Annotated in this window: 112 protein-coding genes and 1 pseudogene (1 of these 113 running past the window's edge); 53 read left to right on the plus strand and 60 right to left on the minus strand. The window is 62.4% G+C overall.

Annotation, left to right across the window (positions count from 1 at the left end; translation table 11 throughout):
* Positions 1-173: 173 nt before the first annotated feature.
* From CKO25_RS21810 to CKO25_RS12650, 5 genes are all read right to left on the minus strand, one after another.
* A complete protein-coding gene (locus CKO25_RS21810; RefSeq protein WP_338115125.1) occupies positions 174-329 on the minus strand; it encodes a hypothetical protein in 156 nt (51 codons plus the stop codon).
* A 97-nt stretch (positions 330-426) separates the two neighbouring features.
* On the minus strand, positions 427-3,573 hold the full coding sequence (locus CKO25_RS12640; RefSeq protein ID WP_200388301.1) for an efflux RND transporter permease subunit: 3,147 nt from the start codon (positions 3,571-3,573) through the stop codon (positions 427-429).
* 4 nt (positions 3,574-3,577) lie between these two features.
* Positions 3,578-4,690: an efflux RND transporter periplasmic adaptor subunit gene (locus CKO25_RS12645; RefSeq protein WP_200388302.1), complete on the minus strand. Its 1,113-nt coding sequence runs from the start codon at positions 4,688-4,690 to the stop codon at positions 3,578-3,580.
* 163 nt (positions 4,691-4,853) lie between these two features.
* Positions 4,854-4,976: a hypothetical protein gene (locus tag CKO25_RS21615; protein ID WP_276569029.1), complete on the minus strand. Its 123-nt coding sequence runs from the start codon at positions 4,974-4,976 to the stop codon at positions 4,854-4,856.
* A complete protein-coding gene (locus tag CKO25_RS12650) occupies positions 4,973-5,878 on the minus strand; it encodes a YihY/virulence factor BrkB family protein (RefSeq protein WP_200388303.1) in 906 nt (301 codons plus the stop codon). Before CKO25_RS12650 ends, CKO25_RS21615 begins: the two co-directional genes overlap by 4 nt.
* A gap of 524 nt (positions 5,879-6,402) precedes the next feature.
* On the opposite strand from CKO25_RS12650, the gene CKO25_RS12655 reads away from it, so the two are divergent.
* Positions 6,403-8,046 (plus strand): choice-of-anchor I family protein, encoded by a 1,644-nt coding sequence (locus tag CKO25_RS12655; RefSeq protein WP_200388304.1) that lies wholly within the window; start codon positions 6,403-6,405, stop codon positions 8,044-8,046.
* Positions 8,047-8,156: 110 nt separating this feature from the next.
* Here CKO25_RS12655 and CKO25_RS12660 read toward each other — a convergent pair whose 3' ends face one another.
* The 9 genes from CKO25_RS12660 to CKO25_RS12700 form a co-directional block, all read right to left on the minus strand.
* Positions 8,157-9,146: a DUF481 domain-containing protein gene (locus CKO25_RS12660; RefSeq protein WP_200388305.1), complete on the minus strand. Its 990-nt coding sequence runs from the start codon at positions 9,144-9,146 to the stop codon at positions 8,157-8,159.
* A gap of 80 nt (positions 9,147-9,226) precedes the next feature.
* Entirely contained in the window at positions 9,227-9,730 is a 504-nt protein-coding gene (locus CKO25_RS12665) for a hypothetical protein (RefSeq protein ID WP_200388306.1), read from the minus strand.
* Positions 9,714-11,570 (minus strand): V-type ATP synthase subunit A, encoded by a 1,857-nt coding sequence (locus tag CKO25_RS12670; protein ID WP_200388307.1) that lies wholly within the window; start codon positions 11,568-11,570, stop codon positions 9,714-9,716. Before CKO25_RS12670 ends, CKO25_RS12665 begins: the two co-directional genes overlap by 17 nt.
* Before the next feature lie 234 nt (positions 11,571-11,804).
* Complete coding sequence (locus CKO25_RS12675; protein ID WP_200388308.1) at positions 11,805-12,509, minus strand: DUF2764 family protein; 705 nt, start codon at positions 12,507-12,509, stop codon at positions 11,805-11,807.
* A 12-nt stretch (positions 12,510-12,521) separates the two neighbouring features.
* Positions 12,522-13,226, minus strand: coding sequence for a hypothetical protein (locus CKO25_RS12680; RefSeq protein ID WP_200388309.1), 705 nt, complete (start codon positions 13,224-13,226; stop codon positions 12,522-12,524).
* Positions 13,227-13,257: 31 nt separating this feature from the next.
* The gene (locus CKO25_RS12685; RefSeq protein WP_200388310.1) at positions 13,258-13,719 is read right to left on the minus strand and encodes an ATP synthase subunit C; all 462 of its coding nucleotides are present in this window, start codon (positions 13,717-13,719) and stop codon (positions 13,258-13,260) included.
* Positions 13,716-15,524: a V-type ATP synthase subunit I gene (locus tag CKO25_RS12690; protein WP_200388311.1), complete on the minus strand. Its 1,809-nt coding sequence runs from the start codon at positions 15,522-15,524 to the stop codon at positions 13,716-13,718. Before CKO25_RS12690 ends, CKO25_RS12685 begins: the two co-directional genes overlap by 4 nt.
* Positions 15,521-16,126 carry a V-type ATP synthase subunit D gene (locus CKO25_RS12695; protein WP_200388312.1) on the minus strand — a complete coding sequence of 202 codons (606 nt, stop codon included), beginning with the start codon at positions 16,124-16,126 and terminating at the stop codon, positions 15,521-15,523. The genes CKO25_RS12690 and CKO25_RS12695 overlap by 4 nt, the downstream gene beginning before the upstream one ends.
* An 18-nt stretch (positions 16,127-16,144) precedes the next feature.
* Positions 16,145-17,515, minus strand: a complete 1,371-nt coding sequence (locus CKO25_RS12700; RefSeq protein WP_200388313.1) for a V-type ATP synthase subunit B — start codon at positions 17,513-17,515, stop codon at positions 16,145-16,147.
* 321 nt (positions 17,516-17,836) lie between these two features.
* Here CKO25_RS12700 and CKO25_RS12705 point away from each other — a divergent pair, with 321 nt between their 5' ends.
* The 12 genes and pseudogenes from CKO25_RS12705 (at position 17,837) to CKO25_RS12755 (ending at position 30,114) form a co-directional block, all read left to right on the plus strand.
* The gene (locus CKO25_RS12705) at positions 17,837-18,739 is read left to right on the plus strand and encodes a DUF6268 family outer membrane beta-barrel protein (protein ID WP_200388314.1); all 903 of its coding nucleotides are present in this window, start codon (positions 17,837-17,839) and stop codon (positions 18,737-18,739) included.
* Between the two features lie 146 nt (positions 18,740-18,885).
* The gene (locus CKO25_RS12710) at positions 18,886-21,075 is read left to right on the plus strand and encodes an adenylate/guanylate cyclase domain-containing protein (protein WP_200388315.1); all 2,190 of its coding nucleotides are present in this window, start codon (positions 18,886-18,888) and stop codon (positions 21,073-21,075) included.
* Positions 21,065-21,604 carry a hypothetical protein gene (locus CKO25_RS12715; RefSeq protein WP_200388316.1) on the plus strand — a complete coding sequence of 180 codons (540 nt, stop codon included), beginning with the start codon at positions 21,065-21,067 and terminating at the stop codon, positions 21,602-21,604. The genes CKO25_RS12710 and CKO25_RS12715 overlap by 11 nt, the downstream gene beginning before the upstream one ends.
* Before the next feature lie 29 nt (positions 21,605-21,633).
* Entirely contained in the window at positions 21,634-22,152 is a 519-nt protein-coding gene (locus CKO25_RS12720; protein WP_200388317.1) for a hypothetical protein, read from the plus strand.
* Positions 22,153-22,263: 111 nt separating this feature from the next.
* Positions 22,264-22,626 (plus strand): hypothetical protein, encoded by a 363-nt coding sequence (locus CKO25_RS12725; protein WP_200388318.1) that lies wholly within the window; start codon positions 22,264-22,266, stop codon positions 22,624-22,626.
* Between the two features lie 40 nt (positions 22,627-22,666).
* Positions 22,667-22,837: a hypothetical protein gene (locus CKO25_RS12730; protein ID WP_200388319.1), complete on the plus strand. Its 171-nt coding sequence runs from the start codon at positions 22,667-22,669 to the stop codon at positions 22,835-22,837.
* 516 nt (positions 22,838-23,353) lie between these two features.
* Positions 23,354-23,836 (plus strand): Crp/Fnr family transcriptional regulator, encoded by a 483-nt coding sequence (locus tag CKO25_RS12735; protein WP_200388320.1) that lies wholly within the window; start codon positions 23,354-23,356, stop codon positions 23,834-23,836.
* A gap of 331 nt (positions 23,837-24,167) precedes the next feature.
* Complete coding sequence (locus CKO25_RS12740) at positions 24,168-25,241, plus strand: HlyD family secretion protein (RefSeq protein ID WP_200388321.1); 1,074 nt, start codon at positions 24,168-24,170, stop codon at positions 25,239-25,241.
* A gap of 8 nt (positions 25,242-25,249) precedes the next feature.
* Positions 25,250-27,115, plus strand: a pseudogene (locus CKO25_RS12745) (ATP-binding cassette domain-containing protein); the annotation flags it as partial.
* A gap of 107 nt (positions 27,116-27,222) precedes the next feature.
* Positions 27,223-28,077: an ABC transporter permease gene (locus CKO25_RS22160; RefSeq protein WP_443080762.1), complete on the plus strand. Its 855-nt coding sequence runs from the start codon at positions 27,223-27,225 to the stop codon at positions 28,075-28,077.
* A gap of 2 nt (positions 28,078-28,079) precedes the next feature.
* On the plus strand, positions 28,080-29,204 hold the full coding sequence (locus CKO25_RS12750) for an ABC transporter permease (RefSeq protein WP_200388322.1): 1,125 nt from the start codon (positions 28,080-28,082) through the stop codon (positions 29,202-29,204).
* Positions 29,205-29,250: 46 nt separating this feature from the next.
* On the plus strand, positions 29,251-30,114 hold the full coding sequence (locus CKO25_RS12755; RefSeq protein ID WP_200388323.1) for a damage-control phosphatase ARMT1 family protein: 864 nt from the start codon (positions 29,251-29,253) through the stop codon (positions 30,112-30,114).
* A gap of 109 nt (positions 30,115-30,223) precedes the next feature.
* On the opposite strand, the gene CKO25_RS12760 is transcribed toward CKO25_RS12755, so the two are convergent.
* From CKO25_RS12760 to CKO25_RS22220, 3 genes are read right to left on the minus strand one after another with little or no spacing between them, the layout of a single operon-like run.
* Positions 30,224-30,478, minus strand: coding sequence for a type II toxin-antitoxin system HicA family toxin (locus tag CKO25_RS12760; protein WP_200388324.1), 255 nt, complete (start codon positions 30,476-30,478; stop codon positions 30,224-30,226).
* Positions 30,388-30,858, minus strand: coding sequence for a hypothetical protein (locus CKO25_RS22215; RefSeq protein WP_503663880.1), 471 nt, complete (start codon positions 30,856-30,858; stop codon positions 30,388-30,390). The genes CKO25_RS12760 and CKO25_RS22215 overlap by 91 nt, the downstream gene beginning before the upstream one ends.
* Entirely contained in the window at positions 30,776-31,330 is a 555-nt protein-coding gene (locus tag CKO25_RS22220; RefSeq protein WP_503663881.1) for a type IIL restriction-modification enzyme MmeI, read from the minus strand. Before CKO25_RS22220 ends, CKO25_RS22215 begins: the two co-directional genes overlap by 83 nt.
* 244 nt (positions 31,331-31,574) lie before the next feature.
* Here CKO25_RS22220 and CKO25_RS12775 point away from each other — a divergent pair, with 244 nt between their 5' ends.
* The 3 genes from CKO25_RS12775 to CKO25_RS21225 all read left to right on the plus strand — a co-directional run bounded on the left by CKO25_RS12775 (position 31,575) and on the right by CKO25_RS21225 (position 35,601).
* The gene (locus tag CKO25_RS12775) at positions 31,575-32,120 is read left to right on the plus strand and encodes a lipid-binding SYLF domain-containing protein (RefSeq protein ID WP_242467596.1); all 546 of its coding nucleotides are present in this window, start codon (positions 31,575-31,577) and stop codon (positions 32,118-32,120) included.
* Positions 32,121-32,518: 398 nt separating this feature from the next.
* Complete coding sequence (locus tag CKO25_RS12780) at positions 32,519-34,876, plus strand: phosphoketolase family protein (protein WP_200388327.1); 2,358 nt, start codon at positions 32,519-32,521, stop codon at positions 34,874-34,876.
* 266 nt (positions 34,877-35,142) lie between these two features.
* Positions 35,143-35,601 (plus strand): hypothetical protein, encoded by a 459-nt coding sequence (locus CKO25_RS21225; RefSeq protein ID WP_242467597.1) that lies wholly within the window; start codon positions 35,143-35,145, stop codon positions 35,599-35,601.
* Here CKO25_RS21225 and CKO25_RS12790 read toward each other — a convergent pair.
* Positions 35,593-36,354 (minus strand): hypothetical protein, encoded by a 762-nt coding sequence (locus tag CKO25_RS12790; protein ID WP_242467598.1) that lies wholly within the window; start codon positions 36,352-36,354, stop codon positions 35,593-35,595. The two genes, CKO25_RS21225 and CKO25_RS12790, sit on opposite strands and share 9 nt — an antisense overlap.
* 765 nt (positions 36,355-37,119) lie before the next feature.
* Here CKO25_RS12790 and CKO25_RS12795 point away from each other — a divergent pair.
* Positions 37,120-37,683: a lipid-binding SYLF domain-containing protein gene (locus CKO25_RS12795; RefSeq protein ID WP_200388329.1), complete on the plus strand. Its 564-nt coding sequence runs from the start codon at positions 37,120-37,122 to the stop codon at positions 37,681-37,683.
* 324 nt (positions 37,684-38,007) lie between these two features.
* Here CKO25_RS12795 and CKO25_RS12800 read toward each other — a convergent pair whose 3' ends face one another.
* Positions 38,008-39,432 (minus strand): dihydrolipoyl dehydrogenase, encoded by a 1,425-nt coding sequence (locus CKO25_RS12800; protein WP_200388330.1) that lies wholly within the window; start codon positions 39,430-39,432, stop codon positions 38,008-38,010.
* A 447-nt stretch (positions 39,433-39,879) separates the two neighbouring features.
* Between CKO25_RS12800 and CKO25_RS12805 the strand changes: the two genes are divergently transcribed.
* Positions 39,880-40,689 (plus strand): proteasome-type protease, encoded by an 810-nt coding sequence (locus tag CKO25_RS12805; protein WP_200388331.1) that lies wholly within the window; start codon positions 39,880-39,882, stop codon positions 40,687-40,689.
* A 195-nt stretch (positions 40,690-40,884) separates the two neighbouring features.
* Here the strand turns inward: CKO25_RS12805 and CKO25_RS12810 are convergent, their stop codons facing one another.
* The 9 genes from CKO25_RS12810 to nifB form a co-directional block, all read right to left on the minus strand.
* Positions 40,885-41,790 carry an LOG family protein gene (locus CKO25_RS12810; RefSeq protein WP_200388332.1) on the minus strand — a complete coding sequence of 302 codons (906 nt, stop codon included), beginning with the start codon at positions 41,788-41,790 and terminating at the stop codon, positions 40,885-40,887.
* Between the two features lie 261 nt (positions 41,791-42,051).
* Positions 42,052-43,089: a type IV pilus twitching motility protein PilT gene (locus CKO25_RS12815; protein WP_200388333.1), complete on the minus strand. Its 1,038-nt coding sequence runs from the start codon at positions 43,087-43,089 to the stop codon at positions 42,052-42,054.
* Between the two features lie 253 nt (positions 43,090-43,342).
* The gene (gene draG / locus CKO25_RS12820; RefSeq protein ID WP_200388334.1) at positions 43,343-44,302 is read right to left on the minus strand and encodes an ADP-ribosyl-[dinitrogen reductase] hydrolase; all 960 of its coding nucleotides are present in this window, start codon (positions 44,300-44,302) and stop codon (positions 43,343-43,345) included.
* The gene (locus CKO25_RS12825; protein WP_200388335.1) at positions 44,277-44,861 is read right to left on the minus strand and encodes a nitrogen fixation protein NifQ; all 585 of its coding nucleotides are present in this window, start codon (positions 44,859-44,861) and stop codon (positions 44,277-44,279) included. Before CKO25_RS12825 ends, draG begins: the two co-directional genes overlap by 26 nt.
* A 4-nt stretch (positions 44,862-44,865) precedes the next feature.
* Positions 44,866-45,213 (minus strand): 2Fe-2S iron-sulfur cluster-binding protein, encoded by a 348-nt coding sequence (locus CKO25_RS12830; RefSeq protein ID WP_200388336.1) that lies wholly within the window; start codon positions 45,211-45,213, stop codon positions 44,866-44,868.
* 120 nt (positions 45,214-45,333) lie between these two features.
* Complete coding sequence (locus CKO25_RS12835) at positions 45,334-45,618, minus strand: 2Fe-2S iron-sulfur cluster-binding protein (protein WP_200388337.1); 285 nt, start codon at positions 45,616-45,618, stop codon at positions 45,334-45,336.
* A gap of 99 nt (positions 45,619-45,717) precedes the next feature.
* Positions 45,718-47,088, minus strand: coding sequence for an FprA family A-type flavoprotein (locus CKO25_RS12840; RefSeq protein ID WP_200388338.1), 1,371 nt, complete (start codon positions 47,086-47,088; stop codon positions 45,718-45,720).
* 2 nt (positions 47,089-47,090) lie between these two features.
* A complete protein-coding gene (locus CKO25_RS12845; RefSeq protein ID WP_200388339.1) occupies positions 47,091-47,369 on the minus strand; it encodes a 4Fe-4S dicluster domain-containing protein in 279 nt (92 codons plus the stop codon).
* 19 nt (positions 47,370-47,388) lie between these two features.
* A complete protein-coding gene (nifB, locus tag CKO25_RS12850; RefSeq protein ID WP_200388340.1) occupies positions 47,389-48,942 on the minus strand; it encodes a nitrogenase cofactor biosynthesis protein NifB in 1,554 nt (517 codons plus the stop codon).
* A gap of 577 nt (positions 48,943-49,519) precedes the next feature.
* Here nifB and CKO25_RS12855 point away from each other — a divergent pair.
* The 5 genes from CKO25_RS12855 to ureG all read left to right on the plus strand — a co-directional run bounded on the left by CKO25_RS12855 (position 49,520) and on the right by ureG (position 53,382).
* The gene (locus CKO25_RS12855; protein ID WP_200388341.1) at positions 49,520-50,116 is read left to right on the plus strand and encodes a GNAT family N-acetyltransferase; all 597 of its coding nucleotides are present in this window, start codon (positions 49,520-49,522) and stop codon (positions 50,114-50,116) included.
* Positions 50,117-50,132: 16 nt separating this feature from the next.
* Positions 50,133-51,386, plus strand: coding sequence for a phosphatase PAP2 family protein (locus CKO25_RS12860; RefSeq protein ID WP_338115127.1), 1,254 nt, complete (start codon positions 50,133-50,135; stop codon positions 51,384-51,386).
* A gap of 226 nt (positions 51,387-51,612) precedes the next feature.
* Positions 51,613-52,089: an urease accessory protein UreE gene (ureE, locus tag CKO25_RS12865; protein ID WP_200388343.1), complete on the plus strand. Its 477-nt coding sequence runs from the start codon at positions 51,613-51,615 to the stop codon at positions 52,087-52,089.
* Positions 52,073-52,759: an urease accessory protein UreF gene (locus tag CKO25_RS12870; protein ID WP_200388344.1), complete on the plus strand. Its 687-nt coding sequence runs from the start codon at positions 52,073-52,075 to the stop codon at positions 52,757-52,759. The genes ureE and CKO25_RS12870 overlap by 17 nt, the downstream gene beginning before the upstream one ends.
* An 8-nt stretch (positions 52,760-52,767) precedes the next feature.
* Complete coding sequence (gene ureG / locus CKO25_RS12875) at positions 52,768-53,382, plus strand: urease accessory protein UreG (protein WP_200388345.1); 615 nt, start codon at positions 52,768-52,770, stop codon at positions 53,380-53,382.
* 139 nt (positions 53,383-53,521) lie between these two features.
* Here the strand turns inward: ureG and moaE are convergent, their stop codons facing one another.
* The gene (moaE, locus tag CKO25_RS12880) at positions 53,522-53,998 is read right to left on the minus strand and encodes a molybdopterin synthase catalytic subunit MoaE (protein ID WP_200388346.1); all 477 of its coding nucleotides are present in this window, start codon (positions 53,996-53,998) and stop codon (positions 53,522-53,524) included.
* Positions 53,999-54,169: 171 nt separating this feature from the next.
* On the opposite strand from moaE, the gene CKO25_RS12885 reads away from it, so the two are divergent.
* Positions 54,170-54,595 (plus strand): hypothetical protein, encoded by a 426-nt coding sequence (locus CKO25_RS12885; RefSeq protein ID WP_200388347.1) that lies wholly within the window; start codon positions 54,170-54,172, stop codon positions 54,593-54,595.
* Positions 54,596-54,919: 324 nt separating this feature from the next.
* The gene (locus CKO25_RS12890) at positions 54,920-55,168 is read left to right on the plus strand and encodes a hypothetical protein (protein ID WP_200388348.1); all 249 of its coding nucleotides are present in this window, start codon (positions 54,920-54,922) and stop codon (positions 55,166-55,168) included.
* On the opposite strand, the gene CKO25_RS12895 is transcribed toward CKO25_RS12890, so the two are convergent.
* From CKO25_RS12895 to glgB, 3 genes are read right to left on the minus strand one after another with little or no spacing between them, the layout of a single operon-like run.
* Positions 55,169-55,741 carry an NnrU family protein gene (locus CKO25_RS12895; protein WP_200388349.1) on the minus strand — a complete coding sequence of 191 codons (573 nt, stop codon included), beginning with the start codon at positions 55,739-55,741 and terminating at the stop codon, positions 55,169-55,171.
* A 45-nt stretch (positions 55,742-55,786) separates the two neighbouring features.
* On the minus strand, positions 55,787-56,245 hold the full coding sequence (locus CKO25_RS12900) for a YaiI/YqxD family protein (protein ID WP_200388350.1): 459 nt from the start codon (positions 56,243-56,245) through the stop codon (positions 55,787-55,789).
* A gap of 14 nt (positions 56,246-56,259) precedes the next feature.
* The gene (gene glgB / locus CKO25_RS12905; protein ID WP_200388351.1) at positions 56,260-58,557 is read right to left on the minus strand and encodes a 1,4-alpha-glucan branching protein GlgB; all 2,298 of its coding nucleotides are present in this window, start codon (positions 58,555-58,557) and stop codon (positions 56,260-56,262) included.
* 278 nt (positions 58,558-58,835) lie between these two features.
* Between glgB and glgC the strand changes: the two genes are divergently transcribed.
* From glgC to CKO25_RS12940, 7 genes are all read left to right on the plus strand, one after another.
* A complete protein-coding gene (gene glgC, locus CKO25_RS12910) occupies positions 58,836-60,107 on the plus strand; it encodes a glucose-1-phosphate adenylyltransferase (protein WP_200388352.1) in 1,272 nt (423 codons plus the stop codon).
* A 54-nt stretch (positions 60,108-60,161) separates the two neighbouring features.
* Complete coding sequence (thiS, locus tag CKO25_RS12915) at positions 60,162-60,362, plus strand: sulfur carrier protein ThiS (protein ID WP_200388353.1); 201 nt, start codon at positions 60,162-60,164, stop codon at positions 60,360-60,362.
* Between the two features lie 157 nt (positions 60,363-60,519).
* The gene (locus tag CKO25_RS12920) at positions 60,520-61,317 is read left to right on the plus strand and encodes a thiazole synthase (protein ID WP_200388354.1); all 798 of its coding nucleotides are present in this window, start codon (positions 60,520-60,522) and stop codon (positions 61,315-61,317) included.
* 126 nt (positions 61,318-61,443) lie between these two features.
* On the plus strand, positions 61,444-62,148 hold the full coding sequence (gene trmB, locus CKO25_RS12925; protein WP_200388355.1) for a tRNA (guanosine(46)-N7)-methyltransferase TrmB: 705 nt from the start codon (positions 61,444-61,446) through the stop codon (positions 62,146-62,148).
* A gap of 10 nt (positions 62,149-62,158) precedes the next feature.
* Positions 62,159-62,935, plus strand: coding sequence for an ATP-binding cassette domain-containing protein (locus CKO25_RS12930; protein ID WP_200388356.1), 777 nt, complete (start codon positions 62,159-62,161; stop codon positions 62,933-62,935).
* Complete coding sequence (locus CKO25_RS12935) at positions 62,932-63,741, plus strand: ABC transporter permease (RefSeq protein WP_200388357.1); 810 nt, start codon at positions 62,932-62,934, stop codon at positions 63,739-63,741. Before CKO25_RS12930 ends, CKO25_RS12935 begins: the two co-directional genes overlap by 4 nt.
* A gap of 310 nt (positions 63,742-64,051) precedes the next feature.
* A complete protein-coding gene (locus CKO25_RS12940; protein WP_200388358.1) occupies positions 64,052-65,482 on the plus strand; it encodes an FAD-dependent oxidoreductase in 1,431 nt (476 codons plus the stop codon).
* Positions 65,483-65,651: 169 nt separating this feature from the next.
* Here CKO25_RS12940 and hemE read toward each other — a convergent pair whose 3' ends face one another.
* The 6 genes from hemE to CKO25_RS12970 all read right to left on the minus strand — a co-directional run bounded on the left by hemE (position 65,652) and on the right by CKO25_RS12970 (position 70,289).
* Positions 65,652-66,716, minus strand: a complete 1,065-nt coding sequence (gene hemE / locus CKO25_RS12945; RefSeq protein WP_200388359.1) for a uroporphyrinogen decarboxylase — start codon at positions 66,714-66,716, stop codon at positions 65,652-65,654.
* A 149-nt stretch (positions 66,717-66,865) separates the two neighbouring features.
* Positions 66,866-67,651, minus strand: a complete 786-nt coding sequence (locus CKO25_RS12950) for a DUF6776 family protein (RefSeq protein WP_200388360.1) — start codon at positions 67,649-67,651, stop codon at positions 66,866-66,868.
* Between the two features lie 50 nt (positions 67,652-67,701).
* Positions 67,702-68,733, minus strand: coding sequence for an N-acetyl-gamma-glutamyl-phosphate reductase (argC, locus tag CKO25_RS12955; protein WP_200388361.1), 1,032 nt, complete (start codon positions 68,731-68,733; stop codon positions 67,702-67,704).
* Between the two features lie 86 nt (positions 68,734-68,819).
* Positions 68,820-69,197, minus strand: coding sequence for a HesB/IscA family protein (locus CKO25_RS12960; RefSeq protein ID WP_200388362.1), 378 nt, complete (start codon positions 69,195-69,197; stop codon positions 68,820-68,822).
* Positions 69,198-69,516: 319 nt separating this feature from the next.
* The gene (locus CKO25_RS12965; RefSeq protein WP_242467599.1) at positions 69,517-69,999 is read right to left on the minus strand and encodes a DUF5063 domain-containing protein; all 483 of its coding nucleotides are present in this window, start codon (positions 69,997-69,999) and stop codon (positions 69,517-69,519) included.
* Between the two features lie 125 nt (positions 70,000-70,124).
* Positions 70,125-70,289, minus strand: a complete 165-nt coding sequence (locus CKO25_RS12970; protein WP_200388364.1) for a rubredoxin — start codon at positions 70,287-70,289, stop codon at positions 70,125-70,127.
* A 477-nt stretch (positions 70,290-70,766) separates the two neighbouring features.
* On the opposite strand from CKO25_RS12970, the gene thiD reads away from it, so the two are divergent.
* From thiD to prpF, 9 genes are all read left to right on the plus strand, one after another.
* Positions 70,767-71,573, plus strand: coding sequence for a bifunctional hydroxymethylpyrimidine kinase/phosphomethylpyrimidine kinase (gene thiD, locus CKO25_RS12975; RefSeq protein WP_200388365.1), 807 nt, complete (start codon positions 70,767-70,769; stop codon positions 71,571-71,573).
* Positions 71,570-72,220, plus strand: a complete 651-nt coding sequence (gene thiE / locus CKO25_RS12980) for a thiamine phosphate synthase (RefSeq protein WP_200388366.1) — start codon at positions 71,570-71,572, stop codon at positions 72,218-72,220. Before thiD ends, thiE begins: the two co-directional genes overlap by 4 nt.
* Positions 72,204-73,487, plus strand: coding sequence for a glutamate-1-semialdehyde 2,1-aminomutase (gene hemL, locus CKO25_RS12985; protein WP_200388367.1), 1,284 nt, complete (start codon positions 72,204-72,206; stop codon positions 73,485-73,487). Before thiE ends, hemL begins: the two co-directional genes overlap by 17 nt.
* Before the next feature lie 429 nt (positions 73,488-73,916).
* Positions 73,917-75,854, plus strand: coding sequence for an acetate--CoA ligase (locus tag CKO25_RS12990; protein ID WP_200388410.1), 1,938 nt, complete (start codon positions 73,917-73,919; stop codon positions 75,852-75,854).
* A 139-nt stretch (positions 75,855-75,993) separates the two neighbouring features.
* On the plus strand, positions 75,994-76,671 hold the full coding sequence (locus tag CKO25_RS12995; protein WP_200388368.1) for a GntR family transcriptional regulator: 678 nt from the start codon (positions 75,994-75,996) through the stop codon (positions 76,669-76,671).
* A gap of 141 nt (positions 76,672-76,812) precedes the next feature.
* The gene (prpB, locus tag CKO25_RS13000) at positions 76,813-77,700 is read left to right on the plus strand and encodes a methylisocitrate lyase (protein ID WP_200388369.1); all 888 of its coding nucleotides are present in this window, start codon (positions 76,813-76,815) and stop codon (positions 77,698-77,700) included.
* A 124-nt stretch (positions 77,701-77,824) separates the two neighbouring features.
* The gene (gene prpC, locus CKO25_RS13005) at positions 77,825-78,979 is read left to right on the plus strand and encodes a bifunctional 2-methylcitrate synthase/citrate synthase (RefSeq protein WP_200388370.1); all 1,155 of its coding nucleotides are present in this window, start codon (positions 77,825-77,827) and stop codon (positions 78,977-78,979) included.
* Between the two features lie 148 nt (positions 78,980-79,127).
* The gene (gene acnD, locus CKO25_RS13010) at positions 79,128-81,734 is read left to right on the plus strand and encodes a Fe/S-dependent 2-methylisocitrate dehydratase AcnD (RefSeq protein ID WP_200388371.1); all 2,607 of its coding nucleotides are present in this window, start codon (positions 79,128-79,130) and stop codon (positions 81,732-81,734) included.
* 6 nt (positions 81,735-81,740) lie between these two features.
* Complete coding sequence (gene prpF / locus CKO25_RS13015) at positions 81,741-82,934, plus strand: 2-methylaconitate cis-trans isomerase PrpF (protein ID WP_200388372.1); 1,194 nt, start codon at positions 81,741-81,743, stop codon at positions 82,932-82,934.
* 133 nt (positions 82,935-83,067) lie between these two features.
* Here prpF and CKO25_RS21620 read toward each other — a convergent pair whose 3' ends face one another.
* Both CKO25_RS21620 and CKO25_RS13020 read right to left on the minus strand, forming a co-directional pair.
* Entirely contained in the window at positions 83,068-83,202 is a 135-nt protein-coding gene (locus CKO25_RS21620) for a hypothetical protein (protein WP_276569030.1), read from the minus strand.
* A gap of 56 nt (positions 83,203-83,258) precedes the next feature.
* Positions 83,259-84,029: a spermidine synthase gene (locus CKO25_RS13020; RefSeq protein ID WP_200388373.1), complete on the minus strand. Its 771-nt coding sequence runs from the start codon at positions 84,027-84,029 to the stop codon at positions 83,259-83,261.
* Positions 84,030-84,670: 641 nt separating this feature from the next.
* On the opposite strand from CKO25_RS13020, the gene CKO25_RS13025 reads away from it, so the two are divergent.
* Complete coding sequence (locus tag CKO25_RS13025; RefSeq protein WP_200388374.1) at positions 84,671-85,567, plus strand: hypothetical protein; 897 nt, start codon at positions 84,671-84,673, stop codon at positions 85,565-85,567.
* A gap of 70 nt (positions 85,568-85,637) precedes the next feature.
* Positions 85,638-86,204, plus strand: a complete 567-nt coding sequence (locus tag CKO25_RS13030) for a YqiA/YcfP family alpha/beta fold hydrolase (RefSeq protein ID WP_200388375.1) — start codon at positions 85,638-85,640, stop codon at positions 86,202-86,204.
* A gap of 35 nt (positions 86,205-86,239) precedes the next feature.
* On the opposite strand, the gene CKO25_RS13035 is transcribed toward CKO25_RS13030, so the two are convergent.
* On the minus strand, positions 86,240-87,445 hold the full coding sequence (locus CKO25_RS13035) for a TraB/GumN family protein (RefSeq protein WP_200388376.1): 1,206 nt from the start codon (positions 87,443-87,445) through the stop codon (positions 86,240-86,242).
* A gap of 125 nt (positions 87,446-87,570) precedes the next feature.
* Between CKO25_RS13035 and CKO25_RS13040 the strand changes: the two genes are divergently transcribed.
* A complete protein-coding gene (locus CKO25_RS13040) occupies positions 87,571-88,038 on the plus strand; it encodes a hypothetical protein (protein WP_200388377.1) in 468 nt (155 codons plus the stop codon).
* A gap of 106 nt (positions 88,039-88,144) precedes the next feature.
* On the opposite strand, the gene CKO25_RS13045 is transcribed toward CKO25_RS13040, so the two are convergent.
* Positions 88,145-88,471: a DMT family transporter gene (locus CKO25_RS13045; RefSeq protein WP_200388378.1), complete on the minus strand. Its 327-nt coding sequence runs from the start codon at positions 88,469-88,471 to the stop codon at positions 88,145-88,147.
* A gap of 279 nt (positions 88,472-88,750) precedes the next feature.
* On the minus strand, positions 88,751-89,170 hold the full coding sequence (locus CKO25_RS13050; RefSeq protein ID WP_200388379.1) for a hypothetical protein: 420 nt from the start codon (positions 89,168-89,170) through the stop codon (positions 88,751-88,753).
* A 157-nt stretch (positions 89,171-89,327) separates the two neighbouring features.
* Here CKO25_RS13050 and CKO25_RS13055 point away from each other — a divergent pair, with 157 nt between their 5' ends.
* Positions 89,328-89,642 carry a DUF3301 domain-containing protein gene (locus CKO25_RS13055; RefSeq protein ID WP_200388380.1) on the plus strand — a complete coding sequence of 105 codons (315 nt, stop codon included), beginning with the start codon at positions 89,328-89,330 and terminating at the stop codon, positions 89,640-89,642.
* A gap of 122 nt (positions 89,643-89,764) precedes the next feature.
* Here CKO25_RS13055 and CKO25_RS13060 read toward each other — a convergent pair whose 3' ends face one another.
* The 7 genes from CKO25_RS13060 to CKO25_RS13090 all read right to left on the minus strand — a co-directional run bounded on the left by CKO25_RS13060 (position 89,765) and on the right by CKO25_RS13090 (position 96,002).
* Positions 89,765-90,250, minus strand: a complete 486-nt coding sequence (locus CKO25_RS13060) for a ClpXP protease specificity-enhancing factor (protein ID WP_242467600.1) — start codon at positions 90,248-90,250, stop codon at positions 89,765-89,767.
* Entirely contained in the window at positions 90,250-90,855 is a 606-nt protein-coding gene (locus CKO25_RS13065) for a glutathione S-transferase N-terminal domain-containing protein (RefSeq protein WP_200388381.1), read from the minus strand. The genes CKO25_RS13060 and CKO25_RS13065 overlap by 1 nt, the downstream gene beginning before the upstream one ends.
* A gap of 235 nt (positions 90,856-91,090) precedes the next feature.
* Positions 91,091-91,825 (minus strand): cytochrome c1, encoded by a 735-nt coding sequence (locus CKO25_RS13070; protein ID WP_200388382.1) that lies wholly within the window; start codon positions 91,823-91,825, stop codon positions 91,091-91,093.
* Positions 91,822-93,066: a cytochrome b gene (locus tag CKO25_RS13075; RefSeq protein ID WP_200388383.1), complete on the minus strand. Its 1,245-nt coding sequence runs from the start codon at positions 93,064-93,066 to the stop codon at positions 91,822-91,824. Before CKO25_RS13075 ends, CKO25_RS13070 begins: the two co-directional genes overlap by 4 nt.
* Positions 93,066-93,659 (minus strand): ubiquinol-cytochrome c reductase iron-sulfur subunit, encoded by a 594-nt coding sequence (gene petA / locus CKO25_RS13080; RefSeq protein ID WP_200388384.1) that lies wholly within the window; start codon positions 93,657-93,659, stop codon positions 93,066-93,068. Before petA ends, CKO25_RS13075 begins: the two co-directional genes overlap by 1 nt.
* Positions 93,660-93,892: 233 nt before the next feature.
* A complete protein-coding gene (locus tag CKO25_RS13085; protein ID WP_200388385.1) occupies positions 93,893-94,645 on the minus strand; it encodes a Nif3-like dinuclear metal center hexameric protein in 753 nt (250 codons plus the stop codon).
* 316 nt (positions 94,646-94,961) lie between these two features.
* On the minus strand, positions 94,962-96,002 hold the full coding sequence (locus CKO25_RS13090; RefSeq protein WP_338115128.1) for an aminoglycoside phosphotransferase family protein: 1,041 nt from the start codon (positions 96,000-96,002) through the stop codon (positions 94,962-94,964).
* 279 nt (positions 96,003-96,281) lie between these two features.
* Between CKO25_RS13090 and CKO25_RS13095 the strand changes: the two genes are divergently transcribed.
* From CKO25_RS13095 to pdxA, 3 genes are read left to right on the plus strand one after another with little or no spacing between them, the layout of a single operon-like run.
* The gene (locus CKO25_RS13095) at positions 96,282-98,756 is read left to right on the plus strand and encodes an LPS-assembly protein LptD (RefSeq protein WP_200388386.1); all 2,475 of its coding nucleotides are present in this window, start codon (positions 96,282-96,284) and stop codon (positions 98,754-98,756) included.
* Positions 98,737-100,071, plus strand: coding sequence for a peptidylprolyl isomerase (locus CKO25_RS13100; RefSeq protein ID WP_200388387.1), 1,335 nt, complete (start codon positions 98,737-98,739; stop codon positions 100,069-100,071). Before CKO25_RS13095 ends, CKO25_RS13100 begins: the two co-directional genes overlap by 20 nt.
* Positions 100,068-101,075, plus strand: coding sequence for a 4-hydroxythreonine-4-phosphate dehydrogenase PdxA (gene pdxA, locus CKO25_RS13105; RefSeq protein WP_200388388.1), 1,008 nt, complete (start codon positions 100,068-100,070; stop codon positions 101,073-101,075). The genes CKO25_RS13100 and pdxA overlap by 4 nt, the downstream gene beginning before the upstream one ends.
* A 6-nt stretch (positions 101,076-101,081) precedes the next feature.
* On the opposite strand, the gene CKO25_RS13110 is transcribed toward pdxA, so the two are convergent.
* Entirely contained in the window at positions 101,082-102,017 is a 936-nt protein-coding gene (locus tag CKO25_RS13110) for a Gfo/Idh/MocA family protein (protein ID WP_200388389.1), read from the minus strand.
* 78 nt (positions 102,018-102,095) lie between these two features.
* Between CKO25_RS13110 and apaG the strand changes: the two genes are divergently transcribed.
* Complete coding sequence (apaG, locus tag CKO25_RS13115; protein ID WP_200388390.1) at positions 102,096-102,470, plus strand: Co2+/Mg2+ efflux facilitator ApaG/CorD; 375 nt, start codon at positions 102,096-102,098, stop codon at positions 102,468-102,470.
* A 163-nt stretch (positions 102,471-102,633) separates the two neighbouring features.
* Positions 102,634-103,476 carry a symmetrical bis(5'-nucleosyl)-tetraphosphatase gene (locus CKO25_RS13120; RefSeq protein ID WP_200388391.1) on the plus strand — a complete coding sequence of 281 codons (843 nt, stop codon included), beginning with the start codon at positions 102,634-102,636 and terminating at the stop codon, positions 103,474-103,476.
* 45 nt (positions 103,477-103,521) lie between these two features.
* Here the strand turns inward: CKO25_RS13120 and folA are convergent, their stop codons facing one another.
* The 3 genes from folA to CKO25_RS13135 form a co-directional block, all read right to left on the minus strand.
* On the minus strand, positions 103,522-104,079 hold the full coding sequence (folA, locus tag CKO25_RS13125) for a type 3 dihydrofolate reductase (RefSeq protein WP_338115129.1): 558 nt from the start codon (positions 104,077-104,079) through the stop codon (positions 103,522-103,524).
* Positions 104,076-105,128 carry a 3-deoxy-7-phosphoheptulonate synthase gene (locus CKO25_RS13130; RefSeq protein WP_200388392.1) on the minus strand — a complete coding sequence of 351 codons (1,053 nt, stop codon included), beginning with the start codon at positions 105,126-105,128 and terminating at the stop codon, positions 104,076-104,078. The genes folA and CKO25_RS13130 overlap by 4 nt, the downstream gene beginning before the upstream one ends.
* A 209-nt stretch (positions 105,129-105,337) precedes the next feature.
* Positions 105,338-105,955, minus strand: coding sequence for a histidine phosphatase family protein (locus CKO25_RS13135; RefSeq protein WP_200388393.1), 618 nt, complete (start codon positions 105,953-105,955; stop codon positions 105,338-105,340).
* A 125-nt stretch (positions 105,956-106,080) separates the two neighbouring features.
* Between CKO25_RS13135 and CKO25_RS13140 the strand changes: the two genes are divergently transcribed.
* Together CKO25_RS13140 and CKO25_RS13145 are read left to right on the plus strand one after the other, a co-directional pair.
* On the plus strand, positions 106,081-106,383 hold the full coding sequence (locus CKO25_RS13140; RefSeq protein ID WP_200388394.1) for a hypothetical protein: 303 nt from the start codon (positions 106,081-106,083) through the stop codon (positions 106,381-106,383).
* Positions 106,384-106,485: 102 nt separating this feature from the next.
* Positions 106,486-106,983 carry a bacteriohemerythrin gene (locus CKO25_RS13145; RefSeq protein ID WP_200388395.1) on the plus strand — a complete coding sequence of 166 codons (498 nt, stop codon included), beginning with the start codon at positions 106,486-106,488 and terminating at the stop codon, positions 106,981-106,983.
* Here the strand turns inward: CKO25_RS13145 and sdhB are convergent.
* The 6 genes from sdhB to CKO25_RS13175 all read right to left on the minus strand — a co-directional run bounded on the left by sdhB (position 106,958) and on the right by CKO25_RS13175 (position 112,874).
* On the minus strand, positions 106,958-107,713 hold the full coding sequence (gene sdhB, locus CKO25_RS13150; protein ID WP_200388396.1) for a succinate dehydrogenase iron-sulfur subunit: 756 nt from the start codon (positions 107,711-107,713) through the stop codon (positions 106,958-106,960). The genes CKO25_RS13145 and sdhB overlap by 26 nt on opposite strands.
* 40 nt (positions 107,714-107,753) lie before the next feature.
* Complete coding sequence (gene sdhA, locus CKO25_RS13155; RefSeq protein ID WP_200388397.1) at positions 107,754-109,637, minus strand: succinate dehydrogenase (quinone) flavoprotein subunit; 1,884 nt, start codon at positions 109,635-109,637, stop codon at positions 107,754-107,756.
* A complete protein-coding gene (locus tag CKO25_RS13160) occupies positions 109,634-110,266 on the minus strand; it encodes a succinate dehydrogenase/fumarate reductase transmembrane subunit (protein WP_200388398.1) in 633 nt (210 codons plus the stop codon). The genes sdhA and CKO25_RS13160 overlap by 4 nt, the downstream gene beginning before the upstream one ends.
* A gap of 237 nt (positions 110,267-110,503) precedes the next feature.
* Positions 110,504-111,256 (minus strand): PP-loop family protein, encoded by a 753-nt coding sequence (locus CKO25_RS13165; protein WP_242467601.1) that lies wholly within the window; start codon positions 111,254-111,256, stop codon positions 110,504-110,506.
* Positions 111,243-111,872 carry a metallophosphoesterase family protein gene (locus CKO25_RS13170; protein ID WP_200388399.1) on the minus strand — a complete coding sequence of 210 codons (630 nt, stop codon included), beginning with the start codon at positions 111,870-111,872 and terminating at the stop codon, positions 111,243-111,245. Before CKO25_RS13170 ends, CKO25_RS13165 begins: the two co-directional genes overlap by 14 nt.
* Before the next feature lie 3 nt (positions 111,873-111,875).
* Positions 111,876-112,874: a zinc-dependent alcohol dehydrogenase family protein gene (locus CKO25_RS13175; RefSeq protein ID WP_200388415.1), complete on the minus strand. Its 999-nt coding sequence runs from the start codon at positions 112,872-112,874 to the stop codon at positions 111,876-111,878.
* Between the two features lie 149 nt (positions 112,875-113,023).
* Between CKO25_RS13175 and CKO25_RS13180 the strand changes: the two genes are divergently transcribed.
* Positions 113,024-114,191, plus strand: partial view of a carbon-nitrogen hydrolase family protein gene (locus CKO25_RS13180; protein WP_200388400.1) — the 5' portion only. Its footprint extends 407 nt past the window's final position; the window shows 1,168 of its 1,575 coding nt (coding positions 1-1,168); its start codon is at positions 113,024-113,026; its stop codon lies off the right edge, out of view.

Below are 114,191 nucleotides of genomic sequence, written 5' to 3' on the forward strand. Positions count from 1 at the left end.
TTCGGGCGGGGCGCTTGGGTCTTGAGCCAAGCTGGGCGTGACAACTGCAAGCAGGAGAAAAGCGGGGAGCAGGTCGTGGACTAAGCAGCGAAACCTCAAACGTACACCATTTCAATCCGCGCCGATGTCGGCATTTCGCTCCATCTTAACGTGGATCGCCCCTGCCCTGCCAATCACCTCGGCAGCACGAATGGAACCGGCGTGGCGACATGGGGTGTTCCGACGCGGGCGAAGCCGCTGCTCAGGACCGCCGCGTTCATGGCGCCCGCAGAGGTTCCGGCAAGGCCATTCATGCTGATCCAGGGCTCTTCCAGCAATCGGTCGAGCACACCCCAGGTGAAAGCACCATGAGCGCCGCCCCCCTACAGGGCAAGATCGACGCGCACGACTGGGCGATCGATCGCGACCACACCAACCGGGTGTGAATCAGCGTTCGACCTGGTTTGGCAGCGGCTTGGTTTCATCGAGCGGTTGCGCGCCACCGCCCTTGACCCGCTCCCGCACACCTTGGACAAAGACATACAGGGGCGGAATCACGATGATTCCGATCACGGTCGCCGTGATCATCCCACCCAGGACCACGACGCCCAGTGCGAGCTGACTCGCGGCTCCAGCACCCGTGGCGAGGACCAATGGCACCATTCCCAGAATGAAGCTCACGGCTGTCATCAACACGGCGCGGTAGCGGATCCGGGCGGCGTCAGCCGCGGCCTGCTGGATGGAACGTCCCTCTTCACGTAACTGCTTCGCGAACTCGACGATCAGGATTGCGTTCTTACTCGCGAGTCCGATCAGCATGACCAGACCGATCTGAGTGTAGACGTTGTTATCGAGCCCCATGAGCCAGGTCGCGCCCAGTCCACCGACCGCGGCGATGACCACCGAGAGGATCACCACCGTTGGGACCGTCCAACTCTCGTACTGGGCGACCAGGAAAAGATAAACGAACAGCAAGGCGAGCATCAGCACCACCGCCGCCTCGCCACCGGCTTGGACCTCCTGAAAGGTGGTGCCACTCCAGTCGATCGCGAAGCCAGGGGGGAGTGTCTCGCGTTCGATGTCACGCAGGGCGGTGATGCCTTCACCGGTACTGCCAACCGGGGTGACGTTGACGCTCGCGGCACGGAACATGTTGAAGCGTCGCGTGCTCTCGGGTCCGAGGACCGGCTCGACCGTGATCAACGATTGGATCGGCACCATCTCGCCGCGATTGTTACGCACGTGCAGTCGACTCAAATCCTCTGGCGTCATGCGGAACGGGGCGTCGGCCTGGAGAAAGACCCGGAAGGTACGCCCGAAGAGGTTGAAGTCATTGACATAGAGGGAGCCGAGATTCGCTTGCAAGGTGATAAAGAGATCGGACAGACGCACCCCTAGGGTCTCGGCCTTCTCGCGATCGATATCCAGGAACAACTGCGGCGTCTGCGCACTGAAGGTTGAGAAGGCGCGCGCAATCGCGGGGTCCTGATTGGTGTTGATGATGAAGCCCTGGAGTGCTTGCGCCAACTCGTCGGGGGAGCGTCCCGCCAGGTCCAAGAGTTCCATTTCGATGCCACCGGCGGTGCCGAGACCTTGAATCGGCGGCGCGGCGAAGGCGAACACGGTCGCCTGCGGCAACGCGAGGAGCTTGGGTTGAACCCGTGCAAGCACGGCGGCGGCGGTACTTTGCGGCCCCGGCCGTTCGTCCCAGTGTTTGAGCACGGCGATCGCAAGCCCCCCGCTCGAGCGCACTCCGGCCAGGAGACTGAAGCCCGCCACCGTGAGGACGTGTTCGATCTCCTCCTCCTCGGCGAGGAGCTGCTGAACCTCCTCGAGCACCGCGCCGGTGCGGGAGATGGAGGAGGCATCGGGCAGGGAGACATCGATGAAGAAATACCCCGTATCCTCACTTGGAATGAAGCCAGTCGGGACCTTTTGGAATAGCCAGCTCGCGCCGGCCCCGGAGGCAATGATCACCAGCACGGCGATGATCGAACGCCGCCCAAGCGAGGACACGATCCGAGTGTAACCATTGCGGGTCCAATCCAGGCCATTCGCAAACCAACGCAAGGGGCCGCGGGGCTCGCGCGAGGGTCTGAGCAGCAGACCACAGAGCGCGGGGCTGAGGGTGAGGGCGATCACGGATGAGAGGGTCACCGCCACCGAGATCGTCACGGCGAACTGCAGATAGAGCTGTCCCGTGATGCCAGGCAGGAAGGCGGTCGGCACGAACACTGCGTACAGCACCAGGGTGGTTGCCACGATCGGCCCCGTGACCTGCTGCATCGCCCGTTTGGCCGCATCCTTGGCAGAGAGCTTCTCCTCGTCGATCAGGCGCTGCGTGTTCTCGACCACCACAATGGCGTCGTCCACAACGATCCCGATCGCCAAGATGATGGCGAACAAGGAGACAGTATTGATCGACAGTCCCGCCGCTAACAGGATCGCGAAGGTCCCGATGATCGAACCCGGAATCGCCAACACCGGCACCAGCGTCGAGCGCCAGTCACCGAGAAAGATGTACGTCACCAGAATCACCAACGACAAGGCCTGCATCATGGTGATGACGACGTTGCGCAGACTGATGCGCACGAAATCAGTGGTGTCGTAATAGATCTCGTAGGTGAGATCTTCGGGGAAGCGTTCGGCAATCTGGTCGAGCGCCGCATAGACCAGATCTGCCGTCTCCAGGGCGTTGGCACCGGGCGAGAGATAGATACCCAGCGCCGCGGTGGGCACCCCATCGATCCAGGCGTCGGCATCATAGGTCTGGGCCCCGAGTTCGATCCGCGCGACGTCGCTGAGACGAACCACTGAGCCGTCCGGATTGGTTCGCACCAGGATCCGCTCGAATTCCTCGGGCGAGACCAAGCGCCCCTGTGCTTGCAGTGTGTAGGTAAAGGCGCGTGCCTCGTTACCAGGCGGTGCACCGAGACGTCCGGCAGCAGCCTGGAGGTTCTGCCGGCGAATCGCATCGACGACCTCGGCCTCACTGAGGCCGAGGGCGGTCATCAGCTGCGGATCGAGCCAGATCCGCATGGCATAGTCGAGCGGACCGAACTGGCTGGCTTCGCCAACGCCTGGCAGCCGCGCCAGTGCATCACGGATATTGATCTCCATGTAATTGGAGAGGAAGAGCCGATCGAAGGTCCCGTTCGGCGAGAGCAGATTGACGGTGAGCAGCATGTTCGTCGACTGCTTGCGCACCGACACGCCCTGTTGGGTGACCTCGTTGGGGAGGGTCGGGAGCGCGAGGCCGACACGATTCTGGACATTCACCGCGGCGATGTCGGGGTCGGTGCCAACCGCGAAGGTGACGTCGAGTCGATAGCGACCCGAGTTGTCACTCGTCGAGGTCATGTAGAGCATGTCGTCGACGCCATTGACCTCGGCCTCGATCGGGGCCGCGACCGTCTCGGCCACGATCTCGGCGCTTGCGCCCGGATAGAAGGCCTGCACCGAGACCTGCGGTGGAACGATGTCGGGAAACTGAGCGACCGGCAAGACGCGGATCGCGATCACGCCCGCGATGATGATCACCAGCGAGACGACCATCGCGAAACGTGCGCGGTTGATGAAGAAGGCGGAGAACATGTGATCAATCCCCGCTGTCGAGCGTGCTGGAGTAGGGCTGCACGATCATGCCCGGTCGCGCCTTCTGGATGCCCTCGACGACCACGAACTCGCCAGCCTCGAGACCACCAAGCACGACCCAATCGGTATCCAGTCGCTGGCCGAGCATGACGCGTGTCACCTGCACGCGATTCTCGTCGTCGAGGGTCAGAACGAGCCGCCCAGCTTGATCCTGTTGCACCGCGATCTGTGGAACCACCAGCGCCTGCTCGGACTCGGTCGCGCGTGCGACGAGGGTCACGAACTGCCCCGGCAGCAAGATCGCCTCATCATTCTCGAAGCGAGCTCGAACACGAACCGTATCGGTGGTGGCGTCGACCTCGGGGTCGAAGAACTCGAAGATGCCGGTCGTCTCGAGCATCTCGCCATCGGCGAGCCGCAGATGTGGAGCGAAACCGCTGGTGTCCTGGGCACGCCGCATCGCGAGCATGGCTCGGTCAGTGATGGGAACGGTGACGAAGATGGGGTCCATTCGCACGAGCCGCGCCAAGGGTCCAACCGCCGGCCCGACGACCGCGCCTTCGGCGAAGTTGGCGCGACCGATGCGCCCGTCAAACGGGGCACGGATCTCGGTGTAACCAAGATCGATCTCGGCGCTCCGCAAGGCGGCCAGGGCCGCGCTGCGCGCCGCGGCGGCTTCTTGCTCCGCGGCGACCGCAATATCGAGCTCGGACTGTGCCGCGGCATTGCGAGCGACCAGGGGCTCGATCCGCTCGCGTTGCAGGCGCGCGTTCAGCAGGGTGGCTTCACTGCGCTCGACATCAGCCTGGCGCGCGGCGACCAACGCCTCGAAGGGTTCGCGCTCGATGCGAAAGAGGAGATCGCCGGCCTTAACCGTACTGCCCTCTTCGAATTCGCGGCTCAAGAGGAACCCGTTGACCCGCGCCATCAGATCCACCGAATCGATGGCCTCGACGCGCCCGACGAACTCCATTGCTGGTGTCATCTCGCGAAATCCGACCTCCGCGACACCAACCGCGGGCGGAGGTGCCGCGACGGGCGCCGCAACCTCGCCTTGATCGCAACCGACGAGACCGATCACGACCGTGAGAACAGATAGGACCAAAGGACGCAGCATGTTGATTCCTAGGTTGATAAGGGTCTACAGCGGGGATCATTTCGGGGCTCGTACAGGAGACCATCGCCACGGCTTCACGTCGCGGGATCGCACGATGCGGTTGAATCATGCACCGAGGCTGCATGACTCAACCTCATCGGATCGTTCTGACTGGGCCGATCCATCATAAGAAATCCTCGAGCACGAACTCGATTCCAATCGTCAGCGCGGCGCACTCGGCGATGCTGGGTGGCATCGCTTGCGCCATGGCGACAACCCAACACCTGATCCCTGTCGCTGTGCTCACCGTTCGCTACTCCTAACCTGACGGCGATCGGCGTCCTGCCCGACCAACTCCTGAACCACCTGCACCGCCGAGTGTCGTGGTCTCACGAATTGGCCACGCGCGTGGCAATACATGCGAGTAAAGGCCGCGCCCAATAATAAAATAAGCGCCGAATAATAGACCCAAAACAAGACGATCACCAATGAAGCCGCGGCACCGAACGTGGATGCCATTGCGGTATGACTCAGATACAGGGCGATCCCATAACGCCCGATCGCAAGCATGAGTGCGGTAACCACCGCGCCCACGATGACATCGCGCCAAGACAGAATCACATCCGGAAGCACCTTGAAGAGAATCGCGACGAAGGCCGCGCTCAGCAAGATCGCGATCGCCGACTGGCCGCCGCTCCACAGCAATTCCATGCCAGGAATCGACAAATCCAAGTACGGGGCAATCATGTTCAACGCCGCGCTGATCACGACATAGAGCAACAACGCCAAACCGATCAGCAAGACCACGACCAGGGCGAGCAACCGTGTGACCGCCAGCCGCCACAGACCACTGCGATTGGGACTGGGGCGAACTCCCCAGATGGTATTGAGCGAAAACCGCAACTGGGTGAACACCGTCGTCGCCCCGATCACCAAAGCGCCCATTCCCACCAGGGTCGGCATGAGACCGGTGTGTGAAACCCGCGACATCAGGACCGCCTGTTCAATCGCTTGGGCCGCCGTCGTGCCGACGGCGTCCTGCAGCCGAGCGACGATTTCGCCCTGCGCCGCACTCTCACCCAGAACTAAGCCAAGGACCGCAACGACGATTACTAGGGTTGGAGCCATTGAGAAGAGGGCGAAGAAGGCCAGGGCGCCGGCATGGCTGAAGGCATTGTGCTCCAACCAGAGTTGCCAGGAATCGCGCATCAGGACGACTCCCGGGTGCGATTTCAACGACTGAGAGATCACCTGGGCCCCCTTGATTGCTGCGATGATGCACCCTCGCATCCGGCCGCGTCGGGGCCGGGAAGACACTGTACTGATCCGGCGCTGAGTCAGCCGCGTGCCGGCGGGTCATGGGGAGAGGATGAGCGGAACACGATGGTCAGGTACCAATAGGTTCACCCGCATCGCACGGAATCTGTCGAATCGCTCGACGCAGACCCAAGCACTCTGGACGCTAGAGTAGGCAGTGCGCGCCGATCGGTCAAGATTCATGCCTGCCCCGCTCACCACCAGCCATCTCGCAGCCCTCCGGGGCGTCCGGCCGGCTCCCTAACAACCTCGAGATCGCACCATCAACCACCCGATCCCAAAGAGGGCTGCTGATGATGGAAGCCTAGTCATGGTCGAATCCCCGCTCGGTTCAAGGAATCGTCATGCAAGCGTCGCGCAACCGTCACGCTCCATCGACATCATACGAGACTTTTCGAACCAGCGGAGTCTCCTCCATGTCCTGCATGCGTTTGTCACGCTACGCCATTGGCATCAGCATCGCACTCGGTCTCGCGAACGCAACGGCCGCCACCCCATCGTTCGAGTGGCCCCTCGCCATCAGTCTCTCACCTATCGGAACCTACGAGAGCGGCCTCTTCGGTCAATCAGCCGCCGAGATCGTCGCGCATGACCGGCGCAGCCAACGACTCTTCGTCGTGAATGCGCAGAGCGGCCAGATTGACGTGCTTGATATCCGGCAACCATCGAACCCACGACTCCTCTCGAGCATCGATCTCGGCGGGGTCGTGAACAGCGTGGATGTGCATCGCGGACTCCTGGTCGCCGCAGTCGAGGCTCACCCCAAAACCGATCCCGGTCAGGCCGTCTTCTTCGATGCCGATGGCCGGATCCTGGCCTCCGTCCAGGTTGGTGCGCTGCCGGACATGATCACCTTCACACCCGATGGGCGGCGGGTCTTGGTCGCCAACGAAGGTGAACCGAGTGATGACTACAGCATCGACCCTGAAGGCTCGGTCAGCATCATCGATCTGCCACTCGATCTGCGTCGCCTGACCCAGGACCATGTGCGGACCGCGGATTTTCGCCAGTTCAACGATGCCCCGCTCGATCCGTCGATCCGGATCTTCGGACCCAACGCAACCGTCGCTCAGGATCTGGAACCCGAATACATCACCGTCTCGCAGGACTCCAGGACCGCCTGGGTCGCCTTGCAGGAAAACAACGCCATCGCCGTGCTCGACATCGCCAGCGGCGCCTTCACCGACTTGCGCGGCCTGGGTTTCAAGGATCATCTGCTGCCCGGCAACGAACTGGATGTCAGTGATCGCGATGGCGCCATTCGCATCGAAAATTGGCCGGTCTACGGGATCTATCAACCCGATGCCATCGCCAGTTACCGCTATCGTGGGCAGACCTATATCGTGACGGCCAATGAAGGCGATACGCGCGACTACCCTGGCTTCTCGGAGGAAGTACGGTTTCGTGCGCTCAGCGGCGGCACGCCACCGGTCTGCGCGGATGCACCCCGCATCCAATCCTTTCTGCAGGACAACAGCATGGGAATCGAGACCTTGGCCGACCTGCGTGACAACGCCAACTTGGGGCGCTTGACCGTCACCAAGGTTGACGGATTGCGCGAGGATGGCAGTTGCTATGACGCCATCTTCACCTTTGGCGCACGTTCTTTCTCGATTTGGAATCAGAATCTGGAGCAGGTCTACGACAGCGGTGCCGATTTCGAGCGCATCACAGCGGAACTCCTACCCGAGTATTTCAACGCCAATCACACGAGCAACGACAGCTTCGATACCCGCAGTGACAACAAAGGGCCGGAGCCGGAAGGGATCGCACTCGCCCGACTCTGGGGGCGTACCTATGCCTTCATTGGCTTGGAGCGCATTGGCGGCATCATGGTCTACGACATCACGAACCCGCATGCGCCGAATGTCGTGCAATACCTCAACAACCGGGACTTCCTTGGCGATACCGAGTCCGGTACCGCCGGCGACCTCGGTCCTGAGGGGTTGATCGTCATCGAGGGGTGGAACAGTCCGCTCCCCGGCGTGCCCTTGCTCGTCGTTGCGAATGAGGTCAGCGGCACCACGACGCTCTTCCGGATCGATCTTGTGCGCCGCTAAATCACGCCCCGAGGTCAGGCGATCCAGGTCATGGACGATGCATTCGCAGCGTTCCATGGCCGCTGGATGAGCTGGGATCGGTTGAATCGCGCATCGCGGCCTAACCGATCTCACCACTGATAGCCGAGCTTGAGGAGCAAGGTGGTATCCGTTGTGAGCACATCATCAACAGGGCGGCTGTCGTACTCGATTTGGAATTCCAGACTCCCGACGAACCCACCCATGAGCGGAACGCGCACGCCGGTCCAGGTGTAGATGAGATCTTGACCAGTGCCACCCCACGACACGAAGGTGCGTTGGCGGTGATAGAGCTGGAGACGCTCCTGCCAGACGAGCTGATCGTACTCAAGGCTGAGTCCGAGTCCCCAATGCTCCTGACGCGGGTTGTCGTTGTAGCGCTCGTCGATGTACACAGTACCCAACTCAACGCTGAGGTTCAGATCGTCTTGGGCGAACAGGCGGTAACCCATCGCCGGCCCGATCACGGTGCGCAGACGCAGGTCGGCAAACCGGTCCATATTCAACTGCAACCAAGCCGATGCGTACCAGGGATCGCGTAGATCATACGTATATTTGTTGAAAATCAACCACTGGTCGGTCAGCGTCTGACGACGCGAGGTTTCATACTCGAACTGACCGCGGCTCGAGAGATTTCCGCGCCCTCTTGTCGTCTCGAAATGGTAGTCAAGATAGAGCTCGTTGGTGTGGGAGTTCCCACGATCACTGACCAAGGCGACATTCAGAGCGCCCGTGAAGAGGCGCAGGTCGCCAGCCAGCGCGCCCTCAAGCAGTCCTCCCGCAGCCACCTCGTGCACCACCTCCGCGTCCAGCGGCTGCGTCGTCGGGGGGGCTGACTGAAGCTGTCCCACTGGCTCCTGGCCGGCCGACTCCGACACGGCCAGCGCACGCCCGTGCGTTGGCCTGAGGTCGAGCGAGTGATCCCGCTGGATCTCGCGAACCTGATCCAGGTCAATCTCCAGAATGCCCGCGTAGGCCGTCTCCAGCACCAGGTAATCGCCGCCCTGCTGGAGGAGACGACCACTGAGGCGATCCCCATTGACCATGATGAGGGTGTCCGCGCGGAGCACAGGGGGTGCCATTAGGATCCCGAGTCCAACCAGCGTCCACAACGGCCCGCGGGCGTGTCGCCAGGACGTTGCCCGGCCCCCTGAACACAGCATCAGTCAAACCAACCCAGCAGATCACGGGCAACGGACCAGCGCGGAGCGCGTCCAGAATCCAACTCTCCGAGCATCCCATGACGATAGAGGGCATCGACCGTGCCATCTCCCTGGGTGTTCAACAACCAGGCATTGAAGACGTTCAGCAACTTCGATTCAGCCTCGTGCGCCAGCGCAAAACGGTGTATCAGTTCCATATCGAAACCAACCAACTTGTTGTCGCAATGACAGAGAGAGGACGGGTCGTCGGCGCCCTGATCGCACACGAGCGGAACCCCCGACGCTTGGATCCATGCCAGGCTGCTCCACACCAGGTCGGGCGGCCGTTCCCGATGGATGGTGGACGCTTGCGGAGCTTCCAGGAGCGAGAGTCCTTCCAACGCCTGATCCTTGGTGAACAGACCAACCGGGATCCCGAACTCGGACAGAATCAGGGTGATGAGGGTGCCGGTCGCGGTGATGTGGCCGGCATCCCCGATCGGCGCGCTAGAACGCCAAGGCATCGATCTCGCCAAGAAGACGCTGGTAGTCAGGCGATTCCGGCGCTGCATAATGGAAATTTTTGAACAGTCCGATCAACTTGTTGTAGTAACCACGGACCGCGTCCTTATCCTCGAAGGCGGTTTTCTGCTCGACAAGCGCCCACACACGGTCCAGGGTCAGTCGTTGTCGATCCATCGGCACCGAACCGTCGACTTCATCGAAGGCATCCTGCTGGAGGAAGACCATGTCGAGGAAGAGTGCCTTCTGATAGATGACATAGTCGTCGGTCGTGATGCCTTCCTCGCCGGTGACCTGCATCATCTGCTGCACGCTATCACCCTGAACCAATAAATCTTTCAACGCCTCGACCCGTTCGGTCCAAGTCGGGTCCAGGTGATGGGTGTACCAGTCCGAGAGTTGCTCGAGATAGCGCGACCAGGAAATCAATGGGTCGATCGCCGGATAGAAACGTCGGTAGGCACGATCGTACGAGAGTCCGAGGAAGCTCTTCACCGTGCTCAGGGTGCCCTGGGTCACTGGCTCCTCGAAGTTGCCCCCCGCGGGCGAGACGGTTCCGATCATGGTCAGACTGCCACGCGCACCATCAGCGGCACGAATCAGGCCAGCACGTTCATAGACGCTGCGGATCGCCGACTCCAGGTAGGCGGGGAAGGCCTCCTCGCCAGGAATTTCCTCCAGGCGCCCAGAGGTCTCGCGCATCGCCTGCGCCCACCTCGAGGTCGAATCGGCCAGCAGTAGAACGTGATAGCCCATCTGGCGGTAATACTCACCGATGGTAATCCCGGTGTAGATGGACGCCTCGCGCGCCGCGACGGGCATCGACGAGGTGTTACAGATGATGATGGTCCGATCCATCAGTGAACCGCCGCTGCGCGGATCCTTAATGCGGGGGAATTCCTGAATGGTTTCGACCACTTCGCCAGCACGCTCGCCACAGGCGACCACGACCACGATGTCGACCGCAGAGTGCTTCGCCAAGGAGTGCTGCAACACGGTCTTACCCGCGCCAAAGGGACCAGGGATACAGGCTGTTCCGCCACGCGCAACGGGGAAGAAGGTATCGATGGTGCGCATGGTCGTTGTCAAGGGCTCGTTCGGATAGAGCCGCTCGCTGGTCCGTTCGCGCAACAGATGCTCGTTCAATGGCCGCCGGACCGGCCAACGCTGGGTCAGATCAAGCGAATGCTCCTCACCGCGCGCATCGCGAATCCGCGCAACCGGCGTGTCGAGCGTGACGCTGCCCTCACGAATCCAGGTCACCTCGACCTCGCCGGCTTGATCGAAGGGGACCATGATCTTGTGCTCGAAGCGCCCTTCAGCAACCGTCCCGAGCAGACCTCCGGCACGCAGTCGCGCACCCTGTTGCACCGAGGGGACGAAGGACCATTTGCGTTCGAGATCCAGCGGGGCGAGGTCAACACCGCGCGGCAGAAACACACCATGTGCGATGGCGATCTTATCGAGCGGACTCTGGAGCCCGTCGAAGACTTGGCCGAGCAAACCGGGGCCTAGGATCACCGAGAGCATCTCGCCGGTCTGTTCCACCGGATCACCGATGGTGATGCCACGCGTATCCTCGAACACCTGAACATCGGCGGTGTCGCCACGGACCCTCAGCACCTCGGCCTTGAGACGCTCCTGACGGCCTTCTGGCGTCTTGCGTCGCGGGACGATCAAGACCACTTCGTTTTTCTTCAGCGCGCAGCGCGCGCCTTGGTCCCAGCCGGCCTCAATGGTGACGAGACTCTCCTGAACCGCGATCACGCGTGCGGGCGAGTCTGCCTTCGCAGTGGTCCCCGCACCATCGTCCGGGAAGATTTCAGAGGTCTCTCGTGACATGGTTTCACGGCCCATCACTGTCGGAGTTACGGGAGCCGCCGACTGCTGAGCAGTGGGCTGCGGCTTCGAACCTTGTGTGCGTCGCTTGGTGTGTCTCGCCATGACTGCATCCGTTGAATGCACGACCGGCGACGTGCCGCGCCGCGGTCGCTGGTGACCCCATGCCGGGTCAGGATTGGGAACGGGCCCTGAGGTCGGGATGCTGACACGAGGCCACGCGCATCACGTTTCGGGTCAGGGCCGCGCAGTGTCGGCAGCCTGCATCAGTTGCTGCTCGACTGCGCGCATCGCGTTGGCAACCAGGGCATCGAAGCGCTCCAGCGCCGCCGCGTCCTTGTCGCCAGTCCAGCTCGCGATCATGTCCCAGCGCATCACATAGACAACCACGGCCTCGAAATCGAAATGATGGCCATCACTGACCCGCTCCAGATGATTCCAGGCCACGGTTCCGAGCAACCGCTCCAGGTCCAACGACTCGCCGCGATCGAGGTGGCGCTGCGCTTGCGGCAGCCAGGGAAAGGCCACATCCAACCCGAACGCCGGCTCGTTCCAATGGCGGCGGACCAGCTCGACCCAGCGCCCGTAGCCCCAGTGTTGATCGAGCGGAGCGGACTCGCCGCGATGACGGCGGCGCAGCGCCGCGACTAGGGTGCGCAATTCCAGACGCCAGATGACCAGCTCGCGGACGAACGGGTGTTGAAGCGCGTCGATCCGTGCCCGCGCGTGCGCGAGAAATGCCGCGTCACTGCGCCGCGTTTCTTGCTGCGACCACTCGATCAGCGCCCGTGCGGTTCGCAAACAGCCTGCTTCGTCTGGCCTCAGGAGGCCAAGACGCTGATTGAGCTGAATACGCGACACCGGGGTCTGTTTCGCGCCGAACAACGGCCCATGGTAAGGCAATGAACCGAGCAGCATGACATAGCGGTTTGCATCGAACACGATTCACCCCGACTAGGTCACCATGCCTTCGAGAATCGCGCGAAAGCGCGGTTGCAGGTGTGCAAGCAGGATGGCGGCGATGGTCTCATCCGTCAGGTCGATCACGATGTCCTTGTCCTTCAGCGCAATCCGCAATCCATGCTCATCAGGTCCGGCCGCGACCCCGAAGGTCACGCCCGCGGTGAGCAGATTACCAGCCAGCGAGAGCACAAAATGTGAAAGACTCCCTTCACGCAACTCCAGCGGATTGCGGCGCAGTTCCTCAGGATCGACCAGCGCCTTGGGGAGTTGGATCTCCACGGCCTGACCAGTCCCGACCCCTGCCGATGCGCGCGCCTGGCCGGCGACCTCCAGGATGAGCTGTTCAAGAAATTGTTCCTGCTCAAGCTTGGTGGCGATCAATCGCTTCACCTCGTCGCTGAAGCGATCCGAGAGTTCGGCCTTTAAGCGCAGAATCGTATCGCGCATCGCGAGTTTCAGCGCCTCCTCGCCGCCTTTGCGCAGTGCATCGACTTCACGCTGCGTGGCCTCGCGGATCGCCTTCGCCTGCGCCTCCGCGTCGCGCAGGATCCGTGCGGCCTCGTGCTTGGCCTCTGCTTCGATCTGCTGTGCCCGTGCCTGCCCGGCCTGCACGCCCTGGTCACGCAAGCGTGCCACCAGGGCCTCGATCCCAGCCGCCGCTTGGGTACTGAGTGGGTCTTGACTTGATGGATTCATTTCGCATCGCCCTCCTCGGTGTCGCAGCCGCTCATCCGACGACTCCGGCGATGGGGATCCCGCCAGCCAGAACCAGCGCGAAGACGAAGGCGAACACGGAAAATCCTTCGACGATCGCCGCGGGTGCCAGCGAGAGACCGAAGATCTCGGGCTTCGTCTTGCTGGCATGAATCGCGGATGCGCAGACGCCTCCTTGGTAGACGGCGGAGAGGAGCAGCGCCACCCCAGCCAGCGCGCCGATCCCAAACAGCCCGGGGGCGGTCTCCGGGGTGATCTCGCGCTGCAGACTGAACATGATCACGATGCCATAGATTACGTTCGATGACGGCATGACCGACACACCGATGTAGCGACCGTAGCCCGATTCGGTGTCGACCATCGCGCCGATTGCGGCCTGCCCCGCGATAGCGCATCCGATGACGCTCCCGACCGCCCCAAGCGCCATCGGACTGAAGACGCCGAGCCAACCCAGCGCAACCACAAATTCGTTCATTCGCGCAGCTCCTTTCTCTTGAAGGGTCTGAAGGCATAGCCTTCACCGGACAAGGCCCAATTGTAGAATTCGATGAAATTCAGGCGTAATCCATGCACCACGCCACTGACGATGGTGAGCAGGATGTTCAGGGTGTGACCAACCAGGAGGATAAGGATCGCGAACAAAATCCCGACTCCAGCCAGCTCCGCGGCGGCGTCGCGCGCGAGGCCGTTGAAGGTGATTGCCAGTGATGCCGAGGCGAGCCCCAGGGCGAACAGCCGCAGATACGACAGGACGTCTCCAAAGGCTTGCGTCACCCGCAGCAGATTCTTCAATCCGTCCAAGACCCGCAAGAGGATCGATGTGACTCCTGTGATCGGACGCTCGCTACCGAGGAGGAAGATGAGCGCGAACCCGAGGATCATCATCCCTTGCGCGGTCAGCGGCATCCAGGACGCCACCTCCGGGGTATGGGCCAGCCAGTATCCGAATGCCCCGAGGACGGCCAAGACCCAGCCGGCGGCGACACGGCCTTGGGCACGTCGCCAACCCTGCACCCGCATCATCTGCACATTGGCCAGCACGATGTGGAACACGCCGACACCGACCGATAGACGCATCATGACCTCAAGGTCATTGATGTTGAGCAGATGCAGGTGACCGAGCAGACTATCAGGGGGTGGCGAGACCCCGAAATAACCGCCGACCACCACCCCCCAGACGATCGACGCCGAAACCAGCGACGCGCCTAGCAGACGCAGACGGCGCCCGAGATCATCACGCCCAAGCCGTCTCCAGTAGGCCAGGAGCACAATCCCGAGCAACGCCGCATAGCCGGCATCGGACAGGATCATCGCGAAGAAGGCGGTAAAGGAAAAGAAGAGGACGCCCGAGGGATCCCAACCCTGGTAGGACGGCATCTGGTAGAAGGCAACCAGATCCTTGCCAGCCGCGATCGGCGCCGCGGTCTCCAGCAAGGTCGGTGGAGCATCCTCGGGACCGGGTTCTTCGACCAGCAGCGCCAGATCCTGATCCGCGGCCAAGCGCGTCACGGCCGGGACGGACTTCACCGGCGCCCACCCTTGGATCAAGAAGAGATGTTCGTCGTCCTGCGTTTGAGCCTCGGCATAACGCAATTGCGCCTGATCCTCCGCCTGCGCCAAATGGGCGGTGAGCTGATAGATCCAGCGGGTCAAGGACTGATGCTCGGAGTGAACGTCCTCAAGCGCCAGCTCGGCGGCCTCGAGTCGACGACGCACCTCACTGAGCGCCAAGGATCCCACATGAGCGCGTCGCACCGGCAGGGCGTCGCGGGGTGGTTCATCAGGGTGGATCACCACCACCCAAGCCTGGCGATGATCCCGGTGCACGACCTGCCAAGGCAGATCCAGTTCAGCCAAGGCCACCATCTGCCGCTGCGGGATCAGATAGAACCACAGCTTCTGGCCCGCGAGTTGATGCGCGCTCGGGAGCCTGAAGTCGCCCCAGGACTCAAGCTCGTGCACGCGCTCGCGCAGGGCATCGCGCTCATCGGTGACGTCGCGGCGACGTTGTTGATTGTCCAGCACCGCACGAATAACCCGCGGCAGATCGAAATCCGTCACGTCACGAACCTGTCGGCGCTTCTCCTTGGCGCCCTGCAAATAACGTAGCGCCTGCATGGCCTCCACGGCGTGCGCTGGCGGCTCCTTCTCCGGTTCGCGCGCGGCCGGACGCAGCGGAATCAGATGCAAACAGCCGAGCGCCTGCAAGCGGGCAAGCATCTCGCCTTTCTCACCAACCAGGCCGGCGAGGGTAATCCGCTGCAGACGCTCGATACTCATATTGTCGTCTCCCGCTGGCGTTTGTTCTTCGCGATCTTGGAGCGGACGATCGCCGCGCGCTCGGCGTCGGACAGGTAGACCTTGATCGTTTTGATGTTGGCACGTGCACGCGGGATCAACACCTTATCGAAGAGGTTAACGCGCTGCGTGACCTTGCGCACGGCCTCGTCGAAGCGGATCAAGCGGCGTTCATGCAGGGCCAGACGCGTCTCCAGCGTCATCATCTCGATCAAGGCATCAACCAATGTATCGACCCAGTGTGGCATGCTGAACAACCCATAATCCCGTCGTTCGACCTCGAGTTCCTCGAGCACCGGCAGACGTGTTCCGAGTAGATTCTGCTCGCCGATTCGCACAGCACGCACACTGACCAGGTCCGACAGCTCAATCTCGTGGTTGGCCATCATCGGGAGGTGTTCCTGGACCCGCTCGCGCAGGACCGTGATCTCGCGTCGCGTCGCCTCACAGGCCATGACCTCCTTCGCACGCTCGGCCATGATCTGCTTGCGCTTCAGATCGAGCGAGGGCAGATATCGCTCGTAGGTCCGAAGATTGCGATTTTGTTTCGCGAGTGAGGATTTACTCAGACTGACCCGTGACATGGCGGCAATGCGCTCCCGTCAAGCCGCGGTCGCGATGGGGTCACCTGGATCAGGCCGCGGCAGGTATTTGTCGATGAGATGATCCCGCATCAGGAGTTCATCGCGTTCGAAGCATTCCGCGAGCGTCTGCCAGCAGAGATCCAACCCCGCCTCCAGCGAAAGACGCACCTCGATATCCATGAACCGCTCACGGAAGAGCGCGCCGAATTTGATCAGACGCAGATCGAACTCGGACAGGTCGAACGCCATGGCCTGCTTCTGCTCGGCATCGCGCGCGCCCGAATAGAAGCGAATCATGGTGTTCATGATCTGCGGATGATCCTCGCGGGTCACCTTGCCGACTACATGCTGTTTCAGGCGCGAGAGCGAACCGAAGGGGTCAAGCATTCGATCATGCAGGTAGAACTGCCCCTCCGTGATGTAGCCGGTGTTGTCCGGGACCGGATGCGTGACATCCCCTCCAGGCATGGTGGTCACGGTCAGGATGGTGAGTGAGCCACCGTCCTTGAAATCCGCGGCCTTCTCGTAACGGCGCGCCAGTTGCGAGTAGAGATCACCCATATAGCCGCGGTTGGAGGGAACGGCCTCCATCGCGATCCCGACCTCCTTCATGGCGTCGGCGTAGGCGGTCATGTCGCTGAGGAGGACCAACACCCGTTTGCCTTCCTCGACCGCGAAGCGCTCGGCGACCGCGAGCGCCATGTCCGGGACTAAGAGACGCTCGACGACCGGATCAGAGGCGAGATTGACGAACATGACCGTGCGCGCGAACACGCCCGCGTCCTCGAACTGACGTAGGAAGAAATGGTAGTCGTCGAAGATCAAACCGAGACCGCCGAACACGACGATATCGGCGTCGGCCTGGATCCCGATGCGCGCGAGGAGTGCGTTGTAGGGTTCGCCAGCGACCGAGAAGATCGGAATCTTCTGGCTTTCCACCAACGAATTGAAGATATCGATCATCGGCACGTCGGTGCGGACCATCTTGGATGCAAGCACGCGTCGTGCGGGATTCGCCGAAGGCCCGTCGATTTCGATGCGCGGATCAGCAGAGAGCGACGGTCCGGTATCAAATGGGGTGCCGTCGCCACGAAAGACCCGCCCGAGGACGTTCGGAGAATAGGTCACGCGCATCGGATGGCCGAGAAAACGCACCGACGCACGCGTCGAGAGACCCTTGGTGCCGGCGAAGACCTGCAGCGACACCAGCTCACGCTCGATGCGGATCACCCGCGCCAGGGACTTGAAACCATTCGGGTCTTCGACGAATCCAAGATCACCGAAGGCGACGGGGTTCTCATGGCTCTGCGCGGATTCCGGAACCTGGACCTTCAGCAGATCGCCAACGATCTCGGCAATTCGAGCATATCGAACGAGCGAATGGGACATGGCTCTGGTTCCCCGCGTTGGTTCAGTCTCCACCCGTACGATCGTCGTCGCGCTGAAGAATTTCAGAGGTTTGACATCGCTAGGTTATCGGTAGAGAGCGGGGGAGCGCAAACTGAATCATCCGAGCGGCCTGCTCGGGCAACCGCGATCACCGCGATCACCCACCCATACCCTCGCCCCGTGACATTGAATTTGGAACATTTAGCGATGGAAGTTGCAGTACACTGGCAGCTTGCGCCGCGCCCCCGAAAGGCTCCGGTCCCCGCCCCGGAACAACGGCGTCGATTGTCATCATCACACCGCCCTGGAGCCTCGATCACGATGTTCTTTTCTGTCACGCCACGTGCGGCCATCATCACCCTGTGTTGTGTCGGGCTGAGTATGGGCGTCGCCGCACAGCCTCCTTCGAGCATCAGCTTTTCAGCGTCCCCACTGTATCAATTCGACTCCGACCTGGAGCGCGGCGGACAGTCGGGATACAGCGCCTTGCTGATGGCCTTGGGCGCGTCCTGGACGCTTGGCAGCGGCGCCAGGATCGGGCTGCAACTCCGCCTCGACGAGCAGGACTGGCGCTTTCGCGATCCCGTCGCCTTCCTGGGTGTCGCACCATGGAACCGCATCACTCAGGTCGGGGTTTCACTCCCCTATGCCGTGACGAGCGCGGACGGTTGGCGTTTGAACCTCACTCCAACGATTGAATATGCAGGCGAATCCGGCGCGCGCTTCTCGGACGCGCTGGAGTATGGTGCCACCGTGTCGGCAGCGAAGCGTCTGCGGCCCGATCTGACGCTCGGGTTGGGTGTCGGCGTCTTCAGCAAGATCGAGGAGACCAGCGCCTTTCCCTTTGTGGTCGTCGACTGGAACATCACCGAACGCGTGCGCCTCACCAATCCCTTTCCCGCTGGCCCCGCGGGTCCGGCTGGACTCCAACTCTCCTATGCGTTCGACGCGGGCTGGAGCGCCGGTGTCGGTGCCGCTTACCGCTCCAATCGATTCCGCCTGGACAAGAACGGCCCCGTGGCCAACGGGATCGGTGAGCACCGCTTCATTCCCGTGTATATCCAGCTCGCGCGCGATCTCTCCGAGCGGCTCCGCCTCGACCTCTATGCCGGCGTCTCGACCGCCACCCGCTTGCGGGTCGAGGACCACAGGGGCCGCAAGCTGATCGAGGAGGATCAGGATCCCGCCCCCATGCTCGGCATCACCCTGAGCGGGCGCTTTTGATGCGGGATCCCCAGGATTTTTAATGCGCGCGCCTTCCTGATGCTGCTCGCTCATCCCTCATAGACCTTGTGCGAGGCCACGGCGCGTCCATGTCGAGGACATCCGATCCGTCTCCGAACTCTCGCCTGCCGGATGCGCGCCAACCCATGACGTCGGCGCGGCAACCCTCCCCATCGTTCCTCGCGCGGCGGCTGCCGCGTCCGCGGATCTCCTTTCGCGTGGCGATCCTGATGCTGTTCCTGATTCCGATGATGGCCACGGTCATGGCGATCGTCTACAAGATGTCGGAACGCGCTGAAATGGTGGTTTATCAGCTCTCGAGCCGAATCGTCGAGGAGGTCGGTGCGAAAATCGTCGCGCGCGCGACGGGTATCGTGCGCGTCGCCGAGGGGCATCTGTTGGCGAACACGGCGGTGGCTAGCGCCACCCGAGTCATCCCCGGTCAGGTCGTCCTCGCCGACCTCTTTTGGCAACAAGTGGCCTTCAGCCCGGAGTTGGCCGGGATGTATATCGCCGATCTCGACGGCAACTTCGTCCAAGCGCGCACCCTGCCAGAACCCGCGACCCGAGTGATCGACCGCACGACCTCACCGCCCACCGACCGGATCATCGTACGGGATCGCGATTATCGACCGCTTGCCCATCTTGAACGACCGCTCGCCTACGATCCACGTGACCGGCCCTGGTTCATGGGCACGCAACCGGAACGTCGTCTGCAGTGGACCGACGCCTATCGCTTCAGCGATTCCGGACGTCTGGGCATCACCGCGACCTATCCCTTGCTCGACAGCGAGAACCGGATCCTGGCCGTGCTCGGCGTGGACGCGACCCTTGAGAGTCTCTCGGCATTTCTGTCACAGCAGACGATCGGACCGCGCAGCGCGGCCTTTCTCCTCGATGATCGCGACCGTATCATCGCCGCGCCCCATGCGCTCGAGATCCTGGACGCCGATGCACTCCGACCCGCCGCGGAGATCGAACTGGACTGGGTTCGCAACGCCTTGACCGCCATCCAGACCAGCACAAGTGGCGGCCGTGCGACTCCAAACATCGTGCGCTCCGTCACCGATGGTCAGGGCTACCTGACGCATCTGGTCACCTTCGGCGAGGGCTTCAGTCTGCCGTGGCGCCTCGTTATCGTCGTCAGCGAGGCGGATTTGCTGAGCGAGGCTCAGCGGATCCTGCAAGAATCGATCGTCATCTCGGCAATCATCGTCATCCTGGCGTTGTTCGTGATCTATCCACTAAGCGCGACCTTCGCCGAATCGGTCGCGCAACTGACTCACAATACCTGGCTTTTGCGGCATTTTCGCCCCGCCGAGGTCATCCCCGTCCGATCCGTCTTCAGCGAGATCCAGGAGCTGGATCGTGCCATGCAAAGCATGCGTGATGCCATCACTCTCGTGGAGGGCCAGTTACCCACCGAGGTCGTGCGTCAACTGTCGAGCGGCGCGGCGCGGGTCGAACTGCAAGCCGAATTCAAGACCATCACGGTGCTCACCTCCGCCCTGAACACACTCGATCCACTGTTCGATCACCTCCAACCCGAACAGGTGATCGCGTTCCTGCGCGCCCAGATCGAACATGGACGCTTCATCGTCACGCGCGAGGATGGCACGCTCGAGGCCTTTCGTGGTGACCGCATCCATGCCTTCTGGGACACCCCCGCTGCCCCCGATCTTGCCGCGCGACATGCCTGCCGCGCGGCCTTGTCCTTCGTGCGCTCTTGTCAGCGTGATCTGCTAGACCATCGTGTCGAGGAACCCATCATGCGGTGCAGCGGCATCCATCTCGGCCGCGGACTCGTCGGCAACCTCGGCGTCGGCGGTCGCCTGCGCTATTCCTCCATGGGACGCCTCGTCGAGACCGCTGCCCGCCTGCGTGACGCCAACTCCACCTATGGTACGGCGATCATTCTCAGCGCCACGGTTCAGCGCGAGGTCAAGGATCGTTTCCGATGCCGCGTGCTCGACGCCATTCGGCTCCCGGGCGATCCCCAGGCGACCCCCATCTACGAACTGCGCGGCGACCTGAACGACCGCCCCGACGAGCGCGAACAGACCTTTATCGACTTGTGCGAGACCGGATTTTCGCAGTACCGTGAGCGCCACTGGGATGCAGCCATCGCGGCCTGGACCCGTGCCAGCACCTTGATTCCGGGCGACCAGGCGAGCGCACTGATGATCGCACGCTGCGCTTGGTTGAAAGTCGCCGTGCCTGGGTTCTGGACGTTGCCGGAGGACTGGGACGGTGCTTTCCCGGGCGTGCCGGTCGCGCACTCGGACAGGTGCTCAGACCAGGATCAAGACGATTCCAGGAGTCGAGATGGCGACTGAAGACCGAACCGACGAGGCGATCGATCGTCTGCAACGGGTGCTCCAAGGACTCGGCGAGCAGCAGATCGCGCTCGATCGACGTCTGACCATGCTCTCGAAGCTGGCACTCTTCGACCTCGTCGCCGTGGTCCTGTCGATTTCACTCCTGGTCATCGTGCTGTCGCTGCAGGCCCCCGATCTGCGCAAGGCGGTTGCCACCATGAATGTGCATATCGCCACCATGTCGGACGATCTTTACAGCATTCGCGGCAGCATGACGCGCCTCACGGATGATGTTGGCAGCTTGTCCGAGATCATCGCGCAAGTCGACAGCATCCATGGTGATGTTGCCCAGATGCGCGAGCACGTCGGGACCATGACCCTACGGGTGACGGACATGAACAGCAGCCTGACGCAGGTCAGCGATCAGGTCGGGGATATGAGCCTCTCGTTCGGCGTGCTGGACAACATCCTGATGAGAATGATGCTGGACGTGAATCACATGTCGAAACCCATGCGCTTCTTCAACCAAATGAATCCCTTTCGCTGACAGCCTGAGACCTGAGCACGGACCGAACGATGCCCGACTCACATCAAATCGATCGCATCATCGAGATTCTCGACGGCACGGAAACGGCGCTCACGAAGCGGATTCGGGATCAAGAACAGGCCGAACGCACCGCCATCGCGCCGCGCCTCTTCTTCGTGCTCATCGGTGCGCTTGCGCTCGCCAATGTCTACTTCGTCAGCCAACTGACGCTGGAGATGCGCTCCATTATCTCGAATCTGAACGATATGTATGGCCACTTCGCGACCGTTTCGGTACGAATGTCCGACATTCGCGCCGATATGACCCGCATGGAGCAAGAGATTCGTCTGATGCCGGTGCTACAGGAACAGATGACCGCGTTGGCTCATGAAATTGCAACCATGAACCAGGACGTCGGCACCATGACGAGCACAGTGGTCGACATGGAACAGCGTGTCGGCACCATCAACCGGAGTGTCGTGGAGCTGGCGCTGCGCTTCCGAGGACTGAACCAGAAGGTCGGCCAGATGAGTCTCGATGTCGATCAGATGGCGCGTCCGGTGCCCTGAGGATGAGCACGGCTGAAGAGGCGACATCAGCGACCATCCCGTCACCCACCCGGCCAAGTCACCACGGCCAGGTCACCATCGAGCATTCACGAGCCCAGAGGAAGCTTCCCCATGAACGTCGAGCGATCGAAAGAACACACCAGCCAGCGGCCAGGTCCCGGGCGTTTTGCCCTGCTCGCCGTCGCAACCGTTTTACTTGGAGCCTGCGCCTCGAGTGGCGAGCACGTGAGTGGCGCGATGCAAATCACGGTTCGACCTGGAGACACCGGCACCTGCGACACCAGCCCCTGCGAGGTCTTCTTGGTCATGCCGCCGGGCACGGGGAGCTACGCCGTGACCGGGAACGAAGTCAAGATCGGCGACTTCCCGGCCGGCCAGACCGTCTCGCTCGGACAACTCTTCGGTAGCAATGCCATCAAGGTCGTCGGTGCCAATGTGCCGCCGGCCTATGTCTATATTCCGCGCGATCTCTAGCGCCGAGCATCCGGGCTGGGTGGTCGAGGAGGCAACGTTCGTGACCATCATCCCGGCCATCCAGTGCTTCGAGATGTTGCATCCGGTGTCCTCGCTCGAAGGCGTGGGGCATGTCATCGGTCCGCTTTATCCGGCCACGCACGTCCTCGCCAGCACGCGCGGCGTCTCCAAAAAAGCGCTGAGCTTCGCCAGTCTTGAAGCCTCCTTCTAACCAATCGCGCTGGCCGTTCCGGTCACCCGAGCCCGGTCGATCCCGCGGTCGAAACAACCGGAGCCCCGAGGGTGCCGCATCGCGCCAACATCCCTCGGCTGGACATCAATAAACTCTGGAGCCTGGCCCGCGACCCGATGATGCCCACCCTGATTCGCCCGCGGTCCAGCCCCATGGTTATGTGCGTTACCGTACCGACCACCTTTTTCCCATGCGTATCATGTCTAGCAAGTGGCTGACGATCGTCTTCCACGTCGTCTTCCACGGCATTCCACGCGCGCTATCATTGATGGGTTCGATGGTTCGGTAAGACGCATCAGTCAAGAACGGACAGGGTCGTGTCCAATGCCGCGACCCAAACGCTGAATGCAATCACCTGCAAGGCCTCAGCTAATCCAGAACTCGAAGTCAAGGACCACATTCCAAGCAATTTCTGCTGGGCTCCTGATCTTGCCGCGGATGAACAGGCGGGTTGTTCGTCCTGTTTGTCCCATTGCCACCAGAGGTTGCAGATTGATGAATACAATACATGGTTTGGAAGCATTACGGAGCTCCCTCCTAACGGCCGAACTGAGTGAGGATGAAACTCAGGCACTCGCGGACCGAATGGGGGTGAAGACGCTGTGCAATGGTGAGGTTTTGGTTGCTGAAGGGGATCTGTGCCAGACGCTGTTCCTGCAAGCTGCGGGAGCCATTCAACTCTATCGGGACTGCGCTGGTGATGAAGAAATTCTCTACCAGATGCACCTCGGTGAATGCGTTGGAACCCGTAGCTTCGTCGACGGTTCGGCCTATGTATTTGGGCTGCGCTCTATCGGCGACAGCACTGTTTTGACCTTGGACTCCGACGCCTTAGATACCCTGGATCAAGAGCATCCCCGCTTGTTGTATAAAATCATGCGTGCATTCGTTCTCATCACTCACGTCACGTTGGCGCGCTTGCGCCTCGAGGATGCCGAGCTGCGTCATTACGTATTAAAGTCCGGCGGGCGCTATTGAGCACCCAATGAGAGCATCTCGATAGTCACGCACTGAACCGGGCCAGCTTATCAGCGTTGATCCACCAAGAGACCAGCTGCGTAGTGAGTCGTTAGAAGCGCCTGAACTCAGCGCCAAGCGATCCGATCACCATTGAGGATGCAGCAGGCGGGACGCGGATCAGGATGGAGGGTGTCGCGCAGGACGAGCCGAGTATTCAGCTGGTGAACGACCAGCGGGAGCATCGGGGCGAGGTCGTCATCCAGGGCGCATGATTGACCAGCACCGTCGCTGGCGGCGCATCGCTCGCGGTTGACTCCTTCACTTCAGGCTCAGGGACACAGGATCCATCATGACGCCAGCAGTCAAGAAGAACATGGTTCTGCTGATCAGTGCAGTGGCCATCGCCATCATCGCGGTCCTGGTCTGGACCACCCTGCAACCCTCGGGTCCGGGCGCCGGCTTCGTCAGCGGCAACGGCCGCATCGAGGCCACCGAGATCGACGTCGCCACCAAGCTCGCCGGACGGGTGGAAGAGATCCTGGTCAACGAGGGCGATTTCGTGGAGGCCGGACAGCCGCTGGCGCAGATGCGGGTCGCGACGCTCGACGCCCAACGCGACGAGGCGTTGGCGCAGTCCCGCCAGGCCGTCACCGCCGTCGCCAGCGCCAAGGCCCAGGTCGCGGTGAGCCAGAGCGACACGGCTGCCGCGCAGGCGCTGGTGGGACAGCGCGAGAGCGAGCTGGACGCCGCGCAGCGGCGCTACGCCCGTTCCGAGACCCTGTCCGAGAAGGGCATGACGACCCGCCAGATCCTCGACGATGACCGCGCCCGCGTGCACGGCGCCGAGGCCACGTTGGCCGGTGCCCAAGCCCAGGTGACCGCGAGCGAGGCGGCGACCACGGCCGCGCGCGCCGCGGTCGTCGGCGCCGACTCGGGTGTGGAGGCCAGCGAGGCGACGGTCGCCCGTGTCGAGGCCGATATCGAGGACAGTCACCTCACGTCCCCACGCGCCGGACGCGTGCAATACCGCATCGCGCAGCCCGGCGAGGTCCTGGCCGCCGGCGGCAAGGTGCTCAACCTGGTTGATCTCAGCGATGTCTACATGACCTTTTTCTTGCCAGAGACAGCAGCCGGTCGGGTCGCGCTGGGCAGCGAGGTGCATCTCGTGCTCGATGCGGCACCGCAATACGTGATTCCGGCGCGGGTGTCCTATGTCGCCAGCACCGCGCAGTTCACGCCCAAGACGGTGGAGACGGCCAGCGAGCGGCAGAAGCTGATGTTCCGCGTCAAGGCGCGGATCGACCCGGAGCTGCTGCTGAAACACCGCGCGCTGGTCAAGACCGGCCTGCCCGGCATGGCCTGGCTCAAGCTCGATGCCGCGGCTGCCTGGCCGGCTAACCTGGTTATCAAGGTGCCGGATTGAGCCCCGGCATGGCCCCGCCGCCCCTGGTCGATTCACGGGGGCGGGACGCGCCGGGGCCAGTCGCCCATCTGGTCCCCGGTCCGGTCGCCAGCCTGGTCGGCGTTGGTCTGCGCTACGGCAAGGTGGTGGCGCTGGACAACATCAGCCTGGACCTCCCGGCCGGGCGTATGGTCGGGCTGCTCGGCCCGGACGGCGTGGGCAAGTCCAGCCTGCTGGCGCTGCTCGCCGGCGCCCGCGCCATTCAGCAGGGCCAGGTGAGCGCCTTAGGCGGGGACATGGCCAGCGCCCGCCATCGTGGCCGCGTCTGTCCGCGCATCTCCTACATGCCGCAGGGTCTGGGCAAAAACCTCTATCCAACCCTGTCGATTGAGGAGAATCTTCAGTTCTTCGGCCGGTTGTTCGGTCACTCGGCCGCCGAGCGTCGCCGTCGCATCGACGCACTGACCGCGAGCACCGGTCTGACGCCCTTCCTGTCGCGCCCGGCCGGCAAGCTCTCCGGCGGCATGAAGCAGAAGCTGGGTCTGTGCTGCGCGCTGATTCACGACCCGGACCTGTTGATTCTGGACGAGCCGACCACCGGCGTCGATCCGCTCGCCCGCTCACAGTTCTGGGATTTAATCACAGGGATCCGATCCTTCGACGCCGCTCAAGACAGGCCCGAGCGGACCGGCATGAGCGTGATCGTCGCCACCGCCTACATGGACGAGGCGCAGGGCTTCGACTGGCTGGTGGCGATGGATGCCGGTCGCGTCTTGGCCACCGGCACGCCGGCCGAGCTGCTGGCGCGCACCGGCAGTGATTCGCTGGACGCGGCCTTCATCGCGCTGCTACCCGAAGACCGGCGGCGCGGTCATCGGGCGGTGACGATTCCGCCGATAGCGTCCGGAGGCGACACGGACATCGCCATCGAGGCGAACGACCTCACCATGCGTTTCGGCGATTTCGTCGCCGTCGACCATGTGAGCTTCTCCATCCGTCGCGGCGAGATCTTCGGCTTCATCGGCTCCAACGGCTGCGGCAAATCCACCACCATGAAGATGCTGACCGGCCTGCTGCCGGCTAGCGAAGGCAACGCGGCCCTGTTCGGACAGGCGGTCGACCCCAGGGACATCGCCACGCGCCGGCGTGTGGGCTACATGTCGCAGGCGTTCTCGCTCTATTCGGAGTTGACGGTGCGGCAGAATCTGGTGCTGCACGCGCGTCTCTTCCAGGTGCCGGAGACCGAGATCCCGGCGCGGGTGGACGAGATGGTCGAGCGCTTCGGTCTGGCCGAGTCGGTCGACGCGCTGCCCGACAGGCTGCCGCTGGGCATCCGTCAGCGTCTCTCGCTGGCCGTGGCGATGGTGCATCGCCCCGAGCTACTGATCCTGGACGAGCCCACCTCGGGCGTGGACCCCATCGCGCGCGACAGCCTCTGGCAACTGATGATCGACCTGGCGCGCCGAGATCAGGTCACCATCTTCATCTCCACCCATTTCATGAACGAGGCCGGGCGCTGCGACCGCATCTCGCTGATGCATGCCGGGCGCGTGCTGGTCACCGACACGCCGGCCGAGCTGGTGCGCCAACGCGGGGCGGCGACGCTGGAAGCGGCGTTCATCGGTTATCTGGAAGACGCCGGCGCGCGTGGCGAGGTGGCAGCCCCGCCGGTGACCGCGGCCCCATCGGTTTCAACGATTCAAGCGACCGCGCCGCGTGCGCGCCGCATCCCCTTCAGCCTCGGGCGCGCCTGGAGCTACGCGCTGCGCGAGACACTGGAGCTGCGACGCGACCCGATGCGCGCCACCATGGCGCTGTTGGGAACGGCGCTGCTGATGTTCGTCTTCGGCTATGGCATCAGCCTGGACGTGGAGGATCTCAGCTACGCCGTGCTCGACCGCGACCGGACCGGCTTGAGCCAGAACTATGCACTGAGCCTGTCCGGCTCGCGCACTTCGTCGAGCGCCCGCCGATCCTCGATGACCGGGATCTCGACCGGCGCATGCGCGCCGGTCAGCTCGCGCTGGCCATCGAGATCCCGACCGGCTTCGCGCGCGACATCGCTCGCGGTCACAGCGTTCAGATCGGTGCCTGGGTCGATGGCGCCATGCCGGTGCGCGCCGAGACGGTGCGGGGCTATGTGCAGGGGATGCATCAGGGATGGCTGCTGGAGCAGGCAAAAGAGCGGCTCGGCCAAGACGGCGCAACCAGCCCGGCCACCATCGAGACCCGCTTTCGCTACAACCCCGACGTGCGCAGCCTGCCGGCGATGGTGCCGGCGGTCATCCCTATGCTGCTGCTGATGATCCCGGCGATGCTGACCGCACTCTCGGTGGTGCGCGAGAAGGAGCTGGGCTCGATCATCAATCTCTATGTCACCCCGGTGACTCGCAGCGAGTTCCTGCTCGGCAAGCAGATGCCGTACATCCTGCTGGCGATGCTCAACTTCGCCCTGCTGACGCTGCTGGCGGTGACCGTCTTCGGGGTGCCGGTGAAGGGCAGCCTGCTGGCGCTGACGGCGGGGGCGCTGCTCTTCGTCACCTTCTCGACCGGCTTCGGGCTCTTCGCCTCGACCTTCACGCGCAGCCAGATCGCGGCCATGTTCGTGACCATCATCGGCACCATCATCCCGGCGATTCAGTTCTCCGGCATGTTGAACCCGGTGTCCTCACTCGAAGGCGTGGGTCATGTCATCGGCCAGTTCTATCCAGCCGCACACTTTCTGACCATCACGCGCGGCGTCTTCAACAAGGCGCTCGGTTTCGCCGGCCTCGAAGCCTCCTTCTGGCCGCTCGCCCTGGCGGTGCCGGTCATCTTGGCCCTGTCGATCCTGCTGCTGAAGAAGCAGGAGCGCTGAGGATGGCGCATCTCGCCAACATCTACCGCCTGGGCATCAAGGAGCTCTGGAGCCTGGCGCGCGACCCCATGATGCTCGTCCTGATCGCCTACACCTTCACAGTCTCCATCTATGTCGCCGCCACGGCGATGCCGGAGACGCTGCACAAGGCGCCGATCGCCATCGTCGACGAGGACGGCTCGCCGCTGTCGATGCGCATCGCGAGCGCCTTCTATCCCCCGCGGTTTGATCCCCCGGCGATGATCGGCCTCTCGGAGATCGATGCCGGCATGGATGCCGGGACCTATACCTTCGTGCTGGACATCCCGCCGGACTTTCAACGCGACGTGCTGGCCGGGCGCTCGCCCGCCATCCAGCACAATGTCGACGCCACACGCATGAGTCAGGCCTTCACCGGCAGCCGCTTTGTCCAGCAGATGGTGCTGGGCGAGGTTGGCGAATTCGTGCAGCGTTACCGTGGCAGCGCACCCCTGCCGGTCGAGTTGGCCCTGCGCACCCGTTTTAATCCCAACCTGGAGCAGTCCTGGTTCGGCGCGCTGATGGAGATCATCAACAACGTCACCCTGCTGTCGATCATCCTGACCGGCGCGGCGCTGATCCGCGAGCGCGAGCACGGCACCATCGAGCACCTGCTGGCGATGCCGGTCACGCCGGCCGAGATCATGCTGGCCAAGATCTGGTCGATGGGCCTGGTGGTGCTGCTGGCTGCCGGCGTGGCCCTGGTACTCGTCGTACAGGGCGTGCTGCGCATCCCGATCGAGGGCTCGCTGGCGCTCTTTCTGGTCGCCGCCACGCTGCATCTCTTCGCCACCACCTCGCTCGGCATCTTCATGGCCACCCTGGCGCGCTCCATGCCGCAGTTCGGGATGCTCGCCGTGCTCATCCTGCTGCCGCTGCAACTGCTCTCGGGCAACTCCACCCCGCGCGAGAGCATGCCCGAGCTGGTGCAGACCCTGATGCTCGGCGCACCGACCACGCACTTCGTCACCGCCGCCCAGGCCATCCTCTATCGCGGCGCCGGCCTCGACGTGGTCTGGCCGCCGTTCCTCGCGCTCGCTGCGATCGGCGCCGTGTTCTTCGGCATCGCGCTGACTCGTTTTCGTCGCACCATCAGTGCGATGGCCTAGCATCGATCCAGCCACGGCAAAGACCAATGACTCGGACACTCGCTTCATGAAGACCTACCTCGACTGCTATCCCTGTTTCCTGCGGCAAGCCCTGAGCGCGGCCCGCCAGGCCGAAGCCTCGGTGGAGCTGCAACATCACATCCTGCTGGAGACCATGGACCAACTTCGCGCCCTCCCGGTGCAATCGACGCCGCCGGTGATGGCGGAAATCATCCACCGAACGGTCCGGCGCGAGACGCAGACGCCCGATCCCTATGCGCGGAGCAAGCGGGACGCCACGGCGCAGGCCATGAGGCTGCTGCCCGCCTTGCGCGAGCGCGTGCGTATCGCCCCGGATCCATTGGAGACCGCCGTGCGCATCGCCATCGCCGGCAACATGATCGACGACGGCATGGCGGAACCCTTCGAACTGAATGCGACCCTGGCGCGGGTCCTCGAACAACCCTTCGCGATCGATGGCTTGGCGCGCCTGCGCGAGGCGCTGAAGGACGCCGACAGCCTCCTCTACCTGGCCGACAACGCCGGTGAAACGGTCTTTGACCGGGTGCTGATCGAGCACCTCGCCCTGCCGGTGACCTATGTGGTCAAGGCTGGCCCGATCATCAACGACGCGACCCGCGAAGACGCCCTGGCCGCGGGTCTGGATGCGGTCAGTCACATCATCGATAACGGTTCGGATGCGCCCGGCACCTTGCTCGAACATTGCTCGGCGGCGTTTCGCGAGCAATTCGCACAAGCACCCCTGATCCTGGCCAAGGGTCAGGCGAACTACGAAACGCTCAGCGAGACCCTGGCGCCGGTGTTCTTTCTGCTCCAGGCGAAGTGCTCGGTCATTGCCGGCGATCTGGGCGTCCCGGTCGGCAGTGTGGTGCTGAAGGCTTGCTCGAATTCGCTGACCGATTCGCCATGAAAACCAATGATGTCGTCAATATCCAGTACGCGCCCGACGATGATCTTGTCGTCCGGGTCAAAGGTCATGCTGGCCTGATAACCGCGATAGTGCATCACGTTGGTTACGCTCATGGAGTCATACCGAGTTGTGTGGGGTATTCGCGCACCTGCTTGACGCGGTATATCAGCGCATCTTTGCGCGGGTGCGGCCGATGAAACTTGGCTTTACGGCCGTCTTTCTCGAAGGTGACGGCCGATTCGCTGCCTTCGATCACCAGGCAGCCGACGGCGATCAGCAGCGCTTCGATGCGCGACCACTCCAGATTCCCGTTGACCGGCTCGAAGAAGATCGCCTCAAACGTCTTGCGGTGCCTGCTATGCATGCGATGTATTCCGCCTGCGGCCATTGGGCCTTTCGCGGGTTGAGATAGCGGAGCTGTTCGACCTGCGCCGCCTCATCCGGGATCTTCTCCCCAGTGATCGGGCTGATCTTGTCGATGATGCCATCCCAGCGCGTCACCGGCTGGCCATTGGCGTCGCGCACCAACTCCACGGCGTCGTAGTCGATCAGGGCGTCGCGGTTCTCGATGTTGTGGAAATCGCGCAGCACCGGCTCGGGTGAGGTTGACCTTGCCGTCAGAGGCTGTGCAGTTGCGGGCAGAAGGACTCCGGCTTGGCCTTTAGGACGCTCCAGCAGCTCGAGAAAGCTGCGCTCCGGCAGCAGACCCACGTCCTCGGCGAACATGGTGAACAGACAGCGCATGAGAAAACCGCGGCGACGGACGGGCGTAGTTCTCGGATTGATTCAGCGCCTTGACGATGGCCGCGTCCCAGCCGCTGCTGCCAGTCTGCTTGCCGGTGTCCTTGCCTTCGAGGATGAAACAGCCGCGCCGGTAGAGGTCGGACGAGCGCGCGGTCTGGCCGCCGTTGGCAGCGGGTTCGGTCAGCTTGCGCTCGAAGACGTAGGCGTTGTCGCCGATCTTGGAGCCGGACGGGTCGGGCTGAGGCAGATCGAGCAGGGTGCAAAGCTCGGTGATGAACATCTGCAGGTTGGCGCGCTCGTTGCGGCCGTGGCTGATCCCGCCGCCCCAGCGCGTGATGAATGCCTCGACGGCGTGCTCGATCATGCCCGCTGCTCCCTGAACACGTAAAGCCCGCGCTGATAGGCCGGACGTCCCTGGAAAATCCCCCGTCGTCTCAGGTGTCACCTTCGTTTCAGCAGTCTTCAGCGTCATCGGTTTAGCGATCGCCGCCGACCGATGCTGACTCAAATCGAAAATCGCTTTGTTCGCCAGCGAACAGAACTTGCGCAAACATCAGTCTAATCTGGTTTCTGTTAATCGGACGAATCCGATGCTTTTCAGCCCTGGACGCGATTGAGATAGATCCGCATGACAGTCATGGACGTCAAGCAGACTTGACTTTCCCTCCATCCATTACAGAACGACCGAGGATACGCACATGAGCAATCGACGACCCATGATGAAAACCCTGCTGCTCGTTGCGGCTGCCGCATTTTCACTCGTTTCTTTCGGCGGCCAGGCGTTGGCCGCAACGGCGGAAGACCTGAATAAAGACGCGGCCACTGCATTAGCGCTCTTGTATCAAACCAATCCGGATGCCGCCGCGATCGGCAAGACGGCAACGGCAGTTCTGGTGTTTCCGAATGTCGTTAAGGCTGGACTGGTCTTCGGCGGAAGTTATGGCGAGGGTGTTCTGATGAAGGGCTCCGAGGTCGCCGGCTACTACAATTCAGTGTCTGCGTCCTGGGGCTGGCAGGCTGGCGTTCAGTCATACAGCTACGTTGTCTTTCTTATGAATGACAAGGTATTGAGTTATCTCGATACCTCGGAAGGATGGGAAATCGGGGTCGGGCCGACCGTGGTGGCCGTCGATGCAGGTGTGGCGAAGAATCTGTCATCGACAACATTAAAGGATGACGCCTATGCCTTCATTTTTGATCAGCAGGGGTTGATGGCCAGCCTCAGCATCGAAGGAACGAAAATTACACCCATCAAACGTTGAATGGATGGCGCGCGGGTCTTGCCCGCGCGCCGATGCCCGCTTGACCACGGCATCACCACTCTGGCTATGAATGCGCGCGCACTTGATCTACGGGCCAAGATGACCGATTCGGCCAGCCACGATTGGCCGCTGTGCGGCGTTTCGTGGATTTGGGTTACGACCTAATCGCGGCATCGCCCGGGTGAGCGATGCGGTAAAACCCGCATGTTATGCTCGTGACAACCCGTCGCCCGCGAGGTGCGCGATGCGTTTTTTCAACACCGCCGGTCTCTGCTCGATCTCGATTCGCGGGAATGCAGTTTCCGGCGTCCGCTCGCCACTTCCTGAGATGGGCCACCGCATGGCCAGGTGGTGTTCCCCCCGCGTCAACCAAGACATGTCCATTCAGGAGTCAGCGTATGACCACGGCGACCCAGCCCCTCGACCCCGAACAACTGCGCAAGCTCGATGCCTGGTGGCGTGCGGCGAATTATCTCTCGGTCGGACAGATCTATCTCTACGACAATCCGCTGCTGAAAGAGCCGCTGGCACTATCACACATCAAGCCGCGCCTGCTCGGCCACTGGGGCACGACACCGGGCCTGAGCTTCATCTACGCGCATCTCAACCGTGTCATCAAGGAACAGGACCTCAGCATGGTCTATGTCGCCGGGCCGGGGCATGGTGGACCGGCGATGGTAGCGAACGCCTATCTGGAGGGTACCTACAGCGAGGTCTATCCGAACATCTCGCGGGACGAGGACGGGATGCGGCGGCTGTTCAAGCAGTTCTCCTTTCCCGGCGGGATCCCCAGCCACGTCGCGCCCGAGACGCCGGGTTCGATCAACGAGGGCGGCGAGTTGGGTTATGCGCTCTCCCATGCCTATGGTGCGGCCTTCGACAACCCCGACCTGATCGTGGCCTGCGTGGTCGGCGACGGCGAGGCGGAGACCGGCCCGCTCGCCACGAGTTGGCACTCCAATAAGTTTCTGAACCCGATCCACGATGGGGCCGTGCTGCCCATCCTGCACCTGAACGGCTACAAAATCGCCGGCCCCACGGTGCTGGCGCGCATCCCGCGCGATGAGCTGGAAGCGCTGTTCCATGGCTATGGTTACGCTCCCTACGTCGTCGATGGTGACGATCCCATGACGATGCACCAGCTCATGGCCGCCACGCTCGATATCGTGGTCGCCGAGATCCAGCGCATCCAGAACGACGCCCGCGCCTTCGGTTTCGACACCCGTCCGCGCTGGCCCATGATCATCCTGCGCTCGCCCAAGGGCTGGACCGGCCCGAAGACCGTGGACGGGAAGGCGACCGAAGGCACCTCCCGGTCCCATCAGGTACCGATGGCCAACATGACGCGCCCAGGGCATCTGGAGATTCTGGAAGGCTGGCTGAAAAGCTATCGCCCGGAGGAGTTGTTCGATGTCACCGGCAAGCTTAACGCCGAACTTGCGGCCCTAGCCCCGCACGGTGAACGGCGCATGAGCGCCAGTCCGCACGCCAATGGCGGCCTGCTGCTGCGCGATCTGCGGATGCCGGATTTCCGCGACCAGGCGGTGGACGTGCCGCGACCGGGTGGCGTGGACGCCGAGGCGACCCGCGTCCAAGGCCGTTTCATCCGTGACGTGGTGCGGCTCAATCCCGACAACTTCCGCGTCTTCAGCCCGGATGAGACGTCCTCGAACCGCTGGGATGCGGTGTTCGAGGTGACGGACCGCTGTTCGGTCGCGCAGATCACCGCTGACGACGAGCATGTCGGACCGAATGGTCGGGTGATGGAGATGTTGAGCGAGCATCAGTGCGAAGGCTGGCTTGAAGGCTATCTGCTCACCGGCCGTCACGGCTTCTTTTCCTGCTATGAAGCCTTCATCCACATCGTCGGCTCCATGTTCAATCAGCACGCCAAGTGGCTCAAGGTGTGCAACCACATCCCCTGGCGGCGGCCGATTGCCTCGCTCAACTATCTGCTGTCCTCCCATGTCTGGCGTCAGGATCACAACGGTTTCAGCCATCAGGATCCCGGCTTCATCGACCACGTCATCAACAAGAAGGCGGAGGTTATCCGGGTCTATCTGCCGCCGGATGCCAACACCCTGCTCTCGGTGACCGATCACTGTCTGCGGAGCCGCAATTATGTGAATGTCATCGTGGCCGGGAAGCAGCCCTCGCCCCAATGGCTCGACATGGATGCCGCCATCAAGCACTGTACCGCCGGCATCGGCATCTGGCCCTGGGCCAGCAACGACCAGGGCGGCGAGCCGGAGGTCGTGATGGCCTGCGCCGGTGACGTGCCGACACTCGAAACCCTGGCCGCCGTCAGCCTGCTGCGCACGCATGTTCCCGACCTCAAGATCCGGGTCATCAACGTGGTCGACCTCATGAAGCTTCAGCCGCCGAGCGAACACCCGCACGGCTTGAGCGACCGGGACTTCGACCTGCTCTTCACCACCGACAAACCCATCATCTTCGCCTATCACGGCTATCCCTGGCTGATTCATCGGCTCACCTATCGCCGCACCAACCACCACAACCTGCATGTGCGCGGGTACAAGGAAGAAGGCACGACGTCGACGCCCTTCGATACCGTGGTGAAAAACGAGCTGGATCGCTTTGATCTGGTCGCCGATGTCATTGATCGGGTGCCGCGACTCGGGATCAAGGCCGCCTACGCCAAGCAAGCGATTCGCGACAAGCTGATTGAGCACACGCACTATATCGCCGAGTACGGGGAGGATCTGCCGGAGATTCGGGACTGGAGATGGCAATAGAGCGACGAGCGGGACTCAGCCTCTGTTGTGTTGCGTTGGTTTCCGGTTGCAGCACACATTTCGCAACGGGGACGGACATTGCCGCTCATCAGTCCAACCCGATGTTCAGTGCATACTCCTCCGAAGACGCGGATGTCCCGTTCGTGATGCAGCCGAAAACGGCCATGGCACATGGTTCGAGGCAAGCCAACTTTGCGTCGGAGAGCGCATCGCCTAGGACACGGGGTCTGGCAGATTGGGTTCTGGGTTCACGAGACCATCTCGACATGCCGTTCGCGATCGTCGATAAAGTCAACGCGAAGGTTTATGTGTTCGACGTTAACGGAAAGCTGCAAGGAGCAGCACCCGCGCTGCTGGGCCTGGCGCTGGGAGATGAGGTCGCCCCCGGCCTTATCGACATTCCGATATCACAAATTCCCCCTGAGGAGCGCACAACGCCTGCGGGTCGTTTTATCGCGACAATGGGACGCAATTCCCGTGGCAAGGACATACTCTGGGTGGACTACAACAATGCCATCTCCATGCATCCGGTGATGACCAGCAGACCCGAACAGCGCCGGGCGCAACGCCTGGCCACTCCGTCGCCACTCGATAACCGCATTTCCTATGGTTGCATCAATGTTCCGGTAGACTTCTTCAAGGATGTTGTTTCTGAGGTGTTTTCCGGGACATCCGGCGTTGTGTATGTCATGCCAGAAGAGAGGCGTTTTGGATCATCATCGTAAAGACAATCCCACTGGCCCAGCGTGATCATTTGGCGGCCTGTCGCAGAGCTCGTTGATCGAGCGCGGGGTAGAATTCAGACGTTCGAAAGGCGCTTCCCATCCCTTCTTCTTCGCGATCCAGCTCGGCAAGGGCATGACCATCGGCAGGTGACCGTTCGGGCGAAACCAAGAGTCAATGCTCCAGGGATGCCCAGTCTCCGTATCGATCATCACGGCCGTCCAGTGAACCGTAGTGAGATTTAAGCGACTGCGCACTTTCGGCGGTGAGACCGTCCAGCCGGCTAGTTCCCCGATATCCCGGAGGATATGCAGAAAATTGGTGGTGTTGCTGGCGTTATCGACGCAATCCATCCGCCCCTCAAGTCCCGCCTCAAAATCGTTGATGGCACGGTCATTGGCCAACAACGGCTGATATTTTTGCGCCAGCAATTCCATTTGCCAGATGGCGATACGCACATGCTGTAACCGATCGTGAAGACTCGTTCCCGGACAAAGTGCGAGATGCCGTTTTAGTAGAGCCATGTCGTCGGGAGTGAAGGTCATGGTCTGTCTGCGCGCACAGGACCAATTAAAGCAAATCCGCAGGACCACGGACCCGTCCGGGTCGATCACGTACTCTGGTGGGAGTGGCCTCGTCACCGACGATTCCTGCGGTTGATCAAAGATCATCGGTGACGAGGCGGCACCAACGAAACCAGCATGGCTGACGAGCATCGTGAAGAAACTGATCACGGCGAGCCGGGAAAACATCATCGTCGGGATCATCGCGGAAAAGGGATTGCGCCAACATGAAGCTGAAGGGCTTCAGGAATCACCTGAGACACCAATCTCAATCTTCACTATCAACTTGAATCGATCAATTTCAAAGTTGACAGCAAATAGGATTGGAACCGGCAGATCTTCAATTGCGATCTGGTATTGGCTCATACATCGGTGCGGCGGCAGCCGGCGCCGGTTCATGCTTTGAGGCAGTACTGCACGCTGCGAGCAGCAGCACCAAAGTCATGGTCATCAGAAAAGCACTCGTCAAGATGTTGTTCATTGATCGTAACCTGATTGAGCAGTGTTGTAAGAAATGGACACTATTTGACCATACGACGACATGTCGATTCTTGACAGCCAGGTTGTTTCCACATGGTTAGTTTTACAGTCACAGTGCGAGCTGTCTGTGCGGTAACGTACGTTGAAAGCGCGCACCCAGGATTCAAGTCATCGAGGATGAAGGCACCACCCTCACCGCTGCCCATCCGGTGGCTAAAAACAGGCTAGATCGCTTTGATCTGCTCGCAGACGTTATCCTCTTGATCATCATTCCGCCCAACATCCGTCGAGGTTCCACTGTGTGGACCGAAGCTGACCAAAAACGACATCGCTCTGTTCGCTAGCATACAGAACTTGTACAAACTGCCGCCTAGCCTGGCAATCGGATCTGGTTTGGACTGATCGGCAAGACGGTCATGGACATCAATCAAGCTTGACGATCCATCGACCCATCACCGAATGACTGAGGATATGTACATGAGCAATCTTCAAAACACGATAAAACACCTGCTTCTCGTTGCGGCTGCTTCATCTTCACTGGCTGCTTTCGGCGGCCAAATGCTCGCTGCAACGGCGGAAGACCTGAATAAGGACGCGTTCGAGGCCTTGCAGATCTTGTATCAAACCAATCCGGGTGCCGCCACAATTGGACAAACGGCAAAGGGGATTCTGGTGTTCCCGAATGTCGTCAAGGCCGGTCTCGTCTTTGGCGGAAGTTATGGCGAAGGTGTTCTGATGAAGGGCGCCGATGTCGCCGGCTACTACAATTCCGTGTCCGCGTCTTGGGGCTGGCAGGCCGGCGCCCAAGAATACAGCTACATCGTCTTTCTCATGAATAACAAAGTATTAAATTATCTCGACACGTCCGCGGGGTGGGAAATCGGAGTCGGGCCGACCGTGGTCGCGATGGATGCCGGCGCGGCTAAGAATCTGTCATCGACAACATTACAGGAGGATGCCTACGCCTTCATTTTTGATCAGCAGGGGCTGATGGCCAGCCTCAGCATCGAAGGGACCAAAATCTCTCCCATCAAACGTTGAATGGATATAGCGTGCGGGTCTTGCCCGCGCGTCGATGAGGGCCAGTGCATCAGGCCATGCGGCAACGCCTTAACCAGACCAACAGCGTCGCCAATGAGGGTATGGTTGCGCACAACGCACTTGATCTGCAGTCACAAGATCTTGTCGATCCAATGACGATGGGCTGCTAGAGAGCCGCTCGTTGTACAGGTCTCAGTGTGTCGCGCGAGTGAGGTGGTCTAATCTGCTGGAGTACGCGGTCGCCTCGTGGAAAGTCGCGCCAAGTTCGACACCTGTTCGCGTGGGTCACGCGTACCCAAGCCCCCCTTGGCGCTCGGTCCCATCTCAGTCGCTCAGCGGTTCGAGTTCGGTGATGCCGCCACTGTTCTTCACGTCGACCTTGGCATAGAGGTCGTAGAGCGCGGCTTGCAGTGCCTCTTCGATCACCGGATGGTAAAAGGGCATGCGCAAGAGCTGGCCCACGGTCAGACCTTGTTCGATGACCCAACAGAGGAGATGGGCGAGGTTCTCCCCGCGTGGGCCGATCAGCTCGCTGCCGAGGATCCGACCCGTTGTCTTGTCCGCGTAGACACGAATGATCCCTTTATTCTGGCCCATGATGAGCGCGCGCCCCACCGGGGCGAACTGGATCTGGCCGACCGCGCTCGTCGCGGGATCGAGGTCCGTCCAGCGGGCCCCTACGGCACAGATGTTGGGGTCACAGAAATTGATGAAGAGTGGCGTCTTGCGCCGAAAGCGCGACGGATCAACGCCATCGGCGTAGTGCGCGGCATTGAAGCCGGCGATTTTCCCCTCGGCTCCAGCCTCGTGCAGGATCGGCCGATCGCCGGTGACATCGCCCGCGATGAAGACCGGCAGGGAGCCGACCTGCATGCTGTGCGGATCGAATGCGGGGATGCCGCGCGGCCCCAAGGGCACACCGAGAGCCTGCAGACCGAGGCCCTCGACATTTGGCACGCGCCCAATGCTACAGAGAACCTTCTCAACCAGCAGACTCTTCGCGCCGGCAGTGACGCGCAACTGCTCGCCCTCCTCACTGATCTCGGCGGCGGCTCCGAGATGGAGCGGAAACTCCTTGCCCAACAGCGCGATCGCGACCGCATTGACCTCGGGATCGCGAATGCCCGCGATCTGCTCGACTTGATCAAAGCCCGTCATCTCGACCCCCATCCGTGCAAGACTTTGTCCCACCTCAAGGCCGATGGTCCCCAGTCCGATCACCGCCATGGTCGACGGGAGATCCGTGAGCTCGAAGAGCTCATCGGTGGTGATGAGACGCTCGCCGAAGACCCGCCAGGGCGCGGGCACCAGCGGTCGCGACCCGGTCGCAATGACCACCGCCTTGGCGCGAATGCGCTGACCGGCAACCTCGATCAAGGTCGGTTCGATAAAGCGCGCATAGTCCTGGATGAAGAGGTCGGGCGGCATATCGTCGGTGCTGCTCCCTAGCACCCGGTCCACGAACGTATCACGTAGATCCTGAACATGCTCCAGCGCCTCGGGCACATTCAGCGTCATGCCTTCGTGTCCGTCGATCCCGAATTTCCCCAAATGCGTGCGCCGATGATAGTCCTCGGCGATCTGGATCATCGCCTTCGATGGCATGCAACCCACGCGCGCACAGGTCGTTCCGGGTTCACCCCCATTGATCAGGACAAAGCTCTTCCCCGCCCGGCGCACCTGCCCCATGGCATTCAATCCCGCGGTCCCCGAACCAATGATGGCCACGTCGACGGCGCGCTCTGGCATAGGATGTCTCCGATTGAAGTGAGTGGATAAGCGAATCTCGTGACCCGCCAGACCAAGCTGACACGACAGGCAACTTTTGCCCGACACCGCGGTTGCCCTAACAGGAGACGCGAAGCACATGGCCGTTGGTTGTCTGCGCGCACGACGCCAGTGGCCAGGGCGGACAACAGATATCAGGCCGCTTGCACGATGAGGCCATGCTCCGATCGCATGATCATGACCGTTGTGTATCCTGCCCTGCTGGGCTCACAATGTCGACCCAGACGCCGCTTTCATCCGATCTTGGTCCTTGATCGACCGGCGTTCCGACAAGAGCGTCATGAGGCCACCACCGAGCCCTTGATGCGCGTGCGACGCGTGCATGCAGGCAAGATCCCAGGCGCTCCCCATCGATCGACTGATTGGCCCGACGAACCACCCGGACCGATCCCAACGAGGTGCTCACCCATGACCTATTGCGTCGGACTCTGCCTCGATCAGGGGCTCGTGATGGCCTCCGACTCACGCACCAATGCGGGCGTTGACTACATCTCGTCCTACAGCAAACTCCATCTCTTCCAACCCGCCCCGGATCGGATGTTCATCCTGCTCGCGGCCGGGAACCTCGCGACCACCCAAGAGGTGCTCAATCGGATCCGACGCGACCTCGATCAGGCCGCGCATCCCGATCCCACGCTCATTGCGCCCGCGACCACCTTGGCCAACGTTGCCTATCTGTTCGAGGCCGCCAACTATATCGGCCAGATCAATTTGGCGGTGCAGAACGAGCATGGCCCTGCCTTGCGCGCGGTTGGGGCGAGCGTTGAGGCGAGTTTCATCCTGGGTGGACAGATCGCCGGCCAGCCCCATGGACTCTTTCTCATCTATCCGCAGGGGAATCACATCGCGGCCACCCCGGAAACACCCTATCTCCAGATCGGTGAGAGCAAATATGGCAAACCCATCCTCGACCACATCGTGACACCGTCACTCTCACTCAATGATGGGGCCCGCGCCTGCCTGGTCTCGTTGGTTGGCACCACGCGGTCGAACCTCAGCGTTGGCCCACCCTTCGAGGTGGCGATCTGCCCCACCGATGCCCTCGCCCCCTTGCAGCGGCTGCGGCTGGAGGAGCACTCACCCGAACTGGACACCATGGCGCGATATTGGAACGAGAGCCTGCGCCAGGCCTTCTTCCAACTCCCGCACTTTCCCTGGGAGCAATCGGATCGCACGGCTGGAGAACCCGGCGAGGAGCTCCAGCAAATGCAGGGGTGATCCCAGATAAATCATCGACAGGGACGTCACCGAACACTACCGGGGACTCTGCTGTGTCCGCGCATGAGGATGGCACAAGCCTGAGTCAGGCCGTGTGCGGCGCACTGACTGGAGTCGAGCACATCGAACGAGAGCACTCTCAACGCGCAGGGCATCACCCTGATCATATCCTTTCAGGGTAAACGCATCACGACCTCAGCAGCCGGGGGCTTGTTGTTCATAGTATGCGCAGATCCGCTCCCAAGCCTCCGCCGCGGTCTCCACGTAGACGAACAGCTCCAGATCGCTGCGACTGATGACTCCTTCCTCGACCATGGCCTCGAAATCGACGACCCGCTCCCAGAAGGTGCGCCCGAACAGCATGACCGGCATCGGGCGGATCTTTTTCGTCTGAATCAGACACAGGGTTTCGAAGAGCTCATCAAAGGTCCCAAAACCGCCGGGGAAGACGACCAGTGCTTTCGCACGCATCAGAAAATGCATCTTGCGCAAGGCGAAATAGTGGAACTGGAACGAGAGTTCTGGGGTGATAAAGGCATTCGGGGCCTGCTCGTGCGGCAGGGTGATACTCAGGCCGATCGAGAGGGCATCCACATCAGCGGCCCCACGGTTCGCCGCCTCCATGATCCCAGGCCCCCCGCCGGTGACGATCACAAAGCAACGCGAGTGTTCGTTTTGTTCCTGTGCTGACACCAGTCGGGCGAAACGTCGCGCCTCTTCATAGTAGCGCGCGCGCTCGTGAGCGCGTTGACAGCGCAAGACGGCCGCCTCGCACGCGGGGTCGCCCGGATGACTGGCTCGGGCCGCCTGCGCCGCGGCCAATTGCGTCGCGGCGCTGTCGGGATCTGGAATCCGCGCGCTGCCAAACACCACGATCGTTGACTCGATCCGTTGATCCTGCAACTCCAATTCCGGCTTCAAGAGTTCGAGTTGCAGCCGGACCGGACGCGCCTCGTCGCGCAGGAGGAAGTCGACATCCGTATAGGCGAGTCGATAGGCGGCGGATTGCGTCTGTGGGGTCAAGCGGATGTCGGCCGCACGCTCGGCGTCCTCGCGTGCCGACGGGAGCGCAGCGTGATTCTGTTCGGGTGATTGTTTCATGAATGTGATCTGGGAGCCCTGCCCGTTGCGTCAGGATGGGTCGATGCAGGCCTTACTGGCCCGACGGTCCGCTCCCACTCCTCCGTCAGTTCGATGATGTGGACAGGAAACGCGCAACACGGCATGGCGACAGCGGACCCATGAATCCGATCGGCACGGGTCGCGCGTGGTGGATGGTCTGGGCGAAACCAGTCGGGACGGCGAGCGCTCAGGGAACAGCTCCGGCAGTTCCAGCCCCGCGCCGAAGAGGCCAAGCGACCATCACATGAAGCCGTCCTTGTTTTGCGCCTTGCCCTTGGCGTCACTCTTGGAGATCAATCCCTGTTTGACCAGATCCTTCAGGTTTTGGTCGAGAGTCTGCATCCCGCTGGCCTGGCCCGTCTGGATCGCCGAGTACATCTGCGCCACCTTCGCCTCGCGGATCAGGTTCCGAATCGCGGGGGTTCCAATCATGATCTCATGCGCGGCGACGCGCCCGCCCCCGATGCGTTTCAGCAGGGTCTGCGCGATGACCGCGCGCAACGACTCCGAGAGCATGGAGCGCACCATCTCCTTTTCGGCTGCTGGAAAGACGTCGATGATGCGGTCGATGGTCTTCGCCGCGGAGGTGGTGTGCAACGTCCCAAAGACGAGGTGACCGGTCTCGGATGCGGTCAGGGCCAGCCGGATGGTTTCGAGATCGCGCATCTCGCCGACCAGGATGATATCCGGGTCCTGACGCAAGGCCGACCGCAGGGCCTCACTGAAGCCCAGCGTGTCACGATGCACCTCACGCTGATTGATCAGACATTTCTTACTGGTGTGTACAAACTCGATCGGGTCCTCGATCGTGAGGATATGGGCGTATTCGGTCTCATTGAGGAAATCGATCATCGCGGCCAGGGTCGTGGACTTACCCGACCCCGTCGGGCCGGTCACCAGGATGAGGCCGCGCGGCACACTCACGATCTCCTTGAAGCTCTCCGGCGCGCTCAATTCCTCCAGCGACAAGACCTTCGAGGGGATGGTCCGGAACACCGCGCCCGCCCCACGCTTCTGGTTGAAAGCGTTGACACGAAAGCGCGCCAGGCCCGGAATCTCGAACGAGAAATCGGTCTCGAGGAACTCCTCGTAGTCCTTGCGCTGCTTGTCATTCATGATGTCGTAGACCAGCGAGTGCACGGATCGATGTTCGAGCGGTGGAACATTGATTCGACGCATGTCGCCGTCGACGCGAATCATGGGTGGCAAACCAGCGGATAGATGCAGGTCGGACGCGTTATTCTTGACACTGAAGGCGAGTAATTCGGCGATATCCAAGGGTCCATCTCCGGCGCGGTCGCGCTTGACGAGATCGCTGCCGCTGTCGCTCAGCGGTCTCTGAGATGCACGCCCGGCCTGCTCGACGGTGCACCGTCGCGGCCTGCGCGCACGCGATCGTCTCCTAGGATAGCCCGAAGCTGGCGATTGGTCTCGATTCGATCGGCATCACCCCCGTCTCATGGCATGGTGACGCCCCTGAACATGACCGGCGATCACCGGGCCGACGCAGCCCGGATCACTCTAACTGCACTCATCCCCGCGAGCGTTGTCGGCAGGCCTGGCCGCGCGGCGAGGCACTGACCAACGCGATGGCCTGCTCCTCGCAGGCTTCGACCGTCGCCTTTTCAAGTGGCCCAAGCAAACGTCGTGGAATGGCATCACGCCCGTAGAGTGCGCCGACGATCATTCCCAGAATGGCACCCGTGGTGTCGGCATCACCACCTCGATTGACGACATCAATGAGCGCACTGTCGAAATCATTGGTCGCGAAGAGTGCTTGCAACACGGCACGCAAGGTGTCGACCAGATAGCCGCTTGGATTCTCCATGCGGCCGCGATCGAAACGATACAGGGGTTGATCCTGCGCGAGCGCATCGGCGAGACGTCTGAGCTCGCGTTTCGGTGCGCCCATGAGGGCCGCTTGCACCAGGCGGATCACGGTCAGGGTCCCGGCATCGGCCAGCGGATTGTGATGCGTGACGTGGGACTGGATGCGATTGGCGGCGGCAACACGCTCCACTTCGGCACCGAGCGTAAAGAGTGCGATCGGCAGGCAGCGCATGCAGGCGCCATTGCCCGCGTCATGCTCACTCTCGGGCATCTCGCAACGACCGGTCAGGCGATACTGACTGATCCCGCGGCGGACGGTGTGACCGATGTCGATTGGCTTTCCCCGCATCCACCCGCTGAACGCCTCGGCGATGGCACAGGCCTCCACCGCGCCGACGGCAAGGATGCTGCGACCGAGCGCGAGACTCATCTCGGTATCGTCGGTCACCTTCCCCTTGCGCAGATTGAGCCAACCGCCGCCAATCAGGTTGCGATGCTGGCCGTAGCGCTCACGGATCTCGTTCGGTGTCATGAACTCAACGGTGGCACCGAGCGCATCGCCGACGGCCAGACCAAGATAGGCCCCAACCGCGCGATCACACAGATCCTTCGAGGTCGCGGGGATGTTGATAAACTCAGGACTCAGGTCCAAAACAAGCATAATAGTCGGTGCAAACCTCGCACGACGGCGCTCTGCAGGTGTAGATACCTTCCGCCTCGCAAAGCTGTTTATAGAGAAATCGCTTCCATTTCATATCATGCACGTTGCGCACGGCAAGCGATGGGAAATTGCGCCGCATGAGCGCGGTCAGTTCGCCACGGTCCCAGAGGCCGAGGTCCTGCCACAAATGATTGTTCGCCAGGCAACCGGTTGCAACCACATGCGCCATCCAAACTTCGGACGGGGAATCACCCGCCTTGTGCATGAGCAGCAATCGCAACAGGTCATTCCACTCGTCGACGCGCTCATCCGCGATCCGCGTACCACCCACCCAGTCGAACAGACCATGCGCCGTCGTCCCTGGAAAGTGGTGCTCCAGGAGACAACGAAACGCCGCGGGGTCCAATCCGAGCCAAGGCGGCAATGCGCCGCCGCCAACGGCGGCGGTCGCGATCATACTCGCAAAGGCTTGGTCATTGCCGACCCCGGCAGCCCGCGCCATAAGACGGGCAGAGATCCGGGCGGCATCCTGCTCAGGATCGAGGGCCAAGGCCGACATGGTGTCAATACTCCACGAGAATGTCTTCGTCCCGCACGATCATCTGACAGGCGAGACGCCACTCACTGGGCATGTCATCAACACTGATCTGCTCGATGTCCTCCTTGCTGAGTTTTCCAAGATCCGTCAGGACCGTGCGCTCCTTATCGGTGAGATGTCCGCTCATGCGACCCTTGCGGGCCACGCTGGTCACCCGCACCAAGCAGTTTCCGCATTCCCCATCCTGGCAGTCATGATGCAAGGGAATCTTGTATTCCTTGGCGAGTTTGAGAATGGTCTCGGTATGACTCCCAGCGACGGCATAGATCGTCTTGTCCTTGTAGTCGGGGTTTGAAAAGGTCACGAGTGGCATCTGAACGCTCTCTTCGAATGGGTTGCGGCACGGACACCGCTGTTCTCCCAAGCCCGCTCGGGCCAGGGTCTGATCAGGACATCGGATTCGTACCCGCATGTCCGCGGTCACACGGCCGTATCAGGCCGGTTTCACTTTGCAGTCACCGAGGATCTGCGCCTGACAGGCGAGGCGATCGTGACGGCTCGCCATGTTTTCGCGCAGCACCTTTTCTTCCAGGACGGACGGCTCGGTGAGATTGTTCCAACCCTCCTCCACATGCATCATGCAGGTGCCACAGTCGCCCTCGCGACAGCCGTAGATGATGCCGGCGCCGATGCGTTCGGAGACCTCGATCACGCGTGTTCCAGCCGGAACGTTCACGGTTTGATCGATATCGGTGAAGGTGATCTTGGCTTTCGCCATAGTGTCTGACTCCTTAGGTCGTCATGGTTGTGAATTGGTGAAATCAACAGCGCGATGGGACGCGCACCCGTCGCTGAGTCATGAGCCGCCCGCAACGGATCATTGCAAGTCGGCAAAGTCGATGACGGAGCCGGCCCCGGCGCCATTCAGCGCGTTGGCAAGTGCCCGACCGAAGGCCCGACACTCGACAAGTTCAGCCTCGTTCGGAATGAGCTTCTGGCGCAGACCCGGGACGGGCACGCGTAACTTCAATCCCCGCAATCGCTCCTCGATCAGCCGCACCGCTTCCCCAGACCAGCCGTAGGATCCAAATGCCGCCGCGAGTTTGCCGTTGAGGTCGATCAGCGAAAGTGACGCGAGCAGATCCCAGATCGCCTTGGCGGCATCGCCATTGATGGTGGGCGACCCGATCACCAGCACATCGGCGCATTCGATGAGGTCAACGGCATCCCGCGGATCCCCGCAGCCCAACTCATGGAGCACGACCGAGATGCCGGATCCCTCCTCGAGACCATCGCGAATCGCCGCGGCCATGCGCGCGGTCCCACCATGCGCACTCGCGTAGAGGATCACGAGCCCCGGCTGATCGGGGTCGAGGGGTGGGATTGGCCGCGTCGTCGCCAATTCTCGGTAACGCTGAACGTAAACCTGTGGACGTTCGCGCAGGATGGGGCCGTGGGTGGGCGCGATGAGCGCGATCGGCAGGGGCTCGATCAACTCGAGCGCCGCCCGGACATGACGCTTGAACGGGCGCATGATGTGGGCGAAATAGTCATCGAAGGCGCAGTGGAACTCCCCACAGACGTCGTCGAAGAGTCGTTCGTCACAGTGGTGGGATCCGAAGATGTCTCCCGAGAAGAGCACTCCCGCCTCGGCCAGCCAAGTGCACTGGGTATCCGGCCAGTGCAAGAAGGGCGTATGCAGACATTGCAGTGTCTGGCCTCCAAGGTCGATCGTATCACCTGTGTCGAGGGTTCTGATGGCGGGCACGCGATCGCCGGAGACCTTCAACAGAGCGTTCAGCAGCGCTGGGGCACGCTTGGAGATGCAAAGCTCGGCCTGTGGCGCGCGTCGCATGAGTTCGGGCAAGGCGCCGGTATGGTCGGGTTCGAGATGGTTGAGTACGATGACCCGGATCTCCTCGTAGCGCGCGACCGTTTCCAAACGCCTGAAGAAATCGTCGGCGAACTCAGCCTTCACGGTGTCGATCACAGCAACGCCCGACTCGCCACGGACCACGAAGCTGTTGTAGGTCGTCCCGCTGCCCGTATTCAGGATCAGATCGAAACAGCGCAGCCCGGGATCAAGCGCGCCGACCCAGTGCACCCCCGGAGCGACCGCCACCGCGCCGCAAGGCTCTTCCGCGACACGCCGTGGTGGCGGTTCATCGACCCCCAGGGCAGACCGCGACGGCGCGGCATGCGCGCCCGCGACCGAGGCGGCGGGACGACTCGTGGGGACCCGGTGCATGATCAACGCGCCTGGATCGCGGTGCGGATCACGTCCCAACGGTCCGGCGGAACACCGGTGAGCGATCCAGGTGGATTCAGCGGGACACCCAAGCCATCGAGGATGACACCCTCGACCGGACAGATGCTCGCGCATTGGGGGTCGGCAAAGTCGCCCGCACACTCACTGCAGTGTTCCGCGTCGATCAGAAAATGCGGCCGTGCGTCCTGAATCGCACCGCTCGGACAGAGCGGCAAACAGGCCCAGCAGTTCACGCAACCTTCGATGATCTGTAATGCCATGGCTGGTTTTCCTCTCAGATCAAGCCGTCATGAGGACCGGCGTGGTCACCGGGGAGAGCCCGTGTCCCGCCGCGACCATCTCGCGATAGACTGCGGTGATGGCCGCTTCGATCGGGGCCATCGCATACTCACCGTTCGGCCTGATCCCGGCTGCCTCCAGGTGTCCCCAGGGCTCATACCCGATGCGTGAACAGAGCACGACCTCGCAACCCGCAAGCATCTCGATGGTCTGCTGCAGAGCGCGCGTGGTGTCGTCGCGGGAGGTGCTGCCCCCCTGCTCGTGAACGACCCTGCGCTCACCGATGAAACGGATTCCGGATGCACTGGCCTCGTAGAGCGCAAACGTCCGGGCCTGGGCGAAATGCTGGTCGACATGCTGCCCGTCCGTGGTCGCGACCGCCATGAGGACAGGGCGGGTGGCGGGCTGAGTGGGTCGGCGACGCGTTAGGGATGCCAGCGAGACATAGGCTTCACTGGTCCGCGGGCGTGGCGACGGAACCTGGGTTGCGCATGGGGTCTGGTTCTTGGTGGCGCGTTGCGCCTCGATCGAGGCGTGCACCTCAGCACGCCGCACCATGGCAGCGGCATAGTCGATCTCTTGACCGGCGATCTTCTCGAGGGTGAATTCCGCGCCACGGTCCTCGCCAAGCATGCCTACCGCGTCGGCACGACACTGCCGGCAGTGACGCATCATCCTCATGTCCCCGGCGCAGGCTTCCTGCAACGCGCCGAGTTCACCCGCCGTGGGCCCGCGCTGCCCCATGAGACCATAGAAGGTCCCGTGTTCCGGTTCGGCGATCAAGGGCATGACGTTATGAAGGAAGGCCCCCTTTGCCTTGACGACCCGACTGACCTCCTTGAGGTGCTCATCGTTGACTCCCGGAATCAACACCGAATTCACCTTAACGAGGACCCCGCGCGCGACCAACATCTCCAGACCCTTTTGTTGCTGCGCGATCAAGATCTCAGCGGCCTTGCGACCGGTCACCCGACGGTTCTTCCAGAAGATCCATGGGTAGATCTGCGCGCCCACGTCCGGGTCGACACAATTGATGGTGATGGTCACATGCTCGATGTTATGCAAACAGAGCTCATCGACCAATTCCGGCAACGCCAATCCATTGGTGGACACACAAAGCTTGATGTCCGGGGCCTTCTCGGTGAGCTGTCGAAAGGTCTCAAGGGTGCGCTGTGGGTTCGCCAGAGGATCACCAGGACCAGCGATCCCAAGCACAGTCATCTGGGGGATGGCCGCCGCAACGGCGAGAACCTTCGAGACGGCCTGATCGGGAGTCAAGAGTTCCGAGACCACCCCGGGGCGTGACTCGTTGGAACAGTCGTATTTCCGATTGCAGTAGTGACACTGAATGTTGCAAGCAGGCGCGACGGCCACATGCATGCGTGCATAGTGATGATGCGCGTCCTCGGAGAAACAGGGGTGATTGTCGATCTTGGCCCGGATTGCCGCGGGCAATTCGGAACCTGCCAGGCCACTGCCGCCGCCACAGCCGCTCGCTGCACGGGTGTCGTGGCAGCTCGCCCCCACACCATTCACGGATAACTTCGACTCCATCTGGCAGCCTCCAGAACAGGGGGCTTCGGCCCCGAAAACCAATTCTGGAGGCAATTAAGCAAGCAGCGGGCCAAGCCAATCCAATACGTCAAGACCATGAACAATCTTGCTTTTTTCCAGCGGCATCAACCCGGCTGTCGGGATCATGACAGTGCAGCATCACGCCCCTTGTCGGAATCCTGATCCGAACGATCCGGTGTCCGACACTGTTGGCGGGTTGGGTGCGTATTTTGGACGGGGCTCTGCATCCATTGCCGTCTCTGGAGACAGGCGAATCACGCATGATGAGGTGCTGCGGTCCTGGTAGGATCGCGCATCGATCACTGCTGTCGAGATCCCCGCTGATCCGGGCCGCGGACGCGTGTTCGCGATCACCCGACCGGGTCTGCTCTCGCACACTGAAGGGGGCTTGCGTGGCCGCCGTCGAGTCACCATCGGCTCAGGGCGAGACCGGCATCAGCCGTTCCATGGCTGGATGCGTCAGCCGCCTATGGTGTCATGTTTCGAACAAGATCGGGCTGTCACATCAGGATTCGTTCGGATTCTGTTCAACGTCTCGCCAGAAAAAGAGGTTTTTATGTCCGAACTGCTGATCACGGCTCACACCGGCGGCCTGCTTCAGGAGGAGCTCGCCGAGCTGGCTGCACTGCGCATCCAGGTCTTCCGCGAATACCCATATCTTTATGACGGTGACGCCGAATACGAGGCAAGCTATCTTGAAACCTACGCCAAGGCAGCGGACGCCGTCATCGTGACCGCGCGCGATGGTAACCGCGTGGTCGGCGCCGCGACCGGACTGCCACTCGCGAGCGCAACACCCCATGTCGTCGCGCCCTTCCAAGCGCGCGGCGATTCGCTCGATCATCTCTTCTACTATGGTGAATCCGTGTTACTCGCACCCTACCGTGGCCGTGGCATCGGACGCCGTTTCCTCGAAGCACGCGAGCGGCATGCGCGGTCTCTGGAACGCTTCGATCAGGTCTGCTTTTGTGCCGTCGAGCGACCACTCGATCATCCCCGCCGTCCGGCGAACCATCGCACACTCGAGGGACTCTGGGCGAAACAGGGCTTCGTGAAACAACCACAGTTGCGAACGACTTTCAGTTGGCGCGATCTCGACGAGGACGTCGAGACACCCAAACCCATGGTCTTCTGGGTCAAGTCACTCGCCTAACCGGATGCGCGCCACCGTGACCACTCAAATCCGGCCGCAACGGAGGTGGCCCAGCCCCGGGCGTGTCCTGCTCATCCTGGCCCTGCTTGGGACCCTACCCTTTTGGCTGTTCGACCTCGATATACAGGTCGCCTCCCTGTTCTATCGACCCGGGTTGGACGACCCCTGGCCCACCGCTCAGGCGCCGCTGTGGTCGTTTCTCTACTCAGCCGCGCCCCTGCTGGCTGGGCTCTTGCTACTCGGTGGTCTCCTCGCCGTTGGCGCTGGACTGCTCTGGCCCGCCCGGCGGCACTGGCGGTGGCCAGCCGTGCTCGTCATCGCAACAACCTTGCTTGGGCCCGGCCTGATCGTCAACGGTCTATTCAAGGACCATTGGGGACGGCCGCGTCCGCATCAGATCGAAGCCTTCGGAGGATCCCGCGACTATCGACCGCCGCTCGTGCTCACCCAGGCCGATCAGGGCGCCGGGAAATCCTTTCCTTGTGGCCACAGCTCCGTCGGCTTCGTACTCGGCGTCTTCTTCTTCCTCTGGCGACAGCGGCGACCAACACTCGCCTGGGGTGCGCTCGCGGGATCACTCCTGCTCGGAACCCTCTTCGGCATCGGACGCATGGCGGCGGGTGATCATTTCCTATCGGATGTGATCTGGTCGGCGGTCTTCACCTATGGCACGGGCTGGCTCTTGCATGATGTCATCCTGAAGATTCCACGGCGTGACGGCGCGCGTTACACCGAGGATGCCTGGGCCCACGCGGCACGCAACCACCCAGTGCTCGCCGTCATCACGTATCAGGCCATCGCGCTCGCAATGGTTGTGGGCCTGCTGCTTGCTACCCCGCTGAAGACGATTCAGACGACCCAGATTGGGTCAGATCAGACCGAGCCGACCGCGCGGGTCTTGCGCATCATCGCCGATCAGGCCGATGTCATCCTCTTTGCGGGGGGCGACGACCTGACACCCGCGCGCGTGCGACTCGAAGGACGTGGTTTTGGACTCCCATGGAGCCGGATCCGGCAGGGCCTCTCGCACCAGGACGAGATGCTGACCTACCAGGTTCACCATGAAGGCCTCTTCACCGAGAAGGACACCCGCATCGCCATCGGCCTCTTCACGAGCTGGACGCGCGTCGAGATCGACATCGTCCGGGGGAGTATTCGCATCCATGAAGAGACTGGTCCCCTCCCACGGATCGAGGTGCGCATTGGACCGGGCACGCAGCCGAATCCGCCATCAAGCGTGCACCGTCTCGCCGAGCACACAACCGATTGAGCCACTCCCGCTCGCGCGCCCATCAAGCCGGAGCGCGCCGCCCCACCGTCCGGGACGTGCCAGGGTGCGGGCTCGTCTTCCAGCATGGTGGGGCGCAGATTGGCCGGTCTCGGGCTTGCGGGCGACCCGGACTTGACGCATCCTCAACGGTGGCGTTCCGAAACAGGCTGATCATTGCCCCGGAGCAAGCCTGATCATCGTTTCGACCACTCAATGGATCGCAGCCGTGTCGCACATCGAACCACTCATTCGCTTCACCCGCGCGACTCGCGCGAGCATCCCGGCGGATGTCACCCTGACTCTCACCCTGGAACAACGCACGCGCTGTCGTCTTCGCGTCCTGCTCGACGACGGTCGCGAGGCGGGTCTCTTCCTGCCGCGCGGCAGCGTCCTGCGCCACGGCGACGAGTTGATCGCGGAGGACGGCCTGGTCGCACGCATCATCGCCGCACCCGAGCCGCTCTCACGGATCACAACGACTGATGCGAAGCTCCTCGCACGAGCCGCCTATCATCTCGGCAACCGGCACGTCCCCCTGCAGATCGAGCCGGGCTGCCTGAGCTATCGCCACGATCAAGTCCTCGACGACTTGCTGCGTGGACTCGGTCTCACGGTCACCCTCATCGACGCGCCGTTCGAGCCAGAAGCCGGCGCCTACTCCGGCCATGCCATGGACCACGCGGCGCATGAGCATGGTGGATGAAGATAGCGCGGCACTGCTCCGCCTCTTGCACCTCGCGAGCCCGTCACTTCCCGTGGGAGGATTCACCTATTCGCAGGGCATCGAATGGGCGGTTGAGGCGACCTGGATCCGCGCGGCCGACGATCTCGAGGATTGGATCACCGATCAATTGCAGGAGACCCTGGCCCATTTTGATCTGCCATTGCTCCTGCGGATGCAGGCCGCGATCCTGGTAGACGACATGGTGGGTCTGACGCACTGGATCGATTGGCTCCTAGCGGGACGCGACAGCGCCGAATTGCGCCGCGAAGAATCCCTACGCGGACGAGCGCTTGCGGATCTCTTGGTCGCTTGGGAGTTGCCCGATGCCGACCGGGCGCGCGCGCACCTGGCACGGTGCCAAGTCGCGGGGTTCGCCTTCGCCGCGGCGCGCTGGGAGATCACCCCGCGTGCCGCGGCGGCCGGATACGCCTGGTCCTGGCTCGAAAATCTGGTCCTGGCAGGCGTGAAACTGCTCCCGCTTGGACAAACTCAGGGCCAGCAGGTCCTCGTGCGACTGGCGCAGCGGATTCCCGCGGTGCTCGACACGGCAGCCGCTTTACCAGACCACTCGATCGGCGCCTCGACACCCGCGCTCGCCATCGCGAGTGCGGCCCATGAATCCCAGTACACCCGTTTATTCCGCTCTTGAGGAGACTGATGGTGGATGCGACCCCCTTGCGACTTGGCGTCGGCGGCCCGGTCGGATCAGGCAAGACCGCATTGTTGGACGCACTCTGCAAACGATTGCGTGATCGCTACCAACTCGCGGTCGTCACCAACGACATCTATACCCGTGAAGATGCCGAATTCCTGATCCGCTCCGCCGCCCTGCCGGCCGAGCGCATCCTCGGCGTCGAAACGGGGGGGTGTCCGCACACCGCGATTCGCGAGGACGCCTCGATGAATTTGGCCGCGATCGGGGATCTTCAGGAACGCTTCCCGGACTTGGACCTGATCTTCATCGAAAGTGGCGGAGATAATCTCGCGGCAACCTTCAGCCCGGAATTGGCCGATCTGACCATTTATGTGATCGATGTCGCCGAGGGCGAGAAGATCCCACGCAAAGGCGGCCCGGGGATCACCCGCTCCGACCTATTGGTGATCAACAAGATCGATCTCGCCCCTCATGTTGGGGCCTCGCTCGAGGTGATGGAGCGCGATGCCAAACGCATGCGCGGCGAGCGCCCTTTCGTCTTCACCAATCTGCGTACCGGCGAGGGGCTCGACGTGGTCATCGACTTCATCGAACATCACGGCATGCTGCACACCTGAGTGCGTGACACTCCCCAGCGCCGCCCCGCTCGGGCCGATGACGCAACGCCCCCATGCGAGGCGTCTTCCGGGACCATGCCGCGACATCCGGCGACCAGCCAGGCGCCCAGTGCGCGGGGGCATCCTAGTCGTGTCCGGCTCAAGGGTCCGTGTTCCAGCGCTGGGCAGCTTGCTCATCCGTCTCCCGGGCCTCAACCCAACGTTCGCCGGAGAGGGTGCGTTCTTTCTTCCAGAAGGGCGCACGCGTCTTGAGATAGTCGATCAAGAACTCGCACGCGCGAAAGGCGTCGCCGCGATGCCGAGCGCTCACCCCCACGAAGACGATCGGATCCTGAGGCGCGAGTTCGCCGACACGATGCAGGAGACTGATCCCCTCGAGTGACCAACGGCTCGCCGCCTCGCGCGCGATGCTCATGAGCGCCTGCTCGGTCATCCCGGGATAATGCTCCAAGCACATCGCACTTACCCGCTGGCCTGCGTTGATATCACGCATCAAACCGATAAAGGTCACGACCGCCCCCACGTGTGAGTAGCCACGCCACAGGATCTCTTGCTCGTGGGCGGTGTCAAATGGTTCGGATTGGACCCGGATACGAGGGAGCAGGTTGGGCTGCATGGTCAAGGCTTCCAACATTGTGATTGGGTGATGGGCTCTGCACCCACGCCATCCGGGCACCATCGGTCCCCATCGATGCATCCGGGCAAGGCCCACAGTCGGAGTGGCCGCGACGGACACCGCAGGTGGGTTGGAGTCCGAAACTGACGACTGATGAAATTGGAGCTAGTCATGAATTGGAAAGAGCAACTCGATAAAGCCGTGGCCGCCGTGCGAGACGCGGCCTCCAGTGAAAAGGCCCGGGAGATTGCCAGCAAGGCCAAGTCAGCCGCGACCGCGCTGGTGGAGAAGGCCAGAACCGGCGCGGTCGACGCCGCCGATGCCTTCGTCGAGGCCAACCGCGATCCCTCGGCACTCTCCGTGCGTTATCTGAACGCCGACCTCCGAGTCGTCTCGCCGGCGGAGGGGATCTCCGTCACGCGCCCAGACGCCGCAACCCTTGTGGTGGACGATGGTTCTGGCAACGGCTTGGTCATCAATGCCGGGGCAGAACCCGCCGAGGTCACGGAAACGATCGGAACGGTCATCAAGGTCAGTGACAATACCTACGATCTCGGCGCCGAGGACGGCGTCAATGTCGTTGTGATGAAATCCTAAGCCGTCTCGCCGCCGCGGGAACCTGGTGTGCCCGCGGCGGGTCCCGCTCGCCGCATCAGCATGCGTCTTGTGACATCTGGGTTGTGGCATCCGCGGGTCCTCGCGAGCGGGACCAAGGATGTCCCGGACCGATCGGATCGACCCTTCCAGACGTCCCCGCTGGGCCTCGTCCGAGCGGGGCTCTAGCGACGAGTTCCTGCTCCTCGGCACACGCCGTCACGATACTGGACCGACCATGCGATGCCAGCACCCGATCCCCAGCACGACGGCTCCTGATCCATGGCGCAGCCCTCGTCATGGGCGCCCCTTACATGACCCCGACGCATGAGCACGCGGCTCAGAATCTTGCTGACCTGGCCTCGCCGTGCCTTGGATTGGCTCTGTCAGGGACGACCGGACTATGAAGCCTTCAAGCACCGCCGATCCAGCCCCAGTCATCGCGCCCGACGGACGCGTGCGCTCTATGTCTGGGCGGGCGCCTCACTCCTGATGCTCATCTGCCCCAGCCCAGGCTGCCTCCTCACCGCCGGTCTGATCGCAACCTTCGTGAGCTTCACGCTCCTCGATGGTTGATCACCCGATGGGTGGGACCCCCATGAGAACGCGATGCAGCCAGAACATGAACAGCAGGTAGAGGAAGAGTCCGCCAATGATCGCGATGGCGTCGTTGATGGGACTCGCCGGCGCGCCCGGAACAGTGGGTCCGGAGCGTCGTTTCAGCGAGATCCGATCAGCCACCGCCCAGGCCAGAAAGGATCCAAAGAGTACGACATCCGCCAGCGTTCCATTCGCCAGCAAATGCGCCGTTGCCCACAGCTTCACCGCTAGGAGCATGGGATGCTTCGCCGCGGACTGAATCCGCCCCGGTAGATAGGTCGCCAGCAAGAGCGTGAACACGGGCAGCATCAATAGAAGATTGAGGTGACGTAACCAGGCCGGCGGATCATAGAGCAGGATCGGCGTCGCACGGGCCAGTCCGTAGCCGTAAACGATCAGGGCGAAGCCCAGCAGTGACACGAGTCCATAGATGGCCTTCCAGGGCCACTCTCCAAAACGGGCCACAAGATCGTCACGCAACGACACCTTGACGATCGAGATCGAGTGCATCCCGAGAAACAGGATCAGGCCGAGAATGAGTACCAGCATTCGGCGGTTCCTCCAAGAAAGATTCGAGACACGCGGAGCATCCGCTCAGGACGCCGTCACCTTCGCCCGGGCGAGGAGTCCGTCGAGGGCATTGGCGAAGGCTTGTCGTTCACGTTGTCCGTAGGGCGGTGGGCCGCCGGTGTCGATTCCGCTCCCGCGCAGTGTATCGAGAAAATCGCGCATCGTGAGACGTTCGCGGATCGTCTCGCGCGTGAAGCGCTCGCCACGGGGGCTCAACACTTCCGCCCCCAACTCGAGCGCTTCGGACGCCAGTGGGATGTCCGCCGTGATCACCAGGTCACCGGGCTGCAATCGCTCAAGGATCATCTGGTCCGCGCGATCGAACCCAGCCGCGACCTGGATGGTGCGGATCAGCGGCGAGGGCGGCGTCTGCAGCGGACGATTCGCGACCAAGGTGACCCGCACGCCAGCGCGCTGGGACGCGCGAAACAGGATGTCCTTCACCACGTTGGGACAGGCATCCGCATCGACCCAGATGTCCATGTCGCGTATCGTTTTCAAGCTGCCGTCGTCCTGCTCAAGGGCGTCTGGTCCGTGGCGGCCAGAAGCGCCTCCTCAACCTCGACGCCATCTTCCTCAAGATCCTCCGTCGTCGCCTCGCGCGCGGGCTCGCGCACCAGGACGAGGCCCGCAAGCGGTGGAACCGCGAGCCGAATCGAGTAGGGACGGCCCATCCAACTCACCGGTTCCGCTTCGACCCCACCCTGATTGCCCACATTGCTCCCGCCGTAGAGCGCGGCATCCGAGTTCAGCGCCTCGCGATAGAAACCGGGCTCCGGGACGCCGATCCGATAACTCGTGCGGGGCACGGGCGTGAAGTTGAAAACGGCGGCCACGATCTGCTCACCGCTCTGGTCCTTGCGCAGATAGCTGAGGATGGATTGCGAACTGTCGTGACAATCGATCCACTCGAAGCCGTCCGGTTTGAAGTCGATCTCATGCAGTGCCGGCTGCTCGCGGTAGAGCCGATTGAGGTCAGCGACGATCCGCCGCACCCCCTCGTGCTGAGGCCGCTCGAGCAGATCCCAGTCCATCTGTGCATCGAAATCCCATTCCGTCCCGTGCGCGAATTCGCAGCCCTGGAACAACAGCTTCTTGCCCGGGTAACTGAACATGAAGGTGTAGAGCAGGCGGAGACTCGCGAACTTTTGCCAGGCATCACCCGGCATCTTGTCGAGCATCGACTGCTTGCCATGCACCACTTCGTCATGTGAGAAGGGCAACACGAAATTTTCGGTGAACGCGTAGAGCAGACCGAATGTCAGGAGGTCGTGATGGTAGTGACGATAGATCGGATCCTTCTGCATGTATGAGAGGGTGTCGTGCATCCAGCCCATATTCCATTTCATGCTAAACCCGAGACCGCCCAGATAGGTTGGTCGCGAGACGGCGGGCCAGGCGGTCGATTCCTCGGCAATCATCAAGCTGCCAGGGTGCTGCTCGTGGGTCACCATATTGAGCTGGCGAATGAAATCAACGGCTTCGAGGTTCTCGTTGCCACCGTATTTGTTCGGAATCCATTCCCCCGCGTTGCGCGAGTAATCGAGATAGAGCATGGAGGCCACGGCGTCGACACGGAGTCCGTCGAGGTGGAACTCGTCGAGCCAGTAGAGCGCGCTCGACAGCAGGAAGTTCTTCACCTCATTGCGTCCGAAGTTGAAGATCAGGGTGCCCCAATCCTTGTGCTCACCCTTGCGCGGATCCTCATGTTCGTAGAGCGCGGTGCCGTCGAAGCGCGCCAACGCATAGGCATCTTTCGGGAAGTGCGCCGGCACCCAGTCGAGGAGGATGCCGATCCCGCGTTCGTGAAGATAGTTGACGAAGAAGCGGAAATCATCGGGCGAGCCGAAGCGCGCGGACGGCGCAAAGTAGCCGGTGCACTGATAGCCCCAGGAGGCGTCGAGCGGGTGTTCGGTGATCGGCAAGAGTTCGATATGAGTGAAACCCAGTTCCAGGACATAATCGGCAAGCCGCTTGGCCAAATCACGATAGTTGAGGAAGTGGCCCTCCTCGCTGCGTTGCCACGAGCCCAAATGCACCTCGTAGACCGAAAAGGGGGCGTGTTGCCAATCCGCTTCCGCGCGCGCCGCCATCCACGCCTGGTCCGTCCAGTCGAAGCGACTCTCGGAGCAGATGAGGCCCGCTGTGAGCGGGCGCTCTTGGAAGGCCTTGGCGTATGGGTCGATCTTGATGTGAATGTGACCACTGCGGTCACGAATCTCGTATTTATAGAAGCCACCCGAACTCAGTGCCGGAATGAAGAGTTCCCAGACCCCGGTGCCACCACGCACGCGCATGGGATGCACACGGCCATCCCAGCGATTGAAATCGCCGACCACGCTCACCCGCTCGGCGCTCGGCGCCCACACCGCAAAGCGGACACCGGCGACCCCATCGACGTCAACGAGGTGCGAACCCAGAAAGCGATAGGCATGCCAGTGCCGCCCCTCGCCGAACAGATGCAAGTCGAAGTCTTGGAGTTGCGGCGGAAAGCAGTAGGGGTCATGATGAACGTGATGTGTTCCCAGCTCATCCACCCAGTCCAGTTCGTAGCGCTCGGGCAATTGCTCGGCGCGCCCCTCCCAGACGAAGAAATCGCTGCCATCGATGCGCACGAAGGGTTCGGCCACATCGACGAGCATGACGGACTCCGCATGCGGCAAGTACACCCGGATCAGTGCTCGCTCACCATCGAGATGCCGGCCGAGGACCTCGAACGGGTCATGGTGTCGGGCTTCGAGGATACGGTGCAAGGATTCCGGAATCTGCGGAGACTGCTGTGTCGCGATTGCCATGCTGGATCTGTCCTTCGCTGTCGGCTCAAGAGGTCGCCTGGTGTCGGCGTTGTCGCTGGAACCCCAACTCGGAGCGGGGCTCCAAGCCGATCGGACCAGTGCACAAGCCTGGTCTCGGGAGGTCGAGGCGGGCGGCCGGGCGAACATGCCGGAGACGATGCGCCTCCAGCCTTCCGCTCGCGCTTGATGGTACCATAGAGGCGATCGCCGACAGGACCCGCGACCAGCCTCAAACTCGCCTTGACTCGGCCGTGCGGCAACCCCGCGCAGGAGGATCCATGTCCCAGAACAACCCCAGATTCGTCAGCCGACTGACTCGCAACACCCTCGCGCTGATCCTGGCGGGCGGGCGCGGGTCGCGTTTGATGCACCTCACGGCGTGGCGCTCGAAACCAGCCGTCCCATTCGGCGGCAAGTTCCGGATCATCGATTTCCCGCTGTCAAACTGCATCAATTCCGGTATCCGCCGCATCGGCGTCCTGACGCAGTACAAGGCACATTCACTCATCCTGCATATTCAGAAGGGCTGGGGATTCCTGCGCGGCGAATTCGGCGAATTCGTCGAACTCTGGCCCGCGCAACAGCGGGTTGCCGAAACCGCGTGGTACGCGGGAACCGCCGACGCCGTGTTCCAAAACCTCGACATCATTCGCGACCACGACCCCGACTACATCCTGGTCCTGGCCGGCGATCACATCTATAAGATGGACTATGGCGCCATGATCGCGCATCACGTCGAATCCTCGGCCGACATGACCGTCGGCTGCCTCGAGATGGAGAGCGAGCGCGCACGTGAATTCGGCGTGATGACGATCAATACACAGGGACGAGTGACCGCATTCACCGAGAAACCACGAGAACCCGAATCCATCCCCGAGACCCCGGGTCGCAGTCTGGTCTCGATGGGCATTTATGTCTTCAACCGTGGTTTTCTGTTCGAGCAACTGATCAAGGATGCTGACACGCCACGCTCCTCGCATGATTTCGGCAAGGACATCATTCCCTCGGTGATCGCCAATTATCGGGTCATGGCCCACCGGTTTCGGGATCCACGCAGCGGCGAACAGGCCTACTGGCGTGACGTCGGCACCCTGGACGCCTTTTGGGAAGCCAACCTTGAACTGATCGGCGTGACACCACCGCTGAGCCTCTATGACAAGAGCTGGCCGATCTGGACCTACCAGGAACAGCTCCCACCCGCGAAGTTCGTCTTCGACGACGAGGATCGTCGCGGCATGGCCGTGGACTCATTGGTCTCTGGCGGCTGCATCATCTCCGGGGCCACCGTTCGCCACTCGCTCCTCTTCTCGAACGTGCGCATCAACTCCTATACCTCCGTGCAAGATTCCGTCATCCTTCCGGATGTCCTGATCGGGCGCAATTGCACCATCCGTAATGCCGTGATCGACCGCTATTGTCAAATCGACGAAGGCACGGTCATCGGACTGGATCAGGATGCCGACCGGCGTGCCGGCTATTTCGTTAGCGAAGGCGGAGTGACACTGGTCACGCCGGAAATGCTCGGCCAGGATGCCAATCATGTGCGCTGACTGACGCGCGGCGCGGCCCTGACCATGAGCGGACAGAGTCCTACTGAATTAACGATGAAGATCCATTTGAATGGAACCCCAACCGACGTTGCCGACGCCGTGACCCTGGCCGAGCTGATCCATGCGCTCGATCTCGGAAACCGTCGTCTCGCCATCGAGGTCAACACCGAACTGGTGCCACGCAGTCGTTTCGACCAGCATCGCCTAGCGCCTGACGATCGGGTGGAAATCATCCACGCCGTCGGCGGCGGCTGACCCCGGCGGACACGGCCGCGTCACCACGCGGCCCGACCGTCTCGGCAACCGGCGCCACCAGGCGACCGATCCCCCGGACGCGAGACTCGATCGGAAGGGTTCGCGCCCTGAGCGAAGCCGCGCGTTCATCCGACCCGCCACCAACCGAAGACATGCCATGCCCAACGAGATGCAAACCCCCGACACCTTCTCCATCGCCGGCCGGGACTATCACTCCCGACTCCTCGTCGGTACCGGAAAGTACCGAGACATGGATGAAACCGCGCGCGCCATCGAAGCGAGCGGGGCGCAGATCGTCACCGTCGCCGTGCGTCGCACCAATCTCGGGCAAACACCCGGCGAACCCAACATCCTTGATGTCCTGTCGCCCGATCGTTACACCATCCTCCCCAACACCGCCGGCTGCTACGATGCCGAGTCCGCTGTGCGCACCTGTCGTTTGGCGCGCGAGTTGCTCGATGGCCGCTCACTGGTGAAGCTCGAGGTTCTCGGTGATGAGAAGACGCTCTTTCCCGATGTTCTCGCCACCCTCAAGGCGGCCGAGGAGTTGGTGAAGGACGGCTTCCAGGTCATGGTTTACACCAACGACGACCCGATCGTGGCGCGTCAGCTCGAGGAGATCGGCTGTATCGCCGTCATGCCGCTCGCCGCCCCCATCGGCTCTGGGCTGGGCATCCGCAATCCGCTCAACATTCGTACCATCGTCGAGAATGCGCGCGTTCCGATCCTGGTTGATGCGGGCGTGGGCACCGCCTCGGATGCGGCAGTCGCCATGGAACTGGGATGCGATGGTGTGTTGATGAACACGGCGATCGCCGCCGCGCGCGATCCCGTCTTGATGGCGAGCGCGATGCGTAAGGCCGTCGAGGCTGGGCGCGAGGCCTATCGGGCCGGTCGCATGGCACCGAAACGCTTCGCCTCGGCCTCCTCGCCCATCGAGGGGCTCTTTTTCTGAACCACCGACTGCTTGGAACTTGACGCGACACGCACCGACCTGGAACCGTCAGGGGAACTCGAGACGGCGGTTACGAGCGCTGCACATCCCACCCCCAGCGCGCGGCCTAGACTTGGATCAAACTGCATGAACCCCTTGCCACACCTGCGCACGCGTCGCCCGATACGCAGTTTTGTCCTGCGGCAAGGGCGACTGACCCCGGCTCAAAACCGCGCCTGCCAGCGCCTGTGGCCTCAGTATGGCGTGGACTGGGCGCCCGGCGCGGTGCTCGATCTGGCGAGTCTCTTCGGCAATGCGCACCCAGTCGTGCTGGAGATCGGATTCGGCAATGGCGAATCGCTCGCGACCATGGCCGCTCAGGATCCTGAACGGAATTGGCTTGGGATCGAGGTCCACGGGCCCGGTGTGGGTCATCTGCTGCTCGAACTCGAACGGCGCGAACTGAGCAATGTGCGGGTGATTCGGCACGATGCGATCGAAGTCTTGTCGCAGGGCATCGCACCCGCGAGCTTGGCCGGCGTTCAACTCTTCTTTCCGGACCCCTGGCCGAAACGCCGGCACCAGAAGCGTCGCATCCTCAACCCTGAATCGATCGAGCTGATCGCGCGGGCGCTGCGTCCTGGCGGTCTCTTCCATGCCGCAACCGATTGGGAACCCTATGCCGAACAGATGCTGGCGCTCTTGAGTCAGTCTTCCGAATTCTTCTCGAATCCTGCTGGCCCGGGCTGCTTTTCCCCACGCCCCCCATCACGACCGCCCACTCGCTTTGAGCAACGCGGCGAGCGTCTCGGCCACCGGGTCAACGACCTGATCTTTCAACGGCGCGCATGAAGACACTGCCGTGGCGGCGCTGAGACTCGATCGCCTGCACTCGCGGTTACTCGAACCACTCGATCTGCTGATCGAGGCCGGTGCCCTACTCTTTTTGAGTGGGGCCTCTGGCTCGGGGAAAAGCCAGTTGCTCCGCGCGATCGCCGATCTCGACCCCCACACCGGCGAGGTCTGGCTCGGCGACACGCCACGTTCACGCATGCCCCCCGCGCTCTGGCGCCGCCGCGTGGGTCTTCTCCCGGCCGAAACCTGCTGGTGGGCTGAGGAGGTCGGCGCGCATCTGCCGCTGATGGAACACGCCAGTCAGCATCCGCTAAGTCTGGGGTCGAACACGCGCGCGTCACCACCGGCGGGCCAACCCATTGGCCGCGTCCTCAAGCACCTCGCCGCCTTCACGCGCCGGAGTCGCCCGCGTCAGAGCGCGACCGGGACGGCACATGAACCGGAACCGGCCAGCGCGACGCCGAGCCAGATCATCGATTGGCTGGCGCGGATCGGCTTCGAGCCGGATGTGCTGGGGTGGTCCATTGCACGTCTCTCGAGCGGCGAGCGCCAACGCTTGGCACTGGTGCGTCTGCTGGCGCAGATGCCCACGGCACTCCTGCTCGATGAGCCCACCGCGAACCTCGATCCCGGCAACGGGGCGCGGGTGGAGTCGCTCGTCACCCACTATCGCCAGCAGCAGCAGGTGGCGATCCTGTGGGTCAGCCATGACCCGCTGCAGCGCGCGCGGCTCGGTGGACGTGCCCTCGCCATTCGCAACGCACGTCTTGAGCCGGTTGCATGACCCTCATCATCCTGAGCCCATTCGATCTCGCTCTTGCCGCCATCCTCGTGTTGCTGCTCGCGGGCGTCTCCTGGCGACTCCATCTCGGGGTCGAGCGCCGCCTCCTGATCGCCGCGGCCCGCAGCACCATTCAACTCGTGCTGGTCGGACTGATCCTCAAGATCCTCTTTGCCCAGACGAGCCTGCCGCTGATTGCGCTGATGGCACTGGTGATGCTTGCGGTCGCCGGATACGAGGTGATGCAGCGTCAAACGCGCCGCTATCGTGGCGTCTGGGGGTACGGCATCGGCACCCTCTCGATGTTTCTCTCGGCTTTCACGGTCACCTTACTGGCCTTGACCGTCATCATCGGGGTCGAGCCCTGGTATCAGCCGCAGTATTTGATTCCCCTCCTCGGCATGCTGCTCGGCAATACCATGAGTGGCATCGCCATCGCTCTCGACAGTCTCACGCGTCAAGCATGGGACGCCCGAGGAGTGATCGAGGCGCGACTGCTCGCGGGACAGACCTGGGATCAAGCCATCACCAGCGTGCGCCGAGACGCCCTGCGTTCCGGCCTGATCCCCATCATCAACGCCATGGCGACCGCCGGACTGGTGAGTCTACCCGGGATGATGACCGGTCAAATCCTGGCCGGCAGCCCACCGATGGAGGCTGCGAAGTACCAACTCCTCATCATGTTTCTGATCGCCTCGGGGACTGGACTCGGCTCCATGGCTGCCGTTTGGATCGGTTCACGACGCCTCTTCGACGAGCGTCAACGACTGCGTCTCGATCGACTCGCCGCCGCCAATCAGTCGGCCTGACGCGGGACTCAACCAGCAGACCCCATGCCGGCTCGCGCGGATCGCGCCAACCTCGAACCACTGCGCCAAGACACCGCGACGCATTGCGCTCGTTCGGGCACAACCAGTGAGTTCAGCCGCATCCGAATCGGATACCAACGAATTCCCGATTGTTTTACTCAATACTATAAATCCATTTCGCAGCATTCTTTCCTGACACAACATCGGCTAACGTGTCGTTATTGTTGCACCGCACAAAACCGCCGCGCACGTCGCGCGACGCCCCTAACCGGTGTTCGGCGACCGCGCCGCTTGTCAGGACCATCGAATCATGACCGCAACCACTCACTACGACGTCTTGATCGTCGGAGCCGGCGTGACCGGCACGGCGCTCCTCTACCAACTGGCAACGTTCACTGATCTCACGCGCCTCTGCCTCGTCGAAAAGTACGATAGCGTCGCGAAGGTCAACTCGCACGCGCACAACAATAGCCAGACGATTCACTGCGGGGATATCGAGACCAACTACACGCTCGAAAAGGCGCGTGCCATTAAGCGCACGGCCTACATGATCATCAACTACGCAACGAAATTACCGGCCCGGGAGCGCGACCGTATCATTCATCGCATGCCCAAGATGGTGTTGGGCGTCGGCCCCGAAGAGTGCCGCGCGATTCGCGACCGCTACGTTCGCTTCAAATCACTCTATCCGCGCATGCAGTTGTTGGAGCGTCAGGACATCGCTGATCTCGAACCCAACGTCGCGCTGGTTGATGGGACGTGGCGCAAGCAGGAGATCGTCGCCACGGGCACGCCCGACGACTACTGCGCCGTTGATTTCCAGGCCTTGGCCCAGTCGTTCTCATCGAACTGCGTGCGCATTGACCGCCACACGAACAAGCAGATCACGCAGTTGTTCTCCACCAAGGTTGAGACGATCCAGCGCGAGGGGGCCGAGTATGCGCTGGAGACCAACCGCGGCCGCTTGAAGGCCCGAGCCGTGGTGGTCTGTGCTGGCGGTCACTCGCTCCTGATGGCTCAGGAGATGGGGATCGGGTTGGAATACTCCTGCATGCCGGTTGCCGGCTCCTTCTATTTCGCACCAGAGGCACTGAACGGTAAGGTCTATACGGTTCAGAACCCGAGCCTCCCGTTCGCCGCCGTGCACGGCGATCACGATATCAAGGAACGCGGGAAAACACGCTTTGGACCCACTGCGTTCATGCTGCCCATGCTGGAACGCCACAATCGCCAGACCGTCCGTGAGTTCTTTCAAGTTCTGCGTTTCGACCGCCAGGTCGCGGCAACCTTTTGGGGGATGCTCAAGGAGCGTGACATCCGTCATTACATCCTCAGGAACCTGCTCTACGAGGTGCCTGTCCTGAACCGACGTCTGTTTGTCCGTGAGATCCAGAAGATCGTGCCCTCGATCAAGGCATCTGATATCACCTATGCCGAAGGTTTTGGTGGTTTACGGCCCCAATTGATCGACAAGGAGGCCGGCCAACTGCGCATGGGTGAAGCCAAGATCACCAACAATGCCGGGTTGATCTTCAACATGACGCCCTCGCCAGGCGGTACCAGTTGTCTCGGGAATGGAGAGACGGATCTGCGGAGCATTGCGGCCCATCTTGGTGCTCGCATTGATGAAGAGGCCTTCACCCGCGAGTTACTGACCGGCTACGAGGACACCCGGACCCAGGACGACCATCCGCTGACGCACCCAGAAGAGAACATCATCCCCTTAGCCAAGGCGGTTTGAACAAGAGGCGAGCGACAGTCGCACACCGCGGCGGTCGCGCTCAGGAACGGATCCCGCGGGTTCAGCCACACCGCACCCATCCCTGGAGCTGCCCTGCGCGAAGACCGCCTGTCTGAGCAGATCAGGCGGGGGCTTGTGCGTCCCGAACACCCGCCGGAACGCACGCCTCTCAGACGTGATAGGGTCGACTCAGCTCGTGGACGGCGGCAACCATGGCACCGGCGTGCTCTGGGTTGACGTCCGGCGTGATCCCATGGCCAAGATTGAAGACGTGCCCTGGACCCTTGCCATAACTGGCGAGCACCCGTGCAACCTCTTCTCGGATTCGCTCCGGCGAGGCGTAGAGGGCGCAGGGGTCGAGGTTCCCCTGTAACGAGACACGATCGCCGACAAGGCGTCGTGCATCGGCAAGGTCGGTGGTCCAATCCACGCCGAGGCCATCACAACCCGTGTCGGCCATGTGATGGAGCCACTGCCCACCATTCTTCGTGAAGAGGATGACTGGGACGGTGCGCCCCTCCGCCTCGCGCGTGAGGCCCGCAACGACGCGCTGCATGTAAGCCAACGAAAATTCGCGATAATTGGCCGGCGCCAGCGCTCCGCCCCAGGTGTCGAAAATCATGGTTGCCTGGGCACCGCGGGCGATCTGCGCATTCAGGTAGGCCGTCACGGCATCCGCCGTCTTGGCCAGCAAGGCATGCAGCAGATCGGGCCGGTCGAACATCATGCCCTTCACATGAGAGAAGTTCTTCGCCCCTCCACCCTCAACCATATAGGTTGCGAGCGTCCAGGGGCTTCCGGAGAAACCAATCAAGGGCACCCGCCCGGCGAGCGCATTGCGAATCACGGCGACCGCTTCCATGACATAGCCGAGTTCGAGCTCTGGATCCGGCACGGCAATGCGCTCGACATCCGCTTGCGTGCGCACGGGACGCTCGAAGTGCGGACCCTCACCCTCGGCGAAATAGAGCCCCAAGCCCATCGCATCCGGTACCGTCAGGATGTCCGAAAAGAGGATCGCCGCATCGAGTGGAAACCGCTCCAGCGGCTGCAAGGTGACCTCGCACGCCAACTCTGGGTTCTTGCACAGATCCATGAAGCTACCTGCCTTCGCACGCGTGGCACGATATTCCGGCAGATAACGACCCGCTTGGCGCATCATCCAGACGGGTGTGTAGTCGACAGGTTCACGCAGCACGGCGCGGAGGAAGGTGTCATTGATCAGTGGCGTCATGAAACAAGACTCAAACAGTCGAGGATGAAACAGCAGGAAGGGTTCGGCTGGTCATTCTACTACGTGTTGGCACGGAGACGAGGAAACGAAGGACACCGAACCGCGGGGAGAACCGACCGGGATGATTCGCCTCGCTGGATCCTCGTGGGTCAGGAATCCTGCGGCGCGACGGCTCCGGTCTCGGCGTTGCGCGCGGCCCCCTCGGTCATGAGCACCCAGGGAAAGAATTCAGAGGTCGGAATCAGGTCCGCTTGCTCAGGCTCAACCAGGATGACGATCCCGCTCGGTTCGAAATCCAAGGGGAGTGCGAAGGTTCCCGAGAGATTTTGCAGATGCTCCAGTTCGACCGACAGGGTTTCCGGATCCGCCGCGGGCAACTCATGAAGCGCGAGACGGCTAACGGTCCCATCCGCGTCTCGCCCCTCGACTGTAAAGCTGACATGCCCCCGCGCGGGGCTGGCCCCTGGAATCAGTTGTGAGACCGTGAAGCGATACTGGACGCGCTGGTTCGGGGCCTCGACGCTGAGTTGCAGATCATGCGCGCGCAATCCGCCGCGACCGCCATCCTGGACCAAGCGCCGCAGATAGGAGATCTCTCTGTTGAGAACGAGTTGCGCATCCTGTGACTGGCGCAGCTGCCCCGTCAGGACCCGCGCGGCTTCTCGATCGATCTGGACGTTCCGTTCCAAGATGACACGCTCGCGCCGTTGCACGGCGAGTTCGTCCTGGAGACTCGCCAATGCCGTCAGGGCCGAATCATGTTCAGCCGCGAGGATCGAAAAGCGCGGCTCAAGCAGCGCCGAGGTCTGCTGGCGACCCAGTTCAAACCCGCCCCAAAAGGCCGCGGCCAAGGCGGCGAGCAGGGCGCCCGCCGCCAGCAACTGAAAGGCAAGACGGCGTGACGCAATGCTCATGGCATCAGTGCGTGCCGGCACGGATCACGTCCGTGATACCGGTACGGCACGCGCGCGATCCCGTGCACACATCAGGGGAGGAGCGCCAGCGCGTCGAGGCCGAGCCGCTCTTCCAGGCCGAACATCAGGTTCATGTTTTGGACAGCTTGCCCAGCCGCTCCCTTGACAAGATTATCGATCACCGATTGGACGATCACGACATCGCTGTTGCGTGGAGAGACCGCCGTGAGCCGGCAGAGGTTGGCGCCCCGCACGGAGCGAGTATCAGGATGAGAGCCGCCCGGCATGGGGTCGACAAAGGGCTCATTCGCATAGTGGCGTCGATAGAGCTCATCGAGCTCGACATCACGACGCTGAAGACGCGCGTAGAGCGTCGCTTCGATTCCACGGATCATCGGGAGCAGGTGCGGCACAAAGGTCAGGCGTAGTGGAGCCTCGGCATAGGTCGAGAGATTTTGCTCGATCTCCGGTGCGTGACGGTGGCCCATTACGCTGTAGGCCTTGAAGCTCTCGCCCACCTCGGCCATCAAAAGCCCGGTCGTGGCCTTACGTCCCGCCCCACTGACACCTGATTTCACATCGGCAATCAACCAGCCCGGATCGATCACCCCCTCTGCCAATAAGGGCTTGAAGCCGAGCGTGACCGCCGTCGGATAGCATCCGGGATTGGCCACCAAGCGAGCCGCGCGGATCGCCTCGCGATGGAGTTCAGGCAAGCCATAGACAGCTTCCTCGAGCAGTTCCGGGCAGGCATGTGGCAAACCGTACCAGGTTTGCCAGAGATCTGGATCCTTCAGCCGGAAATCAGCCGCGAGATCGATCACCCGCACGCCCCGGGTGAGCAGGCCGGGAACCGCCTCCATCGCGGTGCCGTTTGGTGTTGCGAAGAACACGAGGTCGCACTCGGACAGGGCCGGCGTGTCGGGCGGACTAAAGGTCAGATCCACGCGCCCTCGAAGATGCGGAAACATCTCAGCGACCGGCATCCCCGCATCGGTGCGTGAGGTGATCACGGCAAGCGACGCTTCAGGGTGGCACGCGAGGATGCGCAACAATTCCGCACCCGTATATCCCGTTCCACCAACGATTCCAACCCTGACCATACTGAACTCAGCTCCAACCGCGTCTCAGATGCGCTTCCTAACCATGATGCTCCCAAGCAACTCGCCCTAACGGGCGGCAGTCCTGATTAAGAGCATCCGCCACCGGACTCGCCTCCGGACTTGGAGCCGCAGGACCCACAACCGCCACCGACCTGCGGGAGATTATTGAAGACAAAGGTTGCATTCCCGTCGCCTTGGTCGACGAAATCGATCTCGACACCGCGCAAATACGGTAGGGTCCCGTCGTCGATCACGACCTTGAAGCCGTCGAATGCCAGCACACCATCATCGTCATTGATGGCATCGGTGAAGGTCATCCCAAAACTGATGCCGCTACAGCCACCCGGCGTCGCAAAGACTCGGACGCCCTGGATGTGGCTCTCGACTTGCTGGAAGAGGTCGGACATCTTCTCTTGGGCCGTTGCGGTGAGCGTGAGTTCGGATTCATTCAACACTGCGGACATCTCGAAAACCTCGCAAACAAAATTGCCATGGATTGATTCATCGACAACTCGAGGTGCGACCCGGGAATCGCGTTAACGGACCTCGAGTCGACACCGGGAGTGGAATTTGGGCCGATCCTAGGTCGGCGGCTGTGTTGAGATTCTGACCTGCCGCCCGATTCGTGACAATCAGATCTCGCAATGGCCGAGACGCAACGTCACGTGCGGATCCAGCCACACGTTGCGCAAAGGCTCCGCCATCAATGTCCCGACAGCACTGCCGAGTGCGTTGCCAGAACACAGCGCCGAAAGAAAGGGATGATAGCAAATCCAAGCGGATTCAAGGGTCGAGCCGTCCCTGTGACGCAAGCAGGGCAAGATGTCGTTCCGCGTCGATCAGATGCCGGCCCCAATGCCACTCGAAACCGCGAGACCAGGTCGCGAGCGCGGATTCGGGACTCCACCCATAGAGCACCAGCCCGGCCTGTAATTCGCAGTAGATATCGGTGAGGTCATCGGCGAGACTGCCGGTCATCTCCATCGCGTCATCACTGACTTGGTCGAATTCGAGCCAATAGGCGTCGCGATCGGCAAGCAGCGCGCGCAGACGCGAGTAGAGTTCGAAGCGTTCGTCGAGATCGGCGCGGTGCCCTTGCAGCAGAGCGCGTCGGGAGGGCTCGACCGAGTGGATCGCCGCATGCAGTCGGGGCAGGATGCGGGCGACCGCGCGCAGCCAGCCGAAATGTGTGGCCGCCGCGCCTTCGATCAGTTCGCAATAGCGCTGTGCGAGCGCTGCGACCTCAAGCGCGGGCGAATGGCCCAAGCAGCAGTCCTGTTTCACGTCCATGCGTCTGAGTGTAGACGAGAAATCAGCAGACGCGAGGGCGTGCGATAGGATTTGGCTGACCCCACCCCAGGCGTGCGGCCACGGCATCCGATCAATGGGGATCAGACTTCCACCATGTCGAAATCATCCTTCCCCGCGCCACATTCCGGGCATTTCCAGTTGAGTGGCACATCCTCCCACCGCGTCCCGGGCGGAATGCCATCGTCAGGCCAACCTTGCGATTCGTCGTAGATCAACCCACAGATCACACAAATATAGGTCTTCATCGAGCAACTCCATGAGAGACAACGGATCCCGCTAGACCAACGCCGCGATGAAGGATCGTCAACGCTCGACCTGGGGACGGAATCCCACACCAAATCGGGCGAATTCATCGGTTTTCAACCATCGCGCTCATCCTGAGCGGGCGTCCTCGAGACATCGAGGCCGCGGATGCACCTTGCGGAACGCTCCTTGAGATGCGTTCGTGAATGCCAACCGCATTGCAGCAGAGTCGCTTGCATGGGCGCACACCCACGCGTGAACGCTGTCCGCTGGCTCTGAACGGCTTTCCCGTGCTCAGCACGCAGGATGGATCTCAATCGCGGTCGGGCGCACGGGCCTGAGCGGCCCAGGCCCGCTTTGTCGTATGCTTAAATAGACTTCCGAGGGCTGCAACCCAGACGTCCGCGTGTGCTGGCGCGCGCAGCGGAAACAACCGACTCAACCAATCCACCCTGACCCGCGGGAGGAACCGAATCGACATGAACTCGATCGTTGACCGCCCCATCGTGCTCTGCATCGGTGGACACGATCCAAGCGGTGGTGCCGGGATCATCGCCGACTCGGAGGCCGTCCGCGCCGCGGGCGCCTACCCTATCTCCGTCGTCAGCGCACTGACTGAACAGAACACCTGCGAACTGGTGCGCGTGCACGCACAGCCGGCCGAGCAGGTCGAGAGCCAATGCCGCACCCTCCTGCGGGAGTGCCAGCCCAAAGCCATCAAGATCGGGATGGCGGGGAGCTCCCGGGTCATGCGCGTACTCAACGCGCTGATCGACGAGCATCCGAGTCTGCCGGTCGTCCTCGATCCCATCCTCGGCGCTGGGGCCGGTCAGCAAGTCGTCGATGCCGCCATGCTGAACCAGCTCAAGACCAATCTGATCGGGCGCAGCACCCTGGTCACGCCCAATCTCATCGAGGCCCGCTCGCTCACCGATGCACATGATCTAGACGATTGCGCGGCCGCCCTGCTCGCCAGTGGCGCGCGGTGGGTCTTGATCACGGGAACACATGACGAGAGCAGCAGCGTGCACAATTGGCTGTTCAACACCTCGGGACTCCAGCAGCGTCTCGAGTGGCCACGCTTGCAGGGTTCCTATCACGGCTCGGGTTGCACGCTCGCCAGCGCCATTGCCGCCCGGCTCGCGCTCGGGATGACCATGCTCGACGCCGTGGCCGAGGCGCAAGCCTATACCTGGGAGAGCCTCACCCATGCCTTGCGCACCGGCTCCTGCCAACTGACACCGAACCGATTGTTTGCCATGGACGCGCTGGTGCACGACGCATGAAGGGTTACCGCGGACTCTATCTCATCACCCCGGATCAGGAGACGGATCCGCGGGAACTGGCCCGACAGGTCGCGGCTGCGATCCGGGGCGGGGCCCGGCTGGTGCAATATCGCAACAAGGGTGAGAACGTCGCACGCCGCGCGGCACAAGCCGCAGCGCTCCTGCAGGTCTGCCGCGCCGCGGCAATCCCCTTGATCATCAATGACGATGTCGAACTCGCGGTGCAACTTGGCGCCGACGGGGTGCACCTCGGTCGCGACGATGCCGATCCCGCCAGCGTCCGGGCGCGTCTCGGACCCGACGCCCTCATCGGTGTCTCCTGTTACGCCAGCCTCGCCCTTGCCCAGGCCGCGCAATACCATGGGGCCAGCTATGTCGCCTTCGGCAGCGTCTTCCCCTCGCCGACCAAGCCGCGGGCCGTGCGTGCCGCACCCGAACTCCTCGCCTCGGCATCCCGAACGCTGCGCATTCCGGTGGTTGCGATCGGCGGGATCACGCCACAAAATGGCGGGCGATTGATCGCGGCAGGCGCCCACATGCTAGCGGTCGTGACCGGCGTCTTCGCGCAACCGGATCTCGCCGCCGCGGCGCGTGCCTATGCCTCACTTTTTCCCGATGGAGACCCCCTCGATGAGCCGATCCCATGATCTCTTTCAAGCCGCGCAGCGCCACATTCCTGGCGGCGTGAACTCGCCCGTGCGGGCGTTCCGGGGGGTTGGCGGCGATCCGATCTTCTTCGATCACGCAGCCGGCGCCCATATCGTCGACGCCGATGGCAAGCGCTATGTGGATTATGTCGGCTCGTGGGGCCCCATGATCCTCGGCCACGCCCATCCCGACGTGATCGCCGCGGTGCAGGAGCGGGTGCAGAAAGGACTCTCGTTCGGCGCCCCGACCGAGTTGGAAACCATCATGGCGGATCGTGTCTGTGAGCTGGTTCCCAGCATGGACATGGTGCGCATGGTCAGTTCCGGCACGGAAGCCACCATGAGCGCACTGCGCCTCGCCCGCGGCTTCACCGGACGGGACAAGGTCATCAAATTCGAGGGCTGCTATCACGGACATGTGGATTCCCTGTTGGTCAAGGCCGGCTCCGGCGCCCTGACACTGGGTGAGCCCAGCTCCCCGGGTGTCCCCGCGGCCTTGGCCGAGCTGACGATCACCCTGACCTACAACGATCTCGAGCAGGTACGCCAAACCTTCGCCGAGATCGGTGATGAGATCGCCTGCATCATCGTCGAGCCCGTTGCCGGCAACATGAATTGCATTCCGCCCGTGCCCGGGTTTCTCGAGGGGTTGCGCGAGCTGTGTGATCAGTCCGGAGCGGTGCTCATCTTCGATGAGGTGATGACGGGCTTCCGCGTCGCGCGCGGCGGTGCTCAAGAGCTGTTTGGAATCACCCCCGACCTGACTGCCCTCGGCAAGGTGATCGGCGGTGGGATGCCGGTCGGCGCCTTCGGTGGCAAGCGCGAGATCATGTCGCGGATCTCACCGCTCGGCCCTGTTTATCAAGCCGGTACGCTGTCCGGTAATCCGATTGCCATGACCGCCGGCCTCAAGACCTTGGAACTGATCAGCGCCCCCGGGTTCTATGAGCGGCTGAGTCAGACCACCGAACAACTCCTGACCGGCTTACAGGCACGCGCCGATGCGGCCGGCATCCCTGTGAGCACCAATCAGGCCGGTGGCATGTTCGGACTCTTCTTCACCAAGGAGAAGGTCACCAATTATGAGCAAGCGACTCACTGCAATCAGGACCAGTTCAAGGCCTTCTTCCACGCCATGCTGGAGCGCGGCGTCTATCTTGCACCCTCGGCGTTCGAGGCCGGTTTCGTCTCGGCCGCGCATGGCGAGGAGGAGATCACCGCCACGCTGGATGCCGCTGAAGCGAGCTTCGCACTGCTCGCGGGCTGAGACGACGCAGGACCTAAAGCGGGCCGTGCCCCTTGACGCATCGCGTGCCAAGCCTGGCGCGCGATCAGAACCCGCGGATCTCAAACCTGGCTGGGTGGCCCGAGACGTTTGCATGGGACGTCAGACCAAACCCTGGCCTGGGGCCTCCTGCCTGCGCCGGCGGTTCAACCGTTTCGGTGCCCCGCCGGCGCATCTGCAACACCCACGAGACCCAGCAAGGCCGAACCGAATCGCCAGCCCCCAGCAGGCAGCGGCGCCGGCACGATCTTGTACGCCTCACCGCTCGGATCAAGGGCGTCCTCGGTTGTCCATCCTGAGCCCAGTGCGCTCCGAAGACCATGACATCCGGGGTCAACGCTGGCACGGATTGCAAATCCATCGCGACCCCACTAATGTTGCAACGCAACAAATATCGAGAAGCCCTCCGAAATCCGTGCGAGGGCCCGTGTCTCATCCACCGAGGACAGCACCATGGGGTATGAAACCGTCTACGCACGATCCATGCAGGATCCTGCCTCTTTCTGGGCTGAAGCCGCCGAGTTGATCGATTGGGATCAACCCTGGGAGAAGGTCTTGGACGATGCGAACCCGCCCTTTTACCGCTGGTTCGCGGGCGGCATGCTCAACACCTGCTACAACGCCGTCGATCGTCACGTTGCAGCGGGTCGAGGCGATCAGCCCGCCATCATCTACGACAGCCCCGTGACGGACACCAAGACCCGAATCACCTACAGCGAACTGCAGGATCAGGTCGCCCGGTGCGCCGGCGCACTGCAAGCGCTCGGGGTCAGCAAAGGCGACCGGGTTATCGTCTATATGCCGATGGTACCCGAGGCGGTGATCGCCATGCTCGGCTGCGCCCGCATCGGTGCGATCCACTCGGTTGTCTTCGGCGGCTTCTCGGCGCGTGAACTCGCCACGCGGATCGATGACGCCAAGCCCAAGGTCATGATCGCCGGTTCCTGCGGCATCGAACCGAACCGGGTCGTGCACTACAAACCGCTCCTAGACTCCGCGATCGAGCTCGCCGAGCACCAGCCCGAACACTGCATCATCCTGCAGCGCCCGCAGGAACCTGGAAGCCTGATCGCCGGGCGCGATCTGGGCTGGGTCGAGGCACTCAGAGAGGCCACACCGGCACCCTGTCTCTCGGTTGCCGCCACCGACCCGCTCTACATCCTCTACACCTCCGGCACCACCGGCCAACCCAAGGGCGTGGTCCGCGACCACGGCGGTCATGCCGTGGCCATGGCCTGGAGCATGGAGAATGTCTACAACGTCAAACCCGGCGAGGTCTTCTGGGCCGCCTCGGACGTCGGCTGGGTGGTCGGACACTCCTACATCGTCTACGCGCCCTTGTTAACAGGCTGCACCACCCTGCTCTACGAGGGGAAACCCGTTGGCACACCGGACGCTGGCGCCTTCTGGCGCGTCATCGCCGAACACGAGGTCAGTGTTCTCTTCACCGCCCCGACGGCGTTTCGGGCCATCAAGCGGGACGATCCCCGTGCCGAGCATCTCGGCCGCTACGACCTCCGGAGCCTGCGCGCGCTTTTCCTCGCGGGCGAGCGCTGTGACCCCGACACCCTGAACTGGGCCGAGACGATCCTCGGCCTCCCGGTCATCGACCATTGGTGGCAAACCGAGACCGGTTGGGCGATCGCGGCGAACTGTCTCGGGATCGAACCCCTCCCCATCAAACCCGGCTCACCGACCCGTCCGGTTCCAGGCTATGGCGTGGAGATCCTCGATGAGGACGGCATCGCGGTCAAAGCCGGGGAGATTGGGCGCATCATGATCCGGCTGCCACTGCCGCCCGGCTGTCTGGTAACGCTTTGGGGTCATGACGAGCGCTTCGTGCAGTCCTATCTTGCGGCCCAGCCTGGGTATTATCTGACTGGTGACGCCGGCTATCTTGACGAGGATGGCTATGTCTTCGTGATGAGCCGGATCGACGACATCATCAACGTGGCCGGGCACCGGCTCTCCACCGGGGCCATGGAAGGAGTGCTGGCGTCTCATCCGGATGTCGCCGAATGCGCGGTGATCGGCGCCCATGACCAACTCAAGGGCGAATTACCCGTCGGTCTCGTGGTTCTGAAAGCCGGCGTGTCGCGCGACGACGGTTCCATCATCAAAGACTTGGTGGCCCTGGTCCGCGATCAAATCGGGCCGGTGGCCGCGTTCAAGACGGTTGCCATCGTCGAGCGACTGCCGAAAACCCGGTCCGGCAAGATCCTACGGGGCACCATGAAATCGATCGCCGACGGCAAGGACTACCGGATGCCGGCGACGATCGACGACCCGGCCATCCTTGAGGAGATCCGGACCGCGCTGACCACGATTGGATATGCCAAGCCTCTGTGATGGCGAACCGCGGTCGCGGTGGCCGTGACCATCAGGTCACGGCCAAACCTCCCCCCAAATATGTCGACACTTTCTCTTGACATCCCGATCTCAACGGCTATAGTCAGGTGATTGATCGAATTATTGTCGACATAATCCTATGGTCGCCGTTGCCGAATCACTCAAACCCGCAACCCTGACCATCGCCGATCGCGTCTTTGATCAGGTGCGTCAGGCGATCGTCCAGGGGGAGATCCCGCCCGGTAGCAAGATCAGCGAACCCGTGCTGGCCGCACGCTATGGCATCAGTCGCGGCCCCTTACGTGAGGCCTTGCGCCGGCTCGAGTCCACCAACCTCGTGGAACGACGCCCGAATCTCGGCGCCCGCGTCATCAGCCTATCGAACGATCAACTCCTTGAGATCTACGTGATCCGCGAAGCGCTCGAGGGCATGGCGGCACGCCTCGCGGCCGAGCGCATGACCGAGGATGCCATCGCGGACCTGCAACGACTCTTGTCTCAGCATCGCAGTGAGGTCGAGCGGACCGACTGGCAAACCTACTTCCAACAAGAGGGCGACCTGGACTTCCATTTCCAGATCGTTCAGGGCAGTGGCAACCAGCGGCTCATCGATATCCTCTGCAACGACCTCTATCACCTCGCGCGCATGTATCGCTGTCAGTTTGGGATGAAGAGCGACCGGGCGGCCGTGGCACTGAAGGAGCATCAACTGGTTGCTGACGCCATCGCCGAGCGCGACGGGGAGTTGGCTGAGTGGCTGATGCGCCGCCATATTCGCACCTCGCGTCGCGCGATCGAGCGGCGCTTACAGCGCTGAGGCCAGGCCGCGACACCAACCACATCCAATGCCATACCCCGCACGCAACGAGATCGCGCCGCGATCGACATCCATGCCCTGCGTCGAACCATCGGCGTTCGGCGCACACCCGGTTCTGACTTTCGCTAGGAGATCACTCACATGACCGAACCACGCACACCCGGTGCCCGATTGCGGATCGCCGTTGAGGACGAACACCCCTTGCAGGTTGTCGGCGCCGTGAACGCCTATCACGCCATGATGGCCGAGCGCACCGGCTACCGCGCACTCTATCTCTCGGGGGGCGGTGTCGCGGCCTGCTCCTACGGCATCCCAGACCTCGGCATGACCAGCCTAGATAACGTCCTGGAGGACGTGCGACGCATCACCGATGCCACCAGCCTCCCCCTCCTGGTCGATGCCGACACCGGCTGGGGCGGCGCCTTCAACATCGCCCGCACCGTGCGTCTGATGAACCGCGCCGGCGCCGCCGGTTGTCACATCGAGGACCAGGTCGCCGCCAAGCGCTGCGGCCACCGCCCCGGCAAGGCGGTTGTCTCCAAAGAGGAGATGGTCGATCGGATCAAGGCCGCGGTGGATGCCCGCACCGACGATTTCGTCATCATGGCCCGCACCGACGCCCTCGCGGTCGAAGGTATCGACGCGGCGATCGAGCGCGCCATCGCCTGCGTCGAGGCCGGCGCGGACATGATCTTTCCCGAGGCCATGACGGAGCTCGCGCAGTACGAGCAATTCGTCGCCGCGGTGAAGGTCCCGGTCCTGGCCAACATCACCGAGTTCGGCGCGACGCCCTACTTCACCACCACCGAGCTCGGAGCGGTCGGTGTTGGCTTGGTGCTCTATCCGCTCTCGGCCTTCCGCGCCATGAATCTGGCCGCGCTCAAGGTCTATGAGGCGATCCGTCGTGACGGCACCCAGGCTGGCGTGGTCGACCTCATGCAGACCCGCATGGATCTCTACGATTTCCTCAACTATCACGGCTTCGAGCAGAAGCTCGATGCGCTGTTCGAGCAGGGCAAATCCGATTAAGAACAGCCACTAGCCTGGCTATCGCTGCCGCAGAGCCGGACACCGAGCGCTGAGGCAGAGAAAGCCGGAAGCGGGCGACACGCCCCATCACAACCGCATCACACCGACTGAGGGGAAGACAACGATGGCCGAACACCAGGAGAGCACGCTACCGAAACCAAAGAAGTCCGTTGCCTTGTCCGGCACCGCCGCGGGTAACACCGCCGTCTGCACCGTCGGGCGCACCGGAAACGACCTGCACTATCGAGGCTACGACATCCTCGACTTCGCCGATCAGGCCGAATTCGAGGAAATCGCCCATCTTTTGATCCACGGGCATCTGCCGACCGGCGCCGAGCTCACGGCCTACAAGCGCACGCTCAAGGGTCTGCGTGGCCTGCCGGCAGCGCTCAAGATCGCGCTCGAACAGCTTCCTCCCTCGGCGCACCCGATGGACGTGATGCGCACCGGCGCCTCGGTGCTCGGCACCCTCGAACCCGAGAAGGACAGCATGCCGGTCGCCGCCGCGCGCGCCATCGGTGATCGTCTGATCGCGAGCTTCGGCTCCATGCTGCTCTACTGGCATCACTTCGCCCACAACGGCAAGCGAATCGAGGTGGAGACCGACGACGACTCGATCGGTGGACACTTCCTGCATCTGCTGCATGGCGAGACCCCGTCCGAGGAATGGGTGCGTGCCATGCACACCTCGCTCATCCTCTATGCCGAGCACGAGTTCAACGCCTCGACCTTCGCCGCGCGCGTGGTCGCCGGCACCAACTCGGACATCTATTCGGCCATCACCGGGGCGATCGGTGCATTGCGCGGGCCCAAGCATGGTGGCGCGAACGAGGCTGCCTGCGAGATCCAGAGTCGTTACACCAATGCCGACGAGGCCGAGGCCGACATCCGTGAGCGGGTCGGGCGCAAGGAGATCATCATCGGCTTCGGGCACCCGGTCTACACCACTGGTGATCCGCGCAACGAGGTCATCAAGCGGGTCGCGCGGCGTCTGTCCGAGTCCAATGGGGACATGCGGATGTACGCGATCGCCGACCGTCTCGAGACCGTCATGTGGGACATCAAGAAGATGTTCCCGAACCTCGATTGGTTCTCGGCCGTATCCTACGCGCAGATGGGCGTGCCGATCGCGCACTTCACGCCGATCTTCGTGATCTCGCGCACCACCGGCTGGGTCGCCCATATCATCGAGCAACGCCTCGACGCCAAAATCATTCGCCCGAGCGCGAACTATGTGGGTCCGGAGAATCTGAGCTGGGTGCCGCTCGAGCAGCGCTGAGCACGCCCGCCCCAGCCCCACGCACTCGGCCCGGACGCCGTGATCGACTGGCGTTCGGGTTGGGCGCCTGCTTCCTCGCGCCGGTTGCTCACCAGAAGCGCCTTTGGCGTCTCCAGATGTCTCCAACATTCGAGATCCCGTACAGACCATGAACACCGCCTACCGCACACCGCTGCCCGGCACCAGCCTGGATTACTTCGACGCTCAGGCCGCCGTCGATGCCATTGCACCCGGCGCCTATGCCAAGCTGCCCTATACCGCCCGCGTGCTAGCCGAGAATCTGGTGCGCCGCTGCGCGCCAGAGGATCTCGACGCGGCCCTCGGGCAACTCATCGAGCGCCGGCAGGATCTCGATTTCCCCTGGTATCCGGCGCGCGTGGTCTGTCACGACATTCTCGGTCAGACCGCGTTGGTGGATCTCGCCGGACTGCGCGACGCCATCGCCGAGCAGGGCGGTGATCCCGCACGGGTGAACCCGGTAGTGCCAACCCAGCTCATCGTTGACCATTCGCTCGCGGTGGAGCACGCCGGCTTCGACTCGGACGCCTTCGCGAAGAATCGCGCCATCGAAGATCGACGCAACGCCGATCGCTTCCACTTCATCGACTGGACGCGCACCGCCTTCCAGAATGTCGACGTCATCCCCGCCGGCAACGGCATCATGCACCAGATCAACCTGGAGAAGATGTCGCCGGTGGTGCAGGTCCGCGAAGGGGTGGCCTTCCCCGACACCTGTGTCGGCACCGACAGTCACACCCCGCACGTCGACGCGCTTGGCGTAATCGCCGTCGGCGTCGGCGGTCTGGAGGCCGAGACCGTGATGCTCGGGCGCGCCTCCATGATGCGCCTGCCCGACATCGTCGGCGTCGAACTGACGGGCCAGCGCCAGCCGGGCATCACCGCCACCGATATCGTTCTCGCCCTGACCGAGTTCCTGCGCACCGAGCGGGTCGTCGGAGCCTATGTCGAGTTCTTCGGCGAGGGCGCGGCCAGCCTCTCGATCGGTGATCGCGCGACCATCTCGAATATGTGCCCAGAGTACGGCGCCACCGCCGCGATGTTCTCCATCGATGCCCAGACCATCGCATACTTGCGGCTCACCGGCCGCGAACCAGAGCAGGTCGCCCTGGTCGAGACCTACGCAAAGACCGCCGGTCTCTGGGCCGACAGCCTGGCGACGGCCGAATATCCGCGGGTGCTTCGGTTCGACCTCTCCAGCGTGGCACGGAACCTGGCCGGCCCATCCAACCCGCACCGCCGCTTACCGACCAGCGCGCTGCGCGAGCGTGGCATCGCCGTCGACCTCGACCAGGCGCTCGCCGAGGAACGCCAGGGCCTGTTGCCCGATGGCGCGGTGATCATCGCCGCCATCACCAGCTGCACCAACACCAGCAACCCGCGCAATGTCGTGGCCGCCGGTCTGCTCGCCCAGAAGGCCAATGCGCTGGGTCTGACGCGCAAGCCCTGGGTCAAGACCTCCTTCGCGCCCGGTTCCAAGGTCGCCAAGCTCTATTTGGAGGAGGCCGGTCTGCTCAGCGAGATGGAGCAATTGGGCTTTGGCATCGTCGGGTATGCCTGCACCACCTGCAACGGCATGTCCGGCGCGCTTGACCCCAAGATCCAGCAGGAGATCATCGAGCGCGATCTCTATGCCGTCGCCGTGCTCTCCGGCAACCGCAACTTCGATGGCCGTATCCACCCCTACGCCAAGCAGGCCTTCCTCGCCTCGCCGCCGCTGGTGGTCGCTTATGCCATCGCCGGCACCGTGCGCTTCGACATCGAGCAGGACGTCCTGGGACACGACGGACATGGCCAGCCCATCACACTCGCGGACCTCTGGCCGAGCGATGAGGAGATCGATGACATCGTCGCCCGCTGCGTCAAGCCGGAGCAGTTCAAACAGGTCTATCTCCCGATGTTCGAGCTGGGCACCGTGGAGGCGGCCAAGAGCCCGCTTTACGACTGGCGCCCCCAGTCCACCTACATCCGCCGTCCGCCCTACTGGGAAGGGGCGCTAGCCGGTGAGCGCACGCTCAAGGGCTTGCGTCCCCTGGCGGTACTCGGTGACAACATCACCACCGACCACCTCTCGCCTTCCAACGCCATCCTGCCCGACAGCGCGGCCGGCGAGTATCTGGCGCGGATGGGCTTGCCGGAGGAGGACTTTAACTCCTACGCCACCCATCGCGGCGATCACCTGACCGCCCAGCGCGCGACCTTCGCCAATCCCAAGCTGATCAACGAGATGGCCGTGGTCGATGGACAGGTCAAGCAGGGCTCGCTGGCGCGGGTCGAACCAGACGGCCAGGTGATGCGCATGTGGGAGGCGATCGAGACCTACATGGCGCGCAAGCAACCACTCATCATCATCGCCGGCGCTGACTATGGTCAGGGGTCCTCGCGCGACTGGGCGGCCAAGGGCGTGCGTCTCGCCGGGGTCGAGGCCATCGCCGCCGAGGGCTTCGAGCGCATCCACCGCACCAATCTGATTGGCATGGGCGTGCTGCCGCTGGAGTTCAAGCCAGGCGTGAACCGCCAAACGCTCGGCATCGACGGCACCGAGACCTATGACGTCATCGGTGAGCGCCGACCGCGCGCCGACCTGACCCTGGTCATCCAGCGCAAGAACGGCGAGCGTGTCGAGGTGCCCGTGACCTGCCGGCTCGACACCGCCGAGGAACTCTTGATCTACGAAGCCGGCGGCGTGCTGCAACGCTTCGCGCAAGACTTCCTCGAAGCGACCAAGGCGGCTTAGACCAATATGTCTCAACGACCACAGATCAAAATCCCTGCGACCTATATGCGTGGCGGAACCAGCAAGGGCGTCTTCTTTCGACGGCCAGACCTTCCGGAACGCGCCCAGGTCCCGGGCACGGCGCGCGATGCCCTGCTGCTGCGCGTCATCGGCAGCCCCGACCCGTACGGGAAACAGATCGACGGCCTCGGCGGGGCGACCTCCAGCACCAGCAAGACGGTCATCCTCACCAAGAGCAGTCGCCCGGACCACGACGTCGACTATCTGTTCGGCCAGGTTTCGATCGACACGGCCTTCGTTGATTGGAGCGGGAATTGTGGCAACCTCTCGGCAGCGGTCGGACCCTTTGCCATCAGCAATGGTCTGGTCGATCCCGAACGCATCCCCGAGCACGGAATCTGCACGGTGCGGATCTGGCAGGCCAACATCGGCAAGACCATCATCGCGCACGTCCCCATGACCAACGGCGAGGTGCAGGAGACGGGTGATTTCGAACTCGACGGCGTGACCTTCCCGGCCGCCGAGGTGCAACTCGAATTCCTCGATCCGGCCGATGAGGGGGACGGCGATGGCGGCGGCTCCATGTTCCCGACCGGCAACCTGGTCGATGACCTAGAGGTCCCTGGCGTCGGCACGCTCAAGGCGACCCTGATCAATGCCGGCATCCCGACCCTGTTCGTCGACGCCGAGGCCATCGGCTACATCGGCACCGAGTTGCAGGACGCCATCAACGGCGATCCCAAGGCGCTGGCCATGTTCGAGACCATCCGCGCTTACGGAGCAGTCCGCATGGGGCTGATCCAGGACATCAGCGAGGCCGCAACCCGCCAGCACACGCCCAAGATCGCCTTTGTCGCCCCGCCAGCCGACTATGTCGCCTCGAGCGGCAAGCCGGTCGCGGCGAGCGAGATCGATCTGTGCGTGCGCGCGCTCTCGATGGGTAAACTACATCACGCCATGATGGGGACAGCCGCGGTCGCGATTGGGACCGCAGCCGCCATCCCGGGGACGCTGGTGAACCTGGCGGCTGGCGGTGGCGAGCGCACGGCAGTGCGGTTCGGTCATCCCTCGGGCACCCTACGGGTCGGCGCCGAGGCCCGGCTGATCGATGGCAACTGGACCGTGACCAAGGCCATCATGAGCCGCAGCGCACGGGTGCTGATGGAAGGCTGGGTGCGCATCCCCGGGGACGCCTATTGAGACGGACGAGCGCCCACACGCCAGAGCGCGTCGGGCGCAACCACTCGCCTTTGGCCATGGGGGCCCTCGTCGTCCTCGATGTGCTCGCGGATGACTGCAGGTCGCGGTTCAAACTGAAACCGCGACCCCTCGATCATTTCGGACCCTTGCCCGTGAACGAGTGAAAGGTCTCGACCACGCGGTCTTGAAATTCCCGTGCCCAGGGTGGCTGCGGCCAATTCCAGCCAATGACGATTCCAACGGCCAAAGCGAGCAAAACTACGATCATCAGATGTTCTCCAGTCGTGTCAAGTTCAATCGTGGCGGTCGCAATGCGCTCTCGCGCTAGGATGAGGGCCCTATGCGAAACCCTAGGATCTGCAGCAAGATGCCCGTCACCGCGCCGCCGAAAAGGCCACCAAGAAATCCCAACGGCACAGCGCCTAGGATGCGATTAGAGACCTCCCCCGCCTGGCTTTCTAGCATCACGCTAGCCGCACCGCCGATGATCCAGACACTGGAACCCACAACCGCGGCGATCAACCCGGAAACGACAGCAGCAGAGATCAGCGCTGGAAACCAGCGTGCACAATGCCCGACCAGCCATCGCTCCGAGATCTGGAAGAAGGTCCCGACCAAGGCGACGACGCCGGCCGCCATGAAGAGGACATCCAGGTCACGCCCGAGGATTGCCAGGGTCAGCGCCAGGCAGCCGCCCGCGAAGAGTCCAGCCAGTAAACCGCTGAGCACCTCTGCCAAGGGACGTCCGCCACCCGGGACCATCCAGGCATAGAACAGGCCCGCGAGCACGCCCCCGAGCCCAGCGATTCCCGCGATCCCCAAGAGCTCCACAACCGGACCCACCACGATCAAATAGCCGATCGAGGCCAGGATGCCAGCCATCGCGCCGACCAGCGCCACCGGCATCGCACTGTAAAAGGCCGACGTCGTCGTCGCGGCCACCGCGGCGGCGGCGACCAAAGGCACCCACCCCACCAGTCCCAAGGAACTCAAGAGGGCATGCAGGCCACCGAATAAGGCACCAAACAGAGCGCCCGCAAGCCCCCAGACAAACAGGGTTGTAATGATGGATGCAATCTTCTCCTTCACGGTCATCTGGCCTCGGTCGGTGTATTCATCCTCGCCGTGCCCCAAATCGGACCGTCCACCAAACCGGACCGTCCAGATGGGCAAGGCACCAGATCCCACGATCCATCCGCGTGACCACCAGATGCGGTCACATCCGGTCCCCGGCCACGATCGTGCAAGCCACGCCACCAGCGCGGAACCGGTCTAGCCCAGATGCACAAGTTTAGCGGTTCGGTTGCCCTCGATCCTGGAGACTAACCGGCAGCACGGCTCTTGTGGCGTCAAGCGTCGGAGTCGCCGCAACCCGAGAACCCGAGCGCGAACTGACACAAGATCGCCCTACAACCTGTCGCGGTATCCGAACCCACCAAGGCGTTGACAGCTTACCACAGCAGAACGGCCGTGATCGCCAGCGCCACACCGACCGGTCGCGCCGGGGCCGGGACGAGACTGACCACGAGCAAGAGGATCAGGCTTGTCGGATCCAGGCCGACTCAGACGAAGGTCACAAAAGTCGTCGCCGCCTGGCGCAATTTGCGCGACACTACCCCTGAGCGCACCACGCTCAACCACCGATGCCCTGTGCGCGGCCACCCAGCTGTCCCAGCGACACGCGTGGACTCGTTCAACCCATCGCTGGCATCCCTGCGCTGAACACCGAGCCGAGCATGTCCGAACAACTCATGAACGGCACCCTCGCCGTCATCGATGGTGAAAGCCGGGTGTACTATGACGGCTACTGGATCAAGCACTACGCGCCTCCGCAAGACACCCTGGAGACCAAACGTCGCCTCATACAAGCCTTGACGCGGCGTCTGTTCAATCATGTCGAGCATGGCATCAACATTCCCGGCGCGCGACTCGACGAGGTCCGCGCGGCCTTCCAAGCCGAAAGCGAGCCCGCGCTGAAGCGGGTCAAGGGGGCCATGCTGGCTGGCGCCCTATTCAACCGGGTGGCCGACATCTTCACCTGCTTGGTCGATCTGCAGATCGCGGGCGTCACCATCAGTCCCGATGATTCCTTGATGATCCAATGCGAGCAGTATCTGATCGAGGCGCTGGAACTGGGGCCATTGGTGCGACATCGTGGCGGGCACGAAGGCATCGATGAACTCTGGGGCGAGCCATTCAAGGCCTTCTCGATGTCCGTTGCGGATTTCTACGACAGCCGGTACCTCAAGATCGCCTTGGCCATGCGGGACATCGATCGGATCGCCACGGCGATGAAAGAGACGATCGCCGAGAGTCTGCAGATCACCGCCGCCGCATCGGCCATTGACGAGCTGACCGATGCGGCAAAGCGCAAATGCGAGATCCTGCGGACCGACCCGGCAATCTTCGAAGTGTGGCCGGCTTTCGTCGTGGCGGCCGAGCGCGTCACGCGGTTGGCACCCGCATTGCCGGCGTCAACCGCATCCGTGACGCGTCAGGAGATCATCGAAGCCGCCAAGTTATTGCGGTCAGGGGTTGAATTGATCGGTTTCATCGTGCGTGCCCGTGTTCAGATGCCCAAGAGCACGCGCGAATTCATCGAGGAATGCCAATCCTTCCACGCCACCCTCTGATCCCTCACCCCGCTCGTGCTGCATCCATTCCCGGCGTGATCCACGCGGGCACCGACCGAGGACCATCTGCATGCTCGTCTATCTCCACGGACTCAATAGTTCCAGTCGCTCCGACAAGGCCAACCGACTGCGCGATGGACTCGCCCCTTACCCAGTTATCGCCGTCGATTACGACGCGCATCGACCAGCCACGGCGATCGCGCAACTGCACACCCGTTTTGCGCAACTCGGAGCGACCGAGCAACCGCTGGTGATCGGCAGCTCGATGGGTGGTTTCTACGGTCAGTATCTCGCCCGCCACTGTGCGTTCGCCCATCTCTATTTGATCAACCCGGCACTCACGCCCTGGACGTTGCTCGCTGACCGCATCGGCGAGGTGATGACCAGCGCGCAGGGCGAACGCTATCGCATCACCCAGTCCCTGATCGACGCCACACGTCCTTATGGGATCGATCGCCCCTGCGACGGCACCCCGACTACCCTGTTCCTGGAGCGCGGTGACGAAGTCATCGATGCGCGGATCGCCGAAACCCACTATCGCGACTGCGGACGCCTGTTTGTCTGGGACGGCGGCGATCATGCCTTCCAGCATCTCGACGCGGTCATCGCCTGTCTGCGCCAGGATCTCAGCTTGTGATGCGGCCTCACCGAGCACCCAGTCGGTTGAGGACACTAGGCGCCTGGGCCTCGCACCAACTGATCGAAGATGTGGAAACCAGCGACATAGGTGCCGATGGCCGAGCCCAGGGTGCTGAACAGAAAGACCAGGAAGACGCGTGACACGCGATTGCGCCACCAGCCGCGAAGGTTGACCACGTCCGCGCGCAGATGACCAAAGTCGGCGACCCGGGGTTTGCGCATCGCCAGTTCAACCGCGGCGGTGACCATGCCGGCGCCAATCGTCGGGTTCAGTGAGGTCAGCGGCGCCGCGACGAAGGCCGCGCCCACGGTCAAGGGGTGTCCACCAGCGAGTGCCACGCCGAGCGCGGACAGTCCGCCGTTGATCAGCACCCAGGCCACAACCAGTCCCCAACCAAAACTCGTGCTTTGCGAAAAGCCGAAGGCAAAGCCGCTCAGGATCAGGATCACCACCAGCCATGCCAGCACGCGAGGCCAGCGGCTCGGCGGCGGCACCTGCTCCAATGCGCGCACCACGCCCCGCGGCTCCTCCCGATCCCGCTCAAGGTACTCGCCAATCCCCTTCAGGTGTCCGGCGCCCACCACGGCGAGGATCCGCTTCGCGCCAACCCGTTGCGGCTCGCTGCGCAGCTTGGCCGCCATATAGCGGTCGCGCTCGTCGATCAGCGGTCGGTAGAGATCCTGCCGATCATGCGCGAATTCGGCGAAGGTAGTCTCCAACACATCACCATCCTTGAGGTGTTCGATTTCCTCTTCACTGACCTTCTCGGCGGTCAGCATCGACGCCAACAGACCGGTAAACAAGGTGTAACGCTTCCACCAATTCAGATTCGCCGAGATCCGCTTCAAGGTGACGCCGATCTCGCGATCGATCAGCAACACCGGCAAATCAAGTTCCTTGGCCACATGCACAGCCACGCGCTGCTCGGCACCCGGCTCGATATCAAACTGATCCGCAAGCCGTTGCTGATAGGCGGACAGGGCCAGATTGGCCATCACCATGTAGACTTGTCGCTGTCGAATCACGGAGAAAAGGTCCAGCTCCGACAGGGATTTTGGATCCATCAAGGCGGAGAACCGGCTCTGGCAGAGTTCCACGGCAACCGCGTCATAGTCACCGCTTCGCAGGAGGGTTCGCACCTCCTCCGCGCTGGCGCGGGAGACATGGGCCGTTCCAAGCAATGTCACACGGACATCGGCGAGGTCGATCTCACGCTTCGGCTCATTCGATTCAGACATGATAGACACAGGCTCGGCAACTACGGCAGGGCATGATACCTCAGAACGCGACCTGGCCTATTCTCGCGTAAAATCATCGCACACGAACGATTGCGGACGGGAGACGAGTCGAGGTGTGCCGGTCAATGCCAATCACCACCGGGATCCGCAACCTCAGCGGATGGAACATCGGGCTCGTCGCCCTGCTCCTCGCCGTGCTTGCCACGGGCTGCGCCATGGTCGAGAACGATCGGCGCGCACTCGCTTTGCAAGCCTCGACCAATGGATATCAAGCAGCCCTGCGCTGGGGCTATTATGACAATGCCATCGGTTACCTCGAGCCTGATCCGCGGGGACTCGATCCACTCGGAGAATCGCTGAACACGATTCGCGTCACCGGCTACGATGTGGTCCAGCCACCATTGATTCACGGCGATGGCACGGCAACGCAGATCGTGGTGATTGACTATCTCTTCCAGGACACACAGGTGGTCAAGCGTTTGACCGATCGTCAACGTTGGCGCTGGGACGAGGCGGCGGGGCGGTGGTGGCTCGTATCTGGACTCCCTGCGTTCAGGACGCATGATGCCACCACTCAGCGGCCTTACCCCTAAGCCAGGCGACGACTGAGGGGGCAAGCGGTCACGAGTGTCGGTACCTGACCTGACCTGGCCTAAACGGAAAAGCTCGCGGCAGCCGCACGAGGGCGGCATCCCGAAGCTAGGACGTCGAGACCATTTTCAGGCCGATGATGCCGGCGACGATCATGCCCACGAAGAAAAAACGCAACAGCGTCGCCGCTTCGGCGAACCAGAGGATGCCGATCACAAAGGCCCCAACGGCACCGATGCCGGTCCAGACCGCGTAGGCCGTGCCCATTGGGATCGTCTTTTGTGCAATGAGCAAGCAGGTTCCGCTCGCCACCATGCAGATCACAGCGAAGCCGATCCACCCCCAATGCAGGCCTGCACTGGTCATGCCCAGCTTCAATCCAACCGGCCAGCCCCATTCGAAGACTCCGGCGACAACGAGATAAACCCATGCCATGCGCGATCCGCCGTCTCATTGATCAGGCCCGGTGACACGAGCGTGTCACCGACCGAGTGGGTGGGTGGGTGCTGAGCAAGCACCGGGATGGTTCGCTTGGATCCCACGGCAAACTGCCGAGCGACTCGATCCCGTGGGAGCAGCGGTTGTGGCCAGTGGCTGCGTCGCGCTCCCCCACGGTGTGCTGAGGGGGCCGGCACCAAGCTAAGAGGCGCCTAGGCCGGCCGACAACTCGGCGCTCGATCCCGACCGTGAGGTCAGGGCCGCGCGCTGTTCAGTTCAGTCCCTCGCCATCATCGCCTTAAGGCGCTCGATCTCATCCTTGATCGTCTCAGGCAGGTCCGCGGCAAAGCTCTCCAAGCGTTCGAGCATCGACCGTGCGCCCTCCTCGTCACCCTCGGACCAGTCGGATTTAATCTGTTCGATCATGTGCTCGGCCCGTGCGAGCGCATCGTCGCTCATCTCCCGAGCGTCCTCTGCCATCGGCTCGATGGTCTCCTCGGTACGATCCGCCGCTTGAGAGACCATATCCGTGATTTGATCGGACGCGTCCCGCGCAGCCTCCGTCGCTTGCTCGAGCAGGGTCGGCTCTTCAACCGGCACAGCGGTTTCTTCAACGGGCGCTTGTTCTTGTCCACAGGCAACGAGGCCGAGCGCGAACAGAGACGCAACCGAACTCAGGATGAATCGTTTCTTCATCGTCGTTCCTCCCATGTTATCGATGAACTGTCAGTATACTGAAGGCCTGCGCAGACGTGCAGGTCTTGGCTGCATTCCATCAGGGCGCATTGGATTGAACCCCATGATCCGCGGTCACTCGCGCATGATTCCCTCGTTTTGATCAGGAAACCCGTGCATGAACCATCTCTTCGCCGTTTTCCTGCTGCTATTACTCGGGTGGTTTTGGCTAGACAGCATGCGCGCGCGCGAAATCGCCGTCGAGGTCTGCAAGGCGGCTTGTTTGCAGCGTGATCTTCAGTTCTTGGATCAGGCGGTCGCCCTGCGACGTCTCAGCCTCGCATGGCGCGCCGAGGGCTTGCGAATTCGGCGTCTCTACCGATTCGATTTCAGCGAAGAAGGCGTCGGCCGTCGTAGCGGCCATATCGTCATGCGTGGGCTCACATTGGAAGATCTGAGCTTCGGCCTGCCGACCGATCACCAAGACAACTAAGATGGCGTGCAGGACGCATACCGAGAGGGGAATCGATCAGCCGTAGGCAAGGACTGAGCCGACCAAGCGCCGACGTTGCGCCAAGCATCACACTCAGCATCAGGATCCTGGCAACACGAGGGCTATTTCACCAGCTTGAGGTTTGGACCTCCGGTCTTGCGTTTGCCCTGGCCCGAAGGCGCGGTCCGGTCTGTCGACTCATCAATGCCCGGCACTTCGCGTGGCCCATCCGAGACGTCGCGAAATGGCGAGGCCAGTGGCTCGTCAGACGTCGGGTAGGCGGCCTCCGGAAAGACCATGCCTTGCGCGTTCTCGCGTGTGAAGATCCCAAGAACGGCCTCAACCGGGAAGTAGACATCTCGGGCAACACCGCTAAAGCGAGCGTTGAATTGAATGTGCTCATTGCCCATTACCAAACTCCGAACAGCGCTTGGCGCAACATTGAGCACCAAGCGGCCATCCTCGACGAACTCTGTCGGAACGACCACGCCGGGATAGCGAACATCAATGACCAAGTGCGGCGTCATCCCATTGTCTAGGATCCACTCATAGATCGCCCGGATGAGATAGGGCTTGCTTGAGGTCATGTTCGGGTTTGCTTCGTCCATCAGGTCACGTCCGCGATCATCTCCTTCTCCGCCTCGGTGAGGCTCTTCCTGAACGCATCCCAAGCAAAGATCCGACGCATGTAGACGCGCAGCGCCTCGGCTTGCGATGGGATCTCGATACCCAGGACAGGCAGCCGCCACAGCAGCGGAGCGATGCAGCAATCGACCAGCGAGAACTCATCGCTCATGAAAAACGCGTGAGCGCCAAAGACCGGAGAGGTGATGGCCAAGCTGTCACGCAACTCACGTCGAGCCTCCTTCGCTGCGGCTGGTTCCGCAACCCGAATCCGCTCCATCAGGCTATACCAGTCGCGATCGATGCGATACATGAAGAGCCGCGCACTGGCTCGTGAGACCGGATCGACCGGCAACAAGGGTGGATGTGGAAACCGCTCATCAAGGTATTCCATGATGATCCTCGACTCATAGAGTCTCAGATCGCGATCAATCAGGGTCGGAACCGTCCCGTAGGGATTGCAATCCGTGACCTCCGCGGGCAAGTCATGGGCGTCGACATCGACGACCTCGACGGCGATGCCCTTTTCGGCAAGCACCATGCGGACGCGGTGACAATAGGGGCAGGTCGGATCGGAAAAGAGTGTCATCACAGATCGTCTACTCGCAACCGCTGCCGCGGAGTCCATTCATGACGGCTGGTCGTAGCGCGGTCGGGTGAGAGGCACATAGTCGTTCCGACCATCCACGTCGCTTGCCTGTGCACCTCAACCGTTGGTTCGACACCGCTCGTTGATAGCCACGGATGTCATCCGTTGCATCTTCAAGAAGGGCCCTGAATGACGGCGCCATCGGATGGCGCCGTCGTGGTCACACCGAACAGGCCTAATGGACGTCCTTCCAGTACTCCTTCTTCAGGGCATAGGTCAAGATGAAGAGGAGACCCAGGAAAAGCAGCACGTAGATGCCCATCCGACGACGTTCCAGCGCGCTCGGCTCACCGGCATAAGTCAGGAATGCCGTGATGTCGCGCACCATGCTGTCATACTCGTTTGGCGTGAGCACCCCGGCTTGGGTGAGCGTGACCCCGGTCACACTCGGCTCTCCACCACCTTTCGGGGTGTGCATGATGGGCTCTTGGACACCTTGCAGATCACCGAGCACATGCGGCATGCCAACGAGGGGAAAGATCACGTTGTTCACGCCGTACGGGCGGCTCGGGTCGACATAGTAGCTCTTCAGGTAGGTGTAGACCCAATCCGGGCTGCGCCAGCGCGTCACCAGGGTGAGATCTGGCACAGCGGTCCCGAACCAGGCCTCACCATCGGAAGGACGCATCGAGTTCGTCATCATGTCAGTCGGTTGTGCATCACCGAACAGCAGATTCTCACGCAGGGACTGATCATCGATCCCCAGATCATCAGCCATGCGGGAATAGCGCAGGTGACCGAGAGAATGACAGGCCATGCAGTAATTGACGTAATATTTTGCACCCCGTTGCAGCGAAGCCTGATCGGTCAGATCGACCTTCGCCTTCTCCAGTTTGACGTGCCCTCCAGCCGCGAAGCCGACGGCTGGCAGCAGTAAGGCCAGGGTGGCAATGACTAACGTGTTTCTCATGAGGTCACCCTCTCCGGAACGGGCTTGGTCTTTTCAATCGAAGTGTAGATCGGCATCAGTAGAAAGAATGCGAAATACAACGCCGTGAAAATCTGCGCCATCAAGGTATAGAGCGGCGTGGAGGGCTGCAGGCCGAGCCATGCGAGGACCACGAAGGTCACCGCGAACATCCCGAGCATGAACTTCGAGAAGACGCCCTTATAGCGCATCGATTTGACCTTGCTGCGATCCAGCCACGGTAATGCAAAGAGAATCAGGATGGCCAGGAACATCACGACGACGCCTGGGAACTGCGAGCCATACATGGGTGGCACGGCGCGGAGCATCGCGTAGTAGGGCGTGAAGTACCAGACCGGGGCAATGTGCTCAGGCGTCTGGAAGGGGTTTGCCGGCTGGAAGTTCGGGGCTTCGATGAAGAGCCCACCCAGGGTCGGGGCATAGAAGACCACCACGGAGAATAGCGCTAGGAATACCACCATGCCGACCAGATCCTTCACCGTGAAATAGGGGTGAAAGGGGATCCCATCAGCGGGGGCCGTATCGCTCCAACGGTTGCCCTTCGGGCCCGCCTTGATCTCGATGCCGTCCGGATTGTTGGATCCGACGTGGTGCAGTGCCACGATGTGTAGAAAGACCAGCGCGGCCAAGACGAATGGCAATAGGAAATGGAAGGCGAAGAAACGATTGAGCGTGGTATCCGAAATGACATAGTCGCCACGGACCCACACCGCGAGATCATCGCCGATCACCGGCACGGCCGCGAAGAGGTTCACGATGACCTGGGCGCCCCAGAAGGACATCTGCCCCCATGGCAGAAGATAGCCGAAGAAGGCCGTCGCCATCATGGCGAGATAGATGACCACGCCGATGATCCACAGCAATTCGCGCGGCTTACGGTAGGAGCCCCAAAGCAACGCCCGGAACATGTGCAGATAGATGACGATGAAGAACGCGGAGGCGCCGGTCGAATGGATGTAGCGAATCAGCCAACCCCATTCCACATCACGCATGATGTACTCGACCGACGCGAAGGCCTCCGCGGCGGACGGTTTGTAGCTCATCGCGAGCCAGATGCCCGAGACGATCTGAATGACGAGGGTGAGGATGGCCAATGAGCCGAAAAACGACCAGAAGTTGAGGTTTTTCGGCGCATAGTAATCGGAGAAATGGGCCTTCCAAGTCTCCGTCAGCGGGAATCGCTTATCGATCCAGCTGAGGTTCTCGGTCTTTTCCGCGCTCATCAAGCAGCTCCTCGATCCTCACCGACCAAGATGGTGGTGTCGTTGATGTAGGTATGCACAGGAATCACCAGATTCGTGGGTGCTGGAACACCCTTATAGACACGTCCGGCAAGGTCGAACAAGGATCCGTGGCAGGGGCAGAAGAAGCCACCGCGCCAGCGTGAACCCAAATCTTCTGGCGCGAATTCAGGCCGGAAGGTGGGCGAACAGCCCAAGTGTGTACAGATTCCGACAACGACGAAGAACTGGTCCTTGATCGAGCGTGTCGCGTTCTGACAGTACGATGGCTGCTGCTCGACGTCCGAGGACGGGTCCGCGAGCTGCGAATCCAGCGTGGGCAGGGCCTCAAGCATCTCCTCGGTCCGATGAACGACCCAGACGGGCTTTCCACGCCATTTGAGCCGCAACATCGCACCAGGTTCCAGCTGACTAATATCGGCCTCAACTGGAGCACCCGCGGCACGTGCCTTGGCACTCGGGTTCATCGATTCGATGAATGGAACGAAGGCGAAGCCAGCTCCTACGGCTCCGACCACGCTGGTGGCGGCGACAAGCACACGCCGCCTGGTTTTGTTCACGCCTTGTGCGCTCATAAGCCACTAACCCCCGGCATGCGCGAACTCCCGAAGCAACCTCGACGGTTGCGGACCCGCGCAGATTTCTTGATTGAGGAAAATAAGAATATATCAATTCTCTCAGATAACGACCGAACATTCTCGATGATGACAATCGGCATGGTCAATGCCGTTCGCGTCGCGGACTGATCCAAGACAAGCACCCGCACCCCAAATATGGGGCGCATCGATCCCCGTTGCAGACGGCCGGCTCATGCCGGATTTTCGATCTCGATGAATCGATGTTCCATCGCGAAGCGCGTCGCAAGATGCTCTCCCAGCGCCCTCACGCCGTCACATTCGGTCGCGTGATGACCCGCGGCGATGAAAGCGACACCGTGCTCCCGCGCCAAATGCGTGCTGTGCTCGGAGATCTCCCCGCTGATGAAGGCATCCACCCCCAGTGCGGCGGCGGCCTCGAGATAACCTTGCCCGCCACCGGTGCACCAGGCTAGGTGCTCGACCCGATCGCGCCCGGCCGCAACACAGACGCTGGCCCGCCCCAACCGCTGCGTGAGCTCCGCCGCAAGGGCCTGTGGAGTGCAGGGCGCGGCGAGCCGTCCGCACCAGAGCAGGCCAAGATGGCCCGGCGCCGGCGCGGCATCGAGCCAACCCAGACGGCGCGCCAGGGTTGCATTATTACCAACCTGAGGATGCGCATCCAACGGGAGATGATACGCGATCAAACTGGCCCCAGCTTTGAGTAATTCCCTTGCACGTTTCGCCCTGATTCCGATCAGCGAACGGGGCTCATTCTTCCAGAACCAACCATGATGGACTAAGATCGCGTCGGCCCGCCATGCCGTCGCGGCCGCGATCAAGTCCGCAGAGGCACTGACCCCCGTCACGAGCCGCTGGATTGGACGCTCCCCCTCGACCTGCAGGCCATTCGGGGCATAGTCGTCAAAGTCGCGAGCAGCGAGAAATTGATCACAATAGATGACCAACTCATTCAACTCGACCATTCTGTCTCCTGTCGACAGCCGGAGTTCCTATCGATACCGTGTCCGAGCCGGTTGCTCATCCATTCGGATCTTGAGTGATCTCGCACCCTCGTCGGATCGATCCGGATGCGCCGCCGCGCCCCGCACCGGGTCGTGAGCCAGAATCCAGTGCCGCGCGCACGCGATAGCTTACCTCTGATGTCCAAGACAGGTCCAACCACCGCGGTCACCCACTCGGGGCAACGCCCGGCAGGCGTTGGAGGTGGAGTCGCGCAAGCAACCCACCGCGCCGCGGATGATCTCTCCACGGCCACGGGCCAGTGCCGGCCAGGGCGCTTCAGTCAACGGCATCACGGGTTTCGACGGTTTGCGAGACAGACAACTGCTCAAGTCGGGGGCATACCTGTTGCTCGAGGAGACGCGCGAGTGCGGCGAGTTCTGGATACTGGGGTGCGACGGCAAGGATGTAGGCCAATGTCCGCGGGATATCGGTGAGATAGTGTGATTTTCCATCCCGCCGGTGCAGCCGGGCGAAAATCCCGCAGGCTTTCAAGTGCCGCTGCACCCCCATGAGGTCAAACCAGCGGAGGAAACGCGCACGATCAGGCACGTCGAAACCCCCCTGTTGGCCCGCACGCGCACAATAGCCCGTGGCCCATTCGATCACCTGATCCGCCGGCCAGGTGATGTAGCAGTCGCGCAACAGGGACACCAGATCGTAGGTCACGGGACCGACGACCGCGTCCTGGAAATCCAACACGCCTGGATTGGCGTGCTCAAGCTGCATCAAATTGCGCGAATGATAGTCACGATGCATGCAGACGCGCGGTTGTTCCAGCGCATTCTCAACCAGCACGCGAGCAACGGACCCAAGCAATCCGGAGGTCCTGGCCTGATCCGCGACATCCGGGAAGGCAGCGAGGAACCAGTCATGAAACAGATCGAGTTCGCGCCGGATGAAGGCGGCGTCGAAGACGGGCAGCCCCTGCGTCGGACCATGGGCCTGCAGGATCGCCAAGGTCGCCAGCGCATCGCCATAGAGGCGGTCGACGTTCGCCGCGTCAAGCACGCGCAGATAGACCTGATCGCCGAAGTCACTGAGCAGCAGGAATCCGTTCAAACGATCTTCAGCGAAAACCTCCGGCGTATTCACCCCCACTGCACGAAACCGTCGCGACAGATCGGCGAAACGACCGCAGTCCTCCTGCGCAGGCGGCGCATCCATGAGGATCGCGGTACCCCCCGCGTGCAGCAGACGCCAATAGCTCCGAAAGCTCGCATCGGACGAGGCGCGTCGCAACTCGAACGCATCCGATCCCAAGACCTCTGCCACCCACCGCTGCATGACCTCGACTCGCTCTTCCACCCGCTCTGACACAACGACTCCGTTTAGCTCAAGATGTTGGGATGATGAATCCGGTCCGCTGCCAGTGGCGATCGACCACCGGTCCAGGGCACTCAAGGCGGCATCTCGATTGCCGCGCCTAGGCAGATGTGCCATGGTTACAGCTTCATGTGAACCCGTCCAGCGATCCAAGAGACGAGCACCGGGCACCAACCTGCTCCAGCCGAGCCGAATCTCACCGTGCATCTCGCTTCCGTGGCCCTTGTCTATTTGCTCCTCACAGCGCCGTCGTTTGCCGTCGTGGGCGCGGCCATGTCGACGCCGGAATCCTCGACACCTGAGCCGGTCAGCGCCCCGGAAACCCGCTCGAGCCCGACTCCCGATGCCATTGCGGCAAATCCAGTGGGGTCGTTTGATCTGGCCGTTCCCAGCAGTGCGGAGCCCCGCGCGCTCTCGCCCCTGGAGCCGCTCTGGCCCGACCCGGATGGCGCGCGGCTGCCGCGACTGGAGGACGACTCCCCACCCACGACCGAACAGGATGCGGGGGAAGCGCCCGCGCTCGAATTCACGCCAACCGCCCTCGAACTGCCTGCGGCCTGGGATGAGCGCCTGCATGCGGGTCTGACATGGGAGTATTGTGGGCCGCGGGGACCGGGCCAGGGCTCAGCCGGCCCGACAATGGACTGGCAGGCCCGCCCCGGCGTCCCGATCGAGCTCATCGCCGATCGTGTCGACTATGACCAGAACACCGATATCATCGAACTCCGTGGCCAGGTCGACGTCACCCAAGCCGAGCAACGTCTGGAAGCCGATCGCTCGACCTATGACCGCCGCAGCGGCCAGCTCGACGCCAGTGGCGACATCGTCTTCGAGGCCCCTGGACTGCGCATTCTCGGTGAGCAAGCCGACTACAACCTCCTCACCCGCACCGGCACGATCGGGACGGCGCGCTATCGACTCGCCGATGGAACCAACGTCCTAGGCACTGCCGAGGTGGCCGAGATGCACCCCGACGGCATCAGCGTGTATCACAATATCACCTACTCGACCTGCCCCCCCGGCAATGCGGACTGGTCGATCAAGGCGCGGGATCTTAAACTCGATCAAGCCGATGGCATGGGCTACGCACACCATGCCCGCATCCGCATCGGCAAGCTTCCCGTGCTCTACACACCCTACCTCTTCTTCCCGATCGACGACCGACGGCGCAGTGGTTTCCTCATCCCCAGTTTCGGCTCTTCGAGCACCACTGGCGTCGACATCAGCATCCCCTACTACTGGAACATCGCGCCCAACATGGATGCCACCATCACGCCACGGCTCATGAGCCGTCGTGGCATCATGCTGGGGACCGAATTGCGCCGTCTTGATGCCTTCCAGGATCTCCAGATCAATGCCGAGGGCATCCCCGATGACCGGGAAGACCCTGACTTCGATGCACGCGGCGCGGTCCGGATCCTGCAAACCGGGCGGTTCGGGTCGCGCTGGACGAGTTCGGTCGATTTTGCCGCCGTCTCGGACGATCAGTATCTGCAGGATTTCGGCAACCAACTCGAGGTCACGAGCGTGCGCAATCTGGTGCAGCGCGGTGACATGCACTATGCCGGAGACGGCTGGCGCTTTCTGACCCGGATCCAACAGTTCCAGACCGTTGATCCAGCAGTCAGTCCGCAGAATCGACCCTACGGGCAACTGCCGCATGTTGAACTGGAGTTGCTTCCCAAGCGCTGGAACGACCGCTTCGAATACAGCCTCAATGCCCAGTACGACTTTTTCGATCACGACCGACTCGTGCACGGCAATCGTCTCGTTGCCGTCCCCAGCCTGCGCATGCCACTGCGCCGCAGCTTCGGACAGATCGTGCCGCGCGCGCGTCTCTACTTCACGGGTTACGACCTCATCAACCAGACCGAAGGGTTGCCGGCTCAACAGTCTTATCTGATCCCGAGTTTCGATCTCGACGGAACGCTCGTCTTTGAGCGCTCGACCAACTGGTTTGGTTCCCCGGCACTCCAAACCCTCGAGCCACGGCTCTACTACGTGCTCACCTCCTTTGCCGATCAGTCCAACGCGCCACTGTTCGATACCACACCGCTCGATTTCAGCTTCGCCAGTTTGTTTCGCCCGAACCGGTTCACCGGCTATGACCGCATCGGCGATGAGAATCGGATGACCTTGGGACTGACCTCACGCACCATCGCCAACGCCACTGGACAAGAGCTATTCCGCGCGAGCATTGGCCAGATCTACTTCTTCGAGAACCGCCGTGTCCAGTTGTTCGATCAACCCATCGAGGATGATGTGCAATCCTCGGTGGCGGGCGAATTCGCCGCCCAGATCAGCAACCATTTAACCGCCCGCGCAGGCTTTCAATGGAACCCCAACGATGACGAATCGGTCTGGGAGAAACGAGTCCTGCAGTTGCAATATACGCCCGGGGAAGGCCGGCTCTTGAATCTCGCCTATCGGTTCAATGAGAGCGAGCAGAGCGCGTTGAGCTATGAGGACACGGATCTCTCCCTGCAACTGCCGATCGGCCGCCAGACGAAGCTGGTGGGACGCTGGCTGTACTCAATGCTGAACAACCAGACCGTCGAGGCCTTTGCCGGGATTGAGTACGGCCGCTGTTGTTGGCGCGTCAGATTGCTTGGTCAGCACCTGCAGACCGGCGAGGACAGCAGCAACACGAGCATCCTGTTCCAAATCGAGCTCGCCGGACTCGGCTCATTCGGCAACCAGATCGACAAACTCTTAGAACGTGATATCTATGGCTATCAACCGGACTAGCGATCGTCCCCAATCCCGACCGCGTCACCGCGCCTGGGCACTCGCCTTCCTTGCGGTGACGACCGGTCCAGCACTCGGTCAGGCGCCCATTCAGGAACTCGACGCGATCGTCGCCGTGGTGAACGACGATGTTGTGGTGCGCAGCGAACTGAATACCGAGATCGAACTCATCCTGCCCCAGATGCAGCAGGCCGGAACGCCGCCACCGCCGCGGCAGCAGCTTGAGAAACAGGTCCTCGATCAACTCATCCTCAAGCGTCTCCAGACGCAACGGGCGCGCGAGATGGGCATTGAGGTCGACGAGGCCGACCTCAATGAGGCACTGGTGCGGATCGCGGAGCGCAATGGCCTGACCCTCGATGAGCTCCAGCTCACACTGGAGGCGGGCGGCATCCGCTTCGCGGACTTCCGCGAGGATACGCGTTCCCAGATCATCATGAGCCGACTGCAAAACCAAGCCGTGATCAACCAGATCCAGGTCACGGATCAGGAGATCGACCGTTTTCTCGAGCGCGAAGCGAGCCGCCTGATCGAACGTGAACAGGTGCGACTGCAGCATATCCTGATCGCGCTGCCCAACAGTCCATCACCCGCCGAAGTCCAAGCCGCGGAATCCAAGGCCACGAGGCTGGTGGGGCAGTTGCGTGGTGGCGCGGATTTTGGACAGGTCGCGGCGCGCGAGTCGGATGGACGCAACGCCTTGCAAGGTGGCGATCTTGGCTGGTTCGAGATGGCGGCCGTTCCGAGTCTTGCGACCGAGCTCGCCTTCACCATGGCGGAAGGCGAGATCAGCGACCCCTTACGCAGTCCGAGTGGTTTTCACATCATCAAGCTACGCGACATCAAGGCGGCGACGCCCGCCGATGTCATCCAGACACATGCCCGCCATATCCTGATCCGCACCAACGAATTGGTTTCAGACGAGGATGCGAGGCGGCGCTTGAGTCAATTGCGCACCCGCATCCTCGGCGGCGATGAGTTCGCGACACTGGCGCGCTCACATTCCGATGATACCGGTTCCGCCCTGAAGGGGGGCGATCTGGGCTGGGTCAATCCGGGCGATACGGTGCCTGATTTCGAAGAGGCCATGAACGCGTTGGGGCCGAACGAGGTCAGCCAGCCCTTTCAGAGCCCTTTTGGCTGGCACATCGTCCAGGTCATCGAACGCCGCAACCAAGACCGTGAGGGCGAATTCATGCGGCTGAAGGCGCGCGGGGCGTTGCAACGACGCAAGGCAGAAGAGGCGACGGAGGAATGGCTGCGCCAATTGCGCGATGAAGCCTATGTCGAGCTGCGCCTCGAGGAAGAGGCGTGACCCGGATCCTAATCACCCCCGGCGAACCCAGCGGGGTCGGACCAGATCTGATCGTCCGCCTGGCCCAGGAGCGGCTCGCGCGATCGCCGATCGTGGTCGCCGATCCGGATCTGCTGCGGGAGCGCGCGCAGCGTCTCGGCTTACCTCTGCGAGTCGAGCTGGTCGAAGCGGGGACGCGCCACCCCGAACAGCAGCACCACATCGGTCATCTGCGCGTACTGCCGGTCCGTTTGACGCAACCGGTCGTCCCCGGCCAGTTGCACCAGGCGCACGCACCCTACGTCATGGACTCTCTGCGCATCGCCTGCGACGCCTGTCTTGATGGCCGAGGTGACGCGCTCGTCACGGGCCCGGTCCATAAGGGCATCATCAACGATGCCGGACTTCGTTTCACTGGCCATACCGAATTCCTTGCCGAGCGATGCGGCGCCGAACCCCTGATGATGCTGGTGACACCCGGGCTGCGGGTCGCGCTCGCCACGACACACCTGCCATTGCGCGACGTCAGTGCGGCCATCACACGCACGCATCTGACGCGGGCGCTGGAGATCCTGCACACCGATCTGCGATCTCGTTTCGGGATCACGGATCCACGCATCCTCGTCTGTGGCCTCAATCCACACGCCGGCGAGGGTGGACACCTCGGTCGCGAGGAGATCGAGGTCATCGAGCCGGTCCTGACCGCCTTGCGCGCCCGCGGCTGGTCGCTCATCGGTCCATTACCGGCTGACACCGCCTTTGTTCCGAATCGACTCGCCGAGAGCGATGTCGTCTTGGCGATGTATCACGATCAAGGCTTACCCGTTTTGAAGCACCTGGGATTCGGCCAAGCCGTCAATGTCACGCTCGGTCTACCCATCATTCGAACGTCGGTCGATCACGGAACGGCGCTCGCACTCGCGGGCACGGATCGCGCTGATCTCGGCAGCGTCCGAGCCGCGCTGAGCCTTGCCAACGCCATGGTCGATGGCGTCCAACCGGCGTCTGTCCAGGCCGCACTCTGAATCGACTCAGCGACCAATGCGTTCGCGCACCTCGAGGGCGACTTCCAAGGCCTTCAAGCCGGTTTCGCCATCGACGAGGGGCCGATGGCCCATGCGGACACAACGCACGAAATCCGCAAGCTCGGCATCGAGCGGCTTGACAGGATCGATCTGGATTCGTTCACGCAGGATCTCGGGCCGTGGCGACGCGGCCGTGAGCCGCGGCTCGGCGATGTCGATGGTCTGTTCGATGAAGTCGAGCGACAGATAGCGCCGCGGCTGAAACACCCGAATGCGGCGCGTCGTCTTCTCCGAGACCCGGCTCGCCACCACATTGGCCACCGTGTGATTGTCGAATTCGAGACGCGCGCTCGCGATGTCCACATGATCGGTCAACACCCGGGCACCCACCGCGGAGATCTCCACGATGCGGGCGTCGACCAAAGCCAGGATGATGTCGAGGTCGTGGATCATGAGGTCGGAGACCACATCCACATCGGTCGCCCGCTCGACGAAACCACCCATCCGTTGCGCCTCGAGATAGAGCGGAGAATCGATCCGCTGCGCCAACGCCATCACCCCGGCGTTATAGCGCTCGACGTGTCCGATCTGCAGTATCGTGTCCCGCTCGCGGGCCAATTCAACGAGTGCGCGCGCGTCGCTCAGGGTTGCCGCGATCGGCTTCTCGAGCAAAATCGGAATCCCCCGCGAGAGGAACGGCGCAGCGGCTTCGAGATGCGCGGTCGTCGGCACCACGATACTGACGGCATCAACCCGATCGAGCACTGCCTCGATGCCATCGAGCACCCCGCACCCGGCCTCGGCGGCCACCGCGGCGGCCCGGTCCGTGTCAACATCGACCACACCGACGAGCTCGACTTCCGGCATGCGCGAATAGATCAGGGCATGAAAACGACCCAGGTAGCCGACGCCGACCACGGCGACACGAAAGGTTTCGGACATCAGGGACCACCAGACTCGACATTGAACCTTGTTGTATTATCGTCCGATTGGATGCCCTTGTCTGTGTTAGAGGTCTAGATGAAACCCTGTACGATCAAGATTTCGGCCAACAGCCAGTATCAACCCGAACGTTCGTCTCCGGGCGAGGAACGCTATGTCTTCGCCTACACCATCGTGATCGAGAACCAGGGGAGCGAGGCGGCACGCCTACTCGATCGCCATTGGATCATCACGGATGCGGACGGCAAGGCGCAGGAAGTCCGCGGCGAGGGCGTTGTCGGGGAGCAGCCCTACCTGAAACCGGGCGAGCGCTTCGAGTACACCAGCGGGGCGATCATTCCGACGCCGGTCGGCAGCATGCACGGCAGTTACGGGATGATCACCGATGACGGAACCCGGTTTGAGGCCACCATCCCGCCCTTCTCGCTCGCCTCGCTTACGACCATGCACTGACTCCGCGCGCGCGGCACCCCCCGGGTCAAGAGCGGACTTCGGCCCGCTGAGGGAGCCGCCGCACACCTGATGTTGCGCCGCGGCCAAACCCGCAACCGCGCGGGTCGCGCGCCACGCACCCATTCTGGACCGAGCCCTGGACCGGGGCCGCAACGGGGGACGCATGTCGATCTTCGCTGTCGGTGACCTACAAGGCTGCTATCGCGAACTGCTGCGTCTGCTCGATCGCATCGCATTCGATCCCGCGCGGGATCACCTCTGGTGTGTCGGCGACCTCGTGAATCGTGGTCCCGAATCGCTCGCCGTGCTCCGATTCGTGCACGGTCTCGGTGAACAGGCCATCACCGTCCTTGGCAATCATGACCTGCATCTCCTCGCCCTCGCGCAAGGCAACCAGCGCCATGCCCGCCAGAGCAACCTCGATGAGATCCTGCGCGCACCCGATCGCGATGAGCTACTGCACTGGTTGCGTCATCGCCCCCTGCTCCATCACGACGCCCACCTCGGCTTCACGATGATCCATGCCGGATTGCCTCCACAGTGGTCGCTCACCGAAGCGCGGCAGTACGCGCGGGAGTTGGAGTTGGTCCTGCGCGGTCCCGGATATCGAGACTTTCTGCTTCAGATGTATGGCAACAAACCAAAGCGCTGGACACCGGCCCTCACCGGGATCGAGCGCCTGCGCTTCATCACCAATGCACTGACGAGGCTGAGATTTTGCGAGCCAGACGGGGCCTTGGCACTGAGCGAGAAAGGCGAACCCGGCAGCCAAGCCGCGGGGCGACGCCCCTGGTTTCGCATGCCCAACCGGCGCACCCGGGACGAGCGCATCATCTTCGGCCATTGGTCGACCATTGGTTATCTCGCCGAGCATAATGTCTGGGGGCTCGATAGCGGATGTCTGTGGGGCGGTGCCCTGACCGCCATCCGACTCGATGATCCAGACGCCATCACCCCGATCCAGCTCGCTTGCGCAGGCTATCGCGAACCGGGAGCCCATGCCTGAACGGCGAGGCTCGCCGCACCGTCCACGACAGAAGGGCGCGGCGTGTCACACGCGCGAGCGGGCACCACCGAGCGGTTCATGGTGACGACGGCAGAGTTCGAGGAACGTCATCGCGTGGACGTTGCGCGCATCGGCCGGGTGCTCGGTGCGCTGGCGCTCTTGCCAGTCTTGGGGATCCCATGGTGGAAAGAAGGTATCCCCCGCGACCTCGGCGTGGATTAGCGTGAGTAGGAGACGTTCCGCCCGCGGTAACGCCTCGCGATAGAGTTGCGCACCGCCCACGATCATCAATTCCGGGACCGCTCCGGCCACTTCGATGGCCTCATCGAGCGAGCTGGCCGGCGTCGCGCCCCGGGGACGGAACGCCGGGTCGCGCGACACCACGATGTGACGCCGGCGCGGCAGCGGTCCAGGCAAGGACGCCCAGGTCAGCCGCCCCATCACGATTGTCCGATCGAGTGTCAACTGCTTGAAATGAGCCAGATCGGCGGGGAGGTGCCAGGGCAGGCGGTTCGCGAGACCGATCACCCGATTCGCCGCGATCGCGGCGACCAGACACAGTGGTGTGGGAGCACTGGCCAGGCCAGCACGCTCGGTGGTCACAGATGACGCCGGCGCGTGACCGACTCGGCAAGTTCATGCAACATCGGCACGGTATCATCCCAGCCAACACAGGCATCCGTAATGCTCTGGCCGAAGACCATGCCGTCGTTCGCTCCAAGATCCTGACGTCCGCCAACCAAATGACTCTCGATCATGACGCCGATGATGCCCTGATCGCCTCGCGCGACTTGGCCGGCCACATCCTGGCAAACACGAATCTGTTTCTCCGGGCGTTTCCGGCTGTTGGCATGACTGAAATCGATCATGATCTTCGGCGTTAACCCTGACTCCAGGATCTGCTCGGCAGCCAGGCTCACGCTCTCGGTATCGTAATTGGGACGTTGGCCACCGCGCAGGATGATATGGGTGTCCACGTTGCCGGTGGTGCTGAAGATTGCGGATTGTCCTTCCTTCGTGACCGACATGAAGACATGTGGGCGGGCCGCGGCGTGGATGGCATCGATCGCGACTCGCACATCGCCATTGGTTGCGTTCTTGAAGCCAACCGGGCAGGACAACCCGGATGCCAATTCACGATGGCCCTGGCTTTCGGTCGTGCGCGCGCCGATGGCGCCCCAACTGACCAGATCGGCGATGTACTGCGGACTGATGAGGTCGAGGAACTCAGTACCCGCCGGGATCCGCATCTCATTGAGTTGCAACAGCAATTTGCGTGCGATCCCGAGGCCTTGATTGATCTCGAAACTGCCATCGAGATGGGGATCGTTAATCAGCCCTTTCCAGCCCACCGTGGTTCGCGGTTTCTCGAAATAGACACGCATCACGATCAGCAGTTGTTCACTCAAGACCGTGCGCAGATCGTTCAGACGCTCGGCATACTCCAGGGCGGCACGCGGATCATGGACCGAGCATGGCCCAACGATCACCAGGAGACGATCGTCGCGTCCATGCAGGATCTGCTGAATCGCATGGCGCGTCGAGTGCACCGTCTCAGCGGCGACTTCGGTGAGAGGGAACTCATGGTGAAGCGCGCTGGGTGCACGGACTTCTTTGATTTCGCGGATCCGCAGATCGTCGGTCTTTTGCATTGGGTCAGCTGGTGACAGCGGTGTTGACAAACGCGTGAGTATATCGCGATCCATCCGGATCACTCGACCTTCGCCAATGCAGACCAGACGTGCGGCGCATTGCACGGGACACCAGCAACCAGACTATCCCAGCCATCCAAACGGATGGCCGGGATGGTCTTCAGGTCAGCGCCCCATTGCGCGCCTCCGGGGTGGTGATCGGGTCGGCTTCAATCAGACCGCGATGCGCGATCGAGCCGGGCTCGATTGAACCACTCGATGCTGGGGCCGAAGGCACCGTGACGAATGCGCACCAATCCGGCATAGTCGACCCGCAAGCGATACCAGCGGCGCGCATCCGCCCCCAGCAGATGCCCCACGAGCGCACGCATCACCCCGGCATGACAGACGATCAGGAGGTGACGACCAGGATGTTGCTCACAGTAGCGCCGATAAGCCTCGCCCACACGCGCAGCCAGACGCTCCAGGGGTTCGGCCCCCAAGGGGCGTTGACCAACCGGATCACGATAGAAGGCCGCGAAGTCCTCCGGGTCCTCCCGCGCCACCGCGACACGGTCGCGGCCCTCCCAGGCCCCCATCCCGACCTCGATCAGGTCCGGATCGACGACCAAGGGCAAACCATGCCGCGCGGCCAGGTCGACGGCGAACTGCCGACATCGCGACAAGGGGGAGCTGATGATCCCATCCCAGGGCGCCGACGTACCCAACGCATCACGCATCTGATCCCACCCAACTGGACTCAGAGGATCATCGGTCCCACTGCCACGATACCGTGACCCGCCGACCGGCTCGCCATGACGGATGACATCCAGGATCAGATCAGGCATGGTGCCCGTGATGGGGTGCGCCCTGCCAGCTGGCGCAGGTTTGGACTCTTTCAACGACATGGGCTCCTGCAGGTCACACCCCCATGCGGGGGTCCGGACATTTCGATCAATTCAGGCTAGACGCGATGAAGAACAAGATCTACGAAGGCATCGACCAACAGCCCGGCGGAGCCATGACACCCACGGCTAACGTCATTCGCGATGCCTGGGTGTTTGGGATTATTCCCACCGATGAGACCTGCGCAGGCTGGAGCAGCCAGCGCATCGAACAGCTTTACGAACAGGTCAGTGTGGCCTGGAAGCCCTATGGCCATCTGCCCTCCCGACTCCCTCCCGATCTTCGGGAACGGCATGAGCAGATCTACTCAGCGGCCATCGCGAGGGCCCGGGACGCAGGCTGGAACCCCGCTCTCGGCGAAAACGACTAAACTCAAGACGACACCGAACGACGATAGACCAGGCCGCGTCTTACGATCCGTTGGGAGCCGCGGCCCGCATGCTGATCACCACGGACGACGCGAGAGGGTTTCATGAGGATCCCGTTTGCCTGGCACGACGATTGGGCCTTGCAGATCCCGGTTATCGATCACGAACATCGCGAACTCGTCGAGATCCTCGCGGCGATCCTCGATCGTTTCGTGGATGAAGATGATGTGCCGGAGGGTCCCACCCACCTCCACCAGGCCCTCATCGAACTCGGGGAAGCGGCGCGCGAGCACTTCAGTCGCGAAGAGGCGTTGATGCGCGCGATCGACTACGAGGATGTCACCGAACACCAAACCGAGCATGCCCTGCTCATGGCCGAATACACGGATCTGATCCGCCAGTGGCAGATCGCTGGCAAACAGCGACTCACCGTGACGGACCAGCAGCTTATCCACGACTGGATCCTTGATCACATCCTCGGCGCGGACCGTGACTTCGCCAAAGCCTGTCTGCGGCAGGACCTCCACCCCGATCAGCGTGCTCGGCTCGTCGCTGTTCCGCCGCGTCCCCGTCCCCTCAGGACGGACCAAACAGATCCTTGAACATCTGCACCGTTGTCTGCCGGCCCAACTCGCCGATGGCGGTCGTCAGCGGAATCTCTTTCGGGCAGACCCGGACACAGTTCTGTGCCTGACCACAATCACTCAGGCCACCGTCACCCATGATGGCGTGGAGCCGCTCGCGGGCATCGTATCGACCGGTCGGATGGGCATTCATCAGGCGCACCTGCGCGAGCGGGGCCGGTCCTAGGAAGTCCGAATGGGGGCCGAACTGCGGACAAGCCGCCATGCAGCAACCGCAGGACATGCAACGGCTGTAGAGATAGTTCGCCGCCCATTCATTCGGTCCGATGCGCGGCGCGCCCTCATGAATGTCCCAAAGCCCGTCGATGCGAACCCAAGCCTTGACCTGTTTCAGCCCCTCATCGATGCGCGTGCGATCGACCAGCAGATCGCGCACGACGGGGAATTTCGGCAAGGGTTCGAGCCGGATCGGCTGCGTCAGCGACGCGACCAGGGCCGAGCAGGAGGGACGTGGCACGCCATTGATGAGCATGGCGCAGGACCCGCAGACCTCCTCCATGCAGTTATGGTCCCAGACCACCGGATCAACGCGCTCGCCCGTGGTCGTCACCGGATGCTCGCGCAGCGCCATCAGCAGCGAGACGACATTATGATCCGGGTGACCGGGGAGTTTGAATTCCTGCCAATAGGAGGGGCTGTCAGGGCGATCCTGACGACGGACACGGAGATGGATCGATTGCTCGGTCATGGATGGTCGCACCAAGATGGATCAAAGATGGGGCCGACATTCACCGATAGTCCCTCGGATCCGTCGGTGGAAACAGGCTCAGGTCGACCTCCTGATAGTGAATCCGCGGACCGTCATCATGATGCTCGGCGATGGTTGTCTTCAGCCACTGGTGGTTATTCTCCTGCCAGCGCGCCCGATAGGCCTCGAACGCCGGATCACCGGGAAAGGTCCCCGCGGGGATCGGCAGTGCGAACGCGGGTTTGTAGTGGGCCCCGCGACACTCATCACGCGCCAACGCACCCTGCGCGACCACCTTGGCCAGCGTGATCATGTCGCGCAACTGCCGGGCAAACACCAGGCCCTGATGCGCCCAGGGATTGGCAGCGCCGAAATCAACCCGATCCAGACGCTCCGCAAGCTGCCGCAGTTCGCTCAATGCCGACTCCAACTGCGGATTGGCGCGCACGACGCCCACCTTGGCGGTCATGAGCGCACCCAGATCCTGGTGGATCCGATACGGACATTCACTCCCCTGGCCCTCCTGGATGGCTCTATTGAGGCCCTGTTGGCGCGCGACCTCATCAGCAATCAGATCTTCACGCACGCCGGGGCGGGTGCCGGCGAAACCTTTCAGATAACTCACCACCGACTCGCCCGCCACCCGCCCCGAGTAGCTGGCCGAGAGCAGCGAGTTCGCGCCCAAACGATTGGCCCCGTGATAGGCATAGTCACACTCGCCGCAGGCATAGAGACCCGGGATGTTGGTTGCATGATTGCGCACGCTCCCGTTTGCGATGCCGCCATCCGCGGCCCGCTCGAAGTCCACCCACAGCCCCCCCATGCCATAGTGGGCGGCGGGGAATATTTCCATCGGCTCGGTGACCGGATCCACCCCCGCGAATTTGCGATAGATCTCCAGAATGGCGCCCAGACGCGTGGAGATGAAGGCCTGATCAAGATGCGTCAAATCCAGATAGACGCGATCGCCACCACCGAGCCCCAAGCCCATCTCTTGGGTCACCGTCCAAATCGCCCGCGCGGCCTCGTCACGGGCGACCGTGTTGCCGTAGGTTGGGAAAAATTCCTCCAGAAAGTAGAAGCGCTCCACTTCGGGAATGGTCCGCGGTGGGCGTCGATCGCCGGGCGTTCGCGGTACCCAAATCCGCCCGCCCTCGCCACGCGCCGCTTCACTCATCAGCCGCGTTTTATCGTGCCCGATCATCGCCGTGGGATGGAACTGGAAGAACTCGGCATTGGCCAGCCAGGCACCCTGTTGATAGCAACGGCTCGCTGCCGCGCCGGTCGAGTTGGTCGAGGTGGTGGTCTTGGGCGCATAGAGCTGGCCCATTCCGCCGGTTGCCATGACCACCGCGTCCGCCATGAAGGCGCGCACCTCGAGACTGCGCAGATCCATCGCCACGATGCCCCGGCAGACGCCCGCCTCATCACGGAGCAACGAGAGAAACTCCCACCACTCGTGCTTGATCACCCGCCCCTCGGACTCGAGCCGCCGAACCTGTTGATCGACACCATAGAGCAGCTGCTGTCCGGTACTGGCCCCAGCGAAACAGGTCCGTTTGTTCTTCACCCCACCGAATAGACGCTGATCGAGCAGTCCCTCCGGCGTGCGTGAAAAGGTCACCCCCATGCGCTCGAAGGTTCGAATCAATCCGGGGGCGTCCTCGCACATGCTCTTCACTGGAGGCTGATTGGCCAGATACTCGCCGCCCTTGATTGTATCGATGATGTGCTGCCGCACCGAATCATGCTGTCCCTTGGTGTCGAGCACGGCATTGACACCGCCTTGCGCACACACCGAATGGCTCCGCTTCACCTCAAAGAGCGAAAGCAGGGTCACCGTGAAGCCCGCATCCGCGATCCGCACGGTCGCCCAGAGGCCACCGAGCCCACCCCCAACGACGATCACGCTCGGTTGACTCATCTCAGGAACCCCATCAGTCCGTGGAGACCGAGCGCGGCCAGCAGCAACCCGAACAGCACACAGAACCCGCCGAACAGACGCTGCGCGCGCACCGAGGTGGTCACGCCCCAGGCGATCGCCATCGATGAGAGCCCATTGGCAAAGTGGAACACCGAGAGCAACAAACCCACCACATAAACGCCAAGCAACCAGGGCTGAGAGAGCAGCGCCTGCATGTGTGTGTACAGATCCTCTGCCACTGCCGGATCCCAAAACCCCTGGATGCGCGTCATGCCCACGTGCAGCAATAAAAAGAACAGGATGCCGATACCCGAAATGCGCTGCATCCAATACAAGTGATTGCGCGGATAGCGGTAACGCAAGAGTTCGGAGCGCATCTGCGCCGAGATCACCAATCCATACCCGGCATGGAACAAGAGTGGCAGAGCGATCACGAAGATCTCGAGCAGGGGCAAATAATTCATCCCCTTGAGCGCGGCAACCACCTGCTCGTTGTAATGCTCGGCGCCCAAGCGCGACTGCGAATTCTCCCAGAGATGGAAGATCAGGAAGGCCCCGACCGGGATCAGCCCAAGCAGGGAATGCACCCGGCGCAGCAGGAAATGCGGGTTGTCGATGGATGTTGACATAGGCGAGCTGGACCACGAGAAGCAGCCGACAGGATACCCGCAACGGCTTATCACGAACCTGATCGAACGCAGTCCAGCTCCATCTTCGTGGTCGCCTCACCGCGCCGGCGCATCGCGATCATGCCCCGCTGATTCCGATCAACGATCGTTCGGCGTCCTCCGTTCGTTGTGAAACAGTCAAGGGGGTCGTTTCGGTGCTTTCCTCAAGCGGTGGATGCGCAATCCGCTGACAGCGGATCAATTCTCCTGTCTCGGTTCCACCATGATGGGCTTGATCGCATGCAGGATGTTAGCGAAAAGATGGCGGTGCTCCGCCTCCTCCCGCGCCAACAGGGCCTTCATGTGCGCACGGCGAGTGGGCCTGGTGAAGCAAGCTGGGCAGGAATCGGGGACGATCGGCAGTCTGGCGCTTTCGGCAAAATCCGCAGTCTGACGCTCGCGACAATAGACGAGCGGGCGGATGATGCGCACGTCGCCATCCTGATTCAGATAGTGCGCCTTCATGGTGCGCAATTGCCCACCGTGGAACAACGACATCAGCAGGCTCTCGGCGAGATCGTCGAGATGCTGGGCGAGGGCGAGCACGCCATAGCCCTGTTCGCGGCAGATCCGGTACATGATGCCGCGCTTCATGCGCGAGCAATAGGCGCAGAATGAGTCCCCATCCATATGCTGCTGCGCCTGCTCCATCAGCGGCTGTTGTTCGTAGAACCAAGGCACGCCCAGACGCGCATAGTAGTCTTTGAGAGGCTCCGGATCGAAGCCCGGCACCTGCGGGTCCACAGTCAGCACCGCGAGTTCAAAACGCACCGGAGCATAGGTGCGCAGATGCGCCAAAATCTGCAGCAGTGAGAGCGAATCCTTACCGCCGGAGACGCCCAGCAGGATCCGATCACCCTCGCCGATCATCTGAAAGTCTGCGATCGCCCGCCCCACCTGACGGAGCAAGGATTTCGGTGGCTTGACCACACACGGATCAGGATCTGGCATGCGCAGACACCTCGGTGGGCGCGGTCTCACCAGAGCGGGTGCGCGGCGATCTGGGGTGACGCGCGGGGAGCGGAAAGCGATGCACCGCGACCGACCAATCCGCGATGGTCGCGCTCAACACCAGGCAAGAGGGCCCACCCCCGGTGCGGGTGCGCCCCGCCGCGCCCGGATTCAGAATCCAGGGCGCGGCGGTTTGGTCCACCACCAAGCGATGGCTATGACCATAGAGGATCGCCCGCGCGCTCGGGAAGCGTTCGCGCAGTCGTCGATGGCGGTCACGCGCCGCGCTCTGGTGGCCATGGATCACGATCAGTTGTCCGCCCGGCAGGGAGATGTCCAACCATTGCGGCAATTCACAGAGCAGTTCCCGATCCGGCAGCGGCCACTTGGTCGCGACATCATTGTTCCCGAACACCGCCAGGACATGCCCCAGTCGGGGCCGCAGACGCGCCAGCACCCCAGCGCTGCCGATGTCCCCGCCATGCACCGCGAGATCACAGTCACGCACCACCTCATCCACTCGGGCATCAAGCACGCCATGGGTATCGGAGAGCAGCGCCACGCGGAGGGACCGACCGGGAATCCGCACCGCCTGACCGGAAGCCAACGCACGCATGGGTCAATCCATCACCAGTGCGAGCTTGCCGGTGACGTGCCCCTTCTCGATCAATCTGTGCGCCGCTTCCGCTTGTGTCAGTGGGAAGGTTTGGGAGACATGGATCTGGAGATCCCCGTGGTCGATCAACTTGGCACAGCGCCGAAGAATGTCACCCTGATGGGTCCGTGCTCGTGGCAGGTCACGCAGCATTGGGGTCAGCATCAACTCGAGACTGATACGCAGATTACGCATCCGCGCCTCCGTGAGGTCCAACTCGGGCCCAGGGTCGAGGATGGTCACCAGATCCCCGTAATGCGCCATGGCCGGGATGGTCTGCCGGAACACCTCAGGGCCAATGGTATCAAGCGCAATGTCCACGCCTTGCCCCTCGCTCCATTTCATGATGGAGGCGACCAGATCCTCTTCCTGGTAATTGATGCAATACTCAGCACCGAGCGCATGCACGAAGTCAGCCTTCTCGGGACTGCTGACCGTCGTGCAAACCCGGGCACCCGCGGCCTTGGCGAGTTGGATCGCGACATGACCCACCCCACCCGCACCGCCATGGATCAGCACCCGCTGACCTTCGCTCAGACGTGCGCGATCGTGCAATGCTTCCCATGCCGTCAGCAAGACGAGTGGTGCCGCACCAGCCTGAATGAAATCGACCGCACGCGGCTTCGCCTGTGCCAGTTGATTGTCGAGCACGATATACTCGGCGTAGTTGCCAACGGATCCACCGATGCCGCCCCAGCAGAACCAGACCTCATCACCCGGCTTGAAACGCGTCACCCCAGCGCCCGCGGCCTCAACCACTCCGGCCCCATCGCATCCCAAAACGGCCGGCAGACCGTCCGGCACCAAGGGGCCATTCCGACGTACCTTCGTATCCACCGGATTGACTCCGGCCGCCTTGAGCTTGACCAGGATATCGTCCGGGCCACCGATCTCGGGGGCCGGCCGTTCGACCACCTGGAGAACGGAGGGTCCGCCGGTCTCGCGTATCTCGATTGCCTTCATGGGCATGTCACCTCGTGTCGTGAGTCTGATGTATCCACTACCGACAGCAGCAAACCGGGGCATGCTAGCCCCATAGCGAGGTTCGGCACAATCCGCCGACCCCATGCCCCTCACCCGCCTGCCCGATCAACACACCGGAGCACGTCGCGATGGCCAGCACATCGAAAACCACATCCACCAAACCGCCCTTGACCATCCGCAATGCCCGCGTCAAGGATATCCAAGCGATTCGCGCCCTGGTCGCTCGCGTCTACCAGGACAGCGGCATGGGCACCTACTCCCGCGCCATGCTGCTAGGACAGATCCACAACTTTCCGGAAGGTCAATTCGTTGCCGAATACGAAGGGGCGATCGTCGGTTACTGTGCCACCTTTCTTATCGACGGCACGCTCGCACTCGCGCCCCATACCTGGGCGGAGATCACCGGGGGCGGCTACGCCTCGCGCCATGACCCGAACGGCGACTACCTCTACGGTATGGAGGTGTGCGTCGACCCCGAATACCGCGGGCTGCGCCTCGGCCAGCGGCTCTACGACGAACGCAAGAAGCTGGCCCGCTCCTGGGGCGTGAAGGGCATCGTCTTCGGGGGCCGCATGCCCACGCTGGCGAAACGACTGCGTCGCTTTGACTCGCCCGAGGCCTATCTCGCGGAGGTCAAGGCCAACCGCTTACGCGATCCGGTGCTGACCTTTCAGATGCGTAATGGCTTCGATGTGCTGGGCCTGCTCCCGCGCTACTTACCAGAGGACCAGGATTCCGCAGGCTACGCGGTCCATCTGGTCTGGCGCAACCCCAATGCCCCGGATGAGCAGGAGGAGCAACGCGCCAAGAGCTATGGGGGACGACTGCCAGACACGGTGCGCGTCGCAACCGTCCAATACATGCAACGTCGGGTTGGCTCTTTCGAAGAGTTCACCGATTTGGTGCGCTATTTCGTCGACGTCACCGCCGATTACCGCGCGGACTTCGTGGTCTTCCCCGAGCTCTTCACCCTGCAATTGCTTTCCATGGAGGATCAGGAACTCTCGCCCGCCGAGTCGATCGAGGCCCTGACGAAATACACCGAGCCACTCAAGGGCGCCTTGCGCGACATGGCCGTGCGCTACAACATCAATATCATTGGCGGCTCGCATCCCACACGCATGCCCAATGGGCGGGTCGAAAACATCTGTTACGTTTGCCTGCGCAGCGGTGAGGTGCATGAACAGGCCAAGATCCATCCAACACCCAACGAGGTCTATTGGTGGAACATCGAGGGAGGGCAGGCACTGAACGTGATCGAAACCGACTGCGGCCCCATCGGTGTATTGATCTGCT

The sequence above is a fragment of the Thiocapsa imhoffii genome (assembly GCF_016583985.1).
GTDB classification, from domain to species: Bacteria; Pseudomonadota; Gammaproteobacteria; order Chromatiales; family Chromatiaceae; genus Thiocapsa; species Thiocapsa imhoffii.

Excerpts from the sequence above, each read along its gene's own strand:
- CKO25_RS12640 (WP_200388301.1), bottom strand. The coding sequence starts at position 3,573 with ATGTTCTCCGCCTTCTTCATCAACCGCGCACGTTTCGCGATGGTCGTC.
- CKO25_RS12645 (WP_200388302.1), bottom strand. The coding sequence starts at position 4,690 with ATGCTGCGTCCTTTGGTCCTATCTGTTCTCACGGTCGTGATCGGTCTC.
- CKO25_RS12650 (WP_200388303.1), bottom strand. The coding sequence starts at position 5,878 with ATGCGCGATTCCTGGCAACTCTGGTTGGAGCACAATGCCTTCAGCCAT.
- CKO25_RS12655 (WP_200388304.1), top strand. The coding sequence starts at position 6,403 with ATGTCCTGCATGCGTTTGTCACGCTACGCCATTGGCATCAGCATCGCA.
- CKO25_RS12660 (WP_200388305.1), bottom strand. The coding sequence starts at position 9,146 with ATGGCACCCCCTGTGCTCCGCGCGGACACCCTCATCATGGTCAATGGG.
- CKO25_RS12665 (WP_200388306.1), bottom strand. The coding sequence starts at position 9,730 with ATGCCTTGGCGTTCTAGCGCGCCGATCGGGGATGCCGGCCACATCACC.
- CKO25_RS12670 (WP_200388307.1), bottom strand. The coding sequence starts at position 11,570 with ATGTCACGAGAGACCTCTGAAATCTTCCCGGACGATGGTGCGGGGACC.
- CKO25_RS12680 (WP_200388309.1), bottom strand. The coding sequence starts at position 13,226 with ATGAATCCATCAAGTCAAGACCCACTCAGTACCCAAGCGGCGGCTGGG.
- CKO25_RS12685 (WP_200388310.1), bottom strand. The coding sequence starts at position 13,719 with ATGAACGAATTTGTGGTTGCGCTGGGTTGGCTCGGCGTCTTCAGTCCG.
- CKO25_RS12690 (WP_200388311.1), bottom strand. The coding sequence starts at position 15,524 with ATGAGTATCGAGCGTCTGCAGCGGATTACCCTCGCCGGCCTGGTTGGT.
- CKO25_RS12695 (WP_200388312.1), bottom strand. The coding sequence starts at position 16,126 with ATGTCACGGGTCAGTCTGAGTAAATCCTCACTCGCGAAACAAAATCGC.
- CKO25_RS12700 (WP_200388313.1), bottom strand. The coding sequence starts at position 17,515 with ATGTCCCATTCGCTCGTTCGATATGCTCGAATTGCCGAGATCGTTGGC.
- CKO25_RS12705 (WP_200388314.1), top strand. The coding sequence starts at position 17,837 with ATGTTCTTTTCTGTCACGCCACGTGCGGCCATCATCACCCTGTGTTGT.
- CKO25_RS12710 (WP_200388315.1), top strand. The coding sequence starts at position 18,886 with ATGACGTCGGCGCGGCAACCCTCCCCATCGTTCCTCGCGCGGCGGCTG.
- CKO25_RS12715 (WP_200388316.1), top strand. The coding sequence starts at position 21,065 with ATGGCGACTGAAGACCGAACCGACGAGGCGATCGATCGTCTGCAACGG.
- CKO25_RS12720 (WP_200388317.1), top strand. The coding sequence starts at position 21,634 with ATGCCCGACTCACATCAAATCGATCGCATCATCGAGATTCTCGACGGC.
- CKO25_RS12725 (WP_200388318.1), top strand. The coding sequence starts at position 22,264 with ATGAACGTCGAGCGATCGAAAGAACACACCAGCCAGCGGCCAGGTCCC.
- CKO25_RS12735 (WP_200388320.1), top strand. The coding sequence starts at position 23,354 with ATGAATACAATACATGGTTTGGAAGCATTACGGAGCTCCCTCCTAACG.
- CKO25_RS12740 (WP_200388321.1), top strand. The coding sequence starts at position 24,168 with ATGACGCCAGCAGTCAAGAAGAACATGGTTCTGCTGATCAGTGCAGTG.
- CKO25_RS22160 (WP_443080762.1), top strand. The coding sequence starts at position 27,223 with ATGCGCGCCGGTCAGCTCGCGCTGGCCATCGAGATCCCGACCGGCTTC.
- CKO25_RS12750 (WP_200388322.1), top strand. The coding sequence starts at position 28,080 with ATGGCGCATCTCGCCAACATCTACCGCCTGGGCATCAAGGAGCTCTGG.
- CKO25_RS12755 (WP_200388323.1), top strand. The coding sequence starts at position 29,251 with ATGAAGACCTACCTCGACTGCTATCCCTGTTTCCTGCGGCAAGCCCTG.
- CKO25_RS12760 (WP_200388324.1), bottom strand. The coding sequence starts at position 30,478 with ATGCATAGCAGGCACCGCAAGACGTTTGAGGCGATCTTCTTCGAGCCG.
- CKO25_RS22215 (WP_503663880.1), bottom strand. The coding sequence starts at position 30,858 with ATGCGCTGTCTGTTCACCATGTTCGCCGAGGACGTGGGTCTGCTGCCG.
- CKO25_RS22220 (WP_503663881.1), bottom strand. The coding sequence starts at position 31,330 with ATGACGCTGAAGACTGCTGAAACGAAGGTGACACCTGAGACGACGGGG.
- CKO25_RS12775 (WP_242467596.1), top strand. The coding sequence starts at position 31,575 with ATGATGAAAACCCTGCTGCTCGTTGCGGCTGCCGCATTTTCACTCGTT.
- CKO25_RS12780 (WP_200388327.1), top strand. The coding sequence starts at position 32,519 with ATGACCACGGCGACCCAGCCCCTCGACCCCGAACAACTGCGCAAGCTC.
- CKO25_RS21225 (WP_242467597.1), top strand. The coding sequence starts at position 35,143 with ATGCCGTTCGCGATCGTCGATAAAGTCAACGCGAAGGTTTATGTGTTC.
- CKO25_RS12790 (WP_242467598.1), bottom strand. The coding sequence starts at position 36,354 with ATGATGTTTTCCCGGCTCGCCGTGATCAGTTTCTTCACGATGCTCGTC.
- CKO25_RS12795 (WP_200388329.1), top strand. The coding sequence starts at position 37,120 with ATGAGCAATCTTCAAAACACGATAAAACACCTGCTTCTCGTTGCGGCT.
- CKO25_RS12800 (WP_200388330.1), bottom strand. The coding sequence starts at position 39,432 with ATGCCAGAGCGCGCCGTCGACGTGGCCATCATTGGTTCGGGGACCGCG.
- CKO25_RS12805 (WP_200388331.1), top strand. The coding sequence starts at position 39,880 with ATGACCTATTGCGTCGGACTCTGCCTCGATCAGGGGCTCGTGATGGCC.
- CKO25_RS12810 (WP_200388332.1), bottom strand. The coding sequence starts at position 41,790 with ATGAAACAATCACCCGAACAGAATCACGCTGCGCTCCCGTCGGCACGC.
- draG (WP_200388334.1), bottom strand. The coding sequence starts at position 44,302 with ATGCTTGTTTTGGACCTGAGTCCTGAGTTTATCAACATCCCCGCGACC.
- CKO25_RS12825 (WP_200388335.1), bottom strand. The coding sequence starts at position 44,861 with ATGTCGGCCTTGGCCCTCGATCCTGAGCAGGATGCCGCCCGGATCTCT.
- CKO25_RS12830 (WP_200388336.1), bottom strand. The coding sequence starts at position 45,213 with ATGCCACTCGTGACCTTTTCAAACCCCGACTACAAGGACAAGACGATC.
- CKO25_RS12835 (WP_200388337.1), bottom strand. The coding sequence starts at position 45,618 with ATGGCGAAAGCCAAGATCACCTTCACCGATATCGATCAAACCGTGAAC.
- CKO25_RS12840 (WP_200388338.1), bottom strand. The coding sequence starts at position 47,088 with ATGCACCGGGTCCCCACGAGTCGTCCCGCCGCCTCGGTCGCGGGCGCG.
- CKO25_RS12845 (WP_200388339.1), bottom strand. The coding sequence starts at position 47,369 with ATGGCATTACAGATCATCGAAGGTTGCGTGAACTGCTGGGCCTGTTTG.
- nifB (WP_200388340.1), bottom strand. The coding sequence starts at position 48,942 with ATGGAGTCGAAGTTATCCGTGAATGGTGTGGGGGCGAGCTGCCACGAC.
- CKO25_RS12855 (WP_200388341.1), top strand. The coding sequence starts at position 49,520 with ATGTCCGAACTGCTGATCACGGCTCACACCGGCGGCCTGCTTCAGGAG.
- CKO25_RS12870 (WP_200388344.1), top strand. The coding sequence starts at position 52,073 with ATGAGCATGGTGGATGAAGATAGCGCGGCACTGCTCCGCCTCTTGCAC.
- ureG (WP_200388345.1), top strand. The coding sequence starts at position 52,768 with ATGGTGGATGCGACCCCCTTGCGACTTGGCGTCGGCGGCCCGGTCGGA.
- moaE (WP_200388346.1), bottom strand. The coding sequence starts at position 53,998 with ATGCAGCCCAACCTGCTCCCTCGTATCCGGGTCCAATCCGAACCATTT.
- CKO25_RS12885 (WP_200388347.1), top strand. The coding sequence starts at position 54,170 with ATGAATTGGAAAGAGCAACTCGATAAAGCCGTGGCCGCCGTGCGAGAC.
- CKO25_RS12890 (WP_200388348.1), top strand. The coding sequence starts at position 54,920 with ATGAGCACGCGGCTCAGAATCTTGCTGACCTGGCCTCGCCGTGCCTTG.
- CKO25_RS12895 (WP_200388349.1), bottom strand. The coding sequence starts at position 55,741 with ATGCTGGTACTCATTCTCGGCCTGATCCTGTTTCTCGGGATGCACTCG.
- CKO25_RS12900 (WP_200388350.1), bottom strand. The coding sequence starts at position 56,245 with ATGGACATCTGGGTCGATGCGGATGCCTGTCCCAACGTGGTGAAGGAC.
- glgB (WP_200388351.1), bottom strand. The coding sequence starts at position 58,557 with ATGGCAATCGCGACACAGCAGTCTCCGCAGATTCCGGAATCCTTGCAC.
- glgC (WP_200388352.1), top strand. The coding sequence starts at position 58,836 with ATGTCCCAGAACAACCCCAGATTCGTCAGCCGACTGACTCGCAACACC.
- thiS (WP_200388353.1), top strand. The coding sequence starts at position 60,162 with ATGAAGATCCATTTGAATGGAACCCCAACCGACGTTGCCGACGCCGTG.
- CKO25_RS12920 (WP_200388354.1), top strand. The coding sequence starts at position 60,520 with ATGCCCAACGAGATGCAAACCCCCGACACCTTCTCCATCGCCGGCCGG.
- trmB (WP_200388355.1), top strand. The coding sequence starts at position 61,444 with ATGAACCCCTTGCCACACCTGCGCACGCGTCGCCCGATACGCAGTTTT.
- CKO25_RS12935 (WP_200388357.1), top strand. The coding sequence starts at position 62,932 with ATGACCCTCATCATCCTGAGCCCATTCGATCTCGCTCTTGCCGCCATC.
- CKO25_RS12940 (WP_200388358.1), top strand. The coding sequence starts at position 64,052 with ATGACCGCAACCACTCACTACGACGTCTTGATCGTCGGAGCCGGCGTG.
- hemE (WP_200388359.1), bottom strand. The coding sequence starts at position 66,716 with ATGACGCCACTGATCAATGACACCTTCCTCCGCGCCGTGCTGCGTGAA.
- argC (WP_200388361.1), bottom strand. The coding sequence starts at position 68,733 with ATGGTCAGGGTTGGAATCGTTGGTGGAACGGGATATACGGGTGCGGAA.
- CKO25_RS12960 (WP_200388362.1), bottom strand. The coding sequence starts at position 69,197 with ATGTCCGCAGTGTTGAATGAATCCGAACTCACGCTCACCGCAACGGCC.
- CKO25_RS12970 (WP_200388364.1), bottom strand. The coding sequence starts at position 70,289 with ATGAAGACCTATATTTGTGTGATCTGTGGGTTGATCTACGACGAATCG.
- thiD (WP_200388365.1), top strand. The coding sequence starts at position 70,767 with ATGAACTCGATCGTTGACCGCCCCATCGTGCTCTGCATCGGTGGACAC.
- thiE (WP_200388366.1), top strand. The coding sequence starts at position 71,570 with ATGAAGGGTTACCGCGGACTCTATCTCATCACCCCGGATCAGGAGACG.
- hemL (WP_200388367.1), top strand. The coding sequence starts at position 72,204 with ATGAGCCGATCCCATGATCTCTTTCAAGCCGCGCAGCGCCACATTCCT.
- CKO25_RS12995 (WP_200388368.1), top strand. The coding sequence starts at position 75,994 with ATGGTCGCCGTTGCCGAATCACTCAAACCCGCAACCCTGACCATCGCC.
- prpB (WP_200388369.1), top strand. The coding sequence starts at position 76,813 with ATGACCGAACCACGCACACCCGGTGCCCGATTGCGGATCGCCGTTGAG.
- prpC (WP_200388370.1), top strand. The coding sequence starts at position 77,825 with ATGGCCGAACACCAGGAGAGCACGCTACCGAAACCAAAGAAGTCCGTT.
- acnD (WP_200388371.1), top strand. The coding sequence starts at position 79,128 with ATGAACACCGCCTACCGCACACCGCTGCCCGGCACCAGCCTGGATTAC.
- prpF (WP_200388372.1), top strand. The coding sequence starts at position 81,741 with ATGTCTCAACGACCACAGATCAAAATCCCTGCGACCTATATGCGTGGC.
- CKO25_RS21620 (WP_276569030.1), bottom strand. The coding sequence starts at position 83,202 with ATGATCGTAGTTTTGCTCGCTTTGGCCGTTGGAATCGTCATTGGCTGG.
- CKO25_RS13020 (WP_200388373.1), bottom strand. The coding sequence starts at position 84,029 with ATGACCGTGAAGGAGAAGATTGCATCCATCATTACAACCCTGTTTGTC.
- CKO25_RS13025 (WP_200388374.1), top strand. The coding sequence starts at position 84,671 with ATGTCCGAACAACTCATGAACGGCACCCTCGCCGTCATCGATGGTGAA.
- CKO25_RS13030 (WP_200388375.1), top strand. The coding sequence starts at position 85,638 with ATGCTCGTCTATCTCCACGGACTCAATAGTTCCAGTCGCTCCGACAAG.
- CKO25_RS13035 (WP_200388376.1), bottom strand. The coding sequence starts at position 87,445 with ATGTCTGAATCGAATGAGCCGAAGCGTGAGATCGACCTCGCCGATGTC.
- CKO25_RS13040 (WP_200388377.1), top strand. The coding sequence starts at position 87,571 with ATGCCAATCACCACCGGGATCCGCAACCTCAGCGGATGGAACATCGGG.
- CKO25_RS13045 (WP_200388378.1), bottom strand. The coding sequence starts at position 88,471 with ATGGCATGGGTTTATCTCGTTGTCGCCGGAGTCTTCGAATGGGGCTGG.
- CKO25_RS13050 (WP_200388379.1), bottom strand. The coding sequence starts at position 89,170 with ATGAAGAAACGATTCATCCTGAGTTCGGTTGCGTCTCTGTTCGCGCTC.
- CKO25_RS13055 (WP_200388380.1), top strand. The coding sequence starts at position 89,328 with ATGAACCATCTCTTCGCCGTTTTCCTGCTGCTATTACTCGGGTGGTTT.
- CKO25_RS13060 (WP_242467600.1), bottom strand. The coding sequence starts at position 90,250 with ATGGACGAAGCAAACCCGAACATGACCTCAAGCAAGCCCTATCTCATC.
- CKO25_RS13065 (WP_200388381.1), bottom strand. The coding sequence starts at position 90,855 with ATGACACTCTTTTCCGATCCGACCTGCCCCTATTGTCACCGCGTCCGC.
- CKO25_RS13070 (WP_200388382.1), bottom strand. The coding sequence starts at position 91,825 with ATGAGAAACACGTTAGTCATTGCCACCCTGGCCTTACTGCTGCCAGCC.
- CKO25_RS13075 (WP_200388383.1), bottom strand. The coding sequence starts at position 93,066 with ATGAGCGCGGAAAAGACCGAGAACCTCAGCTGGATCGATAAGCGATTC.
- petA (WP_200388384.1), bottom strand. The coding sequence starts at position 93,659 with ATGAGCGCACAAGGCGTGAACAAAACCAGGCGGCGTGTGCTTGTCGCC.
- CKO25_RS13085 (WP_200388385.1), bottom strand. The coding sequence starts at position 94,645 with ATGGTCGAGTTGAATGAGTTGGTCATCTATTGTGATCAATTTCTCGCT.
- CKO25_RS13095 (WP_200388386.1), top strand. The coding sequence starts at position 96,282 with ATGTCGACGCCGGAATCCTCGACACCTGAGCCGGTCAGCGCCCCGGAA.
- CKO25_RS13100 (WP_200388387.1), top strand. The coding sequence starts at position 98,737 with ATGGCTATCAACCGGACTAGCGATCGTCCCCAATCCCGACCGCGTCAC.
- CKO25_RS13110 (WP_200388389.1), bottom strand. The coding sequence starts at position 102,017 with ATGTCCGAAACCTTTCGTGTCGCCGTGGTCGGCGTCGGCTACCTGGGT.
- apaG (WP_200388390.1), top strand. The coding sequence starts at position 102,096 with ATGAAACCCTGTACGATCAAGATTTCGGCCAACAGCCAGTATCAACCC.
- CKO25_RS13120 (WP_200388391.1), top strand. The coding sequence starts at position 102,634 with ATGTCGATCTTCGCTGTCGGTGACCTACAAGGCTGCTATCGCGAACTG.
- CKO25_RS13130 (WP_200388392.1), bottom strand. The coding sequence starts at position 105,128 with ATGCAAAAGACCGACGATCTGCGGATCCGCGAAATCAAAGAAGTCCGT.
- CKO25_RS13135 (WP_200388393.1), bottom strand. The coding sequence starts at position 105,955 with ATGCCTGATCTGATCCTGGATGTCATCCGTCATGGCGAGCCGGTCGGC.
- CKO25_RS13140 (WP_200388394.1), top strand. The coding sequence starts at position 106,081 with ATGAAGAACAAGATCTACGAAGGCATCGACCAACAGCCCGGCGGAGCC.
- CKO25_RS13145 (WP_200388395.1), top strand. The coding sequence starts at position 106,486 with ATGAGGATCCCGTTTGCCTGGCACGACGATTGGGCCTTGCAGATCCCG.
- sdhB (WP_200388396.1), bottom strand. The coding sequence starts at position 107,713 with ATGACCGAGCAATCGATCCATCTCCGTGTCCGTCGTCAGGATCGCCCT.
- sdhA (WP_200388397.1), bottom strand. The coding sequence starts at position 109,637 with ATGAGTCAACCGAGCGTGATCGTCGTTGGGGGTGGGCTCGGTGGCCTC.
- CKO25_RS13160 (WP_200388398.1), bottom strand. The coding sequence starts at position 110,266 with ATGTCAACATCCATCGACAACCCGCATTTCCTGCTGCGCCGGGTGCAT.
- CKO25_RS13165 (WP_242467601.1), bottom strand. The coding sequence starts at position 111,256 with ATGCCAGATCCTGATCCGTGTGTGGTCAAGCCACCGAAATCCTTGCTC.
- CKO25_RS13170 (WP_200388399.1), bottom strand. The coding sequence starts at position 111,872 with ATGCGTGCGTTGGCTTCCGGTCAGGCGGTGCGGATTCCCGGTCGGTCC.
- CKO25_RS13175 (WP_200388415.1), bottom strand. The coding sequence starts at position 112,874 with ATGAAGGCAATCGAGATACGCGAGACCGGCGGACCCTCCGTTCTCCAG.